This is a genomic window from Streptosporangium sp. NPDC002544, from assembly GCF_040295965.1.
In the GTDB taxonomy this organism is placed as follows: Bacteria; Actinomycetota; Actinomycetes; order Streptosporangiales; family Streptosporangiaceae; genus Streptosporangium.
On sequence record NZ_JBEOWJ010000003.1, the window covers coordinates 169,516 to 284,170 of the forward strand.

Genomic DNA, 114,655 nt, shown 5'->3' on the forward strand with positions numbered 1-114,655 from the left:
GTGTTCGCGCTGGGGATGCTGGTCTCACTGGCCCGCGGCAGGGAGCGCGCCTGCTCCGCGTTGGTCGCGCTGGCCCTGGGAGCCTTCTACTTCGTTTTCCTCGCCGGGCTCTGAAAGGGGCGACGGCCGACAATCGGCTTGCCGGACTCGATAGCCTGTAGAGCATCGATCCCTGCTAGCTAGGAGTAGCCGTGCTGCTGCGCATGTCGTCGCTGTTTCTTCGAACGCTGAGGGACGACCCGGCAGACGCGGAAGTCCCGAGCCACAAGCTGCTCGTCCGCGCCGGTTACGTCCGCCGCGTCGCCCCCGGCGTCTACTCCTGGCTGCCCCTCGGCAAGACGGTCCTGGAGAACGTCACGCGCGTGGTGCGCGAGGAGATGAACCGGATGGGCGGCCAGGAGGTGCTCTTCCCCGCGCTCCTGCCCCGTGAGTACTACGAGGCGACCGGCCGCTGGACCGAGTACGGGGACACGCTCTTCCGCCTCAAGGACCGCAAGGGTGCCGACTACCTGCTCGGTCCCACCCACGAGGAGATGTTCACCGACATGGTCAAGGGGGAGTACTCCTCCTACAAGGACTATCCGGTGACCCTCTACCAGATCCAGACGAAATATCGCGACGAGGCCAGGCCCCGGGCCGGCATCCTGCGCGGGCGCGAGTTCATCATGAAGGACTCCTACTCCTTCGACCTCGACGACGAGGGTCTCAAGCACTCCTACGAGCGCCACCGCGAGACCTACATCAAGACCTTCGACCGGCTCGGCATCACCTACAAGATCTGTTTCGCCACCTCCGGCGCGATGGGCGGGTCGGCCTCCGAGGAGTTCCTCGCCCCCGCGGCCACCGGTGAGGACACCTTCGTGGCCTGCCACGACTGTGGCTACGCGGCCAACGCGGAGGCCGTCGTCACCCCCGCCCCGGTCGCCGAGGGCACCGGCGAGCGGCCCGCCATGCGGGTGCTCGACACCCCCGACACCCCGACCATCGAGTCGCTGGTCAACCACGTCAACGAGCACCACGGCCTGGGCATCACCGCCGCCCAGACGCTCAAGAACATCGTGGTCAAGGTGACCGTCCCGGGCTCCGGCAAGACCGAGACCCTGGTCGTGGGCGTTCCCGGAGACCGTGAGGTCGACTTCAGGCGGCTGGAGGCGTCCCTGGCCCCCGGTGAGCCCGCCATCTTCGAGGCCGAGGACTTCGCCAGGCACCCCGGCCTGGTCCGCGGCTACATCGGCCCGCAGGTCCTGCGGGATCTCGGCATCCGCTACCTCGTCGACCCCCGCGTGGTCGACGGCACCGCCTGGGTGACCGGCGCCAACGAGCCGGGCAAGCACGCCGCGGACGTCGTCGCGGGCCGTGACTTCGTCGCCGACGGCACCATCGAGGCCGCCGAGGTCCGCGCGGGCGACGCCTGCCCGGTCTGCGGCTCGGGCCTCTCCATCGACCGCGGTATCGAGATCGGTCACATCTTCCAGCTCGGCCGAAAGTACGCCGACGCCGCGAAGCTCGACGCCCTCGGCCCCGACGGCAAGCCGATCCGCATCACCATGGGCTCCTACGGCGTCGGCGTCTCCCGCGCCGTGGCGGTGCTGGCCGAGCAGCGGCACGACGAACTCGGCCTGCTGTGGCCCCGCGAGATCGCCCCGGCCGACGTCCACATCGTGGGCACCGGCAAGGACGGCCAGATCGAGGCCGCTGTGAAGATCGCCGAGGAGTTGGAGGGCCGCGGCCTGCGGGTCCTGGTGGACGACCGCTCCGGGGTCTCGCCGGGCGTGAAGTTCAAGGACGCCGAGCTGCTCGGCATGCCGACGATCCTGATCGTCGGCCGAGGCCTCACCCAGGGCGTCGTGGAGCTGCGCGACCGCGCCACCGGCGCCAAGGAGGAGATCCCGCTCGCCGAGGCGGTCGACCGCGTCGTGGCGGCCTGCGAGGAGTGAACCCGCGGGCCGGGAGGCGACGATCTCGCCCCGCGCCACCGCACATGTGAAGGAGCGGCCCACCCGCCGGGTGGGCCGCTCTTTCACGTCTGCGGCCCCGTCTCAGTAGTGGCGGTAGCGGGAACTCCGGCCGATCGTCCTGCCCACGTGGAATCCGCCGGGCAGGTTGACGGTGACGTGTTTGCGGCCGTCGGGAGTTCTCGCGACGTGGAATCTGCGATTGCCGAAGCCGTGGCCGACCCCTCGTGGAGACAGGTCGATCCGGAAGGGACCGATTTTGATCGACTTTCTGTATCCCCAGCCCATTGTTCTCTCCCCGAACCTCGTGCCGTGTCAGAAGAACGACCGGAGTTCGCGAACGGTTCCCGGGAAACGCCCGTCAGCGACGCGCACCGCTGCCGAGCGTCTTGCGCCAGTGGAAACCGCCGGGCAGGTTGACGCTCAGCGTGCGGCGCCCGTCCGCCGTCTTGGTGACCCTGAAGGCACGGTTTCCCCAGCTGTGACCCACTCCACTCCGCGAAAGGTTAAGACGGAACGGACCGAACTTCATGGATTTCCGGTATCCCCAGCCCATTACTCCTCCTCAGGCGTGTTTCACGGAGATTCAGCTACCCGGCAGGCGCCGTACAAACATGCTCGAAAGCGGGTTTGAATCTCATCTCATGAACACGGGGGCCGTGGTCAGGCATCGAATACCGCGCCGACCGGCCCGTCACCCCGGGAAATCCTTACTCCGGGAAAGCGGCCATCGGTGAAAGTCACCCGGTGGCGGCCGCCGTGGGGGTGGCGGTGGGTGAGGTGCTTGGGGAGGCGGCGGGCGCGGGCGGCATGCCGGGGAAGGTGTCGATCTCCGGGCGCAGGTTGTAGGAGCGGGTGACGCACTCCTGCATGGCCAGCGCGGCCATCTTGCGCAGCGCCGTGTCGGCGGAGGCAGCCAGCTCCAGGTAGGCGCCGGTCACCCTCCGCTCGACCAGCACGGCCAGCTCCACCGCCTGCGCCGCCGTGGACGGCGTGACCGGGAGCTCGTAGACCGCGGCCGGCTCGGCCGGGGTGCCGCCCATCTTGACGATCATGGTGCGGAGCTGGTCACGGCGGGCGCGGTGGGCGTTGTAGGCCGCCGTCATCTCGGTGCGCAGCCTCCCCGTGCTCCTGGCCCCGATGACCCCGTACGCGTACACGGCGGCGTGTTCGGCCGCCAGCGCCGCGCCGAGCCCCTGGTCGGCCCTCACAGCGATCTCGACAGGGCCAGGGCGTGCGCGGCCTCGCAGGCGCCGATGGACGCGATCAGCTGGGCCAGCGGGGGCGAGGCCCCCTCGACCTGCCGGGCGCGGAGCGCGGCCGCCCTGCGCTCCAGGTCGCGAAGGGCTCGCACCGACGTCCTGCCGCCCGCGGACGCGCCGCCGGAGGGCGAGGGGGTGGGCGAGGAGGCGGGTGTCGCGGAGACGGAGGCGGCGGCGGGCGGGAGGCGGCGGCGGAGCTCGGCCAGATGGGCCTCGTGCCGCTGCCTGAAGGGCGCGAGCCTGGCCGAGGCGGCCGAGGCGTACAGGGCCACTGTCCGCTCCTTGCCCGCGATCAGCTCCCGCAGGAGCACGGTCTCGGGATCGGGACGCTCGGCCACCGGAGGCACCCGTTCCTCGGCGGCGCAGCCCGCGGCGGCCACGGCCGCAACCCCGAGAGCGCCGCCCCGCAACAGGGCGCGCCGGGAGACGGAACGCACGGACGACCTCCGGTTCTGTGTCGGCAGCTGACGCACCTAGCATCGTACGGGCTTGGAATAATGGCACCCACCTCGCTTCTCGGGCGGCTCCGCCACACCGAGTGGCGCTGTTTCCACGCCCTGGTGTGGATAGGCTGGTTAATCGCATGGGCGAGGTCCGCCCGGCTGAGATCGTGACAATGGGAGGTCGGCATGGGCAACGCCACATCCCGCGACCGCCTGATGAAGCTTCTGGAACCTGTCGTCGGAGCCGAGGGGCTCGACTTGGAGGACGTCACGGTCACCCCCGCGGGCAAGAGGCGGCTGCTGCGTGTCGTCGTCGACCGTGACGGCGGCGTGAGCCTCGACGACGTCGCGGAGGTCAGCCACGCGGTCTCCGCGACGCTGGACGCCGACGACGCGATGGGAAGCACCCCGTACGTGCTGGAGGTCTCCTCCCCGGGGGTGGACCGCCCGCTCACCGAGCCGCGCCACTGGCGCCGCGCGGTGCGGAGGCTGGTCAAGGCCGACCTGAGGGACGGCACCGTCGTGGAGGGCCGGATCGTCGCCACCGACGAGACCGGCGTGGAGCTGGACGTCGACGGCGCGCCGCGCCGCATCGACTATGAGGACCTGACCCGAGGACGGGTTCAGGTGGAATTCCGCCGGCTCGACGACGCCGAAGACGACGGCGAAGACGGCGACGAGGGCTAAGGGGGAGCCTCGTGGACATCGACATGAGCGTCCTGCGCAGCCTGGAGCGGGAGAAGGACATCTCCTTCGACCTGGTCGTCAAGGCGATCGAGGACGCGCTGCTGATCGCATATTTCCGGAGCGAGGGCGCGGCGGCCAAGGCGCGCGCCGAGCTCGACCGCAAGTCCGGGCACGTGACCATCTTCGCCGCCGAACTCGACGCCGAGAGCGGGGAGGTGCTCAGGGAGTTCGACGACACCCCGGGCAACTTCAGCCGCATCGCCGCGACCACCGCCAAGCAGGTCATCCTGCAGCAGCTCCGTGACGCCGAGGACGAGATCAACTTCGGGGAGTTCGCCAGCCGCGAGGGCGAGCTGGTGGCCGGCGTCATCCAGCAGGGCAAGGACCCGAGGGTGGTCCTGGTCGACCTGGGCAAGATCGAGGCGGTGCTGCCGCACAGCGAGCAGGTCCCGGGTGAGGAGTACGTCCACGGCGAGCGGATCCGCTGTTACGTGGTCCAGGTCAAGAAGGGGCACAAGGGCCCCTCGGTGACCCTGTCGCGTACCCACCCCGGGCTGGTGAAGAAGCTCTTCGCGCTGGAGGTGCCGGAGATCGCCGACGGTACGGTGGAGATCGCCGCCATCGCCCGCGAGGCCGGTCACCGCACCAAGCTCGCGGTCAGGTCGCGGCGGCCGGGGGTGAACGCCAAGGGCGCCTGCATCGGCCCGATGGGCTCGCGCGTGCGCAACGTGATGACCGAGTTGCACGGTGAGAAGATCGACATCATCGACTGGTCGGAGGATCCCGCGGAGTTCGTGGGGAATGCCCTGTCGCCGGCGCGCGTTTCCCACGTAGAGGTGATCGACTTCGACGGCCGTGCCGCGCGGGTGACCGTGCCGGACTACCAGCTCTCCCTCGCCATCGGCAAGGAGGGGCAGAACGCCCGGCTGGCCAACCGCCTCACCGGCTGGCGCATCGACATCCGTCCCGACACCCAGCCGGGGGACGCGGCAGGTTCCGCAGATGCGTCCACACGGTAAGCTGGAATATGGTGGCCAGGCTGCCCCACTGAGAACGTGTGTGGGGTGCCGGGTTCGCACGGTTTCCTCCGAGCTGCTCCGCCTGGTGGTGGTCGAGGGCGTTATAGTCCCCGACCTGCGAAGACGGCTCCAGGGGCGTGGTGCTTCACTGCATCCCACCCTGAGCTGTCTCGAACTCGCAGAGCGTCGCCGAGCGTTTCCGCGTGCGTTTCGCGTTGCGGTTCCGCTCGACCTGTCGCGGCTGCGTGGCCACCTGGAAGAGCAACAGGCTGAAAGGATCGGGTGAAATGGTTACCGACTGTCATGTAGGACGCCGATTTGATGGGCTGGTCAGATAGCTATGAGCGCCTGATGAGCATGCGGCGATGAGTACGTCAACGTAACGACGGTCCGGCGGCACCGCCTCCCGGGCCGAGACAAGGGAGTGCAGTGGCGAAGGTCCGGGTATACGAGCTCGCCAAGGAGTTCGGTGTGGAGAGCAAGGTCGTCATGGCCAAGCTCCAGGAGATGGGCGAGTTCGTGCGTTCGGCGTCCTCGACTATCGAAGCACCGGTAGTCCGCAGGCTCACGGAAGCGCTAGGCGGCCCCAGTAAGGGTTCGTCCGACAGGGGCAGAGGCCCCAGGCCGCCTCAGGCGGCACCTCGGCCGGGTGACGGCCAGCCAAACGGCGTCTCTGCGGCGCCGACATCCATCCCCAAGCCGGGACCGGCCCCTCGGCCGGGACCGCGACCGGGTCCCGTACCGGCTCGTCCTGTGGCGCCCGCGCCGCAGGCCCCGCCGGTCGTTCCCAGGCCGGAGCCCCAGCAGGCGCAGCCTCCGCAGCCGCCGCGGCAGCAGCCGCCGCAGGTGCAGCCGCCGCGCTTCGAGGCGCCCCGCAGCGACAGCGGCCGTCCGGCGGGCCCCAAGCCGGGTCCGCGGCCCGCTCCGCGCCCCGGTCCGGCGGCGCGCCCCGAGGCACGTCCGGAGGGTCGTCCCTCGGGTGGCCACGGCGGAGCGCCCTCGGGTCCCAGGCCCGGTGCCGGCGCGGGCGCGCCCAAGCCGGGTCCGCGTCCGGGCCCGCGTGGTCCGCGCCCCGGTAACAACCCGTTCTCGTCGAACGCCAGCGGCATGGGCCAGGCCCGTCCGCCGCGTCCCGGCGGCCCCGGTGGCCCAGGTGGTCCCGGTGGTCCCGGCCGCGACGGCGGCCCCGGCGACAGGGGGCCGCGTCCCGGTCCGCGTGAGGACCGCGGTCCCCGCGAGGGTCGCGACAGCGCCGGTCCCCGTCCGCCCGGTGCCCGTTCCGGTCCGCCCGGTGCGGCCGGCCCGCGTCCGGGTCCCGGCGCGGGTGGCCCGCGTCCCGGCGGCGGTGCGGGTGGCCCCGGTGGTCCGCGCCCCGGTGGTCCGCGTCCCAGCCCGATGATGATGCCGCAGGGCCGGCCCGCCGGTCCCGGTGGCGGCGCGGGCCGTCCCGGTGGCGGTGCGGGTGCCGGTCGTCCCGGTGGCGGCGCGGGTCGTCCCGGTGGCGGCGGCGGTCGTCCCGGTGGCGGTGGCGGCGGTTTCGCCGGCCGTCCGGGTGGCGGTGGCGGCGCGGGCCGTCCCGGCACCGGAACCGGTGGTCCCGGTGGCGGCGGCGGCGGTTTCGCCGGCCGTCCCGGTGGCGGTGGCCGTGGCCGCGGTGGAGGCACCGCGGGCGCGTTCGGCCGTCCCGGCGGACGCCCGACCCGCGGTCGCAAGTCCAAGCGCCAGCGGCGTCAAGAGTTCGACAACATGCAGGCCCCGGCGATCGGCGGCGTGCAGGCTCCTCGCGGCAACGGGCAGACGATCCGCCTGTCGCGCGGCGCCTCCCTGTCGGACTTCGCCGACAAGATCGGCGCGATCCCGGCGTCCCTGGTGCAGATCATGCTGCACCTGGGCGAGATGGTGACCGCCACGCAGTCGGTCAACGAGGAGACGCTCCAGCTTCTGGCCGCCGAGCTCGACTACAACCTGCTTGTGGTCAGCCCGGAGGAGGAGGACCGCGAGCTCCTGGAGACCTTCGACATCGAGTTCGGCGAGGACGAGGGCGACGAGTCCGACCTGGTCGCGCGCCCGCCGGTGGTGACCGTCATGGGTCACGTCGACCACGGTAAGACCAAGCTGCTCGACGCCATCCGCAACACCAACGAGGTGGCGCAGGAGGCGGGTGGCATCACCCAGCACATCGGTGCCTACCAGATCGCCGCCGAGCACGAGGGCGAGGACCGGAAGATCACCTTCATCGACACCCCGGGTCACGAGGCGTTCACCGCCATGCGTGCCCGAGGTGCCAAGGTGACCGACATCGCCGTCCTGGTCGTCGCGGCCGACGACGGTGTGAAGCCGCAGACCATCGAGGCGCTCAACCACGCCCAGGCGGCCGACGTGCCGATCGTCGTCGCGGTCAACAAGGTCGACAAGGAGGGGGCGGACCCGAACAAGGTGCGCGCCCAGCTCACCGAGTACGGCCTGGTCGCCGAGGAGTACGGCGGCACCACGATGTTCGTCGACATCTCCGCCAAGAACGGGACCGGCATCGAGAACCTTCTCGAGGCCATCCTGCTCACCGCGGACGCCGAGCTCGACCTGCGGGCCAACGACACGATGGACGCGCAGGGCGTCGCCATCGAGGCCCACCTCGACAAGGGCCGCGGTCCGGTCGCGACCGTGCTGGTCCAGCGCGGCACGCTCCGCGTCGGCGACTCGATCGTCTGTGGCGAGGCCTTCGGCCGCGTCCGGGCGATGCTCGACGACAAGGGCGAGGCGATCCAGGAGGCCGACCCGTCCCGTCCGGTGGCGGTCCTCGGTCTGACCGCGGTGCCGGGCGCCGGTGACAACTTCATCGTCGTCACCGACGACCGGATGGCGCGCCAGATCGCCCAGCAGCGCGCGGCGCGCAAGCGCATCGCGGACATGGCCAAGTCCGGCCGCCGTCGCACCCTCGAAGAGCTCTTCAGCGAGATGGAGAAGGGCCAGGTCGACGAGCTCAAGCTCATCATCAAGGGTGACGTCTCCGGTTCCGTCGAGGCTCTGGAAGACGCGCTGCTCAAGATCGACGTCGGTGACGAGGTGCGCCTGCGGGTGCTCCACCGCGCCGTCGGTGCGATCACCGAGTACGACGTCAACCTGGCGGTCGCCGACGACAACGCGGTCATCATCGGCTTCAACGTGCGCCCCGAGGTCAGGGCGCGCGATCTGGCCGAGCGCGAGGGCGTCGACATCCGCTACTACTCGGTCATCTACCAGGCGATCGAGGAGATCGAGGCGGCCCTCAAGGGCATGCTCAAGCCGGAGTTCGAAGAGGTCCAGATGGGCACCGCGGAAGTCCGCGAGGTCTTCAAGGTGCCGAAGATCGGCAACATCGCCGGTGCTCTGGTCCGCTCGGGCACGATCGTCCGCAACAGCAAGGCCCGTCTCATCCGCGGCGGGGTCGTCATCTCCGACAACCTCACCGTCTCCTCGCTGCGTCGCTTCAAGGACGACGCGACCGAGGTGCGCGAAGGGTTCGAGTGCGGTATCGGTGTCGGCTACAGCGACATCAAGATCGATGACGTCATCGAGACCTTCGAGATGCGGGAGAAGCCGCGCGTCTGATGCCCCCGGACAGGCAGCAGGACCGTCCCGCCGGCCGCCCCCTCTGGGGCGGCGGCCGGCGGGCGGCCCGCCCCTGAGGTGGCACAGTGACGATCGTGGCGGGTGATCCACTATGTATGTAGGTGCCCTGACATTGGACATCCTGCTCGGCGATGTCCACTCGCTGAAGCAGAAGCGCTCGGTGGTGCGTCCCATCGTCGCCGAGGTACAGCGACGGTTCCCGGGCGTGGCCGTGGCGGAGACCGGCCATCTCGATCTGCATCGCCGTACCGAGATCGGGATCGCGGTCGTCTCCGCCACCGCGGCCAACTGCGGTGCGGTGCTGGACGACTGCGAGCGGCTGATCGCGTTCCGCCCGGAGATCGAGTTGCTGTCCGCCAGACACCGGCTCTACAACGAGGACGAAGACTAGGTGTGGAGACGGCCGGCGGCGGAGGCACCCCTCCCGCTCCGGCCGTTCCCACAAGAAGGGGGGAGCTATGGACGCCGCACGAGCACGCAAGATCGCCGACCGGATCCAGCAGGTCGTGGCGGAGATGCTGGAGCGCCGGATCAAGGACCCCAGGCTGGGGTTCGTGACCGTGACGGACACGCGAATCACCAACGACCTGAGCGACGCCACGGTGTTCTACACCGTTTTCGGCTCTGAGGCGGAACGAGCCGACTCCGCCCTGGCGCTGGAGAGCGCCAAGGGGCTCATCCGTTCGGAGGTGGGCCGCCAGACGGGGCTGCGCCACACGCCGACGCTGACGTTCACCCACGACCCGCTCCCGGACACCGCCCGTCACCTGGAGGACCTGCTCGCCGAGGCGAAGGCCAGGGACGTGGAGATCGCCAAGCGGGCCGAGGGGGCCCTGCACGCGGGGGACGCCGACCCCTACCGCAAACCCGAGGACAGGGACCACGACTTCGGGGACGAAGAGGATGAATCCTCGGAGCGCGCGGGACGCTCCGCGACGTGACGCCCGATCCGCGTGCCGACGGCCCGGTCTCCGGCCAGGACTGGGACCGGGCCGTCGAGCTCATCTCGGCCGCGGACGAGGTCGCGCTGGCCTGTCACGTCTCGCCCGACGGTGACGCGCTCGGCTCCACGCTGGCCGTCGGGCTCGCGCTGCGCGCGGCGGGCAAGCGGGTCACCGCGTCCTTCGGTGACCGGAGTTTCCATGTGCCCAGGCTGCTCCGCTTCCTGCCGGGGCAGGACCTGCTGACCGACCCCGCGCACTATCCCGCGGTACCCGAGGTGATGGTCACCTTCGACGTCCCCACCGCCGAGCGCCTTGGCACGCTGGCCGGAAACGCGGACAGGGCACGAGAGCTGATCGTGCTGGACCACCACCCGTCCAACACCGGGTTCGGCACGCTCAACCTGATCGACCCCGCCGCCGCAGCCACCGCCGTGCTCGCCGAGGAGTTGATCCGCAGGCTCGGCCTGCCGATCGACGGGGCCATCGCGACCTGCCTGTACGTCGGGCTCGTCACCGACACCGGCTCGTTCCGGCACTCCTCCACCACCCCGCGGGCGCATGCCATGGCCGCCCGGCTGGTGGCATGCGGGCTTGACCCCGAGCAGATCGCCCGTGAGCTGTGGGACCGCTCCCCGTTCGGCTACCTGAAGGTGCTCGGTGCCGCGCTGGAGCGGGTTCGGCTGGAGCCCGAGGTGGGCGGCGGCCTGGTCTGGACGTTCGTCACCCGGGCCGACCGGGCCGCGCACGGGCTGCCGTACGACGAGGTGGAGGGGATCATCGACGTGGTCCGGCGCACCGACGAGGCGGACGTCGCAGCGATCCTCAAGGAGGACGACGAGGGCGCCTGGCAGGTCTCGACGCGTTCCAAGGGCGGGGTGGACGTCTCGCGCGTCTGTGCCGAACTGGGCGGCGGCGGGCACGCCAAGGCGGCGGGTTTCACCTCCCACCTGCCCGTCGAGGAGACGATCGCCAGTCTCCGGGCACTGCTGTAGAACTCCCCTGACACATCTGTCAAAGGAATCCCATTGAGCACGGCTCGCGCCAAGCGCACCCCGCCGCCGAGCGGGCTGATCATCGTCGACAAGCCCGCCGAGTGGACCTCCCACGATGTCGTGGCCAAGCTCCGCGGCATCGCGGGCACCCGCAAGGTCGGCCACGCGGGCACCCTCGACCCGATGGCCACCGGGGTGCTGGTGGTCGGCGTCGAGAAGGCCACCCGCCTGCTCGGCCACCTCGCGCTCACCGAGAAGGGCTACGACGCCACGATCCGCCTCGGCCAGGCCACCAACACCGACGACGCCGAGGGGGAGATCATCGCCACGGTGTCGGCGGCGGGTGTCACCGAGGAGGACGTCCGCAAGGGGGTCGCCGCACTGACCGGTCCGATCATGCAGATCCCGCCACAGGTCAGCGCCATCAAGGTGAACGGCGAACGGGCCTACAAGCGAGCCAGGGCGGGGGAGGAGGTCACGCTCAAGCCACGTCCGGTGACCGTGTCGGGTTTCGAGATCACCGCGGTGCGACGGCACGGCGACCTCGTCGACGTCGACGCCTCGGTCTCCTGCTCCAGCGGCACCTACATCCGCGCGCTCGCCCGTGACCTGGGCGCCGGTCTGGGTGTCGGCGGCCACCTGACCGCCCTGCGCCGTACCCGGGTGGGCCCCTACGACCTGTCGGCGGCCCACACCCTGGAGGGGCTCGCCGCCGAGTGCGTGATCCTGCCGATGGCCGATGCCGTCGCGGCGGCCTTTCCCCGCCGGGACGTGACCGCGGCGGAGGCGGGCTCCGTCGCGCACGGTGGACGGCTTCCCGCGCTGGGCATGGGGGACGGGCCCATCGGGGTGTTCGGCCCCGACGGCACGCTGGTGGCACTGGTGGAGGAGCACGGCAAGATCGCCAAGTCCCTGGCGGTGTTCGTCCCCTGACGGCCGTACCGTGGTGGGTGCGCCTTCGACAGACGTCAGGGGGCATGTCGACGCCAAGGGGCTCCCCGATTGGGGAGAAGGTCCAAGAGCATGGCAGGCTTTAGGGGTCGATCCGCTACAAGGGGAAGAGGCTGCGGTGCGAGGCTGGCACGGATTGGACGACGTGCCCGAAGACTGGGGCAGGTCCGTCGTCACGATCGGCGTCTTCGACGGCGTTCACCGCGGGCATCAGCAGATGGTGGCTAGAGCCGTCGCGATGGCCGCGGATCTTGGAGTGCCCTCGGTGGTGGTGACCTTCGACCCGCATCCGGAGGAGGTGGTGCGGCCCGGCACGCACCCTCCGAGGCTGACGACGGCCAGGCACCGCACCGAGCTTCTGGCCGGGCTGGGGGTCGACGCGGTGTGCGTCCTGCCGTTCACCCTGGAGTTCTCCCGGATGAGCCCCGACGAGTTCGTGCAGACCGTGCTCGTCGACCGGCTGCACGCCGCCGGGGTCGTGGTGGGGGAGAACTTCCGCTTCGGCCACAAGGCCTCCGGTGACGTGGAGACGCTGCGCACCCTCGGCGAGAAGTACGACTTCGTGGCCGAGGCGGTCCCGCTGGTCAGCGATGGTGAGACGATCTCCTCCACGCTGATCCGCGAGCAGATCGCCTCCGGTGACATGGAGGCGGTCAGGCTGACGCTCGGCCGCCCGCACCGGGTCGAGGGTGTGGTGGTCCGCGGCTACCAGCGCGGCCGGCAACTCGGTTTCCCGACGGCCAACCTGGAGTCGCCGGAGTTCACCGCGATCCCCGCCGACGGTGTCTACGCCGGCTGGCTGCAGGGCGTCGAGACCGGCAACCTGCCCGCCGTGTACGGCGGCGAGCGCTGGCCCGCGGCGATCTCCGTGGGTACCAATCCGACCTTCGAGGGCGTGCCCCGCACCGTCGAGGCGTACGCGCTCGACCGTGACGACCTCGACCTCTACGGCGCGCACGTGGCCGTCGACTTCGGGCCGAGGCTCCGCGGCAACACCAGGTTCGACTCGATCGAGGCGCTCATCGAGCAGATCCACGCGGACGTGGACGAGGTGCGGCGCCTGACCGGCTGATCTCTCCCGCACGACCCTCGCGCCACAAGGGCCGTCACCCTCCCGGCGGGGGCCGGACCCATGGGGCTCTCGCATGATGTGCGGGGGCTGCGAGGCCGATGGTAGCCTGGCATGTCAGCTCTGTAATCGGTGTTCTCGTGATCCCGATGCTGATCTCGCCACGGCGACTGTAGGCACGCACGGTCGTTCGGGGAGCCGGAATTGCGCGTGCCCGTAGAGGTTCAAGGAGAGAAGTGTCGCTCGACACCGCCGCAAAGAAGCAGATCATCGGTGACTACGCCAAGGGTGAGACCGACACCGGTTCGCCCGAGGTGCAGATCGCGCTGCTGAGCAAGCGCATCAGCGAGCTCACCGAGCACCTGAAGGTGCACAAGCACGACCACCACAGCCGTCGCGGTCTGCTGCTGCTCGTCGGCCGCCGCCGCCGGCTGCTGAAGTACCTGCAGAGCAAGGACATCGCGCGCTACCGTTCGCTCATCGAGCGGCTCGGCCTGCGCCGATAGAGTCATGAGGGAGCGGCCTGCATGCCGCTCCCTCATCTCATATGGTCCAGTGTCGGCGCGTCGCGCCATGAAGACACCGTTCCAGTGAGCAAACTGAATAGCCGAGACAGTGCCCCGCGTCCGCAAGCAAGCGCGCCCCACGGCGTCGGAGGGCCGGTCCTCGGTAGTGGCCCCCGGTCATCTTGGCACAAGCCATACGGAACCGGGCGCTTCGATCGAAGACCGGCGCTGCACCTACGGGGAGCCGGCAACACGACGAACCAGGCGCGACACGTGCGTCTGGCCGGACGCGGGCGACCGACCCACAAGGAGGTCCCCCGTGGAGGGTGTCCACAGCAGCGAAGCCGTTATAGACAACGGCTCATTCGGTACGCGTACCATCCGGTTCGAGACCGGGCGGCTCGCGCGCCAGGCGGCGGGTTCCGCCGTCGTCTACCTCGATGACGACACGATGGTCCTCTCCGCGACCACCGCGTCCAAGAATCCCAAGGAGAACCTCGACTTCTTCCCCCTCACGGTGGACGTCGAGGAGCGGATGTACGCCGCGGGCCGCATTCCCGGCTCGTTCTTCCGGCGTGAGGGCCGTCCCTCCGAGGACGCCATCCTCACCTGCCGCCTGATCGACCGGCCGCTGCGCCCCTCGTTCGTCAAGGGCCTGCGCAACGAGATCCAGGTGGTCGCCACCATCATGGCGCTCCACCCCGAGCACCTGTACGACGTCATCGCGATCAACGCCGCGTCCCTCTCCACCCAGCTGGCGGGGCTGCCGTTCTCCGGCCCGATCGGCGGCGTCCGCGTCGCGCTGATCGAGGGCCAGTGGGTCGCCTTCCCGACCAACTCCGAGCTGGCGAACGCCACCTTCGACATGGTGGTCGCGGGCCGCGTGCTCGACGACGGCGACGTCGCGATCATGATGGTCGAGGCCGAGTCCACCCGCGACACGCTCAAGCTCGTCGCCGAGGGGGCCATGGCGCCGACCGAGGAGACCGTGGCGCAGGGCCTGGAGGCTTCCAAGCCGTTCATCAAGGTGCTCTGCGAGGCGCAGGCCAAGGTCGCGAAGGTCGCCGCCAAGGAGACCGCCGAGTACCCGCTCTTCCTCGACTACCAGGACGACGTCCTGGAGGCCGTGACCGGCGCGATCAGGAGCGAGCTCGCCGCCGCGCTGACCATCGCGGGCAAGCAGGAGCGCGAGACCGAGCTCGACCGGGTCAAGGCCCTGGCGCTGGAGAAGGTCGGACCCGACTTCGAGGGCCGCGAGAAGGAGATCAGCGCCGCCTTCAGGTCGCTGACCAAGAAGCTCATGCGCGAGCGCGTCATCGCCGAGGGCGTCCGTATCGACGGCCGCGGCGTCAAGGACATCAGGCAGCTCAGTGCCGAGGTCCACGTCGTGCCCCGGGTGCACGGTTCGGCCCTGTTCGAGCGCGGTGAGACCCAGATCCTGGGCATCACCACCCTCAACATGCTGCGCATGGAGCAGATGATCGACACGCTCAACCCCGAGCGCACCAAGCGCTACATGCACAACTACAACTTCCCGCCCTACTCCACCGGCGAGACCGGCCGCGTGGGCTCTCCCAAGCGGCGCGAGATCGGCCACGGCGCGCTCGCCGAGCGGGCGCTGCTGCCCGTCCTGCCGCTGCGCGAGGAGTTCCCGTACGCGATCCGTCAGGTCTCCGAGGCGCTGGGTTCCAACGGCTCGACCTCCATGGGGTCGGTCTGCGCCTCGACGATGGCGCTGCTCGACGCGGGTGTCCCGCTCAAGGGCATCGTCGCGGGCATCGCGATGGGGCTCATCAACGAGGGCGACCAGTACGTCACGCTGACCGACATCCTCGGGGCCGAGGACGCCATGGGCGACATGGACTTCAAGGTCGCCGGCACCAAGGACGTCATCACCGCGCTCCAGCTCGACACCAAGCTGGACGGCATTCCGGCCTCCGTGCTGGCGGCCGCGCTGAAGCAGGCCAAGGGCGCCCGCCTGGCCATCATCGACGTGATGCAGGAGGCCATCGACTCCCCGGCGGAGATGAACGTCACGGCCCCGCGCATCATCACGATCAAGATTCCGGTGGACAAGATCGGAGAGGTCATCGGCCCGAAGGGCAAGATGATCAACCAGATCCAGGACGACACCGGCGCCGAGATCACCCTCGAGGACGACGGAACCATCTACATCGGCGCCACCGACGGCCCGTCCGCCGAGGCGGCCAGGTCGGCGATCAACGCCATCGCGAACCCGCACATGCCGGAGGTCGGCGAGCGCTACCTGGGCACGGTCGTCAAGATCGCCGCCTTCGGCGCCTTCATCTCCCTCATGCCGGGCAAGGACGGCCTCCTGCACGTCTCCCAGATCCGCAAGCTGCACGGCGGCAAGCGCATCGAGAACGTCGAGGACGTCATGAACGTCGGTGAGAAGATCCAGGTGGAGATCGCCGAGATCGACTCGCGCGGCAAGCTCTCCCTGGTGCCCGTCGAGGTCATCGAGAAGGAGGCCGCGGCCAAGGCCGAGGCCGGCGACTCCGACACCTCGGCGGCCCCGCAGGCCGAGGCGCCCGCCGAGGACCGGCCGCGCGAGGAGCGGCCCCGCCGCACCCGTACCCGCAGCAGCGGTAACCGTGGCGGAGGGGAAGACCGCAACTCGTGATCACCACCACTCTGCACCCCGGCAAGGAGGGCGCCGGGGTGGTGAAGCGCACCGTCCTCCCCGGTGGGCTCCGGGTGGTGACCGAGTCCATGCCGACCGTGCGTTCCGTCGCGGTCGGCATGTGGGTCGGCATCGGATCGAGAGACGAGTCCCCCCAGCACATGGGCTCCTCCCACTTCCTTGAGCACCTGCTGTTCAAGGGGACCCCCACGCGGGACGCGCTGGAGATCTCCGCGGCCATCGAGGGCATCGGCGGCGAGATCAACGCCTTCACCGCCAAGGAGTACACCTGCTATTACGCGCGGGTCCTCGACGAGGACCTGCGGGTGGCGATCGACGTGCTCGCCGATGTGGTGACCTCCTCGCTCATCACCTCCGAGGACGTCGAGGCCGAGCGTGGCGTGATCCTGGAGGAGATCGCCATGCACGACGACGACCCCTCCGACGTGGTGCACGAGCAGTTCTCCGCCGAGCTGTACGGTGACACGCCCGTCGGCAGGCCGATCCTCGGCACCGTCGACTCGATCACCGCGGTCACCCGCGACCGGATCGCCGAGTACTACCGGCGCTACTACCTGCCCACCCACACCGTGGTGTCGGTGGCGGGCAACATCGACCACGAGCGGGTCGTGGCCCTGGTCGCCGCGGCCTACGAGCGGGCGGGGGCCCTGGGCGGGGACGCCTCGCCGGTTCCCCCGCGCGTGTCGGGGCCCGGTGTCGAGGCCCGCTCGGGTACCCGGGTGGTGCACCGGCCGACCGAGCAGGCCAACCTGGTCCTCGGTACGACCGCGCTGACCCGCACCGACGATCGCCGCTTCGCGCTCGGCGTGCTCAACGCGGCGCTCGGCGGCGGCATGTCATCGCGGCTGTTCCAGGAGATCAGGGAGAAGAGGGGCCTCGCCTACTCGGCCTACTCCTACACCTCCGCCCTCGCCGACACCGGCCAGTTCGGCATCTACGTCGGCTGCCTGCCGTCGAAGATCGACGAGGTGCTGAAGATCTGCCGCGAGGAGGTGCTCCGCGTGATCGCCCACGGCATCACCGAGGAGGAGATCGTCCGGGGCAAGGGTCAGATGCGCGGCGGTCTCGTGCTCGGCCTGGAGGACACCGGCTCCCGGATGTCCAGGATCGGCAAGGGCGAGCTGGTCTTCGACGAGCTGCTCTCGGTCGACGACCTGCTCGGCAGGATCGACGCGGTGACCCCCGAGGAGATCACCGCGGTCGCCGCGGACGTCCTCAACCGTCCGATGTCCCTCGCGGTCATCGGCCCCTACGACGAGGACAGGGACTTCAGCGCGGCTCTGGCCGGCTGACGACCCCGTCTGCGAGCGGCCCCGGCGCGTTCCCGCGCCGGGGCCGTCCGCGTCTCCGGGGCGGCTCTCCGGACCCGGTGGTCCGCGACGGTCCGGCGGGCCCGCACGGTATAGCCTTGGGGCCGTGATCAGGGTTGGAGTTCTCGGCGCCCGAGGGCGCGTCGGTGTCGAAGTGTGCAAGGCCGTCGAGGCGGCGGACGATCTGGAGCTGGTCGCGGCGGTCGACCAGGGCGACCCGATCGAGGAGCTGGAGCGCGCCGAGGTGGTGGTCGACTTCACCCACCCCGACGTCGTCATGGACAACCTCAAGTGGTGCATCTCCCACGGCGTCCACCCGGTGGTCGGCACCACGGGCTTCGACGCCGGGCGGCTGGCGACGGTCAGGGGCTGGCTGGACGCCAACCCGGGCGTCAACGCGCTGATCGCCCCCAACTTCGGCATCGCGGCGGTGCTCATGATGCACTTCGCCCAGCAGGCCGCCCGCTACTTCGAGTCCGCCGAGATCGTCGAGCTGCACCACCCCAACAAGGCGGACGCGCCCTCGGGCACCGCCCGCCACACCGCCGAGCTGATCGCCGAGGCCCGGCGCAAGGCGGGTTCCGCGCCGATGCCCGACGCCACCAGCACGGAGCTGGACGGGGCCCGCGGCGCCGACGTCGACGGGGTGCGGGTGCACGCGGTACGGCTGGCCGGGCTCATCGCCCACCAGGAGGTCATCCTGGGCGGCGCCGGAGAGATCCTGACCATCCGCCACGACACGATGAACCGCTCGTCGTTCACCCCCGGCGTGCTCCTGGGCGTGCGCCGGGTCCGTGAGCTCCCCGGCCTGACCGTCGGCCTGGAGCCCCTTCTCGACCTCTGACGGGTGTGACGAGGCCGGTCACCCACAGGTCCTCGCCGCGCCGCTCCTCGGCCCTCCGGGGCTCCCAGGGGCCCCGGAGGGCCGTTCGTCGCGCGACCACGACGGGATCCGAGCCTGCCTGACCGCTTGGTCACGGCACCGAGCTCCGGCAGGAGGTGGGCAGGTCCCACCGGATGACCCTCATGGTCTGCGCGCGGTGCCGCGGTATCCTCCGGTTCCATGACAAGCACTCGATCTTCGACTGCGACCGAGGTCCGCTGGGCGCGGTCGGATGAGCTGGCCGGGCTGGTGGCGGTGGAGGTCGCGGCCGACGGGATCTTCGCCGAGGTCGGGATCACCTTCCCGCCGGGGACCACGATGATCGAGGAGACCGAGGACCCCGGTCGGGTGCTCGTCGCGGGTGACCCGCCGATCGGGTTCGCCATGGTCGGCCTGGTCGACGGGCAGCTCCACCTCGACCAGCTCGCCGTCCATCCCGACCACGGGCGCCGGGGAGTCGGCGGGTGCCTGCTGGAGGCCGTCTGCGACCACGCGGTCTCGACCGGTCTGGCCGCCGTGACGCTGACGACCTACTGCGACGTGCCCTGGAACGCCCCCTGGTACGCCCGGCACGGGTTCGCCGTGCTCGACCCCGCCGAGTGGGGTCCGGAGATGGCGGAGCTGGTGCGCCACGAGCGGGAGCTGGGCATCGAGATCGCTCCCCGCGTCGTGATGCGCCGCGTCCTCTGAGCCGCCCGTCGCCTCTCGGGCAGGAGCAGGGAAGGCATCCCCGAGCGGGTCAGAGCGCCAGGCCGATGGTCAGCAGCAGCCCGTACCCGAGCTGGAAGCGGCCCGTCTGCTGGAGCGTCGCGATGAGCGCCGGGCCCGTGGCGCCCGCCCGGACCGCCTTCACCGGGGCGACGGCGAGCGGGGCGGCGAGCAGCGCCAGCGCCGCGAACGGCTGCCAGGGCGCCAGCGCGGGGGCGATCAGCAGGGGCAGCACCAGGCAGAGGGTGTAGAGGACGCGGGTGCGGCGATCGCCGAGCACCACGGCCATGGTGCGCTTGCCCGCCGGGCCGTCGGTCACGATGTCGCGCAGGTTGTTGACCACGAGCATCGCGCAGGCCAGCAGGCCGGCCGGGACGGCCGCCGCCACCGCGAGCGGGGGCAGGTATTCGAGCTGGACGTACGTGGTGCCCGTCACGGCGACCAGACCGAAGAAGACGAACACCGAGATCTCGCCGAGCGCGCGGTAGCCGTACGGGTTGGAACCGCCGGTGTAGAACCAGGCGGCGGCGATCGCCACGGCGCCGACCAGCAGCAGCCACCACGCCCCGGTGGCCACGACGAGCACCAGCCCCGCCACCGCGGCGGCGAGGAAGCACCCGAGGGCCGCGGCGAGGACCTGGCGGGGCGGCGCGGCACCCGAGCCGACCAGGCGCATCGGGCCGACCCGGCCCTCGTCGGTGCCGCGCACCCCGTCGCTGTAGTCGTTGGCGTAGTTGACGCCCACCTGGAGGGCGAGAGCCACGAACAGGGCCAGCAGGGCCCGCCACCACACCCCTCCGCCGTATCCGACCGCGACTCCGGTGCCGATGGCGACGGGGACGACGGCGGCGGGAAGGGTGCGTGGACGTGCTCCGGCGATCCACTGGCTCGGGGTGGCCATGGGGTGCGGTGTTCCTCTCCGGCTCTAGCTGATGTCGGTCGCCAGGCGGATCATCCGCACCGTGCGGCCCATGTCGATGACCCGTTCGGCTCCGTCGGCACCCCAGCCGGCGGACTCCAGGAAGCCGAGCACCGCGTAGTTGTCGGCGAACACCCAGGTCACGATGGTGTGGTAGCCGTCGTCACGGAGGTAGTCGACGGTGGCGTTGAGCAGCCGGCTGCCGTGACCGCGCCGGACGTGGTCGGGGTCGATGAGGAAGGTGAGCATCTCGCCGGCGGTGGTCGGGTCGAGGTCGGGGTCCTCTGCCGGGGCGTGCGAGGCCAGGCCCGCGACCTTCTCGGCGCCCTGCATCGCCGCCATGGCCTCGATGCCGCCGGGGCCGAGCGCGGGGAAGGCGTCGGTGTCGAGGACCACCTGCTCCACGGCCACCAGCACGCGGTGCCGGGAGCTGGGCGGCGAGGTGATCGCGTCGTCCCACTGCTGCCGCCACATGTTCTCGGCCGCCGGGCCGGTCATCTGCTCCAGCGGTCCTTCGGGAAGGAAATCCCGGTAGCCGTACTTCCAGGCGCGGATCTGGGTGCTCGTCACCGCGGCGACATCCTCGTGCCGAGCCGCCCGCACGCCTACGTCTGCCATCTCGGCCCGCTCCTTCTCTGCCGTCTGCCGTCGCCTCGGAACGCGCTGTCTCGCGGATCTCGTGCCACGCGAGCGGGCATCAGGCGGGTGGATCCGTGAGTCAGGCTCTTACACCGTATCGGGGAATCCGACTCAGAGATGACGTGAACCCGGCTCTGTCTGCCGACGGGCCCGATATGCCCTTGTCTTTGTGCGGTTGCCGCAGACCCTCATGGAGCACCACGAGCGTGAACGGTTCTTGGAGGAGTCGACGAACGCCCACTGGCAGGTGCTCTCGGCGCAGACCTTCAGGCGCGACCACATCCCGCCCGCGTGGGTGCCCATCACGGCGGCGGCGATCTCGGCCAGCCCGCCGAGCACTCCCGTCACGACCGGTTCGAGCACCGGCCCGTCGGCGGTCAGGGTGACCCTGAGCGGGAGAGCGGCGAACGCCCGCGGTAGCCCGGCCCCGTGGCCGTCCGCACCGCCGGGACGGTCATGGTCGTGCCGGAGCGCCGCGCGGAGGCCCTCGCGAAGGCCGACGGCCGTCGCCAGATCCGTCTCGTCGGCCACCTCTCCCGGCCGGATCAGGCCCCGCCCACCGAGCCAGGCGGCCAGCGCCGCGGGGGTGGGGATCGAGTCGGTGTCGCTCTCGACGTCGTAGGTGTTGACGAAGTCGATCACCAGGTCGGCGGGATTTCCCATGTCTTCACTCACCTCTTCGCAACCACTGTACGTCGTTAGGGGGTTGTAATTCCCTGCCTCTCCCACCGGGGCGAGAGGTCAGGAGGCGGCCAGGGCGGTGGCCAGTCTGCGGACGCCCTCGACCAGTTCGGCCGGGTGGACGGCCGCCGAGTGGGTCACCCTGATGCGGGGGCCGGGAGGCTCGGCCGGGTAGTAGATGCGCCCGGGGCTCACCAGGGCGCCCGCCCTCTTGGCCGCCTCCACCACGGCGTCCTCGTCCTGGTCGTCGGGCAGCCGTACCCACATGTGCAGGCCGCCGCGGGGGACGAGGTGGATCTCGGCGGTGGGTATGTGGGTGGTCAGGGCGGTGGCGAGGGTGTTCCTGCGGAGCGTCAGCTCGGTGTTCAGCGCGGTCAGGTGGCGTCGCCAGGAGGGCGAGCTGACGAACTCCAGGGCGGTCTCCTGGAGCGGCCTGGCCACGAAGAACGACTCCACGAGCTGGTTCGCCCGTACTCGTCGTGCGGCGGGGCCCCTGGCGACGATCCCGGCGACCCGCACGCTGGGTGACAGGGCCTTGGTCAGGGAGTTGATGTGCACGACCGTGCCGTGGGTGTCCAGGGTGACCATGGGCGGCGGTGGCGGGGCCGAGGTCAGGTAGCGCGCGTAGTCGTCCTCGATCACGAAGGCCCCGGCGGCGCGGGCGACCGCCAGCACCTGCTCGCGCCGTTCGAGGGGCAGGATCGCGCCGGTGGGGTTGTGCAGGGTCGGCTGGCAGAAGAAGACCCGCGCCCCGGTGATGGCGAACGCCTCCGCCAGGAGCTCGGGTTTGACCCCGTCGCGGTCCATGGGAACAGCCGTCGCGCGGAGCCCGGCGGCCCGTGCCGCGGCCAGCGCGCCCGGATAGGTGGGTGTCTCGACGAGAAGGGGCGTGCCCGGGGCGGCGAGGGCGCGGAAGGTGTGAACGAGCGCCGCCTGCCCGCCGCTGACGACGAGGATGTCCGACGGGGCGATGTCGCCACTCAGCTCCTGGGCGAACCACCTGCGCAGCTCGGACACGCCGGCCAGGGGTGGCATCGCCCAGACGTCGGGCCGCCGCAGCGCGCGGGAGGCGGCGGCCGACAGGGCGCCGGAGGGGCGCAGGGCCATGTTGAGATAGCCGCCGGTGAGCGGGATGACTCCTTCCGGCGGGGAGGCGAGCAGGCCGCTGACCCCGCTGTCGTCCACCATTCGGTCGCCGAGCGCCACCGTCTGCCAGGACATGTCGGTGTCGTCACCACCGTGCGTGATCGCCGGGGCGACGTAGGCGCCGCTACCGGGTTTAGTGATCACCCGTCCTTCGGCGGCGAGCCTGCCGATCGCGCGCGACACGGTCACAGGGCTCACGTTGTGTAATCGGACCAGCTCACGGCTCGACGGTAGCCTGTCGCCGGGGCGGAGTCGCCCTATCTCGTCGCGCAGCGTGGCGGCCAATCGGGCAATACTGCTATCGTCATTCATGAGAGATAAGAGTAGCGCTATCGTGCCAAATCGAGTAGCGGTCGGCGACACTCCGGGCGAATCCACGGTCGCGGGACTCGTGTCCTCCGATGTGACGGTTGTGACGGTGCCCGGCGCGGTAGTGCGGGGAGAAACGCGCCAGGGCCGTAAAGGCGCCGGCCGTCGACCGGCCGGAGCGGCGCCATCCGGTGGCGCGCAGCCGGGCGAGCGGGAAAAGACGGCGAGGGCGCGGCGGGGGACCCTGCTGGCCGGGCTCGGGGTGCTGTCGTTCTCGGGATCGTTCCCCTCGGCGGTCTTCGCGATGAGGGGCTTCGACCCCTACCTGGTCGCGATCGGACGTGCCGCCATCGCCGCCGTCGCGGCGGTCGCCTTCCTGCTCGTGGCCCGAGCGCCGCTGCTGCCGCCCAGGTCGCAGCTCCGGTCGTACCTCGTGATCGTGGCGGGCGTGGTGTTCGGCTTCCCTCTCTTCAGCGGCCTGGCACTCGACGCCGGCGCCTCCACCTCGCACGCCGCCGTGGTGATCGGGCTGTTACCGGCGGCCACCGCCGCCTGTGCGGTGCTGCGGGCCGGGGAGCGGCCCAGAGCGCTGTTCTGGGTGTCCTGCGGTCTCGGGGCCGTGGCGATCACGGCCTTCACCCTCAGTGTCGGCGGCGGTCACATCACCGGGGCCGACCTGCTGCTCGTCGGCGCCCTGCTGTCGGCCGCCGTCGCCTACACCGAGGGTGGGCGCCTGTCCCGCGAGACCCCCGGCTGGCGGGTGATCTCCCACGCCCTCGTCGTCGCCGCCCCGCTGACCGTGCCGATCACGGTGACGCTGGCGCTGACCACCGACATGCGGCCGGACGCCGCCTCGCTGGCCGGGTTCGCGTACGCCGGGCTGGTCTCGATGTTCCTCGGCTTCATCCCCTGGTACGCGGGCCTGGCCATGGGGGGCATCGCCCGCGCCGGGCAGACCCAGCTCGCCCAGCCGCTGCTGACGATGCTCTGGGCCTGGCTGCTGCTCGACGAGTCGGTCGGACCGGTCACGATCGCGGCGGCACTGGTGGTCCTCGCGTGCGTGGCCCTGACGCAGCGATCCCGCTCCTGAGAGCCGAGGTGGGCGGGCCCTGTTGTGCCGTCGGTGATTCGCCGGAGAATGGGGGCGGAACATCGGCTTCCGCTCTGGCCGGGTACGAGGATCCCGGCGGTGCGGGCGGGGGCCCTCCGACGGCGTAGGGAGACAACCCGTGGGCATGAACCTCGCGGTGGGAGACATGGTCGAGGACTTCGAGCTTCTCGACGAGACGGGCACGCGAAGGCGGCTCAGTGAGTTTCTGGCCAAGGGGCCGGTGGTGCTCTTCTTCTATCCGGCGGCCATGACGTCGGGATGCACGGCCGAGAGCTGTCACTTCCGCGACCTGGCGGCGGACTTCGCCGCCGTGGGGGCGACCAGGATCGGAATCAGCCGTGACGGGGTCGACCGGCAGGCGAGGTTCGCCCAGGCCAACCAGCTGGGCTTTCCGCTGCTGTCCGACCCGGACGGCGCGGTCGCCCGGCGCCTCGGCGCCCGCCGTACCGTCGCGGTGGGGCCCTTCCTCACCCGTCGGATGACCTTCGTCGTCGACGAGGACCACCGTCTCCTGGAAGTGATCCACAGTGAGACCCACATGGAGGCCCACGCGGACCGCGCCCTGGAGGTGCTGCGTTCCCGTCCGCACCCCTGACCGCTCGTCCGTCCGGGCGAAAGGCGCGGGCAGGGCGGTGGCCGAGGTCTCTCAGGGGTGCAGGGGGTGGGAGTAGACCAGGCGGAAGCGATCGCCGGGAATGATGATGTCACTGGTCTCCACCGGGCGGTCTCCGGCCCAGTGGGTGCGCTCGACGTGCAGGACGTTGACGCCCGCGGGCAGGGCTAGGGCGTCGCTCTCCGCGGGCTGCGGGACGCGGGTGTGGATCTGCTCGACGACCTCGGTGATCTTGACGCCGAAGGCGGACAGGCGGGCGATCAGGCTGCGCGGGCTCTCCTCGGTGACGGGCTCGCTGAACTCGGCGGGCTCGTAGGAGGTGGCCAGCTGGATCGGCTTGCCGTCGCCGCGGAAGAGGTAGCGGGTGCGGGTCAGCGGGGCGGATTCGTCCAGCCGGAGGCGGTGGGCGATATCGGGGGTGGCGTCGGCGGGCTCGGCCCGCCAGTCCCAGGTGGCCCGGGTGCCCTGTGACCGGATGTCGGCCGCGAAGGGGGCGTGGTGGTCGTGGAAGCGCCAGCGGTGCAGCGGGAGCAGCGCCGGCTGTTCCCGCACGTAGTGGCCCGAGCCGACGCGGCCGACGATCAGGCCTTCGGCGGTGAGCACGCGCAGCGCGTGCCTGGCGGCGGTCTCGCCCACGCCGTACTTCCTGGTCAGCTGGGCGCGAGAGGGGATCGGGGAGCCGGGGGGAAGGGAGCCGTCGACGATCTGGCGCCGGATGTCGGCGACGACGCGCAGGTAGACAGGATCGGAGCTTGCCACGTGTCCATCCCTGGGTTCTGGGGCGTTGTCCCATCCTGTCGTATTCGATGCGCAACGCAGGGTGATGGTGGAGATTTGGAACTCCAACTTTGCGTGCCGCTCCCAGAAGTGCCCAAAAATATCTCAGAGACCGTGTAACGCCCGCGTAAGGAGCGCCGATTCAACGGTAGAGGTCGTCGATGTGTGTACCCCCGAGCACATATCGGCGGCCTCTTTTTCCTTCAAGGAATTCCCTGTCGCCACCGAAGTGGACAAAAGTATCGTTAGCCATGTAATCGGGCGGGAAGTTCTGGATGTCGATCCCGGCCCCTGATCACCCCAGGTCATCTCGCTTCTGCCTGGATCGATGCGGACGCTTCCGGTCGTGTGGCGGGCCCGGGGCCCCGCGGCGAGTGCGGATCGGAGTCCCTCGCCACGGTGTCGTATATCCGCGTGTACGGTGTGCAGCGGGCACCTCGGGGGGATGTTCACTCTTGGGCCCATCGGTGGACGGAGGTTAGGCGGGGTGGCGGGGTCCACCGTTTCAGCGGATCCAGGTAGCGTTCGGTCTATGGCAGCGCCAACTGGAACCTACGACGCCCCCTTCGGCCGCATGCTGACCGCCATGGTCACGCCGTTCACGAGTGACGGAGCGGTCGACTACGAGACAGCGCGTCGTCTGGCCACCTATCTGGTGGACGAGCAGCGCAACGACGGCCTCGTCGTGAGCGGCACCACGGGAGAGTCCCCGACGACCACGGACGAGGAGAAGGAGCGCCTGCTGCGCGCCGTCGTCGAGGCGGTCGGTGACCGCGCCACGGTCGTCGCCGGAGCCGGCACCAACGACACGCACCACAGTGTCGAGGTGGCCCGAGCCGCCGAGCGCGCCGGAGCCCACGGTCTCCTGCTGGTGACGCCGTACTACAGCAAGCCCCCCCAGGAGGGGATCTACCGTCACTTCTGTACAGTGGCAGACGCCACGGCCCTGCCGGCCATGCTCTACGACATCCCAGGTCGCAGCGGTGTGCCGATCCAGAGGGAGACGCTGACGCGGCTCGCCGGGCACGAGCGGATCGTCGCGGTGAAGGACGCCAAGGCCGACCTGTTCGAGGGGTCGCAGGTCATCGCGTCCACCGGCCTCGCCTACTACTCGGGCGACGACACGCTCAACCTGCCGTGGCTGTCGGTGGGGGCCGTGGGGTGTGTCAGCGTGATCGGCCACGTCGCGGGCGCGGAGATCGCCGCGATGATCGAGGCGTACCGCTCCGGGGACGCGGCGGGTGCGCTCGCCATCCACCGCCGGCTGCTCCCCGTGGTCTCCGGGATCATGATGCAGGCCGGTGGCGCGATCATGGCGAAGGCGGCGTTGAACCTGGTGGGGCAGCCCGCGGGACCGATGCGGTCGCCTCTGGTGGAGGCGACCGCTGAGCAGCTCGCCAGGCTGCGCGAAGACTTGATCACGGGCGGTGTGAAGCTGCCCGACGAAGTTGTGACATGAGAGCGACGACCGCGGCCCTCACCGGCCGCATCCAGGAGGAACGAGAGTTTGCGAGAAAGAAGACACACTGGTCCGCTAGGGGACGGGGTGCTCGGCGAGGGAGTAGTCCTGCTGTCCACGGGGGCCTTTGCCGCATGTGAGACCTCTGAGAGAGGTGTGGCCTGATGAGTCACCCCCACCCCGAACTCGGGCCGCCGCCCGCGCTGCCCGAAGGCGCCCTGCGCATCGTCGCGCTGGGCGGCCTCGGTGAGATCGGCCGCAACATGGCCGTGTTCGAGTACGAGGGCCGTCTGCTGATCGTCGACTGCGGGGTGCTGTTCCCCGAGCCCGACCAGCCCGGCATCGACCTGATCCTGCCCGACTTCGAGTACATCCGGGGCCGCCTGGACGACGTCGAGGCCGTGATCCTGACCCACGCGCACGAGGACCACATCGGTGCCGTGCCGTACCTGCTGCGCGAGCGTCGCGACATCCCGGTCGTGGGGTCCAAGCTGACGCTGGCGCTGATCGAGGCCAAGCTCACCGAGCACCGCATCCAGCCGGTCAAGCGCGAGGTCGTGGAGGGAGAGCGGCACCGGTTCGGGCCGTTCGAGTGCGAGTTCCTCGCCGTCAACCACTCCATCCCGGACGCGCTGGCCGTCGCGATCAGGACCCCCGCGGGCATCGTCCTGCACACCGGTGACTTCAGGATGGACCAGTTGCCCAGTGACGGGCGGCTGACCGACCTGGGCGGGTTCGCCAGGCTCGGCGCGGAGGGCGTCGACCTGCTGATGTCCGACTCGACCAACGCCGAGGTGCCGGGCTTCGTCACCAGTGAGCGGGAGATCGCGCCGGTCATCGACGAGGTCGTCCGCACGGCGGGCAAGCGCGTGATCGTGGCGAGCTTCGCCTCCCACATCCACCGCGTCCAGCAGGTCATCGACGCGGCTGAGAAGCACGGTCGCAAGGTCGCGCTGGTCGGTCGCTCGATGGTGCGCAACATGGGCGTCGCCCGCGACCTGGGCTATCTGAGGGTCTCGCCGGGGCTGATCGTCGACTCCAAGGAGATCGAGGGCTGGCCGCCGGAGGACGTGGTGCTGATCTGCACCGGGTCCCAGGGCGAGCCGATGGCGGCGCTGTCGCGGATGGCCAACCGCGATCACCCGATCCGGATCGCCGAGGGCGACACGGTTCTCCTGGCCTCCTCGCTGGTGCCGGGTAACGAGACCGCGGTCAACAACGTGATCAACGGCCTGTCCCGCTGGGGCGCCCGCGTGGTGCACAAGGGCAACGCGAAGGTGCACGTCTCAGGGCACGCCGCCGCGGGCGAGCTGCTGTACGTGCTCAACCTGACGCGACCGTCCAACTTCATGCCGGTGCACGGCGAGTGGCGCCACCTGCGGGCGCACGCCAAGCTCGCCGCGCTGACCGGGGTGCCGGACGACCACATCGTGATCGCCGAGGACGGCGTCGTGGTGGACCTGGTCGACGGCCGGGCCAAGATCGTGGGCGCGGTTCCCGCCGGTTACGTCTACGTGGACGGCACCTCGGTGGGCGACGTCACCGACTTCGCGCTGAAGGACCGCCGCATCCTGGGCGAGGAGGGCTTCATCTCCATCGTCATCGTGGTGGACACCGCCACCGGCAAGCTCGCCGGAGGCCCGGAGATCCACGCCAGGGGGTCCGGCATCGACCCGGCCATGTTCGACGACATCCTGCCGCAGGTGGAGCGGGCGCTGCAGGAGAACGCGGCCGACGGGGTGGTGGACATCCAGCAGGTCCGCCGCGTGGTCCGCAGGACCGTGGGGCGCTGGGTGAGCGACACCTACCGCCGCCGCCCGATGATCGTTCCGGTCGTCATCGAGGTCTGATCCTCACCTCCGTACGGCGGCCGCACCGGTCGTCGTACGGACGCGGGTGCCCCCTCCCCGCCGGTCGGGGCGGGTCAGCAGACGCCGGGCAGGGAGCAGACCTTGGCCGCCATCTTCCTGGCGTCCCTCAACTGCTCGGTGAACTGGGCGTCGCTCACTTCGCTGTGGTACTCGCCCCCATGGATGTAGATCGCCAGGGCGCGGCCCTCGCGGACGACGACGGCCCGCCGGCCGCCGACGACGGGGCGCCCGCTCCTGTCGTAGCCCTGGACCGACATCCGCGCGGCCTGGTCCCCGATGCCGACGACCGGTCGCGCCGAGGCCTTGAAGACCACGGAGCCGGACTTGACGCGCTTGCACCTGTCGACCTGGGCGAGCAGGCCGGCCATGGCGCCGCGCGCGGCACCGGCGGAGCGGTAGATCACCAGTTGCTCGCCCCGGTGGAACTCGGGGGCGTGGTAGTCGACCGTCCGCGTGGCCACCCGGCCGCCGTCCACGGGCCTGCTCAGGTCGCACGGGTTGAATCCGAGGTTCTTGGTCGGCCTGTTGCTGATCTTCCACTCCTCCGCGTCCGGGTACCGCACCGGCCTGCGGGCCTCCGGTTCGTGCAGGAGGAAGTCCCGCGGGATCTTCCCACCCGCCCTCCCCGTCTCGGCGAGGGCGGTGCCGCCCGCGAGGACGGTCGCGAGGACGGTGCCCGCCGCCGCCAGGCGGATCGCCGTCCGTGTCATGCCGGTCATGTCTCGTCTCTCATCCGTTCAGTGGTGATCCGATACATGTGGGACCCGGGTCGGGCGGGGAAAGTTCTGGCTCCGGAGGGAGTCGTTTTCCGGACGTCTGCGCCGACGGGCACCTGCCGGCAGTCGACGGGGGCTGGTCGGCGTGCTGACCAGCAGGCCCACGATCGTGGTCGGGGAAGGCGGTTCCATCGACAGGGCGCCGGCGGTGCCGGAGGCGATTTTCGCCGGCCGCGGCGGGGACGAGGCGGTCTACGTCGACAAGCGGGAGGGGCGCAGGCTCTACCGGATGCCCTCCCGGATCTCGCGAGATATCAGCTGATTTTGTGAAAGATCGGGTGAGGGGGGCACCCCTCCGGCGAGTCGGCGAGCAATCCACCACCCGTCTCGTTAACCTCCCTAGCATGGCCACCCGTACGTCTAAAGGCTCCTCAGGAAAGCCCCCCGGCAAGGGCTCCCCCGGTCGCTCGGGCGCCTCCCAGGCCCGTACGGCCCCCGCTCGGCGGGCGTCCGCCAACCGGGGGAGGAGTGCGGGTGCGGCCCGCAGGCCGGCCTCGCCGCAGCACGACCCGATCAGCTGGGTTCTCACCATGATCGGCAAGTTGTTCATGGGCATCTGGATGCTCCTCGCGGGAGGCATCGGCAGCGCCGCGCGGGCCCTGGGGCAGAACGCGCGCGAGCTCGACCCCGTCCACCGCCGCGACGGGCTCGGCCTGGCGGTGTTCGCCGGGGCGATCGTGCTGGCGGCCATGACCTGGCGGGAGAACACCGGCACGGTCTCCACGGTGGTCGACGAGGTCATGCGCGCCGTCTTCGGATCGCTGACCTGGCTGGTCCCGATCCTGCTCGTGCTGCTGGCCTGGCGGCTGCTGCGTCACCCCGACCAGAACGCCGACACCGGCCGGATGATCATCGGGTGGTCCGCCCTCACCATCGGTGTGCTCGGTGTCGTGCACGTCGTTCACGACACGCCGTACCCCTCGGGGGGCGGCTCGGACGGCATGGACAAGGTGGCGGACGCCGGAGGCATGATCGGCTTCATCGTCTCGGCGCCCCCGGCGAGCATCCTGCCCTCCTTCATCACCATCCCGCTGCTGCTGATCCTGTCGGGCTTCGGCATTCTGGTGATCACCGCCACCCCGGTGCACCGGGTTCCCGAGCGGCTGGCCGAGATCAGGCACATGCTCTTCAATCGCGACCTGCCCAGCGCGCCGCGGGCGTCCAGGAAGCGGCCCACCACCCGCAAGAAGCCGGACTCCGGCGGGGCCGAGCTGGGCGACCACGTCAAGCCCTACGACACGCCCGTGGTCGCCGAGTCGCCGGGAGGGCTCGGAGGCCACTCCCCGGAGATCGTGCCCGGCCTGGTGGACGAGGCCGAACCCGCGCAGGTCAGGGCCGACGCGTCCGAGCCTCCCGACCCGACCCCGGCACCGCGCAAGGTCGAGCAGCTCGTCCTGTCCCCGCAGGCGGGCCCCTACACCCTGCCCGAGCCGCAGCTCCTGCGCCCCGGCACCGCCCCCAAGCCGCAGACGAAGGCCAACACGGTGGTCGTCAACGCGCTGACCAGCGTGATGGAGCAGTTCGCCATCGACGCCCAGGTGATCGGCTTCACCCGAGGGCCGACGGTGACGCGCTACGAGATCGAACTCGGCCCGGCGGTCAAGGTCGAGAAGGTCACCGCGCTCACCAAGAACATCGCCTACGCGGTCAAGTCGGCCGACGTCCGGATCCTGTCCCCGATCCCCGGCAAGTCGGCGATCGGCGTGGAGATCCCCAATACCGACAAGGACCTCGTCTCACTGGGCGACATCCTGCGCTCCCCGGTGGCCCAGGCGGACCACCACCCGATGATCGTCGGACTGGGCAAGGACGTCGAGGGGCGCACGATAGTGGCCAACCTCGCCAAGATGCCGCACCTGCTCATCGCGGGTGCCACCGGCGCCGGAAAGTCGGTCTGCGTCAACGGTCTGATCACCTCGATCCTGATGCGGGCCACCCCCGACGAGGTCCGCATGGTCCTGGTCGACCCCAAGCGGGTCGAGCTCAGCGTCTACGAGGGCATTCCGCACCTCATCACGCCGATCATCACCAATCCCAAGAAGGCCGCCGAGGCCCTGGAATGGGTCGTCGGAGAGATGGACCGCCGCTACGACGACCTGGCCGCCAGCGGCTTCCGGCACGTCGACGACTTCAACAAGGCGGTGCGTACCGGCAAGCTGGTGCCGCCACCGGGCAGCGAGCGGGTCTACCAGCCCTACCCCTACCTGCTGGTGATCGTCGACGAGCTCGCCGACCTGATGATGGTCGCCCCGCGCGACGTCGAGGACTCCATCGTCCGCATCACCCAGCTCGCCCGCGCGGCCGGCATCCACCTGGTCATCGCGACCCAGCGCCCCTCGGTGGACGTGGTCACCGGGCTGATCAAGGCCAACGTCCCCTCCCGGCTGGCCTTCGCCACCTCCTCGCTGGCCGACTCCCGGGTCATCCTGGACCAGCCGGGCGCGGAGAAGCTCGTCGGCCAGGGCGACTCGCTCTTCCTGCCGATGGGCGCCAGCAAGCCCATGCGGCTGCAGAACGCGTTCGTCTCCGAGAAGGAGATCGGCGAGATCGTCGGGCACTGCAAGGCCCAGATGGCCGTCGAGTACCGCGACGACGTGGCCGCCGTGGCGACCTCCAAGAAGGAGATCGACGAGGACATCGGCGACGACCTCGACCTGCTGATCCAGGCGGCCGAGCTCATCGTGACCACCCAGTTCGGTTCGACCTCGATGCTTCAGCGCAAGCTCAGGGTCGGCTTCGCCAAGGCGGGCCGGTTGATGGACCTGCTGGAGAGCAGGAACGTCGTCGGGCCCAGCGAGGGTTCGAAGGCCCGGGAGGTCATGGTCAAGCCCGACGAGCTCCCCGGCCTGCTGACCGACCTGCGTGGAGGATGACACACCGGGAGGGAACGGACCCCCCGCCGCACACCTCCCGTCCGGTTACTGATTGAATGGGGATCGCTACGCAACGTCGGGGGCTGAGGGGCGTGCGCCATGGGCATTGGAAGCGATCTGGCGGATGCCAGGCGGTCGATGGGGATGACCGTTGGGCAGTTGAGCGCGCGGACACGCATCCGCGAGGTGCTCATCCAGGCGATCGAGAGGAACGACTTCTCCCAGTGCGGGGGTGATTTCTACGCGCGGGGCCATATAAGAAACATCGCCAAGGTCGTCGGGCTCGATCCGGAGACGCTGGTGCACCGCTACGACGAGCAGCACGGGGGTGTCCCGCTGCCGGTGCGGGCCTCCAGCGTCTTCCAGGCCGACATGCCACTGAAGATCCGTGAGCGCCGCTCGCCCAACTGGACGACGGCCATGGCGGTGGCGCTGGGCATCGTGGTCATCTTCGGAGTGGTGCGGACCATGGGCGGGGGTGACACGCCCATAGCGGACGGCCATCCCGTGCCGGTGCCCGCCGCACTGCCGCCGCCGGCCGGCAGCGCTCCCGGCTCACCGGGCCGGGCGGCGTCCCTGGCCGAGAAGAAGCGCAAGGACATGGTCGTCCTCCAGGTCAGGGCGGAGCGCACCTCCTGGCTGGACGTGGAGGACGCGGGCGGCAAGAGGCTCTTCTCCGGAACGCTCAAGGAGGGCAAGACCTCGACCTGGAAGGCGAAGGACAGGATGAGGGTCACCTTCGGCGACGGGGGGGCGTTCACCCTGAAGGTGAACGGCAAGAACCTGGGTGCCCCGGGGAGCCCGGGGCAGATCGTCAACCGCTCCTACGACGCCCCCGCCGCCAAGGAGCGCTGACGCGGCGACCGGGAGTTCTGCCGGGGTCGCGGCGACGGCCCCGGCCAGGCTCGTGGATCACCCGGTCGGGTGAACGTCCCTGGTCGGCACGGTGGTCCTCACCTTCCGGACTCCCGTCTTCACGGCGGGATGTCCGAGGCGGACGGGGATGCGGCGGTGCTGGAGTGGGGGAGGTGCATCGGGTAGTGGCCAACTCCCGATACCGTAGTGTTCACCATGTCATCCCGCCGAACCGCATCGCTGATCACACTTGGTTGCGCACGCAACGAGGTCGACTCCGAAGAGCTCGCCGCTCGTCTTGAGGCTGCCGGCTGGCAGCTGGGCGACGACGATCCCGACGTCGTCGTCGTCAACACGTGTGGCTTCATCGACTCAGCGAAAAAGGACTCCATCGACACGCTGCTCGCCGCGGCCGACTCCGGGGCCAAGGTGGTCGCCGCGGGTTGCATGGCGGAGCGGTACGGTGACCAGCTCGCCGAGGCGCTGCCCGAGGCCGCGGCGGTCATCTCCTTCGACGACTACACCGAGATCGGCACCCGCCTCGACGACGTGCTGGCGGGCAGGCCGCTCGTCCCGCACAGCCCTCGTGACCGCAGGACCCTGCTGCCCATCTCGCCGGTGGAGCGTGCCGCCGCCCCCAAGACCGCCATTCCCGGCCACGGTGAGCTGCCCGAGGGCCTGGCACCCGCCAGTGGTCCCCGGCCGCTCCGCAAGCGCCTGGGCGACGGGCCGGTGGCCTCGCTGAAGCTGGCCTCCGGCTGCGACCGGCGCTGCACGTTCTGCGCCATCCCCGCCTTCCGCGGGGCGTACGTCTCGCGCCGCTCCGAGGAACTCCTCGGTGAGGCCGCCTGGCTGGCCGAGCAGGGCGTCAAGGAGCTGGTGCTGGTCAGCGAGAACTCCACCTCCTACGGCAAGGACCTGGGCGACCTGCGGGCGCTGGAGAAGCTGCTGCCCTCGCTCGCCGCGACCGAGGGCATCAAACGGGTGCGCGTCAGCTACCTGCAGCCCGCCGAGCTCCGCCCGGGGCTGCTGGAGATCATCTCCTCGACGGAGGGGGTGGCCCCCTACTTCGACCTGTCCTTCCAGCACGCCAGCGGTCCCGTGCTCCGCCGGATGCGCCGCTTCGGTGACCCCGCGCGCTTCCTCGACCTCCTGGAGTCGATCCGCGCCCACGCCCCCGAGGCGGGCGTGCGCTCCAACTTCATCGTGGGCTTCCCCGGCGAGACCGAGGAGGAGTTCGGTGAGCTGGTGGGCTTCCTGGAGCAGGCCAGGCTCGACGTGATCGGCATCTTCGGTTACTCCGACGAGGAGGGCACCGAGGCGGCCTCGCTCCCGGGCAAGCTCGACCAGGAGATCGTCGACGCCAGGGTGTCCGCGCTCACCGAGCTGGCCGAGGAGCTCATGGCCCAGCGGGCCGAGGAGCGGATCGGCACCGAGGTCGACGTCCTGATCGAGGAGGACCTGGGCGATGGCGGCTATGAGGGGCGCGCCGCCCACCAGGGGCCCGAGGTCGACGGCTCGGTGACGGTCCAGGGCATCGGGCTGGTCCCCGGCCAGATCGTCCGGGCCGTCGTGGTCGACTCGGAGGGGGTCGACCTGATCGCCCGCATCAAGGCGGCCCCATGAACGCGCCACCGGGCCGGGAGAGCGTATGACCAACACGCCAGAGACCGGCACCGACTCGACAGCGACACCCGCGCGCCCCAAGGTGAGCGCCTGGAACATCGCCAATGTCGTGACGGTGATACGACTGGCGATGGTTCCGTTCTTCGCGGCCTGCCTCTTCCTGCCGGGATCCGGCTGGAGGGTGGCCGCGCTGGTGGTCTTCATGGTGGCCTCGCTCACCGACCTGCTCGACGGCGAGCTGGCCCGCCGCTACGGCCTGATCACCGATTTCGGGAAGATCGCCGATCCGATCGCCGACAAGGCCCTCATCGGTGCCGCACTGATCAGCCTGTCGGTGCTGGGGGAACTGCCCTGGTGGGTCACCATCGTGATCCTGGGCAGGGAGCTGGGCGTCACCGCGCTGAGGTTCGCGGTCATCCGGCACGGCGTCATCCCGGCCAGTTACGGTGGGAAGGTGAAGACCGTCCTGCAGATCGCTGCGATCGTCTCCTACATCTGGCCGGATGTGCCCGACCCGATCCGCTGGGTCGTCATGGGAGCGGCGGCCGTCGTCACCGTCGGCACCGGCCTTGACTACGTGATCCGGGCGATCAAGCTCAGGCAGGTCGCGAAGCGGGCGCGGGCCGTATGAGCCACCGCCTGCTCGCGACGACCACGGTCCTCTCCCTTCTCGTCCGCAGGGGCGAGACGGTGGCGGTGGCCGAGTCACTGACCGCCGGGCTGATCGGAGCGGCCCTCACAGAGCCGCCGGGAGCCTCCGCGGCCTTCCTGGGAGGGGTCATCTCCTACTCCAGCGAGCTCAAGCAGCGGCTGCTGAACGTCTCCGCGGACTTGCTCGACCGCGAGGGCGCCGTGCACCCGCAGGTCGCCGCCGCCATGGCGACCGGGGTGCGCCTCCTGGCCGGCTCCACCTACGGTCTGGCCGTCACCGGTGTGGCCGGTCCCGAACCACAGGATGGTAAACCGGTCGGTACGGTTCATCTCGCCGTTAGCGGTCCGGACGGACGGGTATGGCACCGGGATCCGCAACTCGCGGGGACTCGTGAGCAGATCCGGGAATCGACGGTGAATGAGGCCGTAGACCTTCTCCGAGGTGTGCTGGAGGCGAACGTGGGGGAACATTCCGGGTGATTACCGCGTTACGTCCCCAGCGAACATGCTCCCCATGGTCTGCCGCGGTGTCGGTGGATACAGGTACGGTGGAACTGTGAGTGAGGTAAAGGTCAAGCGATGATGACGGCGAGGAGTATGTACCAAGGGTCGCGTTCGAAGAACGGGCGGCACGAACCGATAGCGCGGAGTGTCGCGAAGGCATCCGCGCCGGGGAGGGAGCGACAGATGGTCCTGCTGCGTCAGCTGCTCGGTGACGTGCTGCGGCGGCTGAGGGTGCGGCAGAGTCGCACCCTGCGTGAGGTGTCCACACTGGCTCGGGTTTCTCTTGGCTACTTGTCCGAGGTGGAGCGTGGGCAGAAGGAGGCCTCTTCGGAGCTGCTCGCGTCGATTTGCGGTGCCCTGGGCGTGCCGCTTTCACAGGTTCTCCGTGAGGTCTCCGACCAGTTCGCGTTGGCCGAACTCCAGCACGCTCCGGTGCTGGCGGGCGATGTCCCCGAGCGGGAGCGTCTGCCGATTCCCGAGACCGTGCCCGATTCCGTCTTCCCCGAGGTCAACGACATGGTCGCCGCCTAGCCGGTCGGTTCTTCCGGCTGGCAGTGACGGCACCAGACGATCAGCCGTTCCTGCGGCTGTGCCCCCATCTCCCCGCGACTGATCCGATGCCCGCAGCGCAGGCAAGGCCGCCCGGCCCTGCCGTAGACCCAGGTGGCCCGTCCCGGACGGGGGTCGCCCGTCGTGGTCCTGCTCGGGCGCTCCTTGTTCGCGTCCATCAACCGTCGCGCGAGCGAAACGATCGCCTCCAGATCCTTTACCGCACCCACCGGTCGCCACGGCCACACCCTGGTGAGAAAAAGCGTCTCGGCGCGATAGATGGTGCCGATTCCCGCCAGGTTGCGCTGATCGAGCAGCGCGACCCCGATGCTCGTCTCGGGCCGCCGCGCCAGCCGCCGTACGGCTTCGGCCTCGTCCCAGTCCTCTCCGAGCAGGTCGGGTCCGAGATGCCCGACGAGTCGCCCCTCCTCCTCGGCTCGGACCAGGTCGACCATGCCCAGCCGGACCCCCACCGCCTGCCACTCCGCGTTGGCCAGCACCAGGCGGACGACGTCGCCCCGGGGCAGTCCCCGCCCCGAGGGCGAGATCTGCCAGCTCCCGTCCATCCGCAGATGGGTGTGGACGGTCAGGCCGCCTTCGACGCGGGTGAGCAGGTGTTTGCCGCGTGAGACGGTCTCCAGCACCGCACGCCCGGTGAGGTCGGCCGTGGAGTGGCGCGGCACACGGAAGTCCGAGCGGGTCAGCGTCCGCCCGTCGAGTGCCCGGCAGAGCCGCAGTGCGGCCTGGTGGACGACGTCACCCTCGGGCATGGCACCCGCCGGGAGACACGTGCCGGCCGCGGGTGGGCGGTACCGGCACGATCACGGGGGACGTCGCGGGCGGCACGGTCAGTCCCAGGCCGCGGGGTCGGCGGACAGGCTGCGAACCCGCTCGGGAAGGGCCCCGGTGGCCACGTTCTCAAGCGTGACCTCTTCCAGGATCGCCCGCTCACTGGCGCGCAGCGCGATCCAGACCTGCTGCAGCGACTCGGCGGGACCCCGGTAGCCGACGTGCTCGGGCCGCTCCCCTCTGACGTTGGCAAGTGGGCCGTCAACGGCACGGATCACATCGGCCAGGCTGATCTCGGCGGGCGGGCGGGCCAGCACGTAGCCCCCCTCGGGGCCACGCTGGCCGCGGACCAGCCCGGCGCGGCGCATTTGGAGCAGGATGTTCTCAAGATACTTGGGAGGCATGTCCTGCTCTTTGGCCAGCTCCCCTACCGTGGTGGGGCCATCACCTGCGGCGGCGAGTTCGGCGGCGGCACGGAGGGCATAGTCGACACGAGCGGATAGGCGCATGTAACCGATTATCCCGCCTGCTATTGGTTACTTACGCGCGAGGTCCACCGAGACGTCGGACGGCGTCCGTCGCCCTCGGTGAGGACGGGGCCGTACGGCGACGCGCCGGTGGGTCCCGGCGCGTGCACGACGTAGCGGTGGGGGGCGATCGCGGAGGTGCGGCCCGGCAGCAGGGCGAGGCAGGCCGCGTGGATCTCCTCGGCGGTTCCTGAGGTGATGTGGCAGGTCAGAAGCCCGTCCGGAGTGCGTGCCACGAGATGGGGCCTTCCCTGGACCGCCTCACCGACGAGCCGCTCCACCGCGCGGAGGCTCACCCAGCAGGAGTCGGTGTAGATCCAGTCCGCATCACGCTCGATAGGCGAAATTCCCGATATATTCGTAATGTCGCAAGCTTGGACATCCCCGCCTCCGGCCGCGATCAGGAGCCGGGCGAGCCCGGTCCCGAAGCCCTCCGCCTGCTCCCGGCTCATCACTCGCGGATCGATCCAGAGCGTCAGATCCACTACCTCCTCCAGCCGGTTGGCCCAGAGCGCGAGGTGTGCGGGAAGCGAGGCCTCCGGCAGCCAGTCGCACTCGACCTCGGCGGCGGGCGCCGGTTCCGGCTCGGAGGCGGTGACACCGCTCATGTCGTTGAAGACGCAGTCGCGGGCGAAGTTCACCCCCCGCTCGGCGTTGACCGCCTCGATCACCTCCCAGAGCGCTGTGGAGTCGAAACGGCTGTGCTGGTACGCGGAGAGGGAGGCGCCACGGAAGCGGCGGACGGCCTCGTCGAAGGTGGGGGCGTCCAGCTCCGCGGTGATCAGCGCGTCCTGGGCCAGCGGCCCGACGTAGTCGCGCAGCTCGGGCCGTACCCGGTTGCTCGCCAGCGACGCGATCACGCAGGTTCGCTGCGTGTTCCACAGGCCGATCAGGACGCCCAGCGCGGCGAGTGTGATCGCCGATCGGCTGGCCCCCGTACGGCTCGCGATGGCTCCCAGCGCCTTGGCCGCCGGCGCCGAGCGGACCCGCAACCGGGGGCGGATCGCGTCGGCGTCGGCGCTCTCGCCGACCGTGAACATCGACTGCGGTGCCCGCCGCAGGCCGCTCTCCCAGTACCGCAGCGCCGCCTCGGTCCGGCGCAGGGCCGCGGGGGTGCTCTCGGCGGCCGCGAGGTCCAGCGGTTGCATCGGGTACGGCGCCGGTACGGCGATTCCCCGGATCAGGCGCTCCCACTCCCTCATGAGGGTGGCCAGGCCGATGGCGTCGACCGAGGTGTGGGGCAGGACGAACACCACCAGGCGAGGCTCCTCGCCCTCGGTGATCACGGCGACCCGGATCGGAAGCTCGTCCTCCAGATCGAACCGGGTGCCCTGCATCCGCAGGCCCACATTCTCGGCGACCTCGTCCGCAAGGCCGGTCCCGGCACTGTGCACCCCGACGGGCAGCGAGCCGGAACCGGCCACGACCTGGACGCCGGAGTGGATGGTGGCCCGCAGTCCCTCGTGCCGGGAGAGCAGCCGCCCGATCGCCTCGGCGACGGCGGGCAGGGACCTTCTCCCGGGGAGGCGTCTGGTGACGCGGAAGTTCATGTGCAGCGGCGGGTCGCGGAGCACGCAACGCGCCATGTTGGCCTGGCCCATGGTCACGGGCCCCTGCCGGTCCTGTGGCCCCGTGTAGTCGGCCGCGATCCTCATGACGGTATCCATGTCGAGACCTGCCTCGTCACCGGTCGGCCAGGGGCTTACTGAAAAGAATCTTTACCATTTCCGGGAGTGTTCCACGCGCCGTGTCGACGTCGCAAGCCCTTGATTTTCTGGATTCGCGGTGGTTCGCCGACTCCTGGGCGACGGTGTGCGGGCGGCACGCGAGAACCGGAGGGGCCCATCCTGGAGGACGGGGCGGTAGGCGGGGCCGCGGCGTGGCGGGGGACCCTCGCGCACCTCCGCCGGGCCTCCGCCGGGCTAAACTATCAGGAAGTCTTATTAATGAATAGAACCGTTATTCTTGCTTGAATGTAATTGCGACGGGGAAACGGCGAACAAGAGAGCATGCGTATGGAGCGACGTCCTGGCGTGCCCAGGCTATTGAGGGAGATCAACGACAGGGCCGCCCTGGAGCTGTTGCTCGCCTCCGGGCCGCTGACGCGGGGGCAGATCGGGGAGCTCACGGGTCTTTCCAAGGTGACGGCGTCCCAGACGCTCGCCCGTCTGGAAGGGCGCGGCCTGGTGGAGGTGGCGGGGGAGCAGGCGGGGGGCCGCGGGCCTAATGCCGCGCTTTATGGGATTATTTCCTCCTCGGCCTATGTGGCGGGCCTGGATGTCGGCCCGGAATTCGTCACGACCGCCATCGCGGATATCCATGGGGAGATCGTCGCCGAAGTGCGGGTGGCGCCGAACGGGCATGAGGATCCGGTCGCTCTGGTGCACAGCGGGGTGGTCAAGGCCTGCCGGTCCGCCAAGGTCGCGCTCTCCAAGCTGCGCGCGGTCGTCATCGGCACTCCGGGCGTGGTCGACCCCCGCACCGGCGACGTGCGGTTCTCCTTCGACCTGCCGGGCTGGCACGAGGGCATCCACGAGGCGCTCGCCCGCGACCTGCGCCGCGACGTCAGGATAGAGAACGACGTGAACCTCGTCGCCATCGCCGAGCGCACCCTGGGCGCCGCCCGCGAGGTCGACGACTTCGTACTCCTGTGGGTGGGCCGCGGCATCGGCCTCGGTGTCGTGCTCGGCGGGCGGCTGCACCGCGGCCGGTCCGGCAGCGCGGGTGAGATCGGCTACCTGCCGGTGCCCGGCGTGCCGCTGGCCGAGGACGTGCGGGCCGTGCCCGGCAGGCTGCCGTCGCTCGCCGGTGGCCTGCAGTCCCTGGTCAGCGCCGAGGCGGTCGCCGAACTCGCCGCGACGTACGGCTTCGAGGGGGAGAGCGCCGCCGAGTGTGTCGCGGCGGCGGTCGCGGCGGGGGAGCGGGGAGAGCCTCTGATCAACGACATCGCCGGGCGGCTGGCGCTGGGCGTGGCGTCGGTGTGCGTCGTGCTCGACCCCGGGCTCGTGGTGCTCGCCGGCGAGGTCAGTACGGCCGGAGGTGACGCGCTCACCTTCAGGATCGAGGAGGCGGTGGCCAGGAGCTGCCCGGTCCGGCCGCAGGTGGTGGCCAGCGAGGTGACCGGCAACCCGGTGCTGCGCGGGGCCGTCATAGCGGCTCTGGAGCAGGCCCGGGAGGAGATCTTCGCCTCCTGAGGCGTGTTTTGCGGATCTTCGCCTGCGCTGCGGAACGGCCGGCCGGATGCCCCGCGACGACAACGCCGCGGGGCATCCGTCCGGGCGACCGCGATAGGCGGAAAGATCCACAAAACACGCTTTAGTTCCGCGGCCGGTGGTGGCCCGCCAGGAGTTCGGCGGCGGCCCGGCCCGAGGCGGCGGTCGCGCCGTGGGTGGTGATGTGCGTGGCACCGGGGGTGGCCGGACCGGGCAGCCCCATCTCCACCACGATCGCGTCGGGGCGGCGTGACAGCAGGGCGCCCAGGCGGTCCGCGACCCAGGCGTGCCGGTGGGCGTCGCGTACCACGATCACCAGCGGGCGCCCGGCGGCGGGCGGCGGGAGCGCGTCCTCGGCACCGAGCCGGAGAGCCGTCGTGCCCGGCAGCAGCGCGGCCAGCGGCGAGGCGACGCCCCACGGGGTGGCACGGTCGACGGCGATGTTCGTCTCGGAGACGAGCTCGATCACCTGCGGCGCCGAGGGCAGCGGGAGCCCGTCGCCGCGGACCCGCAGGGCCCGCCTGGCCGCGGCGAGACCGGCGGGTCCGCCTCCCGGGTCCGCCGTCCCGGCCGTCCGGCGCCGCGCGGCGGACCAGGCGGCCAGGCGGCGGACCCGGGAGGCGGCCTCGGCCAGGCGTTCCTCGGGAAGGGTACCGTCGGCCACCGCGGCCATGATGGCGTTGCGGATGAAGCCGACCACTCCGGGACCCTTGCGCTCGCCGCCCACGCAGATCGCGTCGGCCCCGGCGGCGAGGGCGCGGACCGCCGCCCCGGTCACGCCGTACCGCCCGGCGACCGAGGGCATCTCCACGCCGTCCGTCACGATCAGCCCGTCGAAGCCGAGTTCCTCCCTGAGCAGCCCGACCAGGATGCGGCCGCTCATGGTGGCGGGAGAGTCGGGGTCGTAGGCGGGGACGAGCAGGTGGCCGGTCATCACGGCCCGCACCCCGGCCTCGATGACGGCCCGGTAGGGCGGGAGCGTGGTGGCCGCGAGTTCCTCGGCCGAGTAGGCGACGGTCGGCAGGTCGTCGTGCGAGTCGACGGCGGTGGCGCCGTGGCCGGGGAAGTGCTTGGCGCAGCCGGCCACCCCGGCGGACTGGAGGCCGGTGACCCAGGCGCGGGCGTGCCGGGCGACCAGCCAGGGGTCGGTGCCGAACGCGCGGGTGCCGACGACGGGGTTGTCCAGGTCGGAGTTGACGTCGACCACGGGGGCGTAGTTGAGGTTGATGCCCGCGGCGGCCATGTCCAGCCCGACCTCTCGGGCGATCAGCTCGGTCAGCCCGGGGTCGTCCACCGCGCCGAGTGCGAGGTTGCCGGGGCGCGAGCTGCCGGTGAGCGCCTCCAGCCGGGTGACGTCGCCCGCCTCCTCATCGGTGGCGATCACCACGTCGGGGTTCTCCGCGCGCAGGGCGGCGGTCAGCGTTCTGACCTGCTCGCCGTCCACGAGGTTCCGGGAGTAGAGCGCGACCCCGCCGAGCCCCCCGGCGAGCCGCCTCCGCAGCCAGTCGGGCGCCTCCACGCCCACGAATCCGGGTTGCAGCACGGTGTCGGCAAGCTCGGCCAGTTCGGGGCTCGCGCCATTCGGCCCGCCCGTCCGGCCGCCACGAACGATCATCAACGCCTCCGGCTTGGTTCGTCACACGTCGCTTGTCTCAGGCGTACCACATGTGTAGCATTCGGAAGGCATAAATAAACAAGAAACTTTCCTAATAATTGCCCGTCGGAGCCCGTGCCCCGGCGCCCATCCGAGGAGAGGTCACCCACGAGGGAGCAGGACAGGATGGCGCACACCCCCTTCGACCTGCGGGGAATCCCGCTGGCGCTGCACCTGAACGGTCCCGTCGACACTCCGGCGCTACTGGGCGCGTGCGCCGTCGTGGCCGGCCGGCACCCGGTGCTCGGCCGGGTCAGGGTCACCCGTACGGAGTCGACCCCCGAGGGTTACCCCGGGGTCGCGGCGGCCGAGGCCACCCGCCCGTTCGACCTGGAGCGCGGCCCGCTCGCCCGGTTCACGCTCGTCCGGGTGGGGCCCGAGCGCGTCCGGCTGCTCTTCACCGCGCACGGGCGGGTGTTCGACGCCGGCTCCAAGGACCTCCTGGTCCGCGACCTGGCCGACGCCTACTTCTCGCGTGCGCCCCTCCCGCCGCCGGACGGTACGCCGTCCGCGACGTGCGACCCGGAACGGCCCGACGGTGCCGAGGAGTTCTGGAAGGAGCGCGAGCGCGAGCCCGCAGAACCGGTCCTGCCCGGCCTGCGCGCCGTCCCGCACGGCACCGGCCCCGGTGAGATCGTCGAGATGGTGCTCGGCGCCGCGGAGTCCGGCACCCTCACCGAGGCCGCCGCGATTCTCGGCGCGACCAGGTTCGAGTTGCTCCTGGCGGCCGTGGGCGTGCTGCTGCGGGGCTACGGCACCGTCGCCTCGCCGCTCGCCCTCGACCTCGGGACCCGCACCTGCCGGACGCGCGAGCGCATCGGGTCGTTCGTCGCGCGGGTGCCGTTCGCCCCGCACCCCGGCCCTGACGAGGAGTTCCCCGCCTACCTGCGCGCGGTCCGGGCCGAGCTCCACGCCATGTACCGGTTCCGGCACGCGCCGCCGGAGCCGCCCGCCTCACCGGTGCTGTTCAGCTACCGCAGGAGGGCGGCCGTCCCGGAGTTCCCCGGTATCGGGGCGGGGGTGGAGTGGACCGTCTTCAACGGGGTGGCCCACGGCGCGCTGCACGTCCAGGCCGTGGACGCGGAGCGGAGTCTCACCCTCGGCCTCCGTTTCAACCCCGCCGTGATCGGTCACGACGACGTGTCCCAGATCGCGGGTCACCTGCGCGCGCTGCTGCGCGCCCTCGCCGCGGAACCCGGCGCGAAGGTCTCGGAACTGCTGGAGCCATCCCGCCCCGAGCCTTCCTAGGCTCGGGGCGGGGACAGGAGTACGGGCGCTCAGACGCCGAGGAGTTCGGCGGCGGCCTGCGCGTTGGCGCGGGCGGCGCCGTAGGTGGCCACGTAGGTCACGCCCTCGGGGCGCCAGATGGGCAGGCCCATCTCGACCACCGTGGCGTCGGGGCGGGCGGCCAGTAGCGCGGAGATCACCGACTTGCTGGCCTCGTAGCGATGGGCGTCCTTGACGACGACGATCAGAGAGCGGCCCGAGGCGCGTTCCAGGATGCCCGGCACGTCGGCGGCCTCCGGCTTGACCCGCAGCACCTCCGCCCGCGGCAGCAGCGGCGTGAAACCCCACGGCACGTCGCCGACCGCGATGGTCGGCGGGGTGTCCACCTCCACCACCAGCGGGTCGACCGGGGGAGGCGCCGAGCCGGTGAGGCTGACCGCGCGGCGGGCGGCGGTGAGGCCGATCACGTCCCGCTCGGCCTCACCCGTGCGGGGCGTGCCGAACCAGGCGCGCAGGGCGGACACTCGCGCGGCGGCCTCCTCCAGGCGGGTCGCGGGAAGCCGCCCGTCCAGTACGGCGGCGACGATCTCGTCCAGGATCCGGTGGACGTCGTCCTCGGTGGGGATCGGGCCGAGGCAGAGCAGATCGGCTCCGGCGGCGAGGGAGAGCACCGAGCCGCCTGCCAGGCCGTAGGTGTCGGTGACGGCCCGCATGTCGAGGGCGTCGGTGACGATCACACCGTCGTAGCCCAGCTCGCCGCGGAGCAGGCCGGTCAGGGTGGCGGGGGAGAGCGTCGCGGGGAGCCCGCCGGTGACGGCGGGGACACGCACGTGCGCGGTCATGATGGACCTGGTTCCGGCCTCGATCGCGGCGCGGAACGGCACGAGCTCGCGCTCGCGCAGCAGTTCGGCGGAGGCGTCGACGAGCGGGACCTCCAGGTGGGAGTCCTGCCGGGTCGCGCCGTGGCCTGGGAAGTGCTTGACACAGGCGGCCACGCCCGCCGACTGCAGGCCGTGTACGGCGGCGACGGTGTGCCGGGCGACGAGCGCGGCCTGAGCCCCGAACGAGCGGGTGCCGATCACCGGGTTGTCCTCGGCGGTGTTGACGTCCGCGGACGGGGCCATGTCCAGGTTGACGCCGCACCGGGCCAGGTCGTCGCCGATGGACCGGTAGACCCGCCGGGTGAGCTCGACGTCGTCCACGGCGCCGAGGGCGGCGTTGCCGGGATACGGGCTGCCGACGTGGTAGGCGAGCCTGGTGACGTCGCCCCCCTCCTCGTCCAGTGAGATGACCGGGTCGCTTGTCTCACGCAGACGGGAGGTGAGGGTGGACAGCTGCGCGGCGTCGGCGACGTTGAAGCCGAAGAGCGTGACGCCGCCGAGACCGTTCTCCAGCTCCCGCAGGACCCACTCGGGTGCCTCGGTGCCCTGGAACGCGGCGAGCAGAGTGCCGGCCGCGAGACGACGCAGCCCCTGATCGCCGCGATCCGCGATGAGCTCAGACATGGCGGTAGGTGTTCCTTACCTGAGATGTAGGGGAGCGGACATGGAACAAACAGGGCTGGTACGGCTCGCGCCTTGTGGGTACGAGCCGTACCAGCACCGATGGGGGATCAGCCCTTGACGGCGCCCGCGACGAGCCCGGAGACCATCCGCCGCTGCACCAGGAGAAAGAAGACGATGACCGGGATGGTCATCAGGGTGGAGGCGGCCATGATGCCGCCCCAGTCCACCGACCGCTGGCTGACGAAGTAGCGCAGCGCCACGGGCATGGTGTAGCTGCCCTGGTCGCCGATGAGCGTCAGCGCGAACACGAACTCGTTCCACGCGGTGATGAACGAGAAGATGCTGGTCGCGACGAGGCCGGGGGCCACCAGCGGGAACAGCACCCGCCAGAAGGTGGCGAACCGGCTCGCGCCGTCGATCCAGGCCGCCTCCTCCAGTTCCTTGGGAACCGCCGCGACGAAGGTGCGCAGCATCCAGATGGCGAACGGCAGCGTCATCGCGACGTTCACCACGATGAGGCCGAGGAGCTGGTCGTACAGCCCGGCCCGCCTGACCATCATGAACAGCGGGATGAGCAGTGCCTCGCCGGGGACCATCTGCACGATGAGCAGCAGGATCAGGAACGAGGTGCGCCCGCGGAAGCGGAAGCGGGCCACCGCGGTCGCCGCCAGCAGCGAGAAGACCGCGCCGATGAGCACGGTGCCGAGGGCCACGATGGAGCTGTTGAGCAGGTAGCGCCAGATGGAGTGGCCGGCGACGCCCTCGGTGAAGACCCGCCGCACGTGTTCGAGCGTGGGATCGGTGGGGAAGGGGATGAAGTCCGTCGTGAAGATCTGCTCGCTGCTCTTGAAGGCGGTGCTCACCATCCAGTAGACGGGGAAGACCGCGAACAGGAACACCAGGATGGCCGCGGTGTTCAGGCCGATGTTGCCGAGTCGCTTACGCTGCCGGAGATTTCCCCGCGGCCCGCGTCTGCCGTACGTCGTCATCGCACGTCCTCCGTCTTCACGATCTGGCGGACGTAGAAGAAGGTGATGAAGAGCAGGATCAGCGTCAGCACCACCGCGATGGCCGCGCCCATGCCCATCTTGGGCGGCGCGCTGAAGGCCTGGGTGAAGGCGAACAGCGACAGGTTGAACGCCTCCCGGTTGGAGGTGCCGCCCGCCAGCACGAACAGCTGGGTGAAGACCTTGAAGTCCCAGATCACCGAGAGCACGGTGAGCACCGCGAAGACCGGCTTCAGCAGCGGGAAGGTGATCTTCCAGAAGATCCGCCACGCGGAGGCGCCGTCCACCCTGGCCGCCTCGTACAGCTCCTTGGAGATGCTCTTCAGCCCGGCCAGCACCGAGACCGCGATGAACGGGAACGACGCCCAGACCACCGCGATGATCAGCACCAGGTAGATGGTGAACGCGTCGTTCAGCCACGGCTCGCCGGTCCAGTCGGAGCGGCCGAACAGCAGGGAGGAGAACCAGTCGGGCAGCGCGTTGAGCGCCCAGTTGATGACCCCGGACTCCGCGTCGAACAGCCAGCGCCAGATGATCGCGGTGGCGATCTGCGGGGTGGCCCAGGCGGCCATGATGCCGATGATCAGGAAGGTCGACATCTTCTTGCCCAGCTTGTGCAGGAGCAGGCCGACCAGCGTGCCGAGCAGCAGGGTGAGCGCCACCGTGACGACGGCGAAGACCACCGTGTTACGCAGCGAGGTCCAGAACAGCTCGGACTCGATGAGCTTCTGGTAGTTCTCCAGGCCGACGGACTCGGCCGGTACCCCCCGGATCTGCCGCAGTCCCACGTTCTGGAAGGACATGACGACCATCTGGAAGAGCGGGTAGAGCAGCAGGCCCGCGATGACGATCAGGCCGGGGACGAGCAGCGCGTAGGGGACCACCCGGACGGGCAGCCCGCCGGACCTGCGCGGGGGCGTGGCGCCTCGGTGCCCCCGCGCCGGGACGGAGGGGGAGCCCCCGTCCCGGGCGATGGTTGAGGTGTTCGCCATGGCTACTGGTTCAGGATCTCTTCGAGTTCCTTGTTGGCGTCGGCCAGCGCGGTGTCGACGTCCTTCTTACCCTCGATGACCGAGCGGGCCGCGCTCTGCAGGACCGCCTTGGTGTCGTTGGCCTCGGCCCAGTTGGTGTCGTTCGGGAAGCCCTTGGCGACCTTGAAGGTCTCGGCGAACGGCGCCTGCACCGGGTCGGACGCGTACTCGGTCAGAGCCTCCGGGTAGAGCGGCAGCAGGCCACCCTCCTTGGCGTAGCGGGTGCCGAACTCCTTGCCGGCGGCCAGCTTGACGTACTCGGCGGACAGTTCGAGGTTCTTGGTGTCCTTCCAGATGGCGATGTCGTTGCCGCCCTGGAAGGCCGGGGCCGGGCCGCTGCCGTCCTTGGCCGGGAGCGAGAAGAAGGACATCTTCGAGTCGTCGACCTTGCCGCCGCTCTGCTCCTTGATCGTGGTGATGTCCCAGCCGCCGGTCACGTACATGCCGACCTTGCCGTTGGCGAAGCGGGTCGCGATGTCCACCGAGTTCTGGGTCAGCGCGGACTTGCGCGAGACGCCGTGCTTGGTCACCAGGTCGGTGTAGTACTGGAAGCCCTCCTTGAACCCGGGCTCGGTCAGCTTGCCGACCCACTTGCCGCCCTCGAACGCGGCGAAGTCGCCGCCGGCCGACCAGACGAACGGGGAGAGCGACATGTTGGCGTCGGAGCCGCCGTTGAAGGCGAAGCCGTCGACGTCCTTGCCCTTCTTGGCGACGATCTTCTTGCCCGCCTCGACGAGCTCCTCCCAGGTCTTGGGCACCTCGATCTTCAGGTCCTCGAACCAGTCCTTGCGGTAGAGGACGGCGCGGGTGCCGCCACCCCACGGGGCGGCGTAGATCTTGCCGTCCACCGTCTCGTAGCCCCACAGGTTCTGCGGGATCTGCTGGAAGTCGGGGGCGGCCTTGACGATGTCGGTGATGTCGGTCAGCGCGTCCTGTGCCACCCAGGCGGCGACCTGGTCGTTGCCGAACTCGGTGACGTCGGGGCCCTCGCCGCCGGCGAGCGCGGCGGTCCACTTGGCCTGCGCGTCGGGCCACGGCACCCACTGGAGCTTGACCTCGGCGCCGGTGGTCTCCTTGAACTTGGCGTTCAGGTCGCCCATGAGCTTGTTCTGCTTCTCGTCCGGAGCGCCGAGGCGCCAGACGGTCAGGGTCTGACCTGCGAACTTGGGTCCGGACGCGGCGGGTGCCGACGCGTCGGAGCCGGCGGCCGGGGTGGCGGGCTCGCTGCTGCCACACGCGGCGAGACCCAGGGCGAGGGCGGCCGTGGTGGCCGTCGTGGTGGCGATTCTCGCGAACTTCACTGGAGTTCTCCCTTTCAGGCTTTCGCCGGAGTTTGCGCTCATCTGTTATGGCCGGGGTCCCCGCGACCCTCTGCACTCACTGGGAGCTGTCGGAACTGTCACAACCCGCGGTCCCGATCACTTGCCTGCGGGCTGGCTAGGGATAAACTAACAAGAAACTTTCTTAAAAGAAACGATCGTTAGCGGATCGTGACGGGAAGGACGGCCTTGTCCACACGCCCGGGGACCCCCCGGTTGCTGCGCCAGCTCAACGACCGCGCGGCGCTGGAGCTTCTGCTGTCCAGCGGCCCGCTGACCCGGGCTGAGCTGGGAGAACACACCGGGCTCTCCAAGGTGACCGCGGGTCAGCTGCTCGCCAGGCTCCAGGAGCGAGACCTTGTCGCGGTGGTCGGCGAGCAGGCCGGCGGGCGCGGCCCCAACGCCGCGCTCTACGGGGTGGTGCCCTCCTGCGCGTACGTGGTCGGGCTTGACGTGCTCCCCGACCGGATCAGCGCCGGGATCGCCGACATCACCGGCACACTCGTCGCCGAGGTCTCGGCCGACCCCAGCGGGCACGACGATCCGGTACGGCTGGTGCGCGGTGCGGTCGGTCAGGCGTGCGGGGCCGCGGGCATCGGCGCGGACCGGCTCCGCGCCTTCGTGATCGGCACCCGGGGCGTCGTCGACCCCGGCACCGGCGACGTGCGGTTCTCCTTCGACCTGCCCTCCTGGCACAACGGCGTGCTCGCCGAGCTCCGTCGCGACCTCGGCGTCCCGGTGACGATCGAGAACGACGTGAACCTGGCCGCGCTGGCCGAGCGTGCGCACGGCGCGGCGCTGGGCGTCGACGACTTCGTGCTCGTCTGGGCCGGGGTCGGCCAGGGGCTCGGCGTCATGCTGGGCGGGCGGCTGCACCGCGGTTTCACCGGCGGCGCGGGTGAGATCGGCTGGCTTCCCGTCCCGGGCGAGCCGCTCCCCACCGACGTGAGCGAACCCCAGTCGGGCTCGTTCCAGCGCCTGGTCGGCGGCGACGCCGTGGCCGGGCTCGCGAGCGCCTACGGCATCGGTTCCGCCGCCGACGCGACTCCTGTGGGGGAGCGGGTCCGTACGGCCGTCGCGGAGGGTGCCGAGGCCTTTCTGGACGAGTTGGCCGGGCGGCTGGCGGTCGGCGTCGCCGCGGTCGCCGTGGTCCTGGACCCCGGGCTGATCGTGCTCAGCGGCGACGTCGGCAGGGCGGGCGGGGACGCGCTCGCCGCCAGGGTGCAGGATGCCGTGGCCCGGGTCTGCCCGAGCCAGCCCAGGGTCGTGGTCTCGCGGGTCAGGGGCAACCCCGTGCTGCGCGGCGCGCTGGTGTCGGCGCTGCAGCAGGCTCGGGAGCAGGTGTTCTCCGACACCGTCTGACGTTACCGTCTGACGTTCTTCCGCCCGGAGGACGCCGGCGGCAGATCCGTTCTCGATCCTCGCGGGTTCCCTGCCGGACGACGACACCGGACGACGACCCTGGACGACGGCGGCGGCCGGCGGGGTTCCGGAGCGCCGCTCTACCGGGAAGGCCGAAGTTGACGATCCGCCGACCGGGCCGTGCCCCCCTTCTGGAGAACCGGGTCTCCAACCGGCAGGTGTTTGGTGAAGAATTGCCGTCATGCGTGACATCGTGCTGATCTCCGACGCCCGAGTCGCCTCGATCCCCGTCGAGGAGTCCGGTGAGCCCTTGATCGACGTGCGGGGGCGATTGGAGACGGACGGGCGGCTCGCCGACGCCGAGGGGGCCTTCGCCCACCTGCGGCTCGGGCTGCTGGACCGGCTGGAGAAGGCGCAGGCGCAGCTTCCCGGGGGATACCGGCTGCTGGTCGTGGAGGGCTACCGGCCACTGGCGACCCAGAAAAAGATCTTTGATGACTACTCGGCGGAGCTGCGGGCGACATTTCCGGAAATGTCGCCCGCGGAGCTCCGGAGTGCGGCGAGCCGCTACGTCTCGCCCGTCGAGATCGCCCCGCACACCGCGGGAGCGGCGGTCGATCTGACCCTGTCCGCCGAGGACGGGACCGAGCTCGACATGGGCACCCCGCTCAACGCCACCCCCGAGCAGAGCGGCGGCGCCTGCTACACCGAGGCCCCCGGCCTGTCGGCCGAGGCCCGGCACCACCGCAAGATCCTCGGCGCGGCCCTGGAGGCGGTCGGCCTGGTCAACTATCCCACCGAGTGGTGGCACTGGTCCTACGGCGACCGCTACTGGGCCATGACCACCGGCGCCCCCTGCGCCGTCTACGGCCCGACCTCCACCTGACCACGGCCACTCGCCCGTCCGGCCGCGATCCGCCCCGCCGTCGATGAACCGCTCTCGCAGCTCATCACGGACGAACGCCGGATCCTCGATCTCATCGCGGCGGGGTTGTCCAACCGCCGGATCGCCGAGCGCCTGGCCCTGTCACCGAAGACCGTCCGCGACGACGTGTCCGATGTCTTCGCCAGGCTCCAGGTCGCCGACCGCGCCCACGCCGTCATCCACGCCCGCGAAGCGGGCCTCGACCGCCGGGTCGGGGCGTCCGGCGTCGACGGGAGCGGCGTCAGGGACGGACCGCGCCGAGGAGCCGGCCCCACCAGTAGTCGTCGAGGTCGACCACTTTGATGATGTCGCCGGTCCGCGGGGCGTGCACCATCTTGCCGTTGCCCGCGTACATGCCCATGTGGCCCAGCCCCTTGCTGAAAAGCAGGTCACCGGGCTGCAACCGGTTCAGATCCAGGGGTACCCGTCTGTTGGCCCCCCAGCTCCACTGCTCCCAGGTGGTGCGGGGGATGCTGACCCCGGCGTTGCGCCAGGCGGTTTGCGTCAGGCCTGAACAGTCATACGATCCCGGCCCCTCCCCGCCCCACTGGTACGGCTTGCCGATCTGCGCGTAGGCGAACTGCAGAGCGGTCCTCGCGTTGCCGGAGGCCGAGCCGGTGTAGGTGATGCCGGCACTGTTGGGGTCGCCGACCCGGAAGGCGCCGAGCCTGCGCAGCAGCTTCGTCTGCTCGGCGATCAGGCGCTTGGTCCTGGTCCTTTCCGCGGCCAGCGTGTCTCGCGCCTTGTCCGCTTCGGTCAGCGCGTCCTTGGCCTTGCCGTGCTGCACTCTGAGGGTTCGGGTGGCGGTGTCGAACGTACGCAGCGACTCCGCGTGCCCGGCCGATATCTGGTCGACCGCGGCCATGCCGCTCAGCAGCGAGCGTGGGTCGTCGCTGGAGATGAGCCCCGCCCCGCCGCTCAGCCCGCCGGTCTGGTAGGTGCTGACGGCCAGCGTGACGAGGTTGCGGCGCAGGGCGTCGACTGATTCGCGCTGCTGACCGTAGGCCTTGTTCAGCTTGTCGTAGTGCTTCTTGGCCTTCTTCCAGCGCTCGTTGGCCAGGTTGTAGCGGTCGACGATCTTGCCGGCCTGGTCATTGAGCTTCGCGAGTTTCGCCCTGGCCTGGGAGAGGCTGGGCTGTGGCTCGGCGACCGCTCCGTCGAGAGGTGACAGCAGGACGGCGATCACGACTCCCGCCGCCACAGGTATCCGTCTGACTCGCACCGGCATGCCTGCAACGGCCACTGTGTGATGCCTTTCCTTGTCCCGATGTCGGGCGAAATGCTACAGAAGCAGCACAGGCTATTCACCCTTTACTCCGTATTTCCGCATCGGTGCGAGACGATCATGCTTGGCGTCCGGGCGGGGCTGTGGATCCGCCCGCGATGCGCCCTGTCGCATGTTCACTGCTCAACACGGATTTCCGAAGCTTGTTCGGAGGCCTTACCGGCTGCCGACCCGCCTGAGGGTGAGAGGTCGTTGGTCGAACGGAATGACTATCGGCCGTAGTAGAAGGCACTCTATGTCGTGCCGGGCAGCCGAGTGTGTGCGGTCGGTGCGTTGGGGGATAAACCGGCCTCGGCGGTGTCTCATCAGCCTGTGTCGGCTCGGCCGGGTGTCAGGACGGCGGCCACGAGGGCCGCGGCGACCGCGGTGACCGCGGCGAGGATATAGCCGCTGGTGAACCCCGAAAGCGTGTCCCCGATCAGGCTGGCCGCTGCGACGCTGGAGATGGCGGCGGCTCCGATGGAGGCGCCGAACTCGTGGAATGTGCTGACGATGCCGGAGGCGATGCCGGATTCGTGCGGGGCCACCTGGCCCAGAGCGGTCGCTGACGCGACGACGAAGAGTGCGCCGGCCCCGGCGGCTGCGAGCGCCGTGCCCGCCACCACGGTCGCGGTGTGCATCGACAGGGCGGGCACGGTCATGCCGATCGCGGCGATGAGCAGCCCGGTCACGGCGAGCCGGCGCGCTCCCGCCCTGGCGATGGCCCGGCCGGTGAGGTTGGCGCCGAGCATCGTCGCCACCGCGACCGGGAGGAAGAGCAGACCGGTCTGCAGAGCGCCGAAGCCCTGCGCGTGCTGGAAGTAGAAGGTGCCGAGGAAGAACACCGCGATCATCAGCGCCGTTGCCATCATGATGAGGAACGTGCCGGTGGCCACCGGGCGCCGGGCCAGCAGCGTGAGATTCATCAGGGGTGACCTGGCGGTCTTCTGCCTGGCCACGAACATCAGGTAGCCCATCACGGCCGCCGGCAGGAGCCACCCGGTCGTGGCGGTGAGCCACCCGTGGTCTCCGGCGCGGGTGATCGCATAGATCAAGGCGCCGGACGAGGCGGTGACCAGCAGTGCACCGGGCACATCTAGCCGGGGCCGAGGCGCGGCCACGGCCTGGTGCGGCAGCATCCGGGCAAGAGCGGTGAGGATCAACAGCCCGATGGGCACGTTGACGTAGAAGACCCATGGCCAGCCCGGGCCGGCGGTGAGCAGCCCTCCCAGCAGCACGCCGAGGGCCGCGCCCCCACCGCCGAGCGCGGACCAGACACCGAGCGCCTTGTTCCGCTCGTCACCGTCGAACAGGGTCACCACCAGCGACAGGGCCGACGGGGACAGCAGCGCCGCGCCGAGTCCCTGCGCGATGCGGCCGCCCAGCAGCATGCCGGCGGAGTCGGCGAACCCGGTCACCAATGACGCCGCCGTGAAGATCAGCAGGCCGGCGAGTACCACTCGCCTGGCCCCGATCAGGTCGGCGAGTCGTCCGCCCAGCAGCATCAGGCCGCCGAACGTCAACGTGTACGCGCTGACCGTCCACGTCAGCGCCTCGCGACTCAGGCCCAGGTCGGTCTCGATGTGGGGGAGCGCGATGGCCACGACGGTGACGTCGAGGATCAACATCAGCTGGGCCACACCGAGGAAGGCCAGGATGCGCCATCGCGACGGATGGGCCGGCCTGTCCTGTGGAGATGGTTCGTGGATCTCATGCTGCGTCATCGAGGGCCTCCGGCTAACTCGTATGCCAATGTACGACTTCGAGCCGTGAGAGTAACACGTATATCTCCGTACGAGTTAGAGTGGTGGCATGCCTACCGTCTCTGCCGGTCCGCGCCGGCGCGCGGACGCCGAACGCAGCATCGCCCGCATCGTCTCCGCAGCACGCAAGAGCCTGAGCAGCGATCCGGACGCGAGCGTCGACGACATCGCCAAGGCCGCGGGAGTGGGCCGGATGACGCTGTACGGCCACTTCCGCACCCGGGCGGAACTCGTCGAGGCCGCCCTGGTCGACGCCCTGCGCGCCGGTGAGGAGGCGTTGTCGTCCATCGATCTCACCGGGGACGCACGAGAGGCCCTGGACCGATTGCTCGGCTCCAGCTGGTCCCTGGTGGCCGAGTCCATGGCGTTGCTGACCGCCGCTCAGAAAGCTCTTCCCGCCGGGCGCGTTCGTGAGTTACACGCCGCCCCCGCGCAGCGTGTCGAAGAACTCATTCGCCGTGGCCAGGACGACGGCGTGTTCCGCATCGACCTACCGATCTCCTGGCTGGTCAATGTCCTGCACTACATCCTGAAAGGCGCCGCGGAGGAGAGTCGCACCGGGAGCCTGGAGAGGGGGGATGCCGCCCGCCTCGTCATAGCGACGGCGCAGTCGATCCTGGTCGCCTCCCCACCGGACTTTCACACATCACCGAGGTAGCGCCATCGCGTAGACCCCGCTCTCACCCAGATGTCCTGTCGTTGCCATGTCCTTCGCCTCGCGACGTACCACCCGGCCGTTCCTCGCCGCGGCGGGATCCGCGGGACCAGTACCTAGGGTGTGGGGGTCCGCCAGCGCAGTGGGCCGTCGGGAGTGGTGCCGATCAGGCGGCCGGCGTGGGCGGTGAGGGTGGTGCTCCCGGCGGCGGAACACAGGTCGGCCCACTCGCCGGGTCCCGGCAGTGGCAGCCGGGTGCGGACGCGATCGGCGCTGTCGACGGCGTAGAGGCGGCCGTTCATGGCGGTCATGGCCACCGCGCCCGTCGGCCCGCCCGCGAGTCCGCCCGTGCTCTCGTCGGCCGGGATCCACTCCGCGGTGTCCGGAGGCAGGTACCAAAGCCCGCCGGCGGCGGTGACGGCCCACAGGTCGCCGTCCACCAGGGCCAGCCCCACCCCGCCCGGCGGGGCGTCGCCGAGCGTGACCCAGGGGGCCCGCGTGCCCGGGTCGCGGTAGACGAGACGGCCGTCGCCGGTCAGCCCGTACAGGCCGACGGGCCTGGTGCCGGACGCCTCGCGCGGGGTGGCCATGGCCACGACGCCGCCGCCCGAGTCGATGCGGCGCCAGCGCAGGTTCTGGCCGCAGACGTCCCTGCGGTACAGCGCGTCGTCGGTGCCCACCCCGTACAGCCGCGAGTCGCACGCGGTCAGCGCGCGGATCGAGCTGCCGGGGCCGATCACCTCCCAGCCGGAGACGCGGCGGGAGAGCCGGTCGAGCACGTTGCGGGTGATCCGCTCCACCGCCGGGTCGTGCAAGGTGTTTCCCCAGTTCACGGTGGAGGCGGTGAACACGGTCCCGGCGCCGAGGCCGAAGACGCCCATGGTGGCCATGCCGCCCTGACCGTACCGGTGCCAGTGCCGCAGGTCGGCGGTGGCCAGGATGACGAAGGACGGCGGGGTGCCGTCGCGCCCGGTGGCCACCGGCACGCCGTCCACCTCGGTGAAGTCGCAGGCATCGGTCTCGTAGCCGATGGCGCCCCTGCCGAACGTGTCGCCCTCGCCCAGCTTGGTGCCCTCGAACACCCAGTGTTCGGGGAAGCGGACCGTGTAGGACTCCTCGTGCATGAGCCGCATGTACGGACCCCAGGTCCCCGCGCCGTGCCGGAAGCTGACCCCGGTCAGGCTGTTCTCCGGACGGTTCACCGGCGCGCTGGACCACTCGACGGTGGTGAGGGCGGGATTCACCGTGGCCATCGGATCGGCGACCGCGTCGCGGTAGCAGACCATGGTGCGCCCGTCGTCCTCCAGCCGGAACTGCCACCAGCAGGTGTTGCCGGAGAAGACGGCCAGGTTTCCACCCCGGCCGACGAACTCCTCGACGCTGTCGCGCATCCCCGCCGACCAGTACTCGTCGTGCCCGCTGACCATCAGCAGCCGGTAGCCGGCCAGCAGTTCGCGCCCGGAGTGCAGGTCCAGGGCGGAGCAGTAGTCGACGTCGTATCCGGCGGGACCCAGCCAGCGGATCATGCCCTCCTCCCAGCGCTCGGGCGGCGGCCCGCCGCCCGGCCGGTCGAAGGAGACGCGCGAGGCCCGGGTGGCCTGCTCGGTCCAGTAGATGGACTCGCCGGGGATGCCCGCCCGGTTGTACGCCTGCCAGGTCGGGAACGGGATCGACAGCAGGATCGGCGAGTCGGCCCTGGCGGCCCGTACGACGAAGTAGACCTCGCAGACCCCCTCGTCGGCGGTGAAGATCGCGCGGTAGAGCGAGCTGGGCCAGCCGGCGGAGACGTCGAGCGTCCAGGACGGGCCGGTGAACTCCCCTTCGAGCACCGCCAGGTCCGTGGCCACGTCCTCGATCAGCACCGAGCCGCGCAGCGGGGCCCGGGAGGCGCGGGCGAGGTGGAAGCGGAGTGAGCCGCCCTGGACGCAGGACGTCGACTCGGCGTAGGCGTGGACCGTCATCGGGCTCCGGTTCCGGGCAGGAGGCCGGGCGGTGGGCGCCGGCCGGGGTGGGCGTGGACCGTCATCGGGCATCTCCGGCGGGGAGCACCCGGGTTCTGGTCCGAGGGAGGAAGTGGCGGAGGAGTCAACCGACGGGCTCCAGCACCTCGCGGAACGCGGCCTCGACCAGCAGGGACTCCAGATCGAGGAGATAGCGTTCCATCGCGGGGCGGGACAGGTGGCGGGTGTCGGCGGTGAGCGAGACGCCCAGCCCGCCGGGCTCGCCGGTCACGTGCAGGCAGAACCGGCAGTTGAGCCTCTCCTGGCTGAGCGGCCAGGAGAGGGTCGTCTCCGCCAGCGCGTCCCGCACGGTCCGCTCGTCGGGGGAGGCGTCCACCTGGTCGGCGAAGCGCATGTCGTTGAAACAGCAGTACGGGTGGATCGGCGTGCCCCGCTCCCGGCTGATCCGCGCGGTGATCCCGTCCCGCTCGGCGGGGTCGTGGTAGGCGGATCGGTAGGCGCGCAGCGCGGCGGGCTTGGCCGCGCGCAGCAGTTCGGTGAAGTCGCCCCGGCGCAGGTCCAGCACGAACAGGCCCTCCTGAGAGAGCGTGGTGACGGCGCCGGCCGTGTCGCCGCGGAAGCGGTTGCCCACGATCGGCAGCATCGCGCACACGTCGTGGCCGTTCACCTGCCCGGCCAGTACCGACGCGGCGGTCAGCAGGACCGTCGAGGTGCTCGTGCCGCGCACGGCGGCGATCCGCCGCACCGCCAGGTCCATCGCCCGCGAGACGAGTCGCGCCCGCCAGATCGGCGGATCCGCGGGTACGTTCTCGCGCCGGTCGAACATGGTCGGCGGAATGCGCCGGTACTCGCTCTCCCAGTGTTCGGCGGCGATCCTCGCGACCTTCAGACCCCGCTCGGAGCCCTGCCAGCGGGCCAGATCCAGCGGTGAGGGCGGGGGCGGGCCCGGCAGGGAGCCGCGCAGCAGGAGCAGCCGCAGGTCCGTGACCGCCACCTCGGCCCCGAGGCCGTCGGCGGCCAGATGGCAGAAGACGAGCACGATGTGGGTGACCTCGCCGCGCTCGACGACGAGCCCGATCCGCAGCGGCCACTCGTTCCCGTAGTCGAAGGCGGTCTGTGCCAGCGTGTCCCGCAGCCGCTCGGGGTCGCCCTCGGAGACGGTGACCGGGACGGCCCCGGTGGTCTCCAGCACCTGCCACGGCTCCGTGCCGCCGCCTCCGTACCCGTGAGCCTTCGCGGGGTCCTGAAGGTACGGTCGCGCGGTTCCGTACGGGGGCTCGCCCAGCCTGGTGCGCAGCGACTCGTGCCGTTCCACCAGCGCGCGCAGCACCTCGGCGGCCCGCGCCACGGTGAGCGGTCTGGCCCGCCGGGGCACGGCGAGCACCCGGCCGAAGTTGAAGTAGTGGTCGTCCGGCGCCGTCCTTTGGATCGTGTCCCAGATGGCGCGCTGCCCCCAGGTCAGCGGTGCCGTCCCCGATCGGTTCCCCGAGAACCGGATGTCCATGTGCTCCCCCTGTTGTAGGAGTCGGAGGTCAGGAGCGCGAGCGCCGTGCCTCGTCGATGTGGCGCTCCAGCGCGTCCAGGTCGTCCAGCAGGTCGAGCCCGTCGCCCGACAGGTCGATCTCCACCCCGAACTCGGTCTCCACCGCGTCGATCAGCCGCATCTGCGCCAGGGAGGTGACCCCCAGCGCGGACAGCGGGACCGTGGCGGTCAACGCCTCCCCGGCCGTGACCGCGCCGTCGGAGGCCGAGGCCACCATCGCCGCCAGCCGTTCCCTGACCATGACGATCTCCTCTCGTACGCTCCCCGGCACCACTCGGTCGGACATCTTCAGGACCTCCTCGCGCTGAGCGGGCGCAGGTCGGTCCAGACGCGGTCGATGTGGGCGAGACAGTCCTCCCTGGTACCGCGGGCGCCCTCGTGCCGCCAGCCGTCCGGCAGGTCCCGGCCGTCCGGCCAGATCGAGTACTGCTCCTCGTGGTTGACCACGACGTGGTAGTCCAACTCAGCTCCCGGTCTCCATGAGGCGCGCGGCCTCCTCGTCGGACAGTTCGGCCAGTTCGGCGACGAGCAGTTCCTCCACCGCCGCCGCGAGGTCGGCCACGGTGCTCCGCGCGAACAGGGTGCGGATCGGCACGTCCACCTCGATGGCGGCGCGGAGCCTGGCGACGGCGCGGGTGGCCAGCAGCGAGTGGCCGCCCAGCGCGAAGAAGTCGTCGAAGGCACCGACCTCCTCGATCCCCAGCACCTCGCCGAAGATCTCGGCCACCAGCTCCTCGGCGTCGCCACGCGGGGCGGTTCTCGTCCGGGGGCCGGCCTCGGGCGCGGGCAGCGCGGCCCGGTCGAGCTTGCCGTTCCCGGTCAGCGGCAGGGTCGTGAGGTTCACCCAGAGCGTGGGGACCATGTGGGCGGGCAGCGCCCCGGCCAGGTATCCGGCCAGTTCCTCGCCGGTGGCCGTGCCGACGACGTAGCCGACCAGGGTCTCCCGGCGCACCGCCACCGCGGCCTGGCCGACACCGGGGTGGGTCAGCAGCCATGCCTCGATCTCGCCGGGCTCGATCCGGAAGCCGCGGACCTTGACCTGGTCGTCGAGGCGGCCGAGGAACTCCAGCCGCCCGTCGGACCGCCAGCGCGCCAGGTCGCCGGTCCGGTAGATCCGTTCTCCACGCAGGACGGGGAAGCGCTCGGCGGTGAGGCCCGGCCTGGCGAGGTAGCCGGTGGCCACCCCGGCCCCGCCGACGCAGAGCTCGCCGGGGGCTCCCGGCGGGACCTCCCGGCCGGTGCCGTCCAGCAGCAGGACCGAGGTGTCGGCGATCGGGACGCCGATGGGCGGCCGTCCCGGGGAGCCGTCCAGCTCGGCGGCGGTGGCGATGATCGTCGCCTCGGTCGGGCCGTAGGTGTTGACCAGCCGCACCCGGTCGCCGAAACGCTCGCGCCAGCGGGTCACGGCCGCCTCGTGCACCTGCTCGCCGCCGAGGATCACCAGACGCAGGGTCGGCGGCCAGGGGATCTCGTCGATGTCGTCGACCAGCGCGTGCCAGTAGGCCGTGGGCAGGTCGAGCACGGTGACCTGGTCGAGGTGGTCGGGCAGGGTGACGCCGCCCTCGGGCAGCAGCTCCAGCCGGGCCCCGGCGGCCAGTGCCGGGTAGATCTCCTCGGCGTGGGTGTCGAAGCTCAGCGAGGCGAACTGGACCATCCGGTCGCCCGGACCCAGCCCGTACGCCTCGCGCATCCACGCGACGCGGGCGGCCAGGTTGCGGTGCGAGACCACGACGCCCTTCGGTGTTCCGGTGGACCCGGAGGTGTAGATCACGTAGGCGGCCCCGCCGTCCGGCGCCGCCGGATCGGCGATCCGGCCGGTCTCCGGAGCGGCAGGCCGGTCGTCCACGTGGACGGCCGGGGTGGTGGAGGGCAGCCGGTCGCGCAGGGCCGCCGAGGTGAGGACGAGGCGGGTGGCGCTGTCGTCCAGCATGAAGGCGAGCCGCTCGGCGGGGTGGTCCGGGTCGAGCGGCAGATAGGCCGCCCCCGCCCGCCAGACCGCGAGCAGGGCCGCGACGGCGTCGGGCGACCTGTCCAGGCAGACGCCGACCACATCGCCCCCGGCGACGCCGTGCCCCCGCAGCAGCGCGGCCAGCTCGTCGGCACGGGCGTCCAGCCCGGCGTAGTCGAGCGTGGCGTCCCCGCATCCGATCGCGACCGCGCCCGGCGTGTCGCGTACGGTCGCCGCGAACAGGTCGGGCACCAGGGCGGCGGTGGGCCGTACCGGGCCACGGGAGAGGCGCAGGAGCAGGGCGTCGTCGTCCCCGGTGCGCAGCGGCAGCTCCGAGACGCGGTCGCCGGACGCGCCGGGCAGCGCGGTGAGCAGCAGGCGGAACCGCGCGGCCATGGCCTCGACCGTGGCCCGGTCGAAGAGCTCGGCGTCGTAGGCGAAGCTGAGCATGAGCTCGTGCTCGTCCTGCCACGCCTCCAGCATCAGCTCCAGCTTGGCCTGCCGCATGCCGTGCTCGAACGCCGTGGCGGTCAGCCCGGCGAAGGCGTCTCGGGCCTGCCCGGAGTCCTGCGTGTGCAGGATGAGCATGGTCTGGAACAGCGGCGTGCGGGTGAGGTCGCGCTCGACCCCCAGGGCCCGCACCAGCTCCTCGAACGGCACGCCGCGGTGGGAGAAGGCGTCCAGGACACCGGTCCTGGTCTCGCGGAGCAGGTCCGAGAAGGTGGGGTCGGCCGACAGGTCGCCGCGCATGACCAGGATGTCGCTGAGATAGCCGACGACCGGTTCGAGCTCGACCCGGTCCCGGCCGGCGGTGGCCGTACCGACGAGGATGTCGCTCCGGCCGCTGTGCCGGGACAGGAGAACCTGGTAGGCGGCGAGCAGGACCATGAACATGGTGGCGCCGTGCTCCCTGCCCAGCCGGGCCAGGGCGGCGGCCTCGGTCTCCGTCAGCCGGACGGTGGCCACCTCGCCGCGCCTGGCGGCCCCGGCGGTGCGCGGCCGGTCGACCGGCAGGTCCAGCGGGGTGGGGCCGGCGAGCCTGTCCCGCCAGTAGCCGAGCAGGCCGCCGAGGTCGCGTTCACGCTGCCAGCGGGCGACGTCGCCGAACTGGAGTGGGACCGGGGGCAGGGCGGTGTCGCCGGAGTACAGGCGTGACACCTCGTCGAAGACGAGGTTGAGCGACCAGCCGTCGCCGAGGATGTGGTGGAGCACGACGCACAGGACGTGGTCGTCCTCGGCGATCCGGATCAGCGCGACGCGCAGGGGCGGTTCGGCACCCAGCTCGAAGGGCGCGTTGGTCAGAGCCGAGACCAGCTCCAGTGCCTCGGCCTCGGCTGTGGCGCTCATCTCGTCGACGGCCACGGGACCCGGTGGATCGATGACCACGACCGGCGCGCCGTCCACCTCGGGGAAGCGGGTGCGCAGGCTCTCGTGGCGGGCGGCCGTGCCCGCCAGGGCGCGGGCCAGGGCGTCCCGGTCCAGTGGCCCGCGCAGCCGCCTGACCAGGCACATGTTGTACGACGCGTCGTCTCGGTCGAGCCGGTTGAGGAACCAGAGCCGTTCCTGGCCGAAGGAGAGCGGCGGGGCGGTTCCCTCGGGCCTCGGGCGCGGCCCGTCGCTCTCGCGGGCCGGGACGCCGAAGCCGGACCCCGCCCCCGCGATCGGGACGCCGGGGTCGGGCAGCAGTTCCGCCAGCCCGGCGACCGTCGGCCGGGTGAACACCTCGCGGACGGGAACCTCCGTTCCGGACAGCGCCGCCAGCCGTGAGGTGACCATGGTGGCCAGCAGCGAGTGCCCGCCCAGGGTGAAGAAGTCGTCGTGCGCCCCGACCTCCGCCGTCCCGAGCACCTCGGCGAAAACCCGGGCGACCATCCGCTCGGCGGGGGTGCGGGGGGCGGTCGCGTCCCGCGCGGGCGTCCCGCCCACCTCGGGAAGCGCGTTGCGGTCGACCTTCCCGTTGGGGGTCAGCGGCAACGCCGCCACCTCGACGAACACGCTGGGCACCATGTAGCCGGGCAGCTCGCGCGCGGCGTGCTCCCCGAGACCGTCGAGCGCGCCGCGGCCGTCCGGTCCTGGCCGCGCGGGCGGTGGCGCGGCGGGTACCGCGAAGGCCACCAGCCGGTCCCCGCGCACCGCGACGACCGCCTGCCGCACGCCGGGGTGGGTGTCGAGCACCGCCTCGATCTCGCCGAGCTCGATGCGGTGCCCCCGTAGCTTGACCTGGTTGTCGGTACGGCCGAGGAACTCCAGGGTGCCGTCGTTGCGGAGGCGGACGCGATCTCCCGTCCGGTAGTGCCGCGAGCCGCCGGGGCCGGGGACGAAGCGCTCCGCGGTCAGGGCCGGGCGGCCCAGATAGCCGGTGGCCACCCCCGCGCCGCCGATGAGCAGCTCTCCGGCCACCCCGATCGGGCACGGTCCGCCGGCGGGGTCGGTGACGTGGACGACGGTGTTGGCGATCGGGCGGCCGATGACGATCTCGCCGGGATTCTCCGGGACGTCCCAGGCCGTGGACCAGATGGTGGTCTCGGTCGGGCCGTAGACGTTGACGAGCCGGTCGAGGTGCGGGCGGAGCTCGCGGGCGAGCCGGGGCGCGAGCGGCTCACCGCCGGTCAGGCCCACCACGCGCGGCAGGTCCCCGGTGAGCAGGACCCGCCAGCCCGAGGGGGTGGCCTGTACGTGGGTCACGCCCTCGGCCCTGATCAGGCGCGCGAGCCGCGCGCCGTCCCGGGCCGTCTCCGCGTCGGCGACGACCACCCGGCCACCGGTCACCAGCGGCAGGTAGAGCTCCAGGGCGGAGATGTCGAACGACAGCGAGGTCAGCGCCAGCCACACGTCCCGGGGGGCGGAGCGCAGCAGCGCGCGCATCGCCAGCAGGAAGTTGGTCAGCGCCCGGTGGGGCACCACCACCCCCTTCGGCCGCCCGGTGGACCCGGAGGTGTAGAGCACGTACGCGGTGTCGCCGGGGCGTGGCCGCGTGGTCACGGCGGGGGCCGCGGTCGCCGGGGGAAGGTCGTCGAGGCCGGTCAGGACCAGCGCCGCCGCGGAGTCCTCGATCACGTACGCGACGCGGGCCTCGGGGTAGTCGGGGTCGACGGGAAGGTAGGCCGCGCCGCTCATCGCCACGCCCAGCAGGGCGACGAGCATGTCGGCGCCGCGTTCCATCCGGACCGCGACCAGTGAGCCGCGCCCGATCCCCGCCGCGCCCAGCCGCCCGGCGAGCTCCGCCGCCCGCCCGGCCAGTTCCGCGTACGTGAGTTCCGCAGCTCCGGACCCGCCCGCCGGCGCGGTGCCGGCGGGCGCGGCCCGTACCGCGATCGCGCCCGGGGTCGCCGCGGCCTGTTCGAGCAGCAGGTCGACCAGCGTGATCTCGGGCAGTTCGGTCCCGGTGTCGTTCCACTCCTCCAGCAGGGCGAGCTCGGCGTCCGGCAGCATCCGCAGTGAGCTCACCGGCGAGCCGGGGTCGGCCACCACGGCCGCGAGCAGTTCCTGGAAACGGGCGACCAGCCGTTCCACGCTCTCGCGGTCGAACAGCTCGGTGCTGTAGATGACGGTGCCGTACAGGTGGCCGTCGTCGCCGGGGGAGAGGTCCATGGACAGGTCGAGCCGGGCACGGGACCAGCCGTTGGGGAAGGGCGTGGCGTCGAGGCCGGGCAGGGGCTCGGCCCACTCGCCGTGGGTGTGGAAGGCGAACATGGTCTGGAACAGCGGCGTGCGGCTGAGATCACGTTCCATGTCGAGGTCCGCCACCAGGCGCTCGAAGGGGACCTCCTGCCGCGAGAGCCCGTCCAGCACCATCCTGCGGGTGCGCCTGAGCAGGTCGTCGAAGGTGGGGTCGCCGGACAGGTCGCAGCGGAGGGCCAGCGTGGTCGAGAGGAAACCGATCATGGTCTCCAGCTCGGTGCTGCCGCGACCGGCCGAGGGGGTGCCCACGCAGAAGTCGTGCTGGCCGGTGTGCCGGTGGAGCAGGACCTGGTAGGCCGCCAGCAGCACCATGAACGGCGTGCATCGGGCACGCCGGGCGAGGGCGCCGATCGAGGCGGCCATGTCGGCCTCGATCCGGAAGTCGACCTCGGCGCCCTCGCCGGTCCACAGGGCGGGGCGCGGCCGATCGGTCGGGAGCTCCAGGGCGGGCACCCCGGCGAGCCGCTCGGTCCACCAGCGGAGCTCGGAGTCCGCGGGGCGCAGGTCGCGCGCGTACTCGCCGTACTGCAGGGGAAGCTCGGGCAGCGCCGCGCCGCCCCGGCTGCCGTAGTGGACGGCGACCTCGGAGCGGAGCACGTTCAGCGACCAGCCGTCGCCGTTGATGTGGTGCAGGACGACGCAGAGCACGTGCTCCTCGGGGCCGAGTTCGATCAGCGAGACCCGGAACGGCGGCGCGGCGGCCAGGTCGAAGGCCGTGTTGGTGACCGCGGAGACCAGGGCGGCGGCCTCCCTCGCGTCCCGGGCCGCCAGCCGCTCGACCGGTACCGGCGAGGGTGGGTCGACGATCGCCAGGGGCTTCCCGTCCACCTCGCGGAACCTGGTCCGCAGGCTCTCGTGCCGGGTGGCCGCGGCGGTGAACGCGGCCTCCAGGGCGGTCCTGTCAAGGCGACCTTTCAACCTGTAAACATAGGATGTGTTGTAGGTCGGGTCGCCCGGGTCGAGCCGGTGCAGAAACCAGAGCCGCTGCTGGCCGGGTGACAGGGGGTACTCCGTCGCCGGCCGGCCGGTTGGAACGGTCTCTGGTTGGAACACGCAGGGCTCCTTTTTCGGCCGCGGGTCCGGTAACTCGCGCAATCGCGCTGGAAATTGGTACGCAAAAGGCCCACTCCGTGCATATTTGCCCAGTTGGGCGGGCCTCGGGAAAGGTCACTTTCTGGAAAGAAACCTTTCAGTTAGTTCTGGGTGGTCAGTGTTACACCTTCACTCCGAGGGCGCAAGGCCCACTCTCGCGAGGGTTTTGTCCTCCCGGCGAACCTCCGCCAAAGGTCTTGCAAGGCTGTGGCGATCATGTAAGACTGGCGCTCGATTTTGAATAGTAAAGATTCTTTCCTGTAGTGGTCTCAATGGCCACATGCCTTGATCGCATATACATCCGATCTTTAGTGGGAGGTTCACCCGGTGAACCTGACCGTCCCCCAACTGCTCGGAGACCGGGCACTCGCCGACCCCGACGGGGTCGCGCTGATCGTGCACGGCTCGGCCCGGCTCACCTACCAGCAGTGGCACGAGCGGTCCCTCGCGCTCGCGAACGGCCTGCTCGCGCGCGGTGTCACCTCGGGTGACCGGGTGGGCCTGGTGTTCGGAGCCGCCGACTGGACGGACTACGCCGTGGCGTTCTGCGGGGTTCTGGCGGCCGGGGCGGTGGCTGTACCGCTCTCCGACCGCCTCGCCCCCGATGACCTGCGTCTCATGCTGGCCAACTGCCGTGCGACCGGGATCGTCCACGCGGCCGGCCTCACCGCCGACCTCGCCGTGCCCGAGGTCGGCTGGAGCGCGACCGTCGACCGCCTGAGCGCCGAAACGTCCTATGAGAAGGCCGACCTCGCGGCGCCGGAGCCGGGAGATCTCGCCCAGATCCTCTACACCTCCGGCACCACGGGCCGCCCCAAGGGAGTCTCGGCCACCCATGCCAACCTGACCTATGGCTGCGGTTCCAGACGCCGCCCGTTCGCGCACTCCCGGCATCTCGTCCACGCCTTCCCGATCGGCACCAACGCCGGGCAGACGATGCTGATCAACGCGCTCGACGCCCGGCCGGCCGTCGTGACGCTGCCGCGCTTCACCCCCGGCCGCTTCGCGTCGCTGATCGAGTCCTACCGGGCGGGGACGGTCTTCCTGGTCCCCGCGATGGCCATCGAGCTGATCAACGCGGGAGTGGCCGAGCGGCACGACCTGTCCAGCGTGCTGCTGCTCGGCTCGGCCGCCGCGCCGCTGCCCTCGGCCGTCGCCCAGGCGCTGACCACGGCCTTCCCCAGCGCGACGATCGCCAACTACTACACCTCGACCGAGGCGGCCCCGGCTCAGACGATCATGATGTTCGACCCGGAGCGGCCGGGAAGCGTCGGCCGCGCCATCGCCGGGGGACGGGTCAGGATCGCCACCGCGACGGGCGAGCCGCTGGCGCGGGGGGAGACCGGAGAGGTCTGGATGCGATCCCCCGCGGTACCGCGCGCCTACTACGGCGACCCCGGCAGCGAGACCTTCCGCGACGGCTGGGTGCGGATGGGCGACCTCGGCTACCTCGACGCCGACGGTTACCTCTACCTCGTCGACCGGGAGAGCGACGTGGTGAAGTCCGGGGCCTTCAAGGTCTCCACGATCCACGTCGAGGAGGCCGTCCACCGGCACCCGGCGGTGATCGAGGCGGCCGCGTTCGGGGTTCCCCACCCGGTGCTCGGAAGCGTCGTCACCGTCGCCCTCGCCACCAGGGCGCCCCTCGCGCCGGAGGAACTGCGGATCTTCCTCAAGGGCCGGTTGGCCCCGCACGAGCTGCCCGCGCACATCGTCACCGTCGGCGCCCTGCCGCGCAACGACGGCGGCAAGGTCGACAAGAAGGCGCTGCGCCGGACGATGGGGGGCGTGTGATGTCCGGGTCCGAGGTCACGTTCACCCAGCAGGGGATGTGGGTGACCGAGCAGGCCGCGGGTGGTGGCACCGCCTACCACATGCCGTTGGTCGTTCACCTCCGCGGCGACCTGGACACCGGCGCGCTGCTGGCGGCCTGCGCCGCGGTGGTCGACCGGCACCCGGCGCTGGGCGGCGTGGTGGCGGAGGTGGGCGACGAACTGCGGCTCGTGCCCGGCGCCGAGGTCCCGGTACGCCGGGCGGCGGCCTTTCTCGCTGATCTCTCGGCCGACACCCCGGCGAAGGAGCCGACCGCCCCGGGCTCCCCGGACCACGGGCCGGGCGTACGGGAGGAGATCCTTCGCGCCTTCGACCTGGAGAAGGGCCCGCTGGCCCGCTTCACCCTGTTCGAGACCGGCCCCGGGCGGCACCTGCTGCTCTTCGTCGCCCATCACCTGATCTTCGACGGGCAGTCCAAGGACATCCTGGTGCGTGACCTGGCCGCCTTCTACAACGGCGAGCCGCCGCCCCCGCTGCCCGGAATCGACCACGGCAGGGCCGAGCGCGACCGGGTGGCCGCCGTGCTTCCCGCCGCGCGCGAGTTCTGGAAGCCCCGCTGGCGAGATCCGGGCGAGACCGTCGTGCTCGGCCGGGCGCTGAGGTCCCGGCGGGCGGGCGAGGGACGGGTGCTCCGGTTCACCCTCGACCCACAGGTCTCCTCGGTTCCCGGCCTGACCCGCTTCGAGGTGCTGCTGGCCGCGCTGCACACGCGGCTCCTCGGCTACGGCAACGCCTCGGTGACCACCGCCGTCGACCTGTCCACCCGGCCCGAACAGGCCACCGGCCACATCGGCCTGTTCGTCAACGAGCTCCCGGTCGCCTCCACCCCGTCTGGGCGGGAGACCTTCCGCGAGTTCGCCACCGCGCTCCGCGCCGAGCTGCGCGAGGTCTACCGGTTCCGCCAGGTGCCGCTCTCCCGGGCACTGCCCCGCATCCGGCCGCACGCCGCACTGGTGCCCGTCTCCGTCAGCTACCGCACCCGCCGCGCCGCCGACCCGGTCTTCACCGGCCTCGACGCGTCCGTGGAGTGGACGGTCTTCAACCACGGGGTACGCGGCGCGCTGCACCTGCAGTGCGTGGACGGCCCCGGCGGGCTGGAGATCAGCCTGCGCCACGACCCCGAGACGGTGCCCGACGCCGCCCGGGTGGCCGAGGACCTGCGTCTCCTGCTGGAACGCGCCACCGATGACCCCGACCTGCCACTGCACGAACTTCTGGAGAACGAATGGGTTCCGTCACCACGCTGACCGACCAGGTGCGCGAGATCTGGGAGGAGGTCCTGGGCATCTCGCCGATCGAGGACGACGACGACATCTTCGACCTGGGCGGTCATTCGCTGACCATCACCCAGATCATCGCCCGGATGCGCAAGCGCCTGGACATCGAGGTCTCCCTGGACGACTTCTTCGACAACCCGACGATCGCCGGGATCGCCGGGATCGCGAGCTCTCTCGGCGATGACTGAGACCCTCGACGGGCTCCGTCTCTCCCGCCTCGCCGACGAGGACCTGGAGCTCCTGCTGCTGGTCAGGCACTTCGAGCTCAAGCTCCTGGAGCTGTACGGCAGGGGCGAGCTCAACGGCACCACCCACACCTGCCTCGGCCAGGAGTACGTCCCGGTCGCCCTCCGCCCCCTGCTCGGCCCGGCCGACCACGTCTTCAGCAACCACCGGGGCCACGGCCACTACCTGGCCAGGTTCCGCGACCCGCACGGCCTGCTCGCCGAGATCATGGGCAGGCAGGGTGCGGTCTGCGGAGGCGTCGGCGGCAGCCAGCACATCCACCGCGACCGCTACCTGTCCACCGGGGTGCAGGGCGAGAGCATGCCGGTCGCCGCCGGTGTCGCGCTGCATCTCAAGCGCGCCGAGCCAGGGGCCCTGGCCTGCGTCCACATCGGCGACGGCACCTGGGGCGAGGGGGCGGTCTACGAGGCACTGAACCTCGCCGCGCTCTGGCGGCTCCCGCTGCTCGTCGTGGTGGAGAACAACGGCATCGCCCAGTCCACCCCGACCGCGTCGCAGATGGCGGGCACGGTGGCCGGTCGGGCGGCGGCCTTCGGCATCCCGCACCTGCTGGTCGTCTCCACGGACGTCAACGAGATCCGCCTCGCGCTGGAGGAGGAGGTGGCGCGGGTGCGCGAGGCGGGGCCGCTGGTGGTCGAGTTCGTCACCCACCGCCTCGGGCCGCACAGCAAGGGCGACGACGTGCGCCCGGCCGACGCGGTACGGGCCGCCAGGGACAACGACTGGTACGGCCGCTACGCCCACGACCATCCCGAGCAGTTCCACCGGATCGACGGCGCGGTCAGGGCCGAGGTCCAGGCCGTCGCCGACGAGGTCGCGGCGCGCCCGCTCTCCCGCTGGGAGGCACCGTGCGCGTAGCGGAGAACCTCAACGCGGCACTGCACGGGCTGCTGGACGACGACCCCACCGCCTACGTCCTCGGCGAGGACATCCTCGATCCGTACGGAGGCGCCTTCAAGGTCACCAAGGGCCTGTCCAGCCGCTTTCCCGGACGCGTGATCGGCACTCCGATCAGCGAGGGCGCGCTGACCGGCGTCGCGGCGGGTCTGGCGCTGACCGGCAACACGGCCGTGGCCGAGATCATGTTCGGCGACTTCGTGTCGCTCGCCTTCGACCAGCTCTGCAACTTCGCCGCCAAGTCGGTGTCGATGTACGGCGGGCGGCTGCCGCTGCGGATGGTGGTGCGCTGCCCGACCGGCGGCGGCCGGGGCTACGGCCCCACGCACAGCCAGAGCCTGCAGAAGCACTTCGTCGGCATGCCGGGGCTGTCGCTGTACGAGATGTCCCCCTTCCATGACAACCGCGCGGCGCTCGCGGCGATGCTGGAACGGGGCGAGCCGTGCGTGTTCTTCGAGGACAAGATCCTCTACACCCGGCCGATGGGCCGGGTGGACCCGCTGTTCCTCCTCCGCCGCGACGGAGACCTGGCCGTGGTGGACATCCGCGACTCCACAGAGCGCCCCGACTGCGTTGTCATCGCCCCCGGCGGGATGGCCCACCGGGTGCTGGCCGCGATGCGCTCCCTGCTGGTGGAACAGGAGATCTCCACCCGGCTGCTGGTGCCCTCCCGCCTCTATCCGCTGGACGCCGACGCGCTCCTGCCGCACCTCGCGGACGTCGTCGTGGTCGCGGAGGAGAGCACCGCCGGGGGCACCTGGGGCAGCGAGGTGGCCCACCTGCTGCACGCCCGCGTCTGGGAGCGCCTGCGCGGCCCCGTCCGCCTCGTCCACTCGCGGGCCGCCGTGATCCCCACCGCCGCGCACCTGGAGAACGAGGTCCTGGTCGGGGAGTCCACGATTCACCGTGCCGTACGGGAGGCCCTGCGTGGCTGACATCCGCGTCCCCAAGCTCAACAACAACGACACCGAGTACCTGATCGTCGAGTGGCTCGTCGAGGACGGCGGTCCCGTCGTCGCGGGGGAGGCGGTCGCCGTGCTGGAGACCTCCAAGGCCGCCGACGAACTGGAGGCGGGGGAGTCCGGCCACCTGCACCACGCCGCCGCCCTCAACACCTGGATCGCTCCCGGCGCGCTCCTCGCCCGCGTCACCGCCGAGGCCACCCCGCCGCCCGCCTTCCCCGTCCTGGAAAGTCCCGCCCCGGCTCCGTCCGGCTCTGCCCTTTCCGGCGCTGTTCTTTCCGGCCCCGAGCCGGTGGCAGGCGAGGGCATGGCGGGACGAGGGAACGCACCGGCTCTCCAGCCGGTCGTCACCGATCCCGCCCGCGCCGCCATGGAGGAGTTCGGGGTCTCCGACTCCGATGTCGCGGCCCTGGGCCTGGCCGTCATCCGCCGGGCCGACGTGGCGGCCCTGGTCGCCCGCCGTACCGGGGAGACGACCGCCACTGTGCGGGCCGACGCGCCGGAACCCGGCACGGATCCGGATAAAGCCGACGGACGACAGGCGGGCACCCACCGCCTGTCGCGGGTGCAGCGCGCCGTCGCGCGCGCCGTCACCGTCTCGCACGCCGCGATCCCCGCCGCGTACACGGTCGTGAGGTTCGAGGTGGGCCCGCTGCTGGCGCGGACCGGGGAGCTGAGCAGACAGGTCCGCAGGCCGGTCGGCCTGGCGGAGCTGTTCGTACAGGCCGTGGCGACGCTGCACCCCGCCTTTCCGCTCTTCTTCGCCTCGATCGACGGGGACGAGGCACGGCTGGCCGACGCCCCGCGCGTCGGCGTCACGTTCGACCTGGGCGAGGGCCTGTACGTGCCGGTCGTCCGCGACACCGGATCGCTCAGGGAGATCGCCGAGGCGCTCATGCGTTACCGGCTCGCCGCGGCCGAGGGAGACTTCCGCGAGAAGGACCTCACCGGCGCCAACATCGCCGTCACCCTGCACACCGACGCCGACGTCGTCCTCGCGATCCCGCTCATCTTCCCCGGCACCGTCTGCGCCCTCGCGATCACCTCGCCGCAGTCCGAGCCGGTACTCGCCGAGGACGGCACGGTGACCGTGCGAACCGTCGCCAACATCGGCCTCGCCTACGACCATCGACTGATCAACGGCCGGGACGCCGCGCTCTTCCTCGCGGCCCTCAGAACGGAGCTGCGGGCTTGAGCGAGACAACGCTGTCGGACGCGAAGAAGGCACTGCTCGCGAGAAGGCTTCGGAACCGGGGGGAGTCGCGGGCCGTCGTCGCCCGCGCTCAGGGAACCGTCCCGCCCCTGTCCCACGCGCAGGAGCGCCTGTGGTTCCTGGAGCAGTACCGCCCCGGCACCACCACCTACACGGTCCCCGTCGCGGTGCGCCTGCGCGGGGAGCTGGACGCCGATGCGCTACGCCGGGCGCTGGACGAGATCGTCGCGCGCCACGAGGCCCTGCGGATGCGGTTCCTCACCACCGAGGACGGCACCCCCGAGCTCGTCGTCGACGAGCCGGGACCCGCCGAGCTGCGCGTCACCGAGGCGGCCGACGTGGCCGCCGCGATCGAGCTGCTCGACGCCGATCTCGCCGTCCCGTTCGACCTGGAGCGCGGCCCGCTCTTCCGCACGGTGCTGGTCCGGGTGGCGCCCGACGACCACGTGCTCCTGCTCGCCGCCCACCACACGGTCATCGACGGCTGGTCAAGCGACCTGCTCATCCGCGAGCTGCTCGCCCTGCACGACGGCGAGACCCCGCCGCCCGCGCCGGTCGGCTACGGCGACTACGCGCTCTGGCAGCGGGGCCGGGACCACCGCCGCGAGCTCGATCACTGGCGCGACCGGCTCGCCGGGCTGCCCGCCCTCGAACTGCCCACCGACCGGCCGCGCCCCGCCGAGCAGCGTCACGAGGGAGCCGCGCTCGACGTCCGGGTGGACGCCGACCTCACCCGGCGGCTGTCCGAGCTGGGCGCAGCGTCCGGCGCCACGCCGTACATGACGTTGCTGGCAGCCTTCCAGGTGCTGCTGGCCCGCTACTCGGGGCAGGCGGACTTCGCCGTCGGCTCCCCGGTCGCCGGACGCGGGCTGCCCGAGCTGGACGGTGTCGTCGGCATGTTCGTCAACACCCTGGTCCTCCGCGCCGACCTGGCGGACGACCCGCCGTTCACCACCTTCCTGGCCCGTACCCGGGAGAGCGCGCTGGACGCCTTCGCGCACCAGGAGCTCCCGTTCGACCAGCTGGTCAGCGAGCTGAACGTGGTCCGCGACGTCAGCCGCTCGCCGCTCGCGCAGGTCACGTTCGCGCTGCAGAACTTCAAGGCGGGACAGGAGGACGGGCGCCTCTCCTACCTCACCCTCCCGGCCAGGACGACCCGGTTCGACCTCGGCCTCTACCTGTTCGAGAGCCCGGACGGGCTGGTCGGTCACCTCTCCTACAGCACCGCGCTGTTCGACCCCGAGACCATGGAGCTGCTGGCGGCGCGGTTCGAGACGCTACTGCGCTCGATCGTGGCGGATCCCGGTGCGCGGGTGGGCGAGCTCTCGCTGCTCGGCGATGACGAGCGGGACCGGGTCCTGGGCTTCGGGGCCGGACCCGCGCTCCGGCCGTCCGGCCATGACCTGCTCCACGACCTCCTCACCGCGCAGGCCGCGCTGACCCCCGGCGCGACGGCGGTGGTCCACGCCGGCTCGCCGGCCTCGGGCACGGCGTCTGTGACGTCCGGGGTTCGCGGCGGCTCGCTGACCTACGCCGAGTTCGACGAACGTTCCACTCGGATCGCCGCCCTGCTGAGGAACCGTCACGGCGTGGGGCCGGACAGCAGGGTCGGTGTCCTTCTCGAACAGTCCACGGACCTCGCGGCGGCGGTCATCGGCGTGCTGAAGGCCGGTGGCGCGTACCTGCCCCTCGACCCCAAGCAGCCTCGCGACCGCCTGGCGTACATGCTCGCCGACGCCGGGGTCGTCGCCGTCCTCACCACCTCCGACCTGTGCGACCTGGTCCCCGATCTCCCCGAGGCGCCGGTGATCCGCCTGGACTCCGAGGCGCTGGACGAGACCGGGTTCGAGCCTCCCGGGGTCTCACCGGACCACCTGGCGTACGTGATCTACACCTCGGGGACCACCGGGCGGCCGAAGGGCGTCGGGGTGCAGCACCGGCAGGTGCTCAACTACCTCACCGGGGTCAGGGAGCGCTTCGAGGTCGAGCCCGCCTCGGTGCACACGCTGCTGCAGTCGCTCTCGTTCGACTTCGGGGTGACGATCCTCTATCTGTCGATCATGACCGGCGGTGAGCTGCACCTGGCCGACCCGCAGGCCCCGGCCGAGGAGCTCGCCGGGCAGCTGAGCCGCACCGACTACCTGAAGATGACCCCCTCCCACCTCGCCTCGCTGCTCGCCGCGGTGGACGACCCCGCCGAGCTGCTCCCGCGCAGGCTCCTCATCCTCGGTGGTGAGGCCTCCGGGTGGAGCTGGGCCCGCGAGCTGGCCGCGCACACCACGGTGGTCAACCACTACGGCCCCACCGAGGCCACGGTCGGCATCTCCACCCACGCCGTCACCGGCGAGGAGGCGCGGGCGCTGAACCTGCCGATCGGCAGGCCACTGCCCGGCGCCCGGGTCTACGTGCTGGACGAGCACCTGCGGCCGGTTCCGCCGGGCATGACCGGCGAGATCTACCTCGGCGGTGACCGGCTCGCCCGCGGATACCTCGGCCGCCCCGGGCTGACGGCCGACAGGTTCCTGCCCGACCCGTACGGCGAATCCGGTGCCCGGATGTACCGGACGGGTGATCTGGGCCGCTGGCTGCCCTCGGGCGACCTGTGCTTCCTCGGCCGCCGCGACCTGCAGGTCAAGGTCAGGGGCTACCGGGTGGAGCTGCCGGAGATCGAGTCGGTACTCGCCGGCCAGCCGGGGATCGCCCACGCCGTCGTCGAACTGCGCGCGGACCGGCTGGTCGGGTACGTCGTCGCGGAGACCGCCGGCGACCGGAGCAGCGTCAGCGAGCTGCGGGCGAGGCTCGGCGAGCGGCTTCCCGAGTACATGATCCCCGGTCGGTTCGTCTGGTTGGACGAGCTGCCGCTGAAGTCGCACGGCAAGGTCGACCGGGCAAGGCTGCCGGAACCCGACGAGGCACGACCCGACCAGGAGGCCGGATTCGTCCCGCCGGGAACGCCGCTCGAAGAGGCGATCGCAGCGGTATGGGCGAAGGTGCTGGGACTCGTCCAGGTCGGCGTGCTGGACGACTTCTTCGACCTGGGCGGACACTCGCTGCTCGCCGCGCAGGTGGTCGCCCGCCTCAGGAAGGCCATCCCGGAGGGCGGGCGCCAGGTCACCATCCTGGACCTGTTCAAGAACCGGACGGTCCGCGAGCTCGCCCGGCTCGTCGAGACGGCCGACGACGGCCCGCGCATGCTCCTGCACCGGCTCACCCCGGCCCGCGCGGCCACCTCGACCCTGGTCTGCGTGCCGTACGGCGGTGGCAGCGCGGCCATCTACCAGCCGCTGGCCGACGCGCTGCCGGCGAACTGGGCACTGCACGCGGTCGCCGTCCCCGGCCAGGAGATGGGGCTGATCGAGGAGACCCGGCCGGTGGAGGAGGTCGCGCGGGGCTGCGTGGCGGAGATCCTCAGGGAGGTCCGGGGGCCGCTCGCGCTGTACGGGCACTGCGGGCTCGGCGTCATGCTGACCGTGGAGATCGCCCGCCACCTGGAGGCGGCGGGCCGCCAGGTCGAGGCGATCTACCTCGGCGGCATCTTCCCCTTCGCGCGCCCCAACTCGCTGCTGGCCCGGCTGTCGAACCTGACCGACCGCCTCCGCAGCGACCAGGTCTGGGCCAACGCCCTGCAGGCCGCCGGTCTCGACGTGGAGGACCTGGAGCGCGACCAGCTCAAACTGATGATCGACAACCGCCGCAAGGGCACCAGGGAGGCGGAGCGCTACTTCACCCGCCTCTTCACCGACGGCGTCGAACCGCTCAGGGCGCCGATCATCTCCGTGGCGGGCGACCGCGATCCGGCCACCGAGTTCTACCAGGAGCGCTACCGCGAGTGGCACCTGCTGACCGGCTCCACGGCCGTGGTCGTCCTCGACGAGGCCGGGCACTTTTTCCTGAAATATCGGGCGGAGGAGCTCGCGGCCATCGTCACCGGCACCCACCGGGCCATCGCCTCCGGCGACACGGCGAAGCTGGGCCGCACCGACAGGTCCACCTGGTGGCTCGACGGCGTCTCCATCCAGGACGCCTCTGCTCAGGGCATCTCCGTTCAGGACACATCGGCCCGGGCCGCCTTCACCCGAGCCGTCACGCCTCCGGCCGGGCCGGTAAAGGACGCGGAGGCCGGAACCGGTCAGGACCCCGGTGAGCAGGCCGTACCCACCGGAGCCGTCGTCCGGGCCGGGCGGACCCCGGCCGGGCCCGCTCTCGCCGGTCCCGGCACGGGCGGCGCGCCACCGGCGACCGGGCACCCCGGAGCGGCGGTCTCCTCGGTGAGTCCCGGCCCCCAGCCGAGCATGAGGCGGTTCGCCACCGTGGCCGCGGGACAACTCGTCTCGATCGTCGGGTCGTCGCTGACCGAGTTCGCCGTACCGCTGTGGATCTACATCACCACCGGCTCGCTCGCCAGGTTCGCCCTGTTCTCGGTCCTCGCGCTGGTCCCGGGCATGCTGGTCTCCCCCCTCGCCGGTGCCCTCGTCGACCGTTACGACCGGCGCCGGGTCATGCTCGCCGGAGACGTCGGCGCGTTCGGCACCCAGCTGGCACTCGGCGTCCTGCTGTGGACCGGCAACCTTCAGGTCTGGCACATCTACCCGCTCCTGGTACTGCTCTCCGTGGCGCTGACCTTCCAGCGCCTCGCGTACAACTCGGCGGTACCGCAACTGGTCCCCAAGCGCTTCCTCGGCCACGCCAACGGGGTGGTCCAGATGGTCACCGGCACCGCGCAACTGGTCGTCCCGCTGCTCGCGGTCGGCCTGATGGCGGTGGTCGGCCTGGAGGGCATCCTCGTCCTGGACGTCGTCTCCTACGTCTTCGCGATCGGGGTGCTGCTCTTCGTCCGCTTCCCGAGGACCATGGCGTGGAAGCGCAGGGAGTCGCTGGTCGCCGAGATGGTCGAGGGCTGGAGGTTCTCCTGGGGTAACCGGGGCTTCCGCGGCATGCTGTTCTTCTTCGCGGTGCTCAACGTCTTCCTGTCCCCGCTCTTCCTGCTCATCTCGCCGCTGGTCCTTGGCTTCGCCACGCTGGAGGACGTCGGCCGGATCTCCTTCGCCGGCGGCCTCGGGGTCTTCCTCGGCGGCCTGACCATGACCGTCTGGGGAGGACCGAGACGGCGGCGACTGCGCGGCGTCATGCTCTCCACCCTCGTGTTGAGCCTCTTCTGCCTGGTCACCGGTTTGCGGCAGAACCTGCCCCTGATCGCGGTGGGCGCCTTCGGGATGTCGTTCTGGCTGACCATGCTCAACGGCGTCTACGCCACGATCATCCAGGTCAAGGTGCCGCAGCGGTTCCACGGCCGGGTCATCGCGCTCAACACGCTCATCGCCTGGTCCACCCTGCCGATCGGGTTCGGCCTGGTCGCGCCGTACGGCAGCGCCCTGTTCGAGCCGCTGCTCACCTCAGGAGGGCCGCTCGCCGGCACGGTCGGCCTCGTGCTCGGTACCGGCGAGGGCCGCGGCGTCGGCCTGATGTACGTGCTGTTCGCGGTCGCCATCGCGGTCACGGCGCTGGTCGCGATGCGGACCCGCACGCTGTCCAGGTTCGACGTGGACGTGCCCGACGCGCTCCCGGACGACCTGGTCGGCTTCCAGAGCATCCAGAGGCGTCACATGCGGCAGGAAAGCCAGCCGGTCGCGGAGGCGGCCTCCCGCCAAAGATGACCCACGCGCACGGTGATCACCGTGGGGGAACGCCGACGGGGCGCGGCCACCGGCCGCGCCCCGTCCCCCTGCGTTATATGGCTACCCGCGTCCGTTCAACGCGATGGCCTGGCTGACGCCTGGTCGGATCAGTAAGCCGGGCCGCCGGGAGCGAAGTCCTCCCAGTGGTAGCACGCCCAGTAGTAGCCACCGTTGACCTGCGCGAGCTGGTCCTCGTCCAGTTCGCGGCCGAGCGCGGACAGAGCGGAGAGCTCCGACTTGCCGTTGGTTGCCATTTGTTCCCCCTTCGATTGACTTGCATGACCAGTGTCGCGACGGCACTTGGAAACCTCTTAGGAATTACTAGCGACCGGCTTGAGCATCGTCGACCGGCTGAAAGGCGTGCGGCTTGAGAAAGGCGTGCGGCACTTCAGGCTCGCAGGCGCAGCCCCCTTGGGGTCGGGTGGAAGCCCGCGGACTCCAGGGCGGCGGCCAGGGGGGAGTCGTTGATGGCGGTGCCGTCCGCGCGCTCGACGGTCAGCTTGCCGAGGGCGCCGTCGCGTACGGCGAGCGCGAGGGCGTCGACGGCGGGCCGGAGGCGGTCGTCTCCGGAGAAGGAGAGCAGGGTCTTACCGCCGCGCTCGACATAGAGGATCAGGTGCCCGTCGACGAGCACGACCAGGGATCCGGCCTTCCTGCCCGGCTTGTGGGACACCTCGCCAGGATGGGCGGGCCAGGGCAGGGCCGCCCCGTACGGGTTGGCCGGGTCGGTCGCCGCCAGCACCACCGCTCGCCGGCCGCTTTCCCCCGTGCCCTCGGGCTTCCGGGAGCTCCACGGGTCGGGTACCGGTGCCGCGCTCGGCGGCGCGGTGAGTGAGACGGACATGGCGCGCATCCGGTCGACGGCACCGGGAAGGGCGAACTGGGCGCCGCCCAGCCCCTCCACGAAGTAGCCCCTGCGGCACCGGCCGCTCTCCTCGAAGGCACGAAGCACCTGGTAGACGGCGGCGAACCCGCCCGGCAGCCGCTCGGCGGTCACCGCGCCCCTGGTCACCACGCCGTACCGCTCCAGCAGCACCTCGGCCTGGGCGTGGGCGCGCTGGGTGGCGTCCTCGGCGGGGGCGGGCAGCGTCCACCAGCGCCCGCCCACCGTGGGCGGGCCGCTCCGGCTCGGCAACACCGCCCGCCGGCGCCGGGTCGGAGCCGGGCGATGCGCGGGGCGCCCCGTCCCGAGCGTGGCCCGCAGCGGCGCCAGCGTGTCACCGGTGATCCGGCCCGACCACACCAGGTCCCACACGGCGGCCGCCAGGACACGGTCGTCCGGGACCGAACCGGCCAGAAGAACGCCGGCCCGGCTCGCCAGCTCGCGGAAGAAGAGCGCGCCCCCACCGCCCAGCACCTCCAGCACCGCCCCGTGCACCGGGGTCAGCGTGATGTCGGCGGGATCGGGCATCAGCAGCGGCGCGGTGTCGGCGAAGTAGAGCGACACCCAGCCGTCGCCACCCGGCAGAGACCCCTGCCCCGCCCAGATCACCTCGCCGGAGGCCGTCAGCTCGTCCAGCAGCGACGGGTCGTATCCGGGCACCCGCGAGGGCAGGATCAGCGTCTCCAGCGCCGAAGCGGGCAGCGCCGAGCCCTGCAACTGCTCGATCGCGCTCACCAGCGCGTCGATCGGCGGCCTGCCCCGCCGCGGGGAGTCGGTGATGCCGTGCCAGGCGGGGGCGAAGACGGCCAGAGTCTCCGCGGAGACCGGTTCCACCTCCTTGCGGAGCCTGGCCAGGGACCTGCGGCGCAGCATCCGCAGCACCCCGGCGTCACACCACTCCTCGCCTCGGCCACCCGGCCTGAACTCCCCGCTCACCACCCGCCCGGAGGCCGCCAGGCGGCGCAACGCGTCGGTGACGACCGCGGTGCCGAGGCCGAACCTGGCCGCGGCCGTGCTCGCGGGGAAGGGGGCGCGCGTGCGGGCGTGCCTGGCGAGCAGGTCGCCCAGCGGATCGTCCACCGGTTCCAGGAACGCGTGCGGCACTCCCATCGGCAGCGGCACGCCGAGCGCGTCGCGCAGCCGGGCGGCGTCCTCGACCGCCGCCCACCGCTCCTGCCCGGCCACCCGAACCCTGATCGCCCGCCGGGAGCCCTCCAGCATGGCCAGCCACGCCGGGTCACCCTCGCGCACGCTCACGTCCTCGGCCATCAGGGGGCCGTGGGAGCGGAGCAGGTCGGCCAGGTCCTCGGCGTCGCGCAGCGGCCGGTCCAGCCGGGCCAGCTCCCGCTCGGTGTCGGCGATCACATCGGGGTCGAGCAGCTCGCGCAGGTCGGCCTGGCCCAGCAGCTCGGCCAGCAGGCTCGTGTCGAGCGCGAGTGCCTGGGCGCGGCGCTCGGCCAGCGGAGCATCCCCCTCGTACATGAACGCGCCGATGTAGTTGAACAGCAGCGACGCGGCGAACGGCGACGCCTTCCCGGTCTCCACCTCCACCAGCCGGACCCGCCGCGCCTCGATGTCGCGCATCAGCCGGACCAGCCCCGGAACGTCGAACACGTCCTGAAGACACTCGCGCATCGTCTCCAGCACCACGGGGAACGACGCGTAGCGGCCGGCCACGTTCAGCAGGTGCGACGCGCGCTGCCGCTGCTGCCAGAGCGGCGACCGCCTGCCCGGCACGCGGCGCGGCAGCAGCAGGGACCGCCCCGCGCACTCGCGGAACCGCGCCGCGAACAGCGCCGAACCGCCGAGCTCCTCGGTGACGATCCGCTCGATCTCGTCCGGGTCGAAGGCGGCGACGTCGGACGGAGGTTCCGAGAGAGTGTCGGGGATGCGCAGCACGATCCCGTCGTCGGAGTGCACGGCCTGCACGTCGACGCCGTAGCGCTCCCGCAGCCGCCGCCCGATCGCCAGCGCCCACGGCGCGTGTACCCGTGCTCCGTACGGGGAGTGCACCACCACCCGCCAGTCGCCCAGCTCGTCGTGGAACCGCTCGACCAGCAACGTCCGGTCGTCGGGCACATAACCGGTCGCCTGCCGCTGCTCGGCCAGGTAGGCGAGCAGGTTGGCCGCGGCGAACCCGTCCAGCCCCGCCGCCCTGATCCTCTCCAGCGCCCCATCCCGTGCCGCGTTTCCGGCCTCGGCGTTTTCCGTCCCCGCGTTTCCCGCCTCCGGGTTTCCCGTCCCTGAGCCCGGTGTTTCCGGATGCCCTGTCCTCGTGCTTCCCGTCCGTGCGTTCCCCGCGACCGAGCTCGGCGTTCCTCGGGCTCCCGCCCCCGCGTCCCTCGGCCGCGCGCTCTCCGTACCACCGTCTCCCGCCTCGGCGTCCGCGCCCGCCGAGGACATCTGGCGGAGGAACGCGCCGATGGCCTTCCCCAGCTCCGCCGGGCGCCCCGCGGTGTCGCCGTGCCAGAACGGGAGCTTCCCCGGCTGTCCGGGCGCGGGAGTGACCAGCACCCGGTCAGCCGTGATCTCCTCGATCCGCCAGGAGGTCGCGCCCAGCACGAACACGTCACCGGCCCGCGACTCGTAGACCATCTCCTCGTCCAGCTCGCCCACCCGGGAGGACTTCTCCCCGACCAGGAACACGCCGAACAACCCCCGGTCGGGGATCGTGCCGCCGCTTGTGACCGCCAGCCGCTGGGCTCCGGGACGGCCCCGCAGGGTGCCGGCCACCCGATCCCAGACGATGCGCGGTCGCAGCTCGGCGAACTCCTCGCTCGGGTAGCGCCCGGCGAGCATGTCGAGGGTCGCCTCCAGCGCGCTTCTGGGCAGCGTCCGGTAGGGGGCGGCGCGCCGTACCACCTCCTCCAGCTCGTCGACGGTCCACTCGTCCAGCGCGGTCATCGCCACGATCTGCTGGGCGAGGACGTCGAGAGGATTGCGCGGATAGCGCAGCTCCTCGATCTCCCCACTTCTCATCCGTTCGGCCACCACGGCCGTCTGGACCAGGTCACCCCGGTACTTGGGAAAGATCACACCACGTGAGACGGCTCCCACCTGGTGCCCGGCCCTGCCGATCCGCTGCAGGCCGCTCGCCACGCTCGGCGGTGCCCCCACACAGGCCACCAGGTCCACCGCGCCCATGTCGATGCCGAGTTCCAGGCTGGAGGTCGCGACCACGGCGGGCAGCCGCCCGGACTTGAGCGCCTCCTCGATCTGGGAACGCTCCTCCTTCGACACCGACCCGTGGTGGGCCCGCACGATCTCCGGGACGACCTCCTTGGCCGAACCGGCCTGCGCCATCATGGCCGCCGGGGTGGAGAGGGAGGCGGGGAGCTCGGGGAAGTTCTCGGCCCAGTGCGCGGGATCCGCCTCCGTGCCCTTCTCGGACCGCTCCGCCTCGGCGGCCCGCCGCTCCCACGCCAGCTCGTTGAGGCGGGTGCAGAGCCGTTCGGCCAGCCGCCGTGAGTTGGCGAACACGATCGTGGAACTGTGCCCCCCGATCAGGTCGAACAGCCGCTCCTCCACATGCGGCCAGATCGACCGCTTGGCCGGGGTCTCGGTCAGCCACCGGTCGTCGTCGGAGGCGGGGGAGGTGGGCGGCGTGTCGAGCTCTGTCATGTCCTCGATCGGGACGACCACCTCGACCTCGATCTCCTTACCCGCGGGCGGCTGGACCACGGTCGCCGGACGGGGCCCGCCCAGGAAGGCGGCGACCTCGCTCACCGGCCGTACGGTCGCCGACAGGCCGACGCGCTGCGCGGGCCGGGGCAGGAGGGCGTCGAGCCGCTCCAGGCTGAGTGCCAGGTGCGCGCCGCGCTTGGTGGCGGCCACCGCGTGCACCTCGTCGACGATGACCGTCTCCACGCCGCGCAGTGCCTCGCGGGCCTGACTGGTGAGCAGCAGGAACAGCGACTCGGGGGTGGTGATCAGAATGTCTGACGGCCTGGTCGCGAACCGGCGCCGCTCCTCGGCTGAGGTGTCGCCCGAGCGGATCGCCACCGAGATCTCCGGCACCGGGAGGCCGAGCCTGCTCGCGGTCTGTCTCAGCCCGGCCAGCGGCGCCCGGAGGTTGCGCTCGATGTCGACGGCCAGAGCCTTGAGCGGCGACACGTAAAGGACCCGGCACAGCCTCGGCGGCTCCTCGTCCCGCCGGGAACGGCTCCGCCTCCCCCCGGCGCCCGTGCCGCCCGTCATGTCCGGGACGGCGGCGCCCGCCGGGGCGTCCATGATCGTGGTGGCGGCTCCGGCGCTTCCGGGGAACCCGGCGTCCTCGCCGGGCGGGGGAGACCCGGGGGCCGAGTGCCCGGCCGCCAGCCGGTCGAGCGACCACAGAAAGGCGGCCAGCGTCTTGCCGGAGCCAGTGGGGGCGACCACCAGGGTGTTGTCACCCCGGGCGATCGCCGCCCACGCCCCCTCCTGTGCCGCGGTCGGCGCGGCGAAGGCCCCGGTGAACCAGTCCCTGGTCATCCGGGTGAAGTGCCCCAGCGCCCCGCCCGCGCCCGCCGTCTCGCTCATCGCGCCCCCTGCCTCCCGGCTCGGCCGACCAACCGGGCCACCGCCCATACTGCACGGCGCCACCGACAGAACCCGTCACCGCCTGCCGCGGGCCGGACTCATCGGCTGCGGATACGTGATCCACCGGTGCCACCGCCAGACCACCGGGCCACGCCCCAGGAGTAGGTTGGCTCCTGTCGCCACAGGCATGCTTTGGCGAACACAGGACGCATTGAGTGGTGAGCTAACGGTGAGCATCGACTACCAGGCCATCGAGGCGAAACGCGAGCGGATCAAGGCGGAGCACCTCAGGGAGAACCGTCCGCCGAGCAGCGCGAGAGGGCTGCACCACTTCGCGCTGATCTCCTCAGACGTCGAGACGACGATCAGGTTCTACCAGGACCTGCTGGAGTTCCCCCTCACGGAGATCTTCGAGAACCGCGACTACCGGGGGTCGAACCACTTCTTCTTCGACATCGGCAACGGCAACCTCCTCGCCTTCTTCGACTTCCCGGGGCTGGACCTCGGCCCCTACCGGGAGGTCCTCGGCGGGCTCCACCACGTCGCCGTCTCCGTGGACCCCTCCACCTGGGAGCGCCTGCGAGGCAAGCTGGTGGCGGCGGGCGTGCCGCACCAGGTGGAGAGCGGTACCTCCATCTACTTCACCGACCCGGACGGGGCGCGCGTGGAACTGCTCGCCGACCCCCTCGGCGAGATGTACGGCTCCCGCGTGCTCTGACGGTCCGCGCCGCCACTCAGCCGCGAGCCGGTCGCCCTCGGTTACGGTTCCCGCGTGCTCCGGAGGTCTGCCTTGCCCCCGTGGCGGCCCGTACTCCCGCCGACGCGCGGACCCCGCCCCCGCCGGTCCCCGTCCCCGGGTCTCCCTTTCACCGGGACCGGGCGACCGGGGCGCCGCCGACGTGCGGCGTGCCGGGCGCGGGCCGAGGCACGCCGGTGTGGTCTCATACTTGGGGCATGCGCCTGTCGGATTTCTGGAAGCGGATGAAGCTGCACTTCGGCGACCAGTACGCCGAGTCGTGGGCCCATGACTACGTCATCGCCGACCTCGGCGGCCGGACCGTGATCCAGGCGCTGGCCGAGGGGGTCGGGGCGAAGGAGGTCTGGCACGCCGTGTGCGGGGTGACCGACGTCTCTCCCAGGCTCCGCTGAGGGGTGGGCCGGGGGACGGTCAGGAGGGCTCCGCGGGCGGGGCGAGAAGTCTCTCCACCGAGCCGGCCGCGTGCACGGGGTCGTCGGCTCTCTCCTCGCCGTCCGGCGACCACAGAAACAGCCAGCCGTCCCTGACGGGGGTGGCGAAGACGATGGTCTGCCGGCCGCTGTCCGGATGCCATACCCACAGCACCGGGGCGGTGCCTCCGAGGGTACGGCTCACCAGCCCTCGTTGTCGCAGTTCGGCGGCCAGGGAGTCGAGATGGGCTAGGCGTTGCTGCGTGAACGTGTTGGGCACGTCGGGCACCTCGGGTCGTTTCCCCTCAGGATCACCCCAGGTCAGCCTGGTTACAACAGGCTCAGGACAATTCTCGGAAATGTCGCCTCCCGGATGGGTCCGCGCTCCTCGCGGCCACGGCCCCAGATCTGCGACCGGCCCCGTGCGGGCCCTGCGACCGGCCCTGCGTGGGCCCTGTGCGGGCCCTGTGCGGGAGAGTCCCGCGGTGGATCACGGTTCCCGGAACACGTGATGCCAACGGGCCGCGATCGAACAGTCGTTCGGCTATATTGAACAGGCCGTCACTCCTGGCGTGCCCTCCCGAAATTGTCGGCGGCACCCCGTAGCTTTCTGGCAACCGATCCAACCCGCGACCCTCCAGGGGGGCTCCCATGGCAGCTAACGACCGCGAGAAGGCGCTCGAGACCGCGCTCGCTCAGATCGAGCGGCAGTTCGGCAAGGGCTCCATCATGCGCCTGGGCGACGAGACCCGGGCGCCCATCGAGGTGGTCCCCACCGGCTCCATCGCGCTCGACGTGGCGCTCGGCATCGGGGGCTTCCCGCGCGGCCGCATCATCGAGGTCTACGGTCCCGAGTCCTCGGGAAAGACCACGATCGCTCTGCACGCGGTGGCCAATGCCCAGCGTGGCGGCGGCATCGCCGCGTTCATCGACGCCGAGCACGCGCTCGACCCCGAGTACGCCCAGAAGCTGGGCGTCGACACCGACGCGCTGCTCGTCTCCCAGCCGGACACCGGTGAGCAGGCGCTGGAGATCGCCGACATGCTGATCCGGTCCGGCGCCGTCGACCTGCTGGTCATCGACTCGGTCGCGGCCCTGGTGCCCAAGGCCGAGATCGAGGGTGAGATGGGCGACAGCCACGTCGGCCTCCAGGCGCGCCTGATGTCCCAGGCGCTGCGCAAGGTCGCGGGCGCGCTCAACAACACCGGCACCACCGCGATCTTCATCAACCAGCTCCGCGAGAAGATCGGCGTCATGTTCGGCTCGCCCGAGACCACGACCGGTGGAAAGGCGCTGAAGTTCTACGCCTCGGTCCGTCTCGACATCCGCCGTATCGAGACGCTGAAGGACGGCACCGAGGCGGTCGGCAACCGCACCCGGGTGAAGGTCGTCAAGAACAAGATGGCCCCGCCCTTCCGGGTGGCCGACTTCGACATCCTCTACGGCGTCGGCATCTCCCGCGAGGGCGGCCTGATCGACATGGGGGTGGAGCACGGCTTCGTCCGCAAGTCCGGAGCCTGGTACACCTACGAGGGCGACCAGCTCGGCCAGGGCAAGGAGAACGCGCGAAACTTCCTCAGGAACCACCCGGACATGGCGAACGAGATCGAGAAGAAGATCAAGGAGAAGCTCGGCGTCGGCCCGCGCGTCGACAGCCCGGCCACCCCGCCGCCTGCCGCTCCGGTGACCGCCGCGTCCGGCCGTGGTTCCGGTCCGGCTCCGGCGGCCGCCGCGTCCGGTCGTGGTTCCAAGGCGGCCACTCCCAAGCCGGGTGACGCCTGATTCGGGCTGAACGATGATGATGGGAGCCGACCTCGGTCCGCCCGGTGAGGTCGGGCCGAGAGACTGGGGTGCCTGGCCCGACGAGCCCCGGATCGGCTCGCCGGGCAGGAGCGGGCGGGGGCGGGGCGATGGTCTCCCCGCTTCCGAGGGGGAGGCCGCAGGTCCTGCTGGCGGCGAGTCGCGAAGCCGGAAGGGACGTGGCTCCCGCCGTGGTGGGCGACGGTCCGGGGGCGGTTCCCCGGGCGCTCTTCCTGATGGCCCCCTTCCTGACGGACCGGTCGAGGAATCTCCCGCGAGGAAGGGAGCCGGGGCCGATCCGCAGGCGGTGGCGCGGGCGATCTGCCTGCGGCTGTTGACGATGGCGCCGCGCACCCGAGCTCAGCTCGCGGAGGCGCTGCGCAAGCGTGAGGTGCCCCAGGAGGCGGCGGACGCCGTGCTGGAGCGCTTCTCCGAGGTCGGGCTCATCGATGATGAGGCGTTCGCCGCCGCATGGGTGAGCTCTCGCCATGCCGGGCGGGGGCTTGCCAGAAAGGCCCTTGCCTCCGAGCTCCGGCACCGGGGGGTGGACGAGGAGACCGTGAAGGACGCGATGGAGCAGCTCGACCCCGAGCAGGAGGCGGAGACCGCCCGTGGCCTCGTGCGGCGCAAGCTCTCCTCGACCCGCGGCCTGGACCCCGCGGTCAGGACCCGCAGGCTGGCCGGCATGCTCGCTCGGAAGGGATACGGTCCTGGCCTGGCGTTTCGCGTTATCCGCGAAGTGCTGGAGGATGATGAGGCAGAAACAGCGCCATTCACGGAAGATTCGGGCTATCCCCTCGACTAGCTCAAAGCAGCCTGACGCTAGGTCTTTGCTTGCTCGTTACCTCTCTGACGCTTAATCTCAACGGCAGTGAGGAGTTACTCCGCGCAGTGCGGATTGTCATAGCGGTGTAATACGGACAAGCAGGCTTGGCGGATGAGGGCGAGAGAGCGGGCCGGCGGGAAAAGCCGGTGAGTGATCCCTCTGGGCTCACTTCTGTCCCGACAGCGCCGTCTGTTGAGCTTTCCGTGCCGTGCGTGTGACCCCTCGTGTGCTTGATATTTGCGACGCGAGGAAGGTGAGGCGCGCATGGATCCGGTCGTGGTCGTCATATTGGCAGTGGCGGTTGTGGCTCTTGTCGTGATGACAGCCGTGCTGGTCGTGTTGCTGCGTCGCATCGGAGGAGCCGGGCCGAGGGGCCTCACCTCGGAGCAGGAGGCCGAGGTCTCGGCCCAGCTGGAGGAGGCCAGGCGTGAGGCCGCCGGTATCCGGGCGAAGGCCCAGGACGACGCCGGAGAGCTCCTGCGCAAATCGGAGTCGGCGGTCGAGGCGGCGGCCGAGATGCGCAAGGAGGTCGAGGCCGAGGGCAAGGTGCTGAAATACGAGCTCAAGGAACTCCGGGCAGACCTCGAACGCAGGGAGAACCGGCTGGCCGAGCGGGAGCAGCGCCTCGACGATGAGGCCAGGCGCCAGGCCGACCGGGCCCGCAAGCTCGCCGAGACGGAGACCGAGCTGGCCGATCGCCGCGAGGATCTCGAACGGGTGGCCGAGGAGCGCAAGGCCATCCTGGAGCGGGTGTCCGGGCTGACCGGCGACCAGGCCAGAGCCGAGCTGGTCCGGGAGATCGAGAACCAGGCCAAGCGCGAGGCGGCCCTGATCGTCAGGGAGATCGAGAGCGAGGCACGCAAGGAGGGCGAGAAGCGCGCCACCAAGATCGTTACATTGGCGGTCCAGCGGGTGGCCACCGAGCAGACCGCCGAGTCCGTCGTGAGCGTCCTGCACCTGCCGGGTGACGAGATGAAGGGGCGCATCATCGGCCGCGAGGGCCGTAACATCCGTGCCTTCGAGTCGACCACCGGAGTCAACCTGATCATCGACGACACGCCGGAAGCCGTGTTGCTGTCGTGCTTCGACCCGGTCCGCCGCGAGACCGCGCGGCTGACCCTGGAGAAACTCGTCCTTGACGGCCGCATCCACCCGCAGCGCATCGAGGAGGCCCACGAGCGCAGCAAGGCCGAGGTCCAGGAGCTGTGCGTGCGGGCGGGGGAGGACGCCCTGGTGGAACTCGCCATCACCGACATGCACCCCGAGCTGGTCACGCTGCTCGGCCAGCTCCGCTACCGCACCTCCTACGGTCAGAACGTGCTCGGCCACCTCATCGAGTCCGCCCACATCGCCGGCATCATGGCGGCCGAGCTGCGGCTCGACACGACGCTGCTCAAGCGCTGCACGCTCCTGCACGACATCGGCAAGGCCCTCACCCACGAGGTCGAGGGCAGCCACGCGCTCATCGGCGCCGAGATCGCCAGGCGGTACGGCGAGCACGAGGACGTGGTCCACGCCATCGAGGCCCACCACAACGAGGTCGAGGTCAAGACCGTCGAGGCCGTCCTCACCCAGGCCGCCGACGCGATCAGCGGCGGCCGTCCGGGCGCCCGCCGAGAGTCGCTGGAGGCCTACGTCAAGCGACTGGAGCGCCTGGAGGAGATCGCCGCCTCCTACGAGGGGGTCGAGAAGGTCTTCGCCATGCAGGCGGGCCGTGAGATCAGGGTCATGGTCAAGCCGGGCTCGGTCGACGACATCCAGGCTCAGGTGATCGCCCGCGACGTCGCCAAGCAGGTCGAGGAGGAGCTCACCTACCCCGGTCAGATCCGCATCACGGTCGTCCGTGAGTCCCGGGCCACCGAGTTCGCCCGCTGACCGGCCCGGCCCTCGAAAGGTCGCCCGCCGGACGGAGACTCGCGCCGGGGGCGGGAGGCCGCAGGTGAGCGTTCAGACGTGGAAGATCTGCTGGTAGAAGGCGAGCTCGGTGGCCAGCGCCGCGCTGCGGGTCTCGGCGCGGCGGAAGCCGTGGGCCTCGCCCTCGAACGTGAGGTAGGTGCAGGGAATGCCACGCTCGGCGAGGGCGTCGACGAAGGCCTGCGACTGCTCAGGGGGGACCACGGGGTCGGAGAGGCCCTGCAGGAGCAGCATCGGGCAGCTCACCCCGGCCACCTGGCCTAGGGGCTCGCGCGAGGCGTACAGAACAGGATCTTCCTGGCCGATCAGCCATTCGATGTAGCGTGACTCGAAGTCGTGGGTGGTCGCGCTGAACGTGGCGAGCGAGCTTATGCCGTAGTAGGAGACGCCCCCGGCGAACGCGTCGGACGTGCAGCAGGCCGCCATGACCGTCCAGCCGCCCGCGCTGCCGCCCCGGATCGCGATCCGCGCCGGGTCGGCCAGTCCCTCCGCGGCCAGCCATTCGGCCGCGGCGATCGAGTCCTCGACGTCGACCACGCCCCACTGGCCGCGCAGCCGCTCGCGGTAGGCGCGGCCGTAGCCGGTGGAACCGCCGTAGTTGACGTCGATCACCCCGATGCCCCTGCTGGTGAAGAACGCCTTCTCCAGGTCGAGCGCTCCGACGCTGTGCCCGGTCGGCCCGCCATGCACGAACACGACGTACGGCGGGGGGCCCTCGCCGCGCGCCGAGGGGTTGGCCGGCGGGTAGAGGAACGCGTGCACCTCGCGCCCGAACCGGCTCTCGAACTCCACGGTTCTGGGGAGTGGCAGGTAGGCGGGGTCGGGCAGCTCGTTGATGTCCCTGCGCAGTTCCTGCGCGCCGCCGGTCACCGTGTCGACCCGGACGATCGAGCGGGACAGCGCCGGGCCGTACCCGATACCGACCAGGGCGTGCCCGTCGGTGGCCAGCGCCGGATCCCAGCCGTCGTAGGGCACGTCCAGGTCGCTCAGCAGGCCGCTGTCCGGGTCGAAGACGCCCAGCCGCAGACCGCCCAGCCCGTGCAGGACCGCGAGGCTGCCGTCGGCCATCAGCGCGTACGGTGTCGCGCCGAGCTGCCACAGCGGGCCCGCGAACTCCTCCTCCGCCGGGTAGAGCGCCCGGGTCGCGGTGCCGTATATCCCGACCAGGTAGAGGTTCCACCAGCCGGACCAGTCGGAGATCGCGTAGAGGTGCCGCTCGTCACGCCACTGCGGGGCGAGCACCGACTCGGAGATGCCCCCCTTGACCTTCCAGGAGGTGCCGTCGGCCAGCCGGCAGACCCGCAGCTCGGTACCGTCCCACGGCATCTGGGGATGGTTCCAGCAGATGAAGGCCAGGTGCTCGCCGTCGGGGGAGACGGTGGGGGAGGCGTAGAAGTCGTGCCCGCTGATCCGCTCGCGGGGCTCGACCTCGCCGGAGAGGGGGATCGACACGATCGACCGGCTCACCTCGCCGTCGTCGTGCCGCTCCCTGACGCACCAGACCTGACCGTCGTGGACGAGGAGGTCCGCGTAGCGTAGGGCGGTGGGCTGCTCGGGCTCGGGTGTGAGCGGCCGGGGCTCGCCATCGGTGGGCAGCAGGTAGAGCCGCTGGTCTGTGAAGTTCGTGAACACCAGGCCCTCGCCGGGCACCACCGCGTACGACCGCCCGCCGTACTCGTGGACCCTGGTCCTGGCGCTCCACGGCGCGCTCAGCAACTCACGCCGCGTGCCGTCCGCGCTCTGGTGCACGATGGTGGTCCGCCCGCCCTCGGCGGGACGGTCCTCGGTCCACCAGACCTCCTCGCCGAGCACTGTCGGGAACCCGAGGCGCAGCCCGGAGCGGGCGACGTCGGAAGTGGAGATCGGCGAGGGCCAGGTGGCGTACGGCAGGATGGCCTGCTCGGGGGACATGGCGCAATCCTGCCCGATAACCCGCTCCGTGTCGCCGGTATCACGCTCGCGTCACCAGAGATATGCCGCCGGCGGTCGGCACGAGCCGCAGGATCGGGGGGGAATGAGGGGGTAGAGGTAGTTGGTCCGACCTCTTTCACAGGTGAGGATTTCACCGCCGGTGGAATCCTCACCTGCCGCGGAGCACCCGGCCCGACATGGGAGGAGGGCGGCCACCGGACCCGGTGACCGCCCTCGACCGCTGTGGTTCCTACGGCGCCGGATTTCCCGGGCCGCCCTCGACCGCGGTCGGTGAGTCGGGCCGGGCGATCGGCTGTGCCGCCGTCTTCCTGCTGCGACGGCTCCGCATCTCCAGCCAGGTGGCGACGGTGCCCACCATCACGTTGATGATGATGTAGATGATCGCGATGACGATCACCGCGGGAATGATGTTGTTGAAGTTGGAGGGCAGCACGCGCGCCCCCGCGTTCAGCAGGTCCTCGAACGACACGATGAAGCCCAGGGCGGTGTCCTTCAGCAGCACCACCAGCTGCGCGACGATGGCCGGCATCATCACGGTGACAGCCTGCGGCAACAGGATCATCCGCATCACCTGACCGGGACGCAGGCCGACCGCCAGCGCGGCCTCCCGCTGTCCCCGGGGGATCGACAGGATGCCCGCCCGCACGATCTCCGCCAGCACCGAGCCGTTGTACAGGACCAGGCCGACGACCACCGCGGTGAACGGCGTCACGGTGAGCCCGAAGACCGCGCTCCCGCCGAACATCACCGCGAAGATCATGATCAGCAGCGGGATCGCCCTGAAGAACTCGACCACCGCACCCGCCGCGAGGCGGATCCAGGCCCGTTCCGAGAGCCGGCCGATGCCGAAGACGAAGCCGAACGGCACCGCGATCACGGCGGCGACCGCGGCCGCGCTGAGCGTGTTCAGCAGGCCGGGCAGGATCAGGTTGAGCCACACGTCGCCGCGCAGGAACGGCGTCCACATCTCGGCGCTGAGCTGGTTCTTCTCGTCGAGCTTGGTCACCATCACGTACACCGCGAACAGCGTGGCGGCGATGACCAGCACGGTGAGCACGGTGTTGCGGATCCTGGCCCTGGGGCCGGGAATGTCGTACAGGACGCTGACGCGCTCGGAGCTCCCGGCGCGCCCGCGCGCCGGGCGCCGGGTGCGCTCGGTGGTCACCGCGGTCATCGGACCACCGCCAGACGCTTGGCCAGCCAGCCGAACAGCAGCCCGGTCGGCAGGGTCAGGATCAGGAAGCCCAGCGCGAACCCGGCGAAGATCTGCACGACCGCGTCGCCGTGCGCCTCGAAGAGCGTTTTCATCGTCAGGGACGCCTCTCCGACCCCGATGGCGGCGGCGATCGTGGTGTTCTTGGTCAGCGCGATCAGGATGCTGCCCAGCGGGGCGATCACCGCGCGGAACGCCTGGGGCAGCACGATCAGCCTCAGGTTCTGGCCGAAGGTGAGCCCGATGGCGCGGGCCGCCTCGGCCTGGCCGACCGGCACCGTGTTGATCCCGGCCCGGATCGCCTCGCAGACGAACGCCGCGGTGTAGGCGGACAGGCCGATGATGGAGAGCCACATGTAGTTGGTGGACAAACTCGTGGAGAACGAGACGTCCAGGACCAGTCCGAGGCCCAGCCCGCAGAACACGATCACCAGGGTCAGCGGGGTGTTCCGCAGGACGTTCACGTACGTCGTGCCGATTCCGCGCAGCACAGGTAACGGGCTGACCCGCATCCCCGCGAGGATCGTCCCAAGCACGAGCGCCACCAGCCCGCTGGCGAGAGTGAGCCGGATCGTCAGCCAGAAAGCGCCCAGAATGACCGGGAATTCATCGAAGAGTGCCTGCACTCGTCCCTCCAGTGGTCACCGGCCGGGGCGTCCGCGCGCCCCGGCCGAGATGTGACCGGTCAGTAGCGCTCGACAGCCGGCGGGTTGGTGAAGAACTTCCCGAACTCCCCGAAGTTGGCGTCGACGGCCTTCTTCCAGCTGCCGTCCTGGAACATCTTCTCCACCGCCGCGTTGACCTTCTCGCGGGTCTCCTTGTCCTCCAGCTTCAGGCCGATGCCGTACTTCTCCTCGGAGAAGGGCTGGCCGACGAGGCGGAACTTGCCGGGGGACTGGGCGGCGAAGCCGGCCAGGATCGTCGCGTCCGTGGAGATCGCGTCGACCTGCTTGTTCTCCAGCAGCGGCAGGCAGGCGCCGTAGCCCTGCTGCTCGGTGAGGAACTGGCTCTTCCACTCGTCGCCGAACTTCTCGACCAGGCGCGCGGGAGAGGACGAGCCCTGAGCGCCGCAGACCTTCTTGGTCTTGAGGTCCTCGACGCTGTTGATCGTGGTGTCGTCCGCCCGGGTCAGGATGTCCTGGCCGGTGACCAGGTACGGGCCGGCGAAAGCGACCTTCTTCTTACGGTCGTCGGTGATCGAGTAGGTTGCGATCACCGCGTTGACCTGGCCCTGCTGGATGAAGGACTCACGGTTGGCCGAGATGGCCTCCTTGAACTCAATCTTGTCGTCGGCGTAGCCGAGCTCCTTGGCGACATACCTGGCCACGTCGACGTCGAAACCCTTGAAGGAGCCGTCGGGCTGCTTCTGCCCGAGGCCGGGCTGGTCGACCTTGATGCCCACGACGAACTTGTCGCTTCCGCTGCCGCCGTCACCACACGCGGTCAGGCCGGCCATCGCCGCGGCGGCTGCGATCACCACGGCTCCAATACGACGTACACGCATTCTTGTTACCTCGTCTTTCCTCAGGGGTTGAACAGAGCCGTCAGTGAGTGAGGATCTTGGAAAGGAAGTCCTTGGCCCGATCGGTACGGGCGTTCGTGAAGAACTCCTCGGGGGTGTTCTCCTCCACGATCTGGCCCTCGGCCATGAAGACCACGCGGTCGGCCGCGCGGCGGGCGAAGCCCATCTCGTGGGTGACGACCATCATCGTCATGCCCTCCTGGGCAAGGCTGATCATGACGTCGAGCACCTCCTGGACCATCTCGGGGTCCAGCGCAGAGGTCGGCTCGTCGAACAGGATCATCTTCGGGTCCATGGCCAGGGCGCGGGCGATGGCCACGCGCTGCTGCTGGCCTCCGGAGAGCTGCGCGGGATACTTCGACGCCTGCGCGCCGATGCCCACCCGCTCCAGCAGCTCCATGCCCCGCCGCTCGGCGTCGGCTCTGGCGATGCCGCGGACCTTGATCGGCCCGAGCGTGACGTTCTCCAGGATCGTCTTGTGCGCGAACAGGTTGAAGGACTGGAACACCATCCCGACCTCGGACCTGAGCTTGGCCAGCGCCTTGCCCTCGGCGGCGAGCGGCTGCCCGTCGAAGGTGATCGTCCCCTGGTCGATCGTCTCCAGCCGGTTGATCGTCCGGCAGAGGGTCGACTTGCCGCCCCCTGAGGGGCCGATGACGACGAGGACCTCACCACGAGAGATCGTCAGGTTGATGTCCCGCAGGACGTGCAGGCTGCCGAAGTGCTTGTTGACGCCTTCGAGCACCACCAAAGGAGTCTTGTCCCCGTTCTCCGTCATGGTGGATAACGTAATTCTGTAAAGGGCACCCCGTGCTAACCCTGCGGTACCGATCAGATCACGGCCTACTTACCTCCTGCTTACCTCCTGGTCGTCGGCGGACGGTGACGTGCCCGTTACCCTGAGTCCGGCCGACGGTGAGCCGTACCCGAAGGTTCGGCGGAGCGCCTACCCTTGTCGTGAGATGACTGCCACCGTGGAGAGCGCCCGCACGTACGAGGTCCGTACCTATGGGTGCCAGATGAACGTGCACGACTCCGAGCGTCTGTCGGGTCTGCTGGAAGACGCCGGATACGTTCCGGCAGCCCAGGGGGAGACGGCCGACGTGGTCGTGTTCAACACCTGTGCCGTACGGGAGAACGCCGACAACAAGCTCTACGGCAACCTCGGGCACCTGCGCCCCTCGAAGATCGGCAATCCCGGCATGCAGATCGCCGTGGGCGGCTGCCTGGCGCAGAAGGACCAGGGAGAGATCGTCCGCAGGGCGCCCTGGGTGGATGTGGTGTTCGGCACCCACAACATCGGCTCGCTGCCGGTGCTGCTCGAGCGCGCGCGCGTCCTGCAGGAGGCCCAGGTCGAGATCAAGGAATCCCTGGAGACCTTCCCGAGCACGTTGCCGACCAAGCGCGAGTCCGCCTACGCCGCCTGGGTGTCGGTCTCCGTGGGCTGCAACAACACCTGCACGTTCTGTATCGTGCCCGCCCTGCGCGGCAAGGAGAAGGACCGCCGCCCCGGCGACATCCTCAACGAGGTCCGCACCCTGGTCGACCAGGGTGTGCTGGAGATCACCCTCCTCGGCCAGAACGTCAACACCTACGGTGTGGAGTTCGGAGACAGGCTTGCCTTCGGCAAGCTGCTGCGGGCCTGCGGCGAGATCGAGGGGCTGGAGCGGGTCCGCTTCACCAGCCCGCACCCGGCGGCGTTCACCGACGACGTCATCGCGGCCATGGCCGAGACGCCTAATGTGATGCACCAGCTCCACATGCCGCTGCAGTCGGGCTCCGACCGGGTCCTCAAGGCGATGCGCCGCTCCTACCGGGCCGAGCGCTACCTCGGCATCATCGAGCGGGTCCGCGCCGCCATGCCCGACGCGGCCATCTCCACGGACATCATCGTGGGCTTCCCCGGCGAGACCGAGGAGGACTTCCAGGGCACCCTCGACGTGGTGCGCGAGTCGCGGTTCGCCAACGCCTTCACCTTCCAGTACTCCATCAGGCCGGGCACCCCTGCCGCCACCATGGACCACCAGATCCCCAAGGAGGTCGTGCAGGAGCGCTACGAGCGACTCGTCGCCCTGCAGACCGAGATCTCCTGGGCGGAGAACAAGAAGCAGGTCGGCCGGACCCTCGACGTGCTGGTGGCCGAGGGCGAGGGCCGCAAGGACGAGGCGACCAGGCGCATGTCGGGGCGGGCCCCCGACAACCGCCTGGTGCACTTCACCCCGGGGGCCGAGGTTCCGCGCCCCGGCGACGTGGTGAGCGCCGAGGTCACCTACGCGGCGCCGCACCACCTGGTGGCCGACGGTCCCGCCCTGAGGCTCCGCCGTACCCGCGCGGGCGATGCCTGGGAGGCCCGTCAGGGTGCCCCGGCGGGCTCCGGCTCCGGTGTCATGCTCGGCATGCCCTCGATCGGCCGCCCGGCTCCGCTCCCGGACATCTCGGGCTGCTCCGCCACCTGAGGTCCCGCACGAGGCTTCGGGTACGCCTCCGCTGAGATTTTTTCCGGACGGATCTCCCCGGGACGTCCCTCGCCGAGGTGGCCGTTCCGGGGGGTCGTACGCTCATGATCGAATAGTTGGAATCCCCTGCGGGAGCGGGGATTCCGGCGCTGTCACCTTCTCTGCCAGGGCATACGCGGACGATGACACCCTGAGTCCTTTAAGGGACGATATTTCGTGATTCATTTGTGATTGGTGTGTGAGCATTTCCCCGCTGTGGTTACTGTGGTTCGGCACCCTTCGGAAACCGAGGAGGTTTCCCCCCGAGAACCGCAGGGAGTTTTCCCCATGCATGTCCCTCCATCTCCGGGCGGTCCCGGAGAAACAGAGATCCTTACCGGTCCCGCCGGTGAGCCCGGCAAGCCACGCAGGTCCCGCAGGTCCCAGCGGAGAAGCGGCCCGGCCATAGCCGCCTTCTCCGTCCTCGCCGCCGCCCTCCTGGGCGGGGGCGTCGTCTTCGCCGTCGTGAACGGCGACCAGGACGGCCCCGGAGCGCCGCCGGCAAGGGCGCCGGAGAGCACCCAGGAGGCCGCTCAGAACCCCGAGCCCGACCAGAACGTGCCGCAGGAGGAGAAGCAGAAGCCGGAGAAGGAGTCGAACACCGCCTCCGGCGGCGATGACACCTCCACCGGAGGCGCGGGTACCGACGCGGGCACGGGCACCGACCGGACGGGCCAGAGCGAGCCGGGAGCCGATTCGGCCGCGGGGAAACCCGCGGCGGACAAGCCGTCGCAGCAGCAGAGCAGTCCCCAGAAGCCGCAGGAGGTTCCGGACGACCCCCGTGCCGACGGCGCCACCGGCTACGTGCACCCCCAGGGCCCGATCGGCGGCTGACGCGGGGCCGGCAGCCGTGCCTCCTGCCTCGGCGCGGCTTTCGGTCATGAAGCGGGACGCCAGGGCGCGCTGAGGGAATCACCGTGCCCCGGCGCTCTTTCCCGGGGCGGTTCCCCGGGAGGACTCGGTTAGTCTGGCCGGGTGCTTGTCGCCGCGGCTGTGTGCCCGCACCCCCCGCTGCTGCTCCCCGAACTGGCCGGAGCGGCGGCTGTGGAACTCGACGATCTCAGGGCGGCCTGCGCGGCCGCGCTCAGCGCGTTGCGTGATGCCGGAGCCGACACGATCGTGGTGGTCGGCGGCGCGGACCGGACCGTCACGTACGGCGCGGACGCCGCGGGAAGCCTCGCTCCCTGGGGCGTCGACGTACGAAGCGGCGAGGGGGAGCCCGTCCTGCCACTGTCGCTGTCGGTCGGCCGCTGGCTCCTCGACAGGGAGCACCTGACCGCCTCGGCATTTCATGCGATCTCCTTCGACGCGCCCCCGGCGGAGTGCGCGGCCCTGGGCGAGCGGCTGGCGGCCACGGCCGGTCGCGTGGCGATGCTCGTCATGGCCGACGGCTCGGCCTGCCTCACCGAGAAGTCCCCCGGTTATCTGGACTCGCGTGCCGAGCCGTACAACAGGGCGATCGCCCTGGCGCTGGCCCGCGCCGAGATCCCGCCGCTCGACCCCGGAGAGGCCGCCGAGCTGTGGGTCGCCGGCCGTGCGGCCCTGCAGGTCCTGGGCGGCTGCGGCAGCGCCCTGCGCGGAGAGCTCCTCTATGACGACGCGCCCTACGGCGTCGGCTACTTCGCCGCCCGCTGGACGGAACGGACGGCCCCGCCGACGGACTGACGCGGGAGATGGCAACGAACAGGTGGACCGCAGTGGTCACGGTGACGGATGGGCGCCGTGCCCGAGGTGACGGGGATGCGAGGTCGATGGTGGGAACGGTGGCGTTCGGGAGTGTCGCGACGCAGTTGGGGGACATGGTCGTCGCGGTGACCGAGGAGGGGGTGGTGAGCGTGGGCTGGGGTGACCCGGCGGCGTTCAGGACCCGCGCGCTTGAGCGGCTGAGGCTGGACGAGGTGGACGATCCCGGCAGGACCGCCGGGGTGCTCGCCGAGCTGAGCGACTATTACGCGGGCAGGCTGAAGGTCTTCGGCGTGCCGGTGGACTGGCGGCTGACCTCGCCGGTGCAGCGCAGGGTGCTCGGCACGCTGTACGAAACGGTGCCATATGGCAAGGCGGTGACCTACGGGGAACTGGCGGCCCGGAGCGGGACGGGCGTTCCGGCGCGGGCCATCGGGTCGATCATGGGAGCCAACCCGATCCCCGTCATCGTGCCGTGCCACCGGGTGGTCGCCGGAAACGGCCTCGGCGGGTTCAGCGGGGGCGAAGGCGTGGAGTCGAAGCGGTGGCTGCTGACCCTGGAAGGCTATCTGCAGCCGACGCTCGACTGGGACTGACCGGGACCGGGATCCGCTCCATCGTGCGGCCGGCGCCTACGGGCCGTAGGGCGGAGGCGTGTCGGGCCGGCCGGTCTGACCGGGATCGGGCGCGGCGCCGCTCTGACCGGTGCCGGGTGTCGTGCCCGGCTGATCGTCGATCTTGTCAGCCATCTCCCTCGCCTTCTGCGCGGCGGTGCTGATCTGCTGGTCGTGCTTCCCTCCGGTCTTCTCCCTGGCGATCTGCTCCGCCTTGTCGATGCCCTTCTTGACGAGCTCCTCGGTCTTGGCATCGCCGCCCAGCATGTTCTTGACCTTGTCGAAGATGGACATGATGTATCCCCCAATCCCGATGCACGGGATGCATCGCCTCTCCCCCATACCCAGCGAGTTGGCAGAATTACCCCGTGCCTCAGTTACCCGTCATAGCCGTCGTCGGCCCGACCGCCGCCGGAAAGTCCGATCTGGCCGTGGATCTCGCCCTCGAACTGGGGGGCGAGGTGATAAACACCGACTCGATGCAGCTTTACCAAGGTATGGACATCGGGACGGCGAAACTCTCCATGGGGGAGCGGCGGGGGGTTCCCCACCACCTGCTGGACATCTGGGACGTGACCAGAACCGCCAGCGTGGCCGAGTACCAGTCGCTGGTCCGACCGCTGATCGACGACCTGCGGGCCAAGGAGGTGGTGCCGATCCTGGTGGGCGGGTCCGGGCTGTACGTGCGGGCCGCCCTGGACGACCTGGAGTTCCCCGGTACCGACCCGCGGGTCCGTGCCCTGCTGGAGGCCGAGCTCGACCTGCACGGCCCCGCCCCGCTGTACGAGCGGCTCCGCGAGCGCGACCCCAAGGCGGCCGAGACGATCCTGTCGAGCAACGGCCGCAGGATCGTCCGCGCACTGGAGGTCATCGAGATCTCCGGGCGGCCGTTCTCGGCCACGATGCCGTCGTACGACGCCGTCTACGACAGCGTTCAGCTGGGGGTGGAGGTACCGAGGGCGGTGCTGGACGCCCGGGTCGAGGCGCGGGTCGAGCGCATGTGGCGGGCCGGGCTGGTGGACGAGGTCAGGGAGCTCGCCGCACATGGGCTCGCCGGAGGCCGCACGGCCAGTCGTGCCCTCGGGTACGCGCAGGTGCTGCGCTTCCTCGGCGGTGAGTGCACCGAGGAGGAGGCGAAGGAGGAGACGGTACGGGCGACGCGCAGGTTCGTCCGCCGTCAGGAGTCGTGGTTCCGTCGCGACCCCCGGGTGATCTGGCTCCCCCAGCAGGAACCCGACCTGCTGGGACGCGCGCTCGCCGCGATTCGCGGCTGACCGCGCCGGCCTTCCCGGCCGGGCGTGGTTCCCGATCCCGCCCGGCCGGGAAGGCCGGCGGTTCCCCGGCCGATGTGCCGGAGGATGGGCCGTTCCCCGGGGCGACGGGGGCGGACGCGGGCCTGGATAGAGTTGGGGCATGCGATTCGCGAAGGGGCACGGCACCGAGAACGACTTCGTCATCCTTCCCGACCCGGACGGTGAGCTGGAGCTGCCCGCGACACTCGTGGCGGCGCTGTGCGACCGGCGCGCAGGGATCGGCGCGGACGGCGTGCTACGGGTGACGCGGACGAAGCTCAGCCCGGAGGTGTCCGGCCAGGCCGGCGAGGCCGAGTGGTTCATGGACTATCGCAATGCCGACGGCGGCATCGCCGAGATGTGCGGCAACGGGATGCGGGTCTTCGCCCGTTACCTGGTCGACGAGGGGCTCGCCGCGCCCGGGGAGTTCGGCGTCGCGACACGCACGGGGGTCAGGCGCGTACGGCTGGCGGAGACGGGGGACGTGACCGTCGACATGGGCCCGCCCCGGGTGCTGGGGTCGAGCCGCGCGATCGTCGCGGGCCACGAGTACGAAGGCGTCCACGTCGACATGGGAAACCCCCACCTGGCCTGCGTCATCGGCGACCCGGTGGCCCAGCTCGACCTGAGCCACCAGCCCGCGTTCGATCCCGAGGTGTTCCCCTCCGGAGTCAACATCGAGCTGCTCAATCCGGTGGGTCCGCGCCGGGTCGTCATGCGGGTCTTCGAGCGCGGTTCCGGTGAGACGCGCTCCTGCGGCACCGGCGCGGTCGCCTCGGCCGTGGCCGCCGCGCGACTGGCCGGTGAGACCAGCGGCACCTGGGCGGTCGAGGTGCTCGGCGGCACCGTCACCGTCACCCTGGACGAGCGGACCAGCTACCTGGCGGGGCCCGCCGTCCTCGTCGCGTCCGGTGAGATCACGCTCTGACCCGCGCGGCACCGTCGCGGGCGCGCCGGGCCCGGTGAGGTCACGCTCCAAGCCGTGCGGGCGGAAGCCGTAACGCCGCCCCTCCGGACCGTGCGGGATCGCCAAGTCGTTTGGGGCATGCTTCCCGACCTGGCAGACTGACGTCTCATGGACGTGGACATCTGGGCCTGGGTGGGCGACACCCAGCGGCAACTGCACGAAGCAGGTAACACCGGTCTGGCTATGGCGATCGGAGATGTGCCCGCGCAGGCGCTGGAAGGCCGATACGCGCAGCTCGACGTGCTCGCGCCCGCGATCGCGCAGCAGGCGGAGAATCTGCAGATGCCCTGGCTGGAGTTCTACGCCCGCTACTGGCATCTGATCGGCCGTATCGGCGACCGCGCGCAGGGGGCGGTCGCGATCGCCGACGCCGAGGCACTGGTCGAGTTCACCAGGCGCGAGGACGTCCGCGAATGCCCGGCCGCGCCCGGTGCCGTCGTGGCGCTGGCCCTCGCCCAGGCGAACGCCGACGGCCCCGGTTACGCCGCCGAGCGGCTGGCCGCGCTCTCGGCACTGGAGGTCGAGCCCGGCTCGCTGGCCTTCGCCTCCGTCGCCGAGCACTATGTCGCGGCGCTTCTCGACGCGGGGCGCGTCGAGGAGGCCGTCTCCCACGCCGAGACCGCCGTGGCGGCGCTGGGCGGCGCGGGCCGCGAGGCGAGCTGGGAGCTGGGGGCCGCCTCGGCCCGCGCGCTGCTCGCCGCGGGCCGCGCCGAGGACGCGCTCACCGCGCTCGACGCCGCGGCCGGTTTCAAGCCGGACGACCCGGTGGCCAAGGGGTATCGCGAGGGAGTGCTCCGTGCGCTCGTGCTCGTGACCCTCGATCGCGTGCAGGAGTCCGTCGACGCCCTGCCCGATCTCGACGTGGTCGGCGAGCACCCCCGCGCCTGGGTCGAGTGGTCGTACGCCATCCGCGCGCTCGCCGGGTCGGCGCAGATCACCAACACCTGGCAGCTGGGCCGGGTGCTCAAGCAGTGGATCGACTACTTCGCGATGATGGGCGGCTACCGCGCCCGGGTCGAGCTGGCGCTCGTCGCCGGGCAACTGGCGGTCGCCCGCCAGGGAATCTGGCAGGCCCGTCTCCTGGCCGACCTGGCGGAGTCGGCGGCGGGAGAGCTCAGGAACTCCGGTGACGTCGCCGAGCGGATCGCCGCGCTGCGCGCCGCCGCCGACGAGGCCACCGCGCTTCCTGCCCCGGTCTCCGAGGACGAGCTGGTCGGCTCCTTCGACGCCGCCGACGGCTTCAACGCCGACCCGGAGCGCTGGGTGGGCTGGCTGGCCCCGCTGTCCGGCCGCGACGTGGAGGGCACCCGGCGCCACACCACCACGCTGGGCTTTCTCGGCTACCCGGCGAGGGGTGCCGACATCTACTGGACCATGCTGGTCGAGTCCGGCGACATCGAGAACGCCGACCCGCAGGACTCCGCGTACCTCAGCAGCCTGCTGATCGAGGCCCGTCAGGACGAGCGCCTGGAGCAGATGGCCGAGCGGCTGCCCGCCGCGCAGCGCCACATGGCCCTGGGGCGCCTGCACACCGCACGGGAGCGCTGGGAGCAGGCGGCGGCCGAGGGAGAGGCGGCGGTCGCCGCCGGCGGCGGTATCGACGCGGCCAGGCTGTGGTCGGCCGCGGCGCAGCAGCTCGGCGACAACGCCAAGGGTGCGGGCATTCTGCGCGATCTCCTCGACTCCGAGGAGATCGAGCAGCAGGACCTGTGGAGGATGGTCGTCATGGCGACGGCCGCCGAAGACTGGGAGACCGTCCGCCTGGGCGCAGCCAGGATCGGGATTCCGCTGCAGTCGAGCGAGGGACCGATCGAGGAGGAGATGGGCCTGGTGCGCATCATCCTCCCCGCCCCCGACGGCAGCCAGCGTCAGGTCCTGAGCGTGCGCACGGGCCCCGCGACGGCGCGCCTGGCCATTCCCCAGCCCCCCGGCATGGAGTACAACGCCGGTGACCTGGTCGTCTTCGAGCCGCAGTTGCTGGAGCCGATTCCGGAGAGCGCCGAGGAGCAGGAGAAGTTCGTCCCGCCCTTCGCCGCGGTGAGCATGCTCCGCCCCGGTGGTTACACCAGCTGGTTCTTCGACGGTGCCGCGCCCAGTCAGGCCGACTGGACGGAGTTCAACGAGGTCATGGCCGAGCGCGGCTGGCCGATGTGGGTCTACAGCGACGACAACTACACCGTGACCCACCCGACCACGGGCGAGCCGCTGCCCGGCGTGTTCGGCTGGATCGCGGTCCCGCCGGACATCAGCCCGGTCGAGGTCGACGCGCTCCTGGACGACGCCACCGAGCGCTGGGTGCACCCGCTGGCCTGGCTCGATCTGGCCAAGGCCGTCGATGTCGAGGTGGAGCGGCACGAGCGGATCACCAAGGAGTACGGCCTGTAGGACGGATCGCCGCGGGCCGCTCCCGAAGCCCGCGGCGCCGCTCGGAGCCTTGAGCCCGGAAAACCGCACCGCCCGTGAGGAGGCCCCTCACGGGCGGTTCTTTTCTTGGTCATTAGAATCTTGTTCGGCATGTGGGGTGGACTGAGGAGGATTGAATGCTGGACCGATTCCGGCTGGACGGCAAGGTCGCGATCGTCACCGGCGCGTCCTCGGGGCTCGGCGTCGCGTTCGCCAGGGGCCTGGCCGAGGCGGGTGCGGACATCGTGATCGGCGCTCGCAGGAAGGACCGTCTTGAGGAGACCCGCGCCCTGGTCGAGGAGACCGGCAGGCGCTGCGTGGCCCTCGTCACCGACGTGGTCAAGCCCGAGGACTGCCAGGCCCTGGCCGAAGCCGCGGTCGCCGAACTGGGTGCGGTGGACATCCTGATCAACAACGCGGGTGTGGGCACCGCGGTCCCGGCGCTGAGGGAGACGCCCGAGCAGTTCCGGCAGGTGGTGGAGATCAACCTGCACGGCACCTACTGGATGGCGCAGGCCTGCGCCAGGGTCATGAAGCCCGGCTCCTCGATCGTCAACGTCGGCAGCATCCTGGGCGAGACGACCGCCGGGCTGCCGCAGGCCGCCTACAGCGCGTCCAAGGCGGGGGTCGTCGGCCTCACCCGTGACCTCGCCCAGCAGTGGACGGGACGTCGCGGCATCCGGGTCAACTGCGTCGAGCCGGGTTTCTTCGCCTCGGAGATGACCGACCAGTACGCGGAGGGCTACCTGGCCTGGCAGCTTGAGCACCGGGTGCTGATGAAGCGCCCCGGAGATCCGGCCGAACTCGTCGCGGCGGCGATCTTTCTCGCCTCGGACGCCGCCTCGTATGTCACCGGTGCGGTGATCCCGGTCGACGGCGGGATCCTGATCACCTGACCTGGGCGGTCGCGGAGACCTTCTCCCCGAGGCCCGGACAGGCGGGCGCGCGGGGAGAAGAAAGGGGGCGGGGGTCAGTAGCGCCAGTCGACGGCGTCGACGCTGTCGTTGGTCTCGGGGGGCTCTTCGAAGGAGTTGCCGGGATACAGCGTGCGCTCCTCGCCCTCGTAGTCGATCAGCAGGACGTAGTAGCCGGTGTTGTTGATCCATGACGAGACGTTGTTCGCGGCGGTGGAGGAGCCACCCACCCCGCCCGGCATCGGCACGTTGTTCAGATCGGTCGGGTAGCCCGCGGGGATGCTGTATCCCGGTCCGTTGAAGCCGTGGTCGCGGTAGAGACAGAGGCTGTTGAAGGGGCAGCTCGCGTTCTCCGCGAGCTGGACCACTCTCGGCGGCAGGCTGGAGGCCTGCTGAGCGGCCGCCGCGGTGGAGCCGGTGGAGGCCAGGAGCAGGGCGGCCGCGGTGCTGAACAGTCCTGTCGCGGTCCGTGCGAGGTGGGGATGACGCGATGAGATCTTACCCATGCGAATCCTCTTCGTAGTTGTTTGCTCACCCATTGTGAACACTCTTGGCCATTAGAGCATTGTTACTTTACGTAGTCGATAGTCGCGTTGCGTAAAAATTCCGAGGCGTGCTTCCGGCGGGGTGGTGCTCGAAATGCATTTGTGCAGGTCAGATGTGAGACGTGGTTAAGGTGCGGATTGACGCGCCGAAAAGCCTCCCGGCCTCCCACAGACTGCTTGAGGCTTTTAGGATTGAAGGAGGTATCTGGAATAATTTGCCGCTTCAGAGGTAGTGAACGCGCGGGAGAGGTGGCATAGTGCGGGCTGCGCTGGCACGAGGGATGGTCATCGCGACGATCGCGTTCACGGTGGTGGGCTGCGGTCCGATTCCGGGCGGTCCGGACGACGGTACGAAGTCCTCCGGCGGCGGACAGTCCGCGTCCGAGGCGCTCCAGGAGCTGAAGAAGCTCGAGGTCAAGGGTCGCGCCCCGATGACCGGTTTCGACCGTGGCGAGTTCGGGCCCGCGTGGTCGGACGTCGACAAGAACGGCTGCGACACCCGCAACGACATTCTCATCCGCGACCTGAAGGATGAGACTTTCAAGGAGGGTGGCAAGAACTGCATCGTGCAGTCCGGCATTCTCGACGACCCCTACAGCGGTAAGACCATCAAGTTCGAGCGTGGGACACGGACCAGTTCGGCGGTGCAGATCGACCACGTGGTCGCGCTCGCCGATGCCTGGCAGAAGGGCGCCCAGGAGTGGACCAAGACCAAGCGCAAGGAACTGGCCAACGACCCGCTGAACCTGCTGGCCGTCGACGGGCCGCTGAACAGCCAGAAGGGCGCCGGTGACGCGGCGACCTGGCTCCCGCCGCGCCACGCCTACCGGTGCCCCTACGTCGAGCGCCAGATCAAGGTGAAGGTCAAGTACGGCCTGTGGGTGACGCCCGCGGAGAAGGACGCCATGCAGGCCGTACTCGAGGCCTGCTGATCAGTCGTCGTACTCGCGCTTCAACTTGATGATCTTCCCTGTCCGCGCCGACACGTAGACGTCGTACTCCCAGGCGCCCTTGCGCAGCTCGATCTTCCAGGCGCGCTGGCCGTGCTCCCACTCGCGCTCGACCTTGGTCACCCGCGCGCCGGGGACGCGCTTCTTGGCGATCTGTACGGCCTTGCGGGAGGAGATGTCCGCCGCGGTCGTGCCGGCGGCGGCGATGGTGGTGGTGGAGGTGATCGCCGTGCTGTCCGTCTGGTGCGCGGCGAGGGCGACGCCGCCCCCAGCGGTCAGCAGGGCGGCGGTTGCGAGGGTTCCGACGGTGATTCTGGTGATTCGTTTCATGGGTCAAGATTTGCGGAGATTTTGATAGGGGCACGCTAAGAGATCGTTAAGCGAGGGAATCCGGTTTCGGATCTCACCCCCGGACGGACCGGATCGGGCTTCCCGGCTGTCAGGGCAGTGCCACCCGAACGCGGCCCGTCATCCGGCCGGACGCCCGTGGAGGACCGTGGGGGACGGGAGCGCCCGGTGCTCGTTCACGACGAGCACCGGTGCGAAAGGGGTAACGCCGCCGCGGCAACCCGCTGGGCCGCTCAGCCGGAGGCTGAGGATCGGCGAACGGCCGCCGATCCTCAGGACGTGGCGGCGGGCAGGAACAGGATCACGCCCGCCCCGCCCGCGGCAGAGGTCCGCAGGGACAGTGAGCCGCCCGCCGACTCGGCGGTGCGGCGGGCGATGTCGAGGCCGAGGCCGGTCGACCCGGCCCCGCTCGCACCGCGCTGCAGCGGGTCGGAGGTGGCGAAGCCGGGACCGGCGTCGGCGACGGTCAGCAGCGCGCCGCCCTCGGCCGGCTCCAACCGTACGGAGAACGAGACCCCCTCGGGCGTGTGCGCGAACACGTTGCCGAGCAGCGCGTCCACGCAGGCGGCCAGCTCGTCCGCGGGGACGGCGACCGGCAACGGGCCGGGAGCCAGATCGAGGGTGAAGTGCCGCGCCTGATCCTCGGCGAGCACCGACCAGAACGCGACCCGGGCCGCGGTCACCGCCGCCGCGTCGCACTCGGCCCGGTCCCGCACCCGCCGTCTGGCCTCGTTGATCACCGAGGTGACGGCGCGTTCCAGGGCGTCCACCCGGGCCTCGATCCTGGCCGACTCCTCCGGGTCGGTCAGGGACTCGGCCTCCAGCCTCAGCCCGGTCAGCGGGGTGCGCAGCCGGTGTGACAGGTCGGCGGCGTTCTCCCGCTCCTCCGCCAGCAGGCCGGTGATGCGCTCGGCCAGGTGGTTGAGGGCGAGACCGACCGCGTGCACCTCGACGGGGCCGTCGGGCACGGTTCTGGCGGACAGGTCGCCCGCGGCGAGCCGGTGCGAGACCCCCGCCAGCGCGGTGATCGGCCTGATCACCGCGCGGGCCAGCCGGTCGCCGACCAGCACGCCCAGCCCGACCAGGGCCAGGCCGAGCGCCGCCAGCCCGGCCCAGACCTGGGGCACCCCCCTGGTCAGCCGATCGTCGTCCAGGAACACCCGGACCACCGCGGTGCCCCCGGGCGCCCCCTGGACCGAGACCAGGATCTCCCTCCCACCGGGGGCGGCGGCGGTGACGCTGCGACCGAGGAAGGCCAGCTCCACGGCGGGGGAGCGCGGGGCCGGGGCACCGATCACCTGGCCGTCGGGGAGGAAGACGGTGACCGGGTGCGAGGTCTGTTCCGTGGTGAGCCGCAGGGTCTCGGCGTCCACGGCGCCGACCGCGACAGCCACCGACTCGGCTTCGCTCTCGGCCTCGCTGACCGCCCCGCTCACCGCCACCGTGCGGACCAGGAGCGCCAGCGGGACCATCAGCGCGATCAGTACCAGGGAGGTGGTCGCCGCGACCAGCAGGGTCAGCCAGCGCCTCATGCCGGGGCGGCCAGTCGCACGCCGACACCCCGGACGGTCTGCAGGTAGCGGGGCTCCTGCGAGGTCTCGCCCAGCTTGCGGCGGAGCCACGACAGGTGGACGTCCACGGTCTTGTCGGCTCCGCCGTAGGGGATCTGCCAGACGTGGGTGAGCAGTTCCCGCTTGGTGACCACCTCGCCGGGGCGGGCGGCCAGGTAGTGGAGCAGGTCGAACTCCCGTGGGCTCAGATCCAGCGGCGTCCCGTCCAGGGTCGCCTCCCGGGTACGCGGGTCGATCCGCAGGCCCCCGACGGTGACCGAGCTGTCGGCGCGGTTCTCGCCGGCCACCCGCCGGAGCACCGCCCGGATCCGGGCGTCGAGCTGGGTCGCGCTGAACGGCTTGACCACGTAGTCGTCGGCGCCCGCGTCCAGCAACCTGACCATCTCCGCGTCCCCGTCCCGCGCGGTCGCCACGATCACCGGGACCCGGCTCACCGCCCGGAGCATCCGAAGGAGGTCCAGCCCATCCATGTCGGGCAGGCCGAGATCGAGTACCACCAGGTCGGGGCGCTCCTCAACGGCCAGCCGGAGGCCGTCGAGAGCGGTGGGAGCGGACGACACGGCGTGACCGCGGTCGCGCAGGCCCCGGGTGAGGGAGGTGCGGATCGCGGCGTCGTCCTCGATGAGCAGTACGTTCGACATTTGCCGCCACGTTAGCCTCCTTCCACACCACCTCAAAAGCGGGTTATCGGCCCCTTAACCTTGTCTTATCGTTTCAGGTGGCACAGTGAACGCATGCGTAAGCGTCTTCCCCTGGTCGTGGCCGGTTGGCTGGTCACCGGACTCCTCGCGATCGGAGTGGGTGTGGCGGTGATCGACCGTCTCAGCGAGCCGCTGACGGACACCGGGCTCCAGCCGCTCTCCGCCGCCGAGGTCGACGAGGCGCTCGCCCTGGCCTCGTCCCTTCCCGGCGGTCCTCCCACCGCCGTTCCCACGTCCGCTCCCACGGCCGGGGTCACCTCGGATCCCGCCGAGTCCGCTTCCGAATCGACCGTCGCCGAGTCCGCTCCCCAGCCGACCGTTACCGTCACCACCACCGCCGCGCCCGTCGCGGAGCCCGGCGAGAGCCGGGTGATCACCACGGCGGGCGGCAGGGTCATCGCCCGCTGTAAGGACGGCCTGGTCACCCTCCGGTCGTGGAGCCCGGCCCAGGGATTCCAGACCGACGACGTCGAGCGTGGACCCGCCGACCGGGCCCGCGTCGAGTTCGAGTCCGAGGAGACCGAGGTCAAGGTCGAGGTCACCTGCGCGGCCGACGGATCACCCGTCCACCGCGTCCACAGCTGATCGGCCGTGGCCGGGGCTCCCCGTCCGCGAAGCCGGGTCCACGGCGCCGCGGCGGGCGGGGGTCAGGCAGGAGCGGCTGTCAGCCGCAGCGGTCCGTGTCCCCGACCTCCACCTCGGGAGCCTCGTCGGCCACCGTGACCGAGAGCTGGGCGGTCGAGGCGACCAGGCTGCCTCTGGGGGACTTGGCGGCCTTCTCGTCGACCACGATCCCGCGCTCGCCGAGCAGATCGTACGTCTTCGCGTCGAAGATCAGATCCTGCCTGACGCCGTCGAGGCCGACCCTGCCGACGCCGATCCCCTCGCGTCCCGCCGCGTCCTCGGCCCGCTCGGTGACGTCGACCCCGGGGATGGTGCCCAACGCCTTGAACAGCGCCGCCCGCTGCGCCGGGGGCATGTAGGTCTCCCTGAGCATGTCGCCCGCCGCGGTGAAGGCCGCCTCGTCCTTGGAGTTGCCGCCCCGGTCGCCGGTGTAGAGGTGGGCGCGCATCCCGTCGGCGTCCGTGGGGAGCCTGCTGAGCGCCGCGTGGTCGGTGCGCATGTACTCGGGGATCTTCCCGCAGTTCACCAGCGGCACCGTCTCGACTCCGGACTCCTTGTACGCCGTCTCGGGGATCGGCCAGCCCGGGTAGGCCCTGGGCTCCAGGTGTTCGATCCGCAGCACGCCGTTCCTCGTCCCGTCGGCGGACAGCCAGATGGCCCGCCTGGTCCGGTAGAGGTAGCGGGTCTCCTCGCCGACCTCACCCGTCTCCGCGTTCGTTGCCACGCCGCTGAAGGAGCCGTACATCGTCTCCGACTCGACCTTGACGAACTGGTCGTCACGCGGGGCGAGGTCCCTCTGCACGGCCGCTCGCGCCGCCCTGTCCAGTACCTCGCTCGCCGAGACGGCGACGATCTTGGGCATCGTCACCACGACCTCCTCGGCGTCTCCGGAGGGGCCGCCGCCCGGAGCCCGCGCCAGGGTGATCGCGGTCGCCCCCACCGCCACCGCGAGCGCCCCGGCCAGCGCCATCGCGTACGGCCCGCGCCACCGCGGCCCGTTCCGCAGCGGGTTCCGTCCCCGTGCCCGCGGCGCGGCGGCCGCGGCCAGCCCCCGCCTGGCCGCCTGCCTAGCCTCGTCGGCGTACGGGGGCGCCTCAGGCCGGATGGCGGCCACCAGCTCGATCTCGTCCTTGTTCATCTGTGTGACTCCAGGGAGCGGCGGATCTTGGTCCGGGTGCGAGAGAGGCGGGACCTGACGGTCCCGATCGGGATGCCGAGCGCCTGCGCGGCCTCCTCGTAGGTCAGGTCGGCCCAGGCCACCAGCAGGATCAGGTCCCGCTCCGCGGAGCCGAGCCCGGCCAGCGCGGCGGCGAGGGCGGGTCTGAGCCGGTCGGCGGTGACGCGCTCGGCGCTGCGGTCCTCGAATTCGGCCGCGGGCTCGGGAACCTGCCGGGCGAGCGTCTTCAACCTGCGGGTCTCCGACCTGCGGTGGCCGGAGATCAGGTTGGAGGCGATCCCGTACAGCCAGGGTCTGGCGTCGGCGCGGCCGAGGTCGTACCGGGCCCGCTTGCGGAAGGCTACGAGGAACGTCTCGGCCGTCATGTCGTCGGCCGTGGTCACGTCGTCCAGCCGCCGCGCCACGTACCGGTGGATCTCGTCGGCGTGCCGGTCGAAGAGCCCGGCGAACCTGTCGGGGTCCGTCAGGGACTCCCCGATCAGCGTCGCGTCGGTCGCGTCGTCGGTGGGCGGGGACAGCGGGAACGCCCCGGTCCGTTGGGGGAGACCCAGTGTCACCACCTGTTTCGTCCAGTCGTCATCAAGAGGGAATCCTTCCGGAGCGCGTACGCACTCTCACTACCTACTCCGCCGGCCGCCTCCATCGGGTTCCATAGACGGACATGTCTCCCTTGGGGGTCGTCCGACGGCTGGCGGCGGACGCTCAACATCTACATGCGGGTGCCGCTGGACCGGGCCATGGACGCCGCCTCGCAGGAGTTCGAGTGGCGGGGGCTGTTCAACGACCCGAAGGTGAAGCAGGCGCGGGTCGGCCGGCTCGCCAGGGAGTTCATCAAGGGGGCGGCAGGGGGCTACTACTTCTGCAACCAGAACTACGCGGGCAGTGCGGTGACATCTCCCTGACCATCCAGAAGCCCGAGCCGCCGGAGGCCCTGGTCAACGCCCCGGCCTCGGAGCAGGCGGCCAAGGCGGAGAACGTCGCGCAGACTCGGCGCAAGGTCCGCACCGAGATCGAATCGATCAAGGACCTTGTCGAAGTCCTCGGCCCGCAGGGCGCCATGCTCTGGCAGGCCATCCAGAAGGGGCAGGTCAGCGTGGTCCCGGTGCCGCAGGGCGGCAACCTCAACATCACCCCTCCCGGCCGCCGACCCCGGTGGCCGGAACCGTCACGGGTGACCGGTTCACGCCGTGCCGTCCGCCTTGGTGGAAGTGGCCGGACCCAGCTCGGCGCCGAAGTCGCGCGCGATCCTGCGCATCCCCTCGGTGAGGTCCCGCCGGTCGAGCGCGGAGATCCGCTCGGCGGGCCCGGAGATCGACAGCGCGGCGACGGTCCGCGCCCCGTCGTGTACGCCCACCGCCAGGCAGTGCACGCCGATCTCCTCCTCGCCCAGGTCCATCGCGTACCCGTGCTCGCGCACCCGCTCGAGCTCGGTGAGCATCCCCTGCAGGTCGGTGATCGTGTTGGCGGTCCGCCGGGGCATGCCGGTGCGCCTGACCAGCGACGCCACCTCGGTGTCCGGACGGTCGGCCATCAGCACCTTTCCCACCGCCGTGCTGTGCGGCAGCACCCGCTTGCCGACCTCGGCGAACATCCGCAGCCGCCGCGGCGAGAGCACCTGGGCGACGTAGACCACGAAGTCCCCCTCCAGCACCGCCAGATTGGCCGTCTCGCCCCACAGCTCGACCATCTTCGTCAGGTGGGGCTGCGCCCATACGCCGACCATGCGCTCGGCCACCCCGCCGAGCCGTACCAGCGCGCCGCCCAGGGCGTAGCGGCGGTCGGACTCCTGGCGCACGTAGCCCCGTGCGAGCAGCGTGCGCAGCAGCCGGTGGATCGTCCCGTAGGGCAGGCCGGTCCTGGCCGCGATCTCGGAGAGCCCCGCCTCCCCGCCCTGCTCGGCCAGTGCCTCCAGCACGTCCAGTGCCCGGTCGACCGACTGCACGGCGCTCATCTGACCTCCTCGCCGGGCGACCCCGGATCCTTAGGTGCCCCATGGCCGCCGGACGGCTCGTTCACGGCACCTCCGTGAGCCCGCGCAGCGAGGCGTCGAGGACCTGGGCGGTGTGTGCCACGGGGATGGGCGCGTCCCCCCGGCGGCGGATCGCCGAGGCGATCTGCATGGTGCAGCCGGGATTGGCCGAGACCAGCAGGTCGGCGCCGGTGGCCAGCACCCGCTCCGCCTTGCGGTCACCGAGATCCCTGGCGGCCTGGGGCTGGAACAGGTTATAGGTTCCCGCGGAGCCGCAGCAGATCGCCGACTCGGCGATCTCCCTCACTACCAGGCCGGGCACGCCTTCCAGGAGCCTGCGGGGCTCGGACCTTATCCCCTGCGCGTGGGCCAGGTGGCAGGCATCGTGGTAGGCCACGGTGAGCGGCAGCGGGTGCCGTTCGGCCACCGGCCCGAGCGCGACGAGATACTCGGCCAGATCGACGACTCTGATCGCCCGTGCTCTGTCGGCCCACTCGCCTTCCTCGGATTCGAGGATCTCCGCGTAGTCCTTCATCGTCGATCCGCAGCCGGCGGCGTTGACCACGATCGTGTCGACGCCCGCCCGCTCGAAGACGGAGATCGTCCGCTTCGCGAATCGCAGGGCCTGCCTCTCCTGGCCCGAGTGCAGTGACAACGCCCCGCAGCAGCCCTGCGACGGCGGGATCACCACGTCGCAGCCCTCCATCGCGAGCACCCGGGCCGTGGCCGCGTTCACCTGCGGGAAGAACTCGCCCTGCACGCAACCGGTGAGCATCCCGACCGTCGCCCTGCGCGGACCCCGCGCCGGGAGCACGCGCGGCAACTCCTCCCTGGCGGCGGCCGGGGGAGCGAGGTCGGCCATCGCGGCCAGGGACGGATTGATCCGCTCCAGCCTCGGGGCGATCGCGCGGCGCAGTCCGGCACTGAGCCGCAGCGGCAGCCGCATCGCCCGCAGTCGCCGGGGATAGGGGAACAACTGGAAGACCAGTGCCCGCAGCGCCCGGTCGTCCGGCCTGCGCACGTGCACCCGCTCCACCTCGGCGCGGGTCTGCTCGATCAGCCGGTCGTACCTCACCCCGGACGGGCAGGCGGACACGCACGCCATGCACCCCAAGCACGCGTCGAAGTGCCCGGCCATCTCCGGTGTCAGCGGTGTGCCCTCGACGTGCTGCTTCATCAGGTGGATCCGGCCGCGCGGGGAGTCCATCTCCTCGCCCCACAGGACGTACGTCGGGCATGAGGGCAGGCAGAAACCGCAGTGCACACAGTCATTGATCAGCTTCGGGTCCATGTCAGATCCCTCCCGCGAACCGGCCGGGGGACATCCTCCGGTCGGGGTCGAACCGTTCCTTGATCCGCCGCATCAGCGGCAGCGCGCCCGACGGGCCCCAGCGATCCACCCCGCGGGCGGTCTCGGGAGGCGCGGTGAGCACGGTCAGCCCGCCGCCGAGCTCGCGGAGGTCGTCGCGCAGGCCCGTCACGAACCCGGCGAAGGCCGCCTCGTCGACGTCCGCGGGCAGGGCGACCCGCAGGACCGCCGAGGCCACCGAACCGCGCACCCGCGCGGGCAGCCCGCGCGCGGCGACCGCCCGCAGCGCCAGGTGCGCGGCGGCGGGCGGGACCCGCAACTCCAGCAACAGGTCCGCACCGGGCGGTACCGCCCACCAGGCGGGCGCCTCCATGGTGATCAGCGCGTTCCCGTACCCGTCCATGAGCCGGCGCACGGCCTCCGCCCGGGCGCCGGCCGCCACCCCCTCGACGAGCGCGGACACGGTGGGCGCGCCCAGCGGGTGGTCCGGCCAGTCCAGCTCGATCGCGCTCGGCTCGGCCAGGGCGGCCGCGAGCTCAGTGACCAGCGCGGCCGTTCCGTGGCCGGCTCCGGCCCGGGAAGCCGGCTCCACGGTGATCCAGCGGCGGTCGGCCGGGATCGGGTGGAGACGGAAGGTGGCCTCCGTGATAATGCCGAGCGTGCCGTACGAGCCGGTGAAGAGCTTGCCCAGGTCGTAGCCCGCGACGTTCTTGACGACGTTGCCGCCCGAGGAGGCGGTCGTGCCGTCGGCCAGCACGACCGTGATGCCGATCAGTAGATCGCGGGCGGTGCCGTAGCGGAACCTGCGGGGACCGGCGACCGCGGTGGCGAGCGTGCCGCCGACCGTGCCGGCGCGCGGGGCGCCGTCCAGGGCCAGTTCCTGCCCGAACCGCGAGAGCGTGGAGTCGAGGACGTCGAGGGGAAGCCCGGCGCTGACCCGCGCCACGAGGTCGCCGGCGGAGTGCTCGACCGTCGATCCGTTGCCGAGGAGCAGGCGGCGGGTGTCGATCAGCAGGTCACACCGCTCGGGGGGATTCCCCCAGCCGAGCTTCGTGCCGCCTCCTGTCGGGACCACGGCCAGGTCGTGCGCGGCCGAGACACGCATCAGCGCGGCGACCTCATCGGTGCTCTCGGGCAGGGCCACCCAGCGGGGGAGGACTCCACCCACCGTCTCGCCGGGGGTCGCCGGGCGGACCGTCACACCCGTCTCGTGCAGTGCCTCCATCAGAAGTGCTCCGCCTGTCCGGACTCGACCAGCGGGTGCACGCCCTTGCGGACCCCGGGGACCTCGCCGCACAGCCGCGGGGTCGGGAAGATCTTGCCCGGGTTCGACAGGCCGCGGGGGTCGAAGGCGCAGCGCACCAGCTGCATGGTGTCGAGGTCGTCGTCGGAGAACATTTTTGGCATATATCGGGATTTGTCCACTCCGACGCCGTGCTCACCGGTGATGGAACCGCCGTGCTCGATGCACAGGTCAAGGATCCTTCCCGAGACGATCTCCGCCCGCTCGCCCGCGCCCGGCTCCGCGTCGTCGAACAGCACCAGTGGGTGCAGGTTGCCGTCACCGGCGTGGAAGACGTTCGCGACCCTGATCCCGTACTCGCGGGAGAGCCCGTCGATCCTCGCCAGCACCTCGGGCAGCGCGGTCCGCGGTACGACGCCGTCCTGGACGATGTAGGCGGGGCTGATCCGGCCCACCGCCGCGAACGCCGACTTGCGGCCCCGCCAGATGGCCGCCCGCTCCACCGGGTCGTCGGCGACCCGTATCTCGAACGCGCCGTTCTCCCGGCAGATCCGCGTCACCTCGCCGAACTGGTGCGCGACCTCCTCGGCCGGACCGTCCAGCTCCACGATGAGCACCGCGCCGGCCCCTTCGGGGTAGGCGCACGCCACGGCCGCCTCGGCCGCCTCGACGGCCAGGGCGTCCATCATCTCGATCGCGGCCGGTACGATGCCGCCGCCGATGATCGCCGAGACTGCCCGCCCGCCCCGCTCGATGTCCTCGAACGCCGCCAGCAGCGTCGTCACGGCCTCCGGAAGCCGGCTCAGCCGTACGACGACCTTGGTCGCGATGCCGAGCGTGCCCTCCGAGCCGACGAACGTGCCCAGCAGGTCGTAGCCGGAGTCGACGTCGGCGAGTTCGACGATGTCACCGTCGGGGGTGACGATCTCCAGGCCGACCACGTGGTTGACCGTGAAGCCGTACTTCAGGCAGTGCGCGCCGCCCGAGTTCTCCGCCACGTTGCCGCCGATCGTGCAGACCTGCTGGCTGGAGGGGTCGGGCGCGTAGTAGTAGCCCAGGTCGCGGACGGCCTCGGTGATCGCCAGATTGGTGACTCCCGGCTCCACGGTCGCCCGCCGGTTCGGCACGTCGACGGAGAGGATCCG

Annotated in this window: 101 protein-coding genes (2 of these 101 running past the window's edge); 57 read left to right on the forward strand and 44 right to left on the reverse strand. The window is 71.0% G+C overall.

The window, feature by feature from the left end:
* Together ABT061_RS05565 and ABT061_RS05570 are read left to right on the forward strand one after the other, a co-directional pair.
* Positions 1-114: the 3' portion of a hypothetical protein gene (locus ABT061_RS05565; RefSeq protein ID WP_350913019.1), read on the forward strand. It extends 525 nt beyond the left edge of the window; 114 of the gene's 639 nt are visible here — the last part of the coding sequence; its start codon lies beyond the left edge, outside the window; its stop codon occupies positions 112-114.
* A gap of 77 nt (positions 115-191) precedes the next feature.
* Positions 192-1,937 carry a proline--tRNA ligase gene (locus ABT061_RS05570; protein ID WP_350913021.1) on the forward strand — a complete coding sequence of 582 codons (1,746 nt, stop codon included), beginning with the start codon at positions 192-194 and terminating at the stop codon, positions 1,935-1,937.
* 102 nt (positions 1,938-2,039) lie between these two features.
* On the opposite strand, the gene ABT061_RS05575 is transcribed toward ABT061_RS05570, so the two are convergent.
* From ABT061_RS05575 to ABT061_RS05590, 4 genes are all read right to left on the reverse strand, one after another.
* A complete protein-coding gene (locus tag ABT061_RS05575) occupies positions 2,040-2,243 on the reverse strand; it encodes a DUF4236 domain-containing protein (protein ID WP_350913023.1) in 204 nt (67 codons plus the stop codon).
* A gap of 73 nt (positions 2,244-2,316) precedes the next feature.
* Complete coding sequence (locus tag ABT061_RS05580) at positions 2,317-2,511, reverse strand: DUF4236 domain-containing protein (protein ID WP_350913025.1); 195 nt, start codon at positions 2,509-2,511, stop codon at positions 2,317-2,319.
* Between the two features lie 184 nt (positions 2,512-2,695).
* Positions 2,696-3,166 carry a ferritin-like domain-containing protein gene (locus ABT061_RS05585; RefSeq protein ID WP_350913027.1) on the reverse strand — a complete coding sequence of 157 codons (471 nt, stop codon included), beginning with the start codon at positions 3,164-3,166 and terminating at the stop codon, positions 2,696-2,698.
* Positions 3,163-3,654: a hypothetical protein gene (locus ABT061_RS05590; RefSeq protein WP_350913028.1), complete on the reverse strand. Its 492-nt coding sequence runs from the start codon at positions 3,652-3,654 to the stop codon at positions 3,163-3,165. The genes ABT061_RS05585 and ABT061_RS05590 overlap by 4 nt, the downstream gene beginning before the upstream one ends.
* Before the next feature lie 192 nt (positions 3,655-3,846).
* On the opposite strand from ABT061_RS05590, the gene rimP reads away from it, so the two are divergent.
* The 15 genes from rimP (at position 3,847) to ABT061_RS05660 (ending at position 18,985) form a co-directional block, all read left to right on the forward strand.
* The gene (gene rimP / locus ABT061_RS05595; protein WP_350913030.1) at positions 3,847-4,347 is read left to right on the forward strand and encodes a ribosome maturation factor RimP; all 501 of its coding nucleotides are present in this window, start codon (positions 3,847-3,849) and stop codon (positions 4,345-4,347) included.
* An 11-nt stretch (positions 4,348-4,358) separates the two neighbouring features.
* Entirely contained in the window at positions 4,359-5,366 is a 1,008-nt protein-coding gene (gene nusA, locus ABT061_RS05600) for a transcription termination factor NusA (protein WP_350913032.1), read from the forward strand.
* On the forward strand, positions 5,350-5,652 hold the full coding sequence (locus tag ABT061_RS05605; protein ID WP_343968962.1) for a YlxR family protein: 303 nt from the start codon (positions 5,350-5,352) through the stop codon (positions 5,650-5,652). The genes nusA and ABT061_RS05605 overlap by 17 nt, the downstream gene beginning before the upstream one ends.
* Positions 5,653-5,795: 143 nt before the next feature.
* The gene (gene infB, locus ABT061_RS05610) at positions 5,796-8,954 is read left to right on the forward strand and encodes a translation initiation factor IF-2 (RefSeq protein WP_350913034.1); all 3,159 of its coding nucleotides are present in this window, start codon (positions 5,796-5,798) and stop codon (positions 8,952-8,954) included.
* A gap of 112 nt (positions 8,955-9,066) precedes the next feature.
* Positions 9,067-9,366, forward strand: a complete 300-nt coding sequence (locus tag ABT061_RS05615; RefSeq protein ID WP_350913036.1) for a DUF503 domain-containing protein — start codon at positions 9,067-9,069, stop codon at positions 9,364-9,366.
* A gap of 67 nt (positions 9,367-9,433) precedes the next feature.
* A complete protein-coding gene (gene rbfA / locus ABT061_RS05620) occupies positions 9,434-9,916 on the forward strand; it encodes a 30S ribosome-binding factor RbfA (RefSeq protein WP_350913038.1) in 483 nt (160 codons plus the stop codon).
* The gene (locus tag ABT061_RS05625; RefSeq protein ID WP_350913040.1) at positions 9,913-10,911 is read left to right on the forward strand and encodes a DHH family phosphoesterase; all 999 of its coding nucleotides are present in this window, start codon (positions 9,913-9,915) and stop codon (positions 10,909-10,911) included. Before rbfA ends, ABT061_RS05625 begins: the two co-directional genes overlap by 4 nt.
* A gap of 33 nt (positions 10,912-10,944) precedes the next feature.
* Positions 10,945-11,844, forward strand: a complete 900-nt coding sequence (truB, locus tag ABT061_RS05630; RefSeq protein ID WP_350913042.1) for a tRNA pseudouridine(55) synthase TruB — start codon at positions 10,945-10,947, stop codon at positions 11,842-11,844.
* A 136-nt stretch (positions 11,845-11,980) separates the two neighbouring features.
* The gene (locus tag ABT061_RS05635) at positions 11,981-12,934 is read left to right on the forward strand and encodes a bifunctional riboflavin kinase/FAD synthetase (protein WP_343973847.1); all 954 of its coding nucleotides are present in this window, start codon (positions 11,981-11,983) and stop codon (positions 12,932-12,934) included.
* 233 nt (positions 12,935-13,167) lie between these two features.
* Positions 13,168-13,437 carry a 30S ribosomal protein S15 gene (gene rpsO / locus ABT061_RS05640; RefSeq protein WP_030904195.1) on the forward strand — a complete coding sequence of 90 codons (270 nt, stop codon included), beginning with the start codon at positions 13,168-13,170 and terminating at the stop codon, positions 13,435-13,437.
* 319 nt (positions 13,438-13,756) lie between these two features.
* Entirely contained in the window at positions 13,757-16,081 is a 2,325-nt protein-coding gene (locus ABT061_RS05645; RefSeq protein WP_350913045.1) for a polyribonucleotide nucleotidyltransferase, read from the forward strand.
* A complete protein-coding gene (locus tag ABT061_RS05650) occupies positions 16,081-17,394 on the forward strand; it encodes a M16 family metallopeptidase (protein ID WP_350913429.1) in 1,314 nt (437 codons plus the stop codon). The genes ABT061_RS05645 and ABT061_RS05650 overlap by 1 nt, the downstream gene beginning before the upstream one ends.
* A 124-nt stretch (positions 17,395-17,518) precedes the next feature.
* Positions 17,519-18,256 carry a 4-hydroxy-tetrahydrodipicolinate reductase gene (dapB, locus tag ABT061_RS05655; RefSeq protein ID WP_350913047.1) on the forward strand — a complete coding sequence of 246 codons (738 nt, stop codon included), beginning with the start codon at positions 17,519-17,521 and terminating at the stop codon, positions 18,254-18,256.
* Positions 18,257-18,438: 182 nt separating this feature from the next.
* Positions 18,439-18,531, forward strand: a complete 93-nt coding sequence (locus ABT061_RS48340) for a hypothetical protein (RefSeq protein ID WP_502991368.1) — start codon at positions 18,439-18,441, stop codon at positions 18,529-18,531.
* Positions 18,532-18,550: 19 nt separating this feature from the next.
* On the forward strand, positions 18,551-18,985 hold the full coding sequence (locus ABT061_RS05660) for a GNAT family N-acetyltransferase (RefSeq protein ID WP_502991369.1): 435 nt from the start codon (positions 18,551-18,553) through the stop codon (positions 18,983-18,985).
* Between the two features lie 49 nt (positions 18,986-19,034).
* On the opposite strand, the gene ABT061_RS05665 is transcribed toward ABT061_RS05660, so the two are convergent.
* The 4 genes from ABT061_RS05665 to ABT061_RS05680 form a co-directional block, all read right to left on the reverse strand.
* The gene (locus ABT061_RS05665) at positions 19,035-19,904 is read right to left on the reverse strand and encodes a 1,4-dihydroxy-2-naphthoate polyprenyltransferase (RefSeq protein WP_350913051.1); all 870 of its coding nucleotides are present in this window, start codon (positions 19,902-19,904) and stop codon (positions 19,035-19,037) included.
* A 24-nt stretch (positions 19,905-19,928) separates the two neighbouring features.
* A complete protein-coding gene (locus tag ABT061_RS05670) occupies positions 19,929-20,540 on the reverse strand; it encodes a GNAT family N-acetyltransferase (RefSeq protein ID WP_350913053.1) in 612 nt (203 codons plus the stop codon).
* 132 nt (positions 20,541-20,672) lie between these two features.
* Positions 20,673-21,224 (reverse strand): CGNR zinc finger domain-containing protein, encoded by a 552-nt coding sequence (locus ABT061_RS05675; RefSeq protein ID WP_350913055.1) that lies wholly within the window; start codon positions 21,222-21,224, stop codon positions 20,673-20,675.
* Between the two features lie 78 nt (positions 21,225-21,302).
* Positions 21,303-22,700 carry an aminotransferase-like domain-containing protein gene (locus ABT061_RS05680; protein ID WP_350913057.1) on the reverse strand — a complete coding sequence of 466 codons (1,398 nt, stop codon included), beginning with the start codon at positions 22,698-22,700 and terminating at the stop codon, positions 21,303-21,305.
* A 22-nt stretch (positions 22,701-22,722) separates the two neighbouring features.
* Here ABT061_RS05680 and ABT061_RS05685 point away from each other — a divergent pair, with 22 nt between their 5' ends.
* Together ABT061_RS05685 and ABT061_RS05690 are read left to right on the forward strand one after the other, a co-directional pair.
* Positions 22,723-23,787, forward strand: coding sequence for a DMT family transporter (locus ABT061_RS05685; protein WP_350913059.1), 1,065 nt, complete (start codon positions 22,723-22,725; stop codon positions 23,785-23,787).
* 145 nt (positions 23,788-23,932) lie between these two features.
* A complete protein-coding gene (locus tag ABT061_RS05690) occupies positions 23,933-24,403 on the forward strand; it encodes a peroxiredoxin (protein WP_350913431.1) in 471 nt (156 codons plus the stop codon).
* A 51-nt stretch (positions 24,404-24,454) separates the two neighbouring features.
* Here the strand turns inward: ABT061_RS05690 and ABT061_RS05695 are convergent, their stop codons facing one another.
* On the reverse strand, positions 24,455-25,180 hold the full coding sequence (locus tag ABT061_RS05695) for a GntR family transcriptional regulator (protein ID WP_350913061.1): 726 nt from the start codon (positions 25,178-25,180) through the stop codon (positions 24,455-24,457).
* 550 nt (positions 25,181-25,730) lie between these two features.
* Between ABT061_RS05695 and dapA the strand changes: the two genes are divergently transcribed.
* Both dapA and ABT061_RS05705 read left to right on the forward strand, forming a co-directional pair.
* Entirely contained in the window at positions 25,731-26,657 is a 927-nt protein-coding gene (gene dapA, locus ABT061_RS05700) for a 4-hydroxy-tetrahydrodipicolinate synthase (RefSeq protein ID WP_350913063.1), read from the forward strand.
* A gap of 164 nt (positions 26,658-26,821) precedes the next feature.
* Positions 26,822-28,507 (forward strand): ribonuclease J, encoded by a 1,686-nt coding sequence (locus ABT061_RS05705; RefSeq protein WP_350913065.1) that lies wholly within the window; start codon positions 26,822-26,824, stop codon positions 28,505-28,507.
* A gap of 74 nt (positions 28,508-28,581) precedes the next feature.
* Here the strand turns inward: ABT061_RS05705 and ABT061_RS05710 are convergent, their stop codons facing one another.
* On the reverse strand, positions 28,582-29,247 hold the full coding sequence (locus ABT061_RS05710; RefSeq protein WP_350913067.1) for a hypothetical protein: 666 nt from the start codon (positions 29,245-29,247) through the stop codon (positions 28,582-28,584).
* 142 nt (positions 29,248-29,389) lie between these two features.
* Here ABT061_RS05710 and ABT061_RS05715 point away from each other — a divergent pair, with 142 nt between their 5' ends.
* The 7 genes from ABT061_RS05715 (at position 29,390) to ABT061_RS05745 (ending at position 36,344) form a co-directional block, all read left to right on the forward strand.
* Positions 29,390-29,566, forward strand: coding sequence for a hypothetical protein (locus ABT061_RS05715; RefSeq protein ID WP_350913069.1), 177 nt, complete (start codon positions 29,390-29,392; stop codon positions 29,564-29,566).
* Between the two features lie 82 nt (positions 29,567-29,648).
* Entirely contained in the window at positions 29,649-32,177 is a 2,529-nt protein-coding gene (locus ABT061_RS05720; protein ID WP_350913072.1) for a DNA translocase FtsK, read from the forward strand.
* A gap of 159 nt (positions 32,178-32,336) precedes the next feature.
* A complete protein-coding gene (locus ABT061_RS05725) occupies positions 32,337-33,032 on the forward strand; it encodes a helix-turn-helix domain-containing protein (RefSeq protein ID WP_451935458.1) in 696 nt (231 codons plus the stop codon).
* Between the two features lie 216 nt (positions 33,033-33,248).
* Positions 33,249-34,658, forward strand: coding sequence for a 30S ribosomal protein S12 methylthiotransferase RimO (gene rimO / locus ABT061_RS05730; RefSeq protein WP_350913076.1), 1,410 nt, complete (start codon positions 33,249-33,251; stop codon positions 34,656-34,658).
* Between the two features lie 25 nt (positions 34,659-34,683).
* On the forward strand, positions 34,684-35,289 hold the full coding sequence (gene pgsA / locus ABT061_RS05735; protein ID WP_350913078.1) for a CDP-diacylglycerol--glycerol-3-phosphate 3-phosphatidyltransferase: 606 nt from the start codon (positions 34,684-34,686) through the stop codon (positions 35,287-35,289).
* Positions 35,286-35,789: a CinA family protein gene (locus ABT061_RS05740; RefSeq protein ID WP_350913080.1), complete on the forward strand. Its 504-nt coding sequence runs from the start codon at positions 35,286-35,288 to the stop codon at positions 35,787-35,789. Before pgsA ends, ABT061_RS05740 begins: the two co-directional genes overlap by 4 nt.
* A 207-nt stretch (positions 35,790-35,996) precedes the next feature.
* Positions 35,997-36,344 (forward strand): helix-turn-helix domain-containing protein, encoded by a 348-nt coding sequence (locus ABT061_RS05745; RefSeq protein ID WP_030904158.1) that lies wholly within the window; start codon positions 35,997-35,999, stop codon positions 36,342-36,344.
* Here ABT061_RS05745 and ABT061_RS05750 read toward each other — a convergent pair.
* The 3 genes from ABT061_RS05750 to ABT061_RS05760 all read right to left on the reverse strand — a co-directional run bounded on the left by ABT061_RS05750 (position 36,341) and on the right by ABT061_RS05760 (position 39,345).
* Positions 36,341-37,132 (reverse strand): DNA-formamidopyrimidine glycosylase family protein, encoded by a 792-nt coding sequence (locus ABT061_RS05750; RefSeq protein WP_350913082.1) that lies wholly within the window; start codon positions 37,130-37,132, stop codon positions 36,341-36,343. The two genes, ABT061_RS05745 and ABT061_RS05750, sit on opposite strands and share 4 nt — an antisense overlap.
* A 78-nt stretch (positions 37,133-37,210) precedes the next feature.
* Positions 37,211-37,660 (reverse strand): RrF2 family transcriptional regulator, encoded by a 450-nt coding sequence (locus ABT061_RS05755; protein ID WP_326637143.1) that lies wholly within the window; start codon positions 37,658-37,660, stop codon positions 37,211-37,213.
* A 20-nt stretch (positions 37,661-37,680) separates the two neighbouring features.
* Positions 37,681-39,345: a condensation domain-containing protein gene (locus tag ABT061_RS05760; RefSeq protein ID WP_350913085.1), complete on the reverse strand. Its 1,665-nt coding sequence runs from the start codon at positions 39,343-39,345 to the stop codon at positions 37,681-37,683.
* Positions 39,346-39,693: 348 nt separating this feature from the next.
* Here ABT061_RS05760 and ABT061_RS05765 point away from each other — a divergent pair, with 348 nt between their 5' ends.
* Complete coding sequence (locus tag ABT061_RS05765) at positions 39,694-40,872, forward strand: ROK family transcriptional regulator (protein ID WP_350913087.1); 1,179 nt, start codon at positions 39,694-39,696, stop codon at positions 40,870-40,872.
* Between the two features lie 121 nt (positions 40,873-40,993).
* Here the strand turns inward: ABT061_RS05765 and ABT061_RS05770 are convergent, their stop codons facing one another.
* A complete protein-coding gene (locus ABT061_RS05770; RefSeq protein ID WP_350913089.1) occupies positions 40,994-42,505 on the reverse strand; it encodes a glycoside hydrolase family 3 protein in 1,512 nt (503 codons plus the stop codon).
* Between the two features lie 165 nt (positions 42,506-42,670).
* Between ABT061_RS05770 and ABT061_RS05775 the strand changes: the two genes are divergently transcribed.
* Positions 42,671-43,792, forward strand: a complete 1,122-nt coding sequence (locus tag ABT061_RS05775) for a condensation domain-containing protein (RefSeq protein ID WP_350913090.1) — start codon at positions 42,671-42,673, stop codon at positions 43,790-43,792.
* A 29-nt stretch (positions 43,793-43,821) separates the two neighbouring features.
* Here the strand turns inward: ABT061_RS05775 and ABT061_RS05780 are convergent, their stop codons facing one another.
* The 4 genes from ABT061_RS05780 to ABT061_RS05795 all read right to left on the reverse strand — a co-directional run bounded on the left by ABT061_RS05780 (position 43,822) and on the right by ABT061_RS05795 (position 48,615).
* Positions 43,822-45,276 carry a glycoside hydrolase family 3 protein gene (locus ABT061_RS05780; RefSeq protein ID WP_350913091.1) on the reverse strand — a complete coding sequence of 485 codons (1,455 nt, stop codon included), beginning with the start codon at positions 45,274-45,276 and terminating at the stop codon, positions 43,822-43,824.
* Positions 45,277-45,383: 107 nt separating this feature from the next.
* On the reverse strand, positions 45,384-46,265 hold the full coding sequence (locus tag ABT061_RS05785; protein WP_350913093.1) for a carbohydrate ABC transporter permease: 882 nt from the start codon (positions 46,263-46,265) through the stop codon (positions 45,384-45,386).
* The gene (locus ABT061_RS05790) at positions 46,262-47,275 is read right to left on the reverse strand and encodes a carbohydrate ABC transporter permease (protein WP_350913096.1); all 1,014 of its coding nucleotides are present in this window, start codon (positions 47,273-47,275) and stop codon (positions 46,262-46,264) included. The genes ABT061_RS05785 and ABT061_RS05790 overlap by 4 nt, the downstream gene beginning before the upstream one ends.
* Positions 47,276-47,277: 2 nt before the next feature.
* Positions 47,278-48,615 (reverse strand): sugar ABC transporter substrate-binding protein, encoded by a 1,338-nt coding sequence (locus ABT061_RS05795; RefSeq protein WP_350913098.1) that lies wholly within the window; start codon positions 48,613-48,615, stop codon positions 47,278-47,280.
* 207 nt (positions 48,616-48,822) lie between these two features.
* Between ABT061_RS05795 and ABT061_RS05800 the strand changes: the two genes are divergently transcribed.
* The 3 genes from ABT061_RS05800 (at position 48,823) to ABT061_RS05810 (ending at position 51,223) form a co-directional block, all read left to right on the forward strand.
* Positions 48,823-49,995 (forward strand): ROK family transcriptional regulator, encoded by a 1,173-nt coding sequence (locus ABT061_RS05800; protein WP_350913100.1) that lies wholly within the window; start codon positions 48,823-48,825, stop codon positions 49,993-49,995.
* Between the two features lie 241 nt (positions 49,996-50,236).
* Positions 50,237-50,881: a M15 family metallopeptidase gene (locus ABT061_RS05805; protein ID WP_350913102.1), complete on the forward strand. Its 645-nt coding sequence runs from the start codon at positions 50,237-50,239 to the stop codon at positions 50,879-50,881.
* A gap of 81 nt (positions 50,882-50,962) precedes the next feature.
* The gene (locus tag ABT061_RS05810; protein ID WP_350913433.1) at positions 50,963-51,223 is read left to right on the forward strand and encodes a response regulator transcription factor; all 261 of its coding nucleotides are present in this window, start codon (positions 50,963-50,965) and stop codon (positions 51,221-51,223) included.
* On the opposite strand, the gene ABT061_RS05815 is transcribed toward ABT061_RS05810, so the two are convergent.
* Positions 51,162-52,121, reverse strand: a complete 960-nt coding sequence (locus ABT061_RS05815; protein ID WP_350913104.1) for a C40 family peptidase — start codon at positions 52,119-52,121, stop codon at positions 51,162-51,164. The two genes, ABT061_RS05810 and ABT061_RS05815, sit on opposite strands and share 62 nt — an antisense overlap.
* 389 nt (positions 52,122-52,510) lie before the next feature.
* Positions 52,511-53,908: an MFS transporter gene (locus ABT061_RS05820; protein ID WP_350913106.1), complete on the reverse strand. Its 1,398-nt coding sequence runs from the start codon at positions 53,906-53,908 to the stop codon at positions 52,511-52,513.
* An 88-nt stretch (positions 53,909-53,996) separates the two neighbouring features.
* On the opposite strand from ABT061_RS05820, the gene ABT061_RS05825 reads away from it, so the two are divergent.
* Positions 53,997-54,605: a TetR/AcrR family transcriptional regulator gene (locus ABT061_RS05825; protein ID WP_350913109.1), complete on the forward strand. Its 609-nt coding sequence runs from the start codon at positions 53,997-53,999 to the stop codon at positions 54,603-54,605.
* A gap of 113 nt (positions 54,606-54,718) precedes the next feature.
* Here the strand turns inward: ABT061_RS05825 and ABT061_RS05830 are convergent, their stop codons facing one another.
* The 5 genes from ABT061_RS05830 to ABT061_RS05850 all read right to left on the reverse strand — a co-directional run bounded on the left by ABT061_RS05830 (position 54,719) and on the right by ABT061_RS05850 (position 64,788).
* A complete protein-coding gene (locus ABT061_RS05830; protein WP_350913111.1) occupies positions 54,719-56,563 on the reverse strand; it encodes a N,N-dimethylformamidase beta subunit family domain-containing protein in 1,845 nt (614 codons plus the stop codon).
* A gap of 124 nt (positions 56,564-56,687) precedes the next feature.
* On the reverse strand, positions 56,688-58,067 hold the full coding sequence (locus ABT061_RS05835) for a condensation domain-containing protein (RefSeq protein ID WP_350913113.1): 1,380 nt from the start codon (positions 58,065-58,067) through the stop codon (positions 56,688-56,690).
* A gap of 28 nt (positions 58,068-58,095) precedes the next feature.
* On the reverse strand, positions 58,096-58,392 hold the full coding sequence (locus ABT061_RS05840) for an acyl carrier protein (protein ID WP_350913115.1): 297 nt from the start codon (positions 58,390-58,392) through the stop codon (positions 58,096-58,098).
* Positions 58,393-58,394: 2 nt separating this feature from the next.
* On the reverse strand, positions 58,395-58,568 hold the full coding sequence (locus ABT061_RS05845) for an MbtH family protein (protein WP_350913117.1): 174 nt from the start codon (positions 58,566-58,568) through the stop codon (positions 58,395-58,397).
* A 1-nt stretch (position 58,569) separates the two neighbouring features.
* Positions 58,570-64,788: a non-ribosomal peptide synthetase gene (locus ABT061_RS05850; protein WP_350913119.1), complete on the reverse strand. Its 6,219-nt coding sequence runs from the start codon at positions 64,786-64,788 to the stop codon at positions 58,570-58,572.
* 366 nt (positions 64,789-65,154) lie between these two features.
* Here ABT061_RS05850 and ABT061_RS05855 point away from each other — a divergent pair, with 366 nt between their 5' ends.
* From ABT061_RS05855 to ABT061_RS05885, 7 genes are read left to right on the forward strand one after another with little or no spacing between them, the layout of a single operon-like run.
* Positions 65,155-66,621, forward strand: a complete 1,467-nt coding sequence (locus ABT061_RS05855; protein ID WP_350913121.1) for a class I adenylate-forming enzyme family protein — start codon at positions 65,155-65,157, stop codon at positions 66,619-66,621.
* Positions 66,621-67,907, forward strand: a complete 1,287-nt coding sequence (locus ABT061_RS05860; RefSeq protein WP_350913123.1) for a condensation domain-containing protein — start codon at positions 66,621-66,623, stop codon at positions 67,905-67,907. The genes ABT061_RS05855 and ABT061_RS05860 overlap by 1 nt, the downstream gene beginning before the upstream one ends.
* Positions 67,886-68,125: a phosphopantetheine-binding protein gene (locus ABT061_RS05865; protein WP_350913125.1), complete on the forward strand. Its 240-nt coding sequence runs from the start codon at positions 67,886-67,888 to the stop codon at positions 68,123-68,125. The genes ABT061_RS05860 and ABT061_RS05865 overlap by 22 nt, the downstream gene beginning before the upstream one ends.
* Positions 68,118-69,041, forward strand: a complete 924-nt coding sequence (locus ABT061_RS05870) for a thiamine pyrophosphate-dependent dehydrogenase E1 component subunit alpha (protein ID WP_350913127.1) — start codon at positions 68,118-68,120, stop codon at positions 69,039-69,041. The genes ABT061_RS05865 and ABT061_RS05870 overlap by 8 nt, the downstream gene beginning before the upstream one ends.
* Positions 69,032-70,015: an alpha-ketoacid dehydrogenase subunit beta gene (locus tag ABT061_RS05875; protein WP_350913129.1), complete on the forward strand. Its 984-nt coding sequence runs from the start codon at positions 69,032-69,034 to the stop codon at positions 70,013-70,015. The genes ABT061_RS05870 and ABT061_RS05875 overlap by 10 nt, the downstream gene beginning before the upstream one ends.
* Positions 70,008-71,237, forward strand: coding sequence for a 2-oxo acid dehydrogenase subunit E2 (locus ABT061_RS05880; protein ID WP_350913132.1), 1,230 nt, complete (start codon positions 70,008-70,010; stop codon positions 71,235-71,237). The genes ABT061_RS05875 and ABT061_RS05880 overlap by 8 nt, the downstream gene beginning before the upstream one ends.
* Positions 71,234-76,909 carry a non-ribosomal peptide synthetase/MFS transporter gene (locus tag ABT061_RS05885; protein ID WP_350913134.1) on the forward strand — a complete coding sequence of 1,892 codons (5,676 nt, stop codon included), beginning with the start codon at positions 71,234-71,236 and terminating at the stop codon, positions 76,907-76,909. The genes ABT061_RS05880 and ABT061_RS05885 overlap by 4 nt, the downstream gene beginning before the upstream one ends.
* 128 nt (positions 76,910-77,037) lie before the next feature.
* Here the strand turns inward: ABT061_RS05885 and ABT061_RS05890 are convergent, their stop codons facing one another.
* On the reverse strand, positions 77,038-77,184 hold the full coding sequence (locus ABT061_RS05890; protein ID WP_350913137.1) for a bacteriocin: 147 nt from the start codon (positions 77,182-77,184) through the stop codon (positions 77,038-77,040).
* Between the two features lie 134 nt (positions 77,185-77,318).
* The gene (locus ABT061_RS05895; protein ID WP_350913138.1) at positions 77,319-82,331 is read right to left on the reverse strand and encodes an ATP-dependent helicase; all 5,013 of its coding nucleotides are present in this window, start codon (positions 82,329-82,331) and stop codon (positions 77,319-77,321) included.
* A 229-nt stretch (positions 82,332-82,560) separates the two neighbouring features.
* Here ABT061_RS05895 and ABT061_RS05900 point away from each other — a divergent pair, with 229 nt between their 5' ends.
* Positions 82,561-83,049, forward strand: coding sequence for a VOC family protein (locus ABT061_RS05900; protein WP_350913140.1), 489 nt, complete (start codon positions 82,561-82,563; stop codon positions 83,047-83,049).
* 236 nt (positions 83,050-83,285) lie between these two features.
* On the forward strand, positions 83,286-83,480 hold the full coding sequence (locus ABT061_RS05905) for a DUF3046 domain-containing protein (RefSeq protein WP_030904097.1): 195 nt from the start codon (positions 83,286-83,288) through the stop codon (positions 83,478-83,480).
* 19 nt (positions 83,481-83,499) lie between these two features.
* Here ABT061_RS05905 and ABT061_RS05910 read toward each other — a convergent pair whose 3' ends face one another.
* Positions 83,500-83,778 carry a hypothetical protein gene (locus tag ABT061_RS05910; RefSeq protein WP_350913142.1) on the reverse strand — a complete coding sequence of 93 codons (279 nt, stop codon included), beginning with the start codon at positions 83,776-83,778 and terminating at the stop codon, positions 83,500-83,502.
* A 371-nt stretch (positions 83,779-84,149) separates the two neighbouring features.
* Between ABT061_RS05910 and recA the strand changes: the two genes are divergently transcribed.
* The 3 genes from recA to rny all read left to right on the forward strand — a co-directional run bounded on the left by recA (position 84,150) and on the right by rny (position 87,999).
* A complete protein-coding gene (gene recA / locus ABT061_RS05915; protein ID WP_350913144.1) occupies positions 84,150-85,280 on the forward strand; it encodes a recombinase RecA in 1,131 nt (376 codons plus the stop codon).
* A 19-nt stretch (positions 85,281-85,299) separates the two neighbouring features.
* Positions 85,300-86,103: a recombination regulator RecX gene (recX, locus tag ABT061_RS05920; protein ID WP_350913435.1), complete on the forward strand. Its 804-nt coding sequence runs from the start codon at positions 85,300-85,302 to the stop codon at positions 86,101-86,103.
* A 285-nt stretch (positions 86,104-86,388) separates the two neighbouring features.
* Positions 86,389-87,999, forward strand: coding sequence for a ribonuclease Y (gene rny / locus ABT061_RS05925; RefSeq protein ID WP_350913146.1), 1,611 nt, complete (start codon positions 86,389-86,391; stop codon positions 87,997-87,999).
* Between the two features lie 72 nt (positions 88,000-88,071).
* On the opposite strand, the gene ABT061_RS05930 is transcribed toward rny, so the two are convergent.
* The 5 genes from ABT061_RS05930 to ABT061_RS05950 all read right to left on the reverse strand — a co-directional run bounded on the left by ABT061_RS05930 (position 88,072) and on the right by ABT061_RS05950 (position 93,483).
* The gene (locus ABT061_RS05930; protein WP_350913148.1) at positions 88,072-89,949 is read right to left on the reverse strand and encodes a S9 family peptidase; all 1,878 of its coding nucleotides are present in this window, start codon (positions 89,947-89,949) and stop codon (positions 88,072-88,074) included.
* 250 nt (positions 89,950-90,199) lie between these two features.
* A complete protein-coding gene (locus ABT061_RS05935; RefSeq protein WP_350913149.1) occupies positions 90,200-91,144 on the reverse strand; it encodes an amino acid ABC transporter permease in 945 nt (314 codons plus the stop codon).
* Positions 91,141-91,809, reverse strand: coding sequence for an amino acid ABC transporter permease (locus tag ABT061_RS05940; protein ID WP_350913151.1), 669 nt, complete (start codon positions 91,807-91,809; stop codon positions 91,141-91,143). The genes ABT061_RS05935 and ABT061_RS05940 overlap by 4 nt, the downstream gene beginning before the upstream one ends.
* Positions 91,810-91,868: 59 nt before the next feature.
* Positions 91,869-92,687, reverse strand: coding sequence for a glutamate ABC transporter substrate-binding protein (locus ABT061_RS05945; RefSeq protein ID WP_502991359.1), 819 nt, complete (start codon positions 92,685-92,687; stop codon positions 91,869-91,871).
* A 40-nt stretch (positions 92,688-92,727) separates the two neighbouring features.
* Positions 92,728-93,483 (reverse strand): amino acid ABC transporter ATP-binding protein, encoded by a 756-nt coding sequence (locus ABT061_RS05950; RefSeq protein ID WP_350913155.1) that lies wholly within the window; start codon positions 93,481-93,483, stop codon positions 92,728-92,730.
* A 184-nt stretch (positions 93,484-93,667) separates the two neighbouring features.
* Here ABT061_RS05950 and miaB point away from each other — a divergent pair, with 184 nt between their 5' ends.
* From miaB to ABT061_RS05970, 4 genes are all read left to right on the forward strand, one after another.
* A complete protein-coding gene (miaB, locus tag ABT061_RS05955) occupies positions 93,668-95,161 on the forward strand; it encodes a tRNA (N6-isopentenyl adenosine(37)-C2)-methylthiotransferase MiaB (RefSeq protein WP_350913157.1) in 1,494 nt (497 codons plus the stop codon).
* Between the two features lie 327 nt (positions 95,162-95,488).
* Positions 95,489-96,034 (forward strand): hypothetical protein, encoded by a 546-nt coding sequence (locus ABT061_RS05960; RefSeq protein WP_350913159.1) that lies wholly within the window; start codon positions 95,489-95,491, stop codon positions 96,032-96,034.
* A gap of 141 nt (positions 96,035-96,175) precedes the next feature.
* Positions 96,176-96,865 (forward strand): class III extradiol ring-cleavage dioxygenase family protein, encoded by a 690-nt coding sequence (locus ABT061_RS05965; protein WP_350913161.1) that lies wholly within the window; start codon positions 96,176-96,178, stop codon positions 96,863-96,865.
* A 98-nt stretch (positions 96,866-96,963) separates the two neighbouring features.
* Positions 96,964-97,479: a methylated-DNA--[protein]-cysteine S-methyltransferase gene (locus ABT061_RS05970; protein WP_350913163.1), complete on the forward strand. Its 516-nt coding sequence runs from the start codon at positions 96,964-96,966 to the stop codon at positions 97,477-97,479.
* 36 nt (positions 97,480-97,515) lie between these two features.
* Here ABT061_RS05970 and ABT061_RS05975 read toward each other — a convergent pair whose 3' ends face one another.
* Positions 97,516-97,791 (reverse strand): antitoxin, encoded by a 276-nt coding sequence (locus ABT061_RS05975; RefSeq protein ID WP_350913165.1) that lies wholly within the window; start codon positions 97,789-97,791, stop codon positions 97,516-97,518.
* 74 nt (positions 97,792-97,865) lie between these two features.
* Between ABT061_RS05975 and miaA the strand changes: the two genes are divergently transcribed.
* The 4 genes from miaA to ABT061_RS05995 all read left to right on the forward strand — a co-directional run bounded on the left by miaA (position 97,866) and on the right by ABT061_RS05995 (position 103,055).
* Positions 97,866-98,771 carry a tRNA (adenosine(37)-N6)-dimethylallyltransferase MiaA gene (gene miaA / locus ABT061_RS05980; RefSeq protein ID WP_350913168.1) on the forward strand — a complete coding sequence of 302 codons (906 nt, stop codon included), beginning with the start codon at positions 97,866-97,868 and terminating at the stop codon, positions 98,769-98,771.
* Between the two features lie 139 nt (positions 98,772-98,910).
* Positions 98,911-99,717, forward strand: a complete 807-nt coding sequence (gene dapF, locus ABT061_RS05985) for a diaminopimelate epimerase (protein ID WP_350913170.1) — start codon at positions 98,911-98,913, stop codon at positions 99,715-99,717.
* A gap of 147 nt (positions 99,718-99,864) precedes the next feature.
* On the forward strand, positions 99,865-102,141 hold the full coding sequence (locus ABT061_RS05990; protein ID WP_350913172.1) for a tetratricopeptide repeat protein: 2,277 nt from the start codon (positions 99,865-99,867) through the stop codon (positions 102,139-102,141).
* Between the two features lie 155 nt (positions 102,142-102,296).
* The gene (locus tag ABT061_RS05995; RefSeq protein WP_350913174.1) at positions 102,297-103,055 is read left to right on the forward strand and encodes an SDR family NAD(P)-dependent oxidoreductase; all 759 of its coding nucleotides are present in this window, start codon (positions 102,297-102,299) and stop codon (positions 103,053-103,055) included.
* Between the two features lie 74 nt (positions 103,056-103,129).
* Here ABT061_RS05995 and ABT061_RS06000 read toward each other — a convergent pair whose 3' ends face one another.
* Positions 103,130-103,579, reverse strand: a complete 450-nt coding sequence (locus ABT061_RS06000; protein ID WP_350913175.1) for a peptidase inhibitor family I36 protein — start codon at positions 103,577-103,579, stop codon at positions 103,130-103,132.
* Between the two features lie 296 nt (positions 103,580-103,875).
* On the opposite strand from ABT061_RS06000, the gene ABT061_RS06005 reads away from it, so the two are divergent.
* On the forward strand, positions 103,876-104,550 hold the full coding sequence (locus ABT061_RS06005; protein ID WP_350913177.1) for an HNH endonuclease family protein: 675 nt from the start codon (positions 103,876-103,878) through the stop codon (positions 104,548-104,550).
* Here ABT061_RS06005 and ABT061_RS06010 read toward each other — a convergent pair whose 3' ends face one another.
* The 3 genes from ABT061_RS06010 to ABT061_RS06020 all read right to left on the reverse strand — a co-directional run bounded on the left by ABT061_RS06010 (position 104,551) and on the right by ABT061_RS06020 (position 107,128).
* Positions 104,551-104,898, reverse strand: coding sequence for a PepSY domain-containing protein (locus tag ABT061_RS06010; RefSeq protein WP_350913179.1), 348 nt, complete (start codon positions 104,896-104,898; stop codon positions 104,551-104,553).
* Positions 104,899-105,188: 290 nt separating this feature from the next.
* The gene (locus ABT061_RS06015) at positions 105,189-106,448 is read right to left on the reverse strand and encodes a sensor histidine kinase (protein WP_350913181.1); all 1,260 of its coding nucleotides are present in this window, start codon (positions 106,446-106,448) and stop codon (positions 105,189-105,191) included.
* Positions 106,445-107,128: a response regulator transcription factor gene (locus ABT061_RS06020; RefSeq protein ID WP_030904055.1), complete on the reverse strand. Its 684-nt coding sequence runs from the start codon at positions 107,126-107,128 to the stop codon at positions 106,445-106,447. The genes ABT061_RS06015 and ABT061_RS06020 overlap by 4 nt, the downstream gene beginning before the upstream one ends.
* Positions 107,129-107,221: 93 nt before the next feature.
* Here ABT061_RS06020 and ABT061_RS06025 point away from each other — a divergent pair, with 93 nt between their 5' ends.
* Complete coding sequence (locus ABT061_RS06025) at positions 107,222-107,773, forward strand: hypothetical protein (protein ID WP_350913183.1); 552 nt, start codon at positions 107,222-107,224, stop codon at positions 107,771-107,773.
* A 79-nt stretch (positions 107,774-107,852) separates the two neighbouring features.
* On the opposite strand, the gene ABT061_RS06030 is transcribed toward ABT061_RS06025, so the two are convergent.
* Together ABT061_RS06030 and ABT061_RS06035 are read right to left on the reverse strand one after the other, a co-directional pair.
* Positions 107,853-108,950: a CU044_5270 family protein gene (locus ABT061_RS06030; RefSeq protein ID WP_350913185.1), complete on the reverse strand. Its 1,098-nt coding sequence runs from the start codon at positions 108,948-108,950 to the stop codon at positions 107,853-107,855.
* Positions 108,947-109,546: an RNA polymerase sigma factor gene (locus tag ABT061_RS06035; RefSeq protein WP_350913187.1), complete on the reverse strand. Its 600-nt coding sequence runs from the start codon at positions 109,544-109,546 to the stop codon at positions 108,947-108,949. Before ABT061_RS06035 ends, ABT061_RS06030 begins: the two co-directional genes overlap by 4 nt.
* A gap of 156 nt (positions 109,547-109,702) precedes the next feature.
* On the opposite strand from ABT061_RS06035, the gene ABT061_RS06040 reads away from it, so the two are divergent.
* Positions 109,703-109,891, forward strand: coding sequence for a hypothetical protein (locus ABT061_RS06040; RefSeq protein WP_350913189.1), 189 nt, complete (start codon positions 109,703-109,705; stop codon positions 109,889-109,891).
* Between the two features lie 278 nt (positions 109,892-110,169).
* Here ABT061_RS06040 and ABT061_RS06045 read toward each other — a convergent pair whose 3' ends face one another.
* From ABT061_RS06045 to ABT061_RS06060, 4 genes are all read right to left on the reverse strand, one after another.
* Positions 110,170-110,940, reverse strand: coding sequence for an IclR family transcriptional regulator (locus tag ABT061_RS06045; protein ID WP_350913191.1), 771 nt, complete (start codon positions 110,938-110,940; stop codon positions 110,170-110,172).
* Between the two features lie 61 nt (positions 110,941-111,001).
* The gene (locus ABT061_RS06050) at positions 111,002-112,249 is read right to left on the reverse strand and encodes a (Fe-S)-binding protein (protein WP_350913193.1); all 1,248 of its coding nucleotides are present in this window, start codon (positions 112,247-112,249) and stop codon (positions 111,002-111,004) included.
* Between the two features lies 1 nt (position 112,250).
* Positions 112,251-113,492: an FAD-binding oxidoreductase gene (locus ABT061_RS06055; RefSeq protein WP_350913195.1), complete on the reverse strand. Its 1,242-nt coding sequence runs from the start codon at positions 113,490-113,492 to the stop codon at positions 112,251-112,253.
* A protein-coding gene (locus ABT061_RS06060; RefSeq protein ID WP_350913197.1) for an FAD-binding oxidoreductase crosses the window boundary here: on the reverse strand, positions 113,492-114,655 show its 3' portion. The gene runs 294 nt beyond the window's last position; the window shows 1,164 of its 1,458 coding nt (coding positions 295-1,458); the start codon falls outside the window, past its right edge; it ends in the stop codon at positions 113,492-113,494. Before ABT061_RS06060 ends, ABT061_RS06055 begins: the two co-directional genes overlap by 1 nt.

Excerpts from the sequence above, each read along its gene's own strand:
- ABT061_RS06030 (WP_350913185.1), bottom strand. The coding sequence starts at position 108,950 with ATGAACAAGGACGAGATCGAGCTGGTGGCCGCCATCCGGCCTGAGGCG.
- ABT061_RS05580 (WP_350913025.1), bottom strand. The coding sequence starts at position 2,511 with ATGGGCTGGGGATACCGGAAATCCATGAAGTTCGGTCCGTTCCGTCTT.
- ABT061_RS05705 (WP_350913065.1), top strand. The coding sequence starts at position 26,822 with ATGAGTCACCCCCACCCCGAACTCGGGCCGCCGCCCGCGCTGCCCGAA.
- ABT061_RS06015 (WP_350913181.1), bottom strand. The coding sequence starts at position 106,448 with ATGAGGCGCTGGCTGACCCTGCTGGTCGCGGCGACCACCTCCCTGGTA.
- ABT061_RS05870 (WP_350913127.1), top strand. The coding sequence starts at position 68,118 with ATGACTGAGACCCTCGACGGGCTCCGTCTCTCCCGCCTCGCCGACGAG.
- rimP (WP_350913030.1), top strand. The coding sequence starts at position 3,847 with ATGGGCAACGCCACATCCCGCGACCGCCTGATGAAGCTTCTGGAACCT.
- ABT061_RS05990 (WP_350913172.1), top strand. The coding sequence starts at position 99,865 with ATGGACGTGGACATCTGGGCCTGGGTGGGCGACACCCAGCGGCAACTG.
- ABT061_RS05825 (WP_350913109.1), top strand. The coding sequence starts at position 53,997 with ATGCCTACCGTCTCTGCCGGTCCGCGCCGGCGCGCGGACGCCGAACGC.
- ABT061_RS05820 (WP_350913106.1), bottom strand. The coding sequence starts at position 53,908 with ATGACGCAGCATGAGATCCACGAACCATCTCCACAGGACAGGCCGGCC.
- miaB (WP_350913157.1), top strand. The coding sequence starts at position 93,668 with ATGACTGCCACCGTGGAGAGCGCCCGCACGTACGAGGTCCGTACCTAT.
- ABT061_RS05665 (WP_350913051.1), bottom strand. The coding sequence starts at position 19,904 with ATGGCCACCCCGAGCCAGTGGATCGCCGGAGCACGTCCACGCACCCTT.
- ABT061_RS06050 (WP_350913193.1), bottom strand. The coding sequence starts at position 112,249 with ATGGACCCGAAGCTGATCAATGACTGTGTGCACTGCGGTTTCTGCCTG.
- ABT061_RS05930 (WP_350913148.1), bottom strand. The coding sequence starts at position 89,949 with ATGTCCCCCGAGCAGGCCATCCTGCCGTACGCCACCTGGCCCTCGCCG.
- ABT061_RS06020 (WP_030904055.1), bottom strand. The coding sequence starts at position 107,128 with ATGTCGAACGTACTGCTCATCGAGGACGACGCCGCGATCCGCACCTCC.
- ABT061_RS05785 (WP_350913093.1), bottom strand. The coding sequence starts at position 46,265 with ATGACGACGTACGGCAGACGCGGGCCGCGGGGAAATCTCCGGCAGCGT.
- rny (WP_350913146.1), top strand. The coding sequence starts at position 86,389 with ATGGATCCGGTCGTGGTCGTCATATTGGCAGTGGCGGTTGTGGCTCTT.
- ABT061_RS05740 (WP_350913080.1), top strand. The coding sequence starts at position 35,286 with ATGAGCCACCGCCTGCTCGCGACGACCACGGTCCTCTCCCTTCTCGTC.
- ABT061_RS05710 (WP_350913067.1), bottom strand. The coding sequence starts at position 29,247 with ATGACCGGCATGACACGGACGGCGATCCGCCTGGCGGCGGCGGGCACC.
- ABT061_RS06045 (WP_350913191.1), bottom strand. The coding sequence starts at position 110,940 with ATGAGCGCCGTGCAGTCGGTCGACCGGGCACTGGACGTGCTGGAGGCA.
- ABT061_RS05760 (WP_350913085.1), bottom strand. The coding sequence starts at position 39,345 with ATGGATACCGTCATGAGGATCGCGGCCGACTACACGGGGCCACAGGAC.
- rimO (WP_350913076.1), top strand. The coding sequence starts at position 33,249 with ATGTCATCCCGCCGAACCGCATCGCTGATCACACTTGGTTGCGCACGC.
- ABT061_RS05680 (WP_350913057.1), bottom strand. The coding sequence starts at position 22,700 with ATGAATGACGATAGCAGTATTGCCCGATTGGCCGCCACGCTGCGCGAC.
- ABT061_RS05860 (WP_350913123.1), top strand. The coding sequence starts at position 66,621 with ATGTCCGGGTCCGAGGTCACGTTCACCCAGCAGGGGATGTGGGTGACC.
- ABT061_RS05835 (WP_350913113.1), bottom strand. The coding sequence starts at position 58,067 with ATGGACATCCGGTTCTCGGGGAACCGATCGGGGACGGCACCGCTGACC.
- ABT061_RS05935 (WP_350913149.1), bottom strand. The coding sequence starts at position 91,144 with ATGACCGCGGTGACCACCGAGCGCACCCGGCGCCCGGCGCGCGGGCGC.
- ABT061_RS05840 (WP_350913115.1), bottom strand. The coding sequence starts at position 58,392 with ATGTCCGACCGAGTGGTGCCGGGGAGCGTACGAGAGGAGATCGTCATG.
- ABT061_RS06010 (WP_350913179.1), bottom strand. The coding sequence starts at position 104,898 with ATGAAACGAATCACCAGAATCACCGTCGGAACCCTCGCAACCGCCGCC.
- ABT061_RS05805 (WP_350913102.1), top strand. The coding sequence starts at position 50,237 with ATGCGTGACATCGTGCTGATCTCCGACGCCCGAGTCGCCTCGATCCCC.
- ABT061_RS05950 (WP_350913155.1), bottom strand. The coding sequence starts at position 93,483 with ATGACGGAGAACGGGGACAAGACTCCTTTGGTGGTGCTCGAAGGCGTC.
- dapA (WP_350913063.1), top strand. The coding sequence starts at position 25,731 with ATGGCAGCGCCAACTGGAACCTACGACGCCCCCTTCGGCCGCATGCTG.
- pgsA (WP_350913078.1), top strand. The coding sequence starts at position 34,684 with ATGACCAACACGCCAGAGACCGGCACCGACTCGACAGCGACACCCGCG.
- ABT061_RS05690 (WP_350913431.1), top strand. The coding sequence starts at position 23,933 with ATGAACCTCGCGGTGGGAGACATGGTCGAGGACTTCGAGCTTCTCGAC.
- ABT061_RS05750 (WP_350913082.1), bottom strand. The coding sequence starts at position 37,132 with ATGCCCGAGGGTGACGTCGTCCACCAGGCCGCACTGCGGCTCTGCCGG.
- ABT061_RS05890 (WP_350913137.1), bottom strand. The coding sequence starts at position 77,184 with ATGGCAACCAACGGCAAGTCGGAGCTCTCCGCTCTGTCCGCGCTCGGC.
- ABT061_RS05905 (WP_030904097.1), top strand. The coding sequence starts at position 83,286 with ATGCGCCTGTCGGATTTCTGGAAGCGGATGAAGCTGCACTTCGGCGAC.
- ABT061_RS06055 (WP_350913195.1), bottom strand. The coding sequence starts at position 113,492 with ATGGAGGCACTGCACGAGACGGGTGTGACGGTCCGCCCGGCGACCCCC.
- ABT061_RS48340 (WP_502991368.1), top strand. The coding sequence starts at position 18,439 with ATGGTCTGCGCGCGGTGCCGCGGTATCCTCCGGTTCCATGACAAGCAC.
- rbfA (WP_350913038.1), top strand. The coding sequence starts at position 9,434 with ATGGACGCCGCACGAGCACGCAAGATCGCCGACCGGATCCAGCAGGTC.
- ABT061_RS05775 (WP_350913090.1), top strand. The coding sequence starts at position 42,671 with ATGGCGCACACCCCCTTCGACCTGCGGGGAATCCCGCTGGCGCTGCAC.
- ABT061_RS05945 (WP_502991359.1), bottom strand. The coding sequence starts at position 92,687 with ATGCGTGTACGTCGTATTGGAGCCGTGGTGATCGCAGCCGCCGCGGCG.
- ABT061_RS06025 (WP_350913183.1), top strand. The coding sequence starts at position 107,222 with ATGCGTAAGCGTCTTCCCCTGGTCGTGGCCGGTTGGCTGGTCACCGGA.
- ABT061_RS05830 (WP_350913111.1), bottom strand. The coding sequence starts at position 56,563 with ATGACGGTCCACGCCTACGCCGAGTCGACGTCCTGCGTCCAGGGCGGC.
- ABT061_RS05770 (WP_350913089.1), bottom strand. The coding sequence starts at position 42,505 with ATGATCGTTCGTGGCGGCCGGACGGGCGGGCCGAATGGCGCGAGCCCC.
- ABT061_RS06040 (WP_350913189.1), top strand. The coding sequence starts at position 109,703 with ATGCGGGTGCCGCTGGACCGGGCCATGGACGCCGCCTCGCAGGAGTTC.
- ABT061_RS05765 (WP_350913087.1), top strand. The coding sequence starts at position 39,694 with ATGGAGCGACGTCCTGGCGTGCCCAGGCTATTGAGGGAGATCAACGAC.
- ABT061_RS05865 (WP_350913125.1), top strand. The coding sequence starts at position 67,886 with ATGGGTTCCGTCACCACGCTGACCGACCAGGTGCGCGAGATCTGGGAG.
- ABT061_RS05675 (WP_350913055.1), bottom strand. The coding sequence starts at position 21,224 with ATGGGAAATCCCGCCGACCTGGTGATCGACTTCGTCAACACCTACGAC.
- ABT061_RS05670 (WP_350913053.1), bottom strand. The coding sequence starts at position 20,540 with ATGGCAGACGTAGGCGTGCGGGCGGCTCGGCACGAGGATGTCGCCGCG.
- ABT061_RS05960 (WP_350913159.1), top strand. The coding sequence starts at position 95,489 with ATGCATGTCCCTCCATCTCCGGGCGGTCCCGGAGAAACAGAGATCCTT.
- ABT061_RS05755 (WP_326637143.1), bottom strand. The coding sequence starts at position 37,660 with ATGCGCCTATCCGCTCGTGTCGACTATGCCCTCCGTGCCGCCGCCGAA.
- ABT061_RS05615 (WP_350913036.1), top strand. The coding sequence starts at position 9,067 with ATGTATGTAGGTGCCCTGACATTGGACATCCTGCTCGGCGATGTCCAC.
- ABT061_RS05975 (WP_350913165.1), bottom strand. The coding sequence starts at position 97,791 with ATGTCCATCTTCGACAAGGTCAAGAACATGCTGGGCGGCGATGCCAAG.
- recA (WP_350913144.1), top strand. The coding sequence starts at position 84,150 with ATGGCAGCTAACGACCGCGAGAAGGCGCTCGAGACCGCGCTCGCTCAG.
- ABT061_RS05575 (WP_350913023.1), bottom strand. The coding sequence starts at position 2,243 with ATGGGCTGGGGATACAGAAAGTCGATCAAAATCGGTCCCTTCCGGATC.
- ABT061_RS05995 (WP_350913174.1), top strand. The coding sequence starts at position 102,297 with ATGCTGGACCGATTCCGGCTGGACGGCAAGGTCGCGATCGTCACCGGC.
- recX (WP_350913435.1), top strand. The coding sequence starts at position 85,300 with ATGGGAGCCGACCTCGGTCCGCCCGGTGAGGTCGGGCCGAGAGACTGG.
- ABT061_RS05605 (WP_343968962.1), top strand. The coding sequence starts at position 5,350 with ATGCGTCCACACGGTAAGCTGGAATATGGTGGCCAGGCTGCCCCACTG.
- dapF (WP_350913170.1), top strand. The coding sequence starts at position 98,911 with ATGCGATTCGCGAAGGGGCACGGCACCGAGAACGACTTCGTCATCCTT.
- ABT061_RS05895 (WP_350913138.1), bottom strand. The coding sequence starts at position 82,331 with ATGAGCGAGACGGCGGGCGCGGGCGGGGCGCTGGGGCACTTCACCCGG.
- ABT061_RS05790 (WP_350913096.1), bottom strand. The coding sequence starts at position 47,275 with ATGGCGAACACCTCAACCATCGCCCGGGACGGGGGCTCCCCCTCCGTC.
- ABT061_RS06000 (WP_350913175.1), bottom strand. The coding sequence starts at position 103,579 with ATGGGTAAGATCTCATCGCGTCATCCCCACCTCGCACGGACCGCGACA.
- ABT061_RS05745 (WP_030904158.1), top strand. The coding sequence starts at position 35,997 with ATGGTCCTGCTGCGTCAGCTGCTCGGTGACGTGCTGCGGCGGCTGAGG.
- ABT061_RS05780 (WP_350913091.1), bottom strand. The coding sequence starts at position 45,276 with ATGTCTGAGCTCATCGCGGATCGCGGCGATCAGGGGCTGCGTCGTCTC.
- ABT061_RS05720 (WP_350913072.1), top strand. The coding sequence starts at position 29,649 with ATGGCCACCCGTACGTCTAAAGGCTCCTCAGGAAAGCCCCCCGGCAAG.